Source organism: Bradyrhizobium sp. CB3481 (assembly GCF_029714305.1).
In the GTDB taxonomy this organism is placed as follows: domain Bacteria; phylum Pseudomonadota; class Alphaproteobacteria; order Rhizobiales; family Xanthobacteraceae; genus Bradyrhizobium.
Genome location: NZ_CP121647.1, coordinates 7,199,201 through 7,310,361 on the forward strand (window position 1 = coordinate 7,199,201; position 111,161 = coordinate 7,310,361).

General features: G+C 63.8%; 115 protein-coding genes, 1 other RNA gene and 2 pseudogenes (2 of these 118 running past the window's edge). 46 read left to right on the forward strand and 72 right to left on the reverse strand.

Annotation, left to right across the window (positions count from 1 at the left end; genetic code table 11):
• On the forward strand, positions 1–262 hold the 3' end of the coding sequence (gene styA / locus QA643_RS34785) for a styrene monooxygenase subunit StyA (protein WP_283030157.1). It extends 989 nt beyond the left edge of the window; the window shows 262 of its 1,251 coding nt (coding positions 990–1,251); its start codon lies beyond the left edge, outside the window; the stop codon is at positions 260–262.
• The gene (locus QA643_RS34790; RefSeq protein WP_283030159.1) at positions 259–756 is read left to right on the forward strand and encodes a flavin reductase family protein; all 498 of its coding nucleotides are present in this window, start codon (positions 259–261) and stop codon (positions 754–756) included. Before styA ends, QA643_RS34790 begins: the two co-directional genes overlap by 4 nt.
• 28 nt (positions 757–784) lie before the next feature.
• Here the strand turns inward: QA643_RS34790 and QA643_RS34795 are convergent, their stop codons facing one another.
• Genes QA643_RS34795 through QA643_RS34805 form a run of 3 tightly spaced genes read right to left on the reverse strand, consistent with a single transcriptional unit; the run spans position 785 to position 2,826 of the window.
• Positions 785–1,441 carry a GNAT family N-acetyltransferase gene (locus QA643_RS34795; protein WP_283030160.1) on the reverse strand — a complete coding sequence of 219 codons (657 nt, stop codon included), beginning with the start codon at positions 1,439–1,441 and terminating at the stop codon, positions 785–787.
• A gap of 4 nt (positions 1,442–1,445) precedes the next feature.
• The gene (locus QA643_RS34800) at positions 1,446–2,096 is read right to left on the reverse strand and encodes a 3-oxoacid CoA-transferase subunit B (protein ID WP_283030161.1); all 651 of its coding nucleotides are present in this window, start codon (positions 2,094–2,096) and stop codon (positions 1,446–1,448) included.
• 22 nt (positions 2,097–2,118) lie between these two features.
• The gene (locus QA643_RS34805) at positions 2,119–2,826 is read right to left on the reverse strand and encodes a CoA transferase subunit A (RefSeq protein ID WP_283030162.1); all 708 of its coding nucleotides are present in this window, start codon (positions 2,824–2,826) and stop codon (positions 2,119–2,121) included.
• Positions 2,827–3,103: 277 nt separating this feature from the next.
• Between QA643_RS34805 and QA643_RS34810 the strand changes: the two genes are divergently transcribed.
• The 4 genes from QA643_RS34810 to QA643_RS34825 all read left to right on the forward strand — a co-directional run bounded on the left by QA643_RS34810 (position 3,104) and on the right by QA643_RS34825 (position 7,267).
• Complete coding sequence (locus tag QA643_RS34810) at positions 3,104–5,029, forward strand: AsmA family protein (protein ID WP_283035033.1); 1,926 nt, start codon at positions 3,104–3,106, stop codon at positions 5,027–5,029.
• A gap of 293 nt (positions 5,030–5,322) precedes the next feature.
• The gene (locus QA643_RS34815) at positions 5,323–5,484 is read left to right on the forward strand and encodes a DUF2934 domain-containing protein (protein ID WP_283030163.1); all 162 of its coding nucleotides are present in this window, start codon (positions 5,323–5,325) and stop codon (positions 5,482–5,484) included.
• Between the two features lie 47 nt (positions 5,485–5,531).
• Positions 5,532–6,791, forward strand: coding sequence for an SDR family oxidoreductase (locus QA643_RS34820; protein ID WP_283030164.1), 1,260 nt, complete (start codon positions 5,532–5,534; stop codon positions 6,789–6,791).
• The gene (locus QA643_RS34825) at positions 6,791–7,267 is read left to right on the forward strand and encodes a DUF2269 domain-containing protein (protein ID WP_283030165.1); all 477 of its coding nucleotides are present in this window, start codon (positions 6,791–6,793) and stop codon (positions 7,265–7,267) included. The genes QA643_RS34820 and QA643_RS34825 overlap by 1 nt, the downstream gene beginning before the upstream one ends.
• A gap of 6 nt (positions 7,268–7,273) precedes the next feature.
• Here QA643_RS34825 and QA643_RS34830 read toward each other — a convergent pair whose 3' ends face one another.
• From QA643_RS34830 to QA643_RS34840, 3 genes are all read right to left on the reverse strand, one after another.
• Complete coding sequence (locus QA643_RS34830) at positions 7,274–7,756, reverse strand: hypothetical protein (protein ID WP_283030166.1); 483 nt, start codon at positions 7,754–7,756, stop codon at positions 7,274–7,276.
• Between the two features lie 68 nt (positions 7,757–7,824).
• The gene (locus QA643_RS34835; RefSeq protein WP_283030167.1) at positions 7,825–8,052 is read right to left on the reverse strand and encodes a hypothetical protein; all 228 of its coding nucleotides are present in this window, start codon (positions 8,050–8,052) and stop codon (positions 7,825–7,827) included.
• A 147-nt stretch (positions 8,053–8,199) separates the two neighbouring features.
• Positions 8,200–8,484 (reverse strand): hypothetical protein, encoded by a 285-nt coding sequence (locus tag QA643_RS34840; protein WP_283030168.1) that lies wholly within the window; start codon positions 8,482–8,484, stop codon positions 8,200–8,202.
• A gap of 144 nt (positions 8,485–8,628) precedes the next feature.
• On the opposite strand from QA643_RS34840, the gene QA643_RS34845 reads away from it, so the two are divergent.
• The 5 genes from QA643_RS34845 to QA643_RS34865 all read left to right on the forward strand — a co-directional run bounded on the left by QA643_RS34845 (position 8,629) and on the right by QA643_RS34865 (position 12,756).
• On the forward strand, positions 8,629–8,775 hold the full coding sequence (locus QA643_RS34845; protein WP_283030169.1) for a hypothetical protein: 147 nt from the start codon (positions 8,629–8,631) through the stop codon (positions 8,773–8,775).
• A gap of 61 nt (positions 8,776–8,836) precedes the next feature.
• Positions 8,837–9,220, forward strand: coding sequence for a TfoX/Sxy family protein (locus QA643_RS34850; RefSeq protein WP_283030170.1), 384 nt, complete (start codon positions 8,837–8,839; stop codon positions 9,218–9,220).
• A gap of 224 nt (positions 9,221–9,444) precedes the next feature.
• The gene (locus QA643_RS34855) at positions 9,445–10,830 is read left to right on the forward strand and encodes an ABC transporter substrate-binding protein (protein WP_283030171.1); all 1,386 of its coding nucleotides are present in this window, start codon (positions 9,445–9,447) and stop codon (positions 10,828–10,830) included.
• A 205-nt stretch (positions 10,831–11,035) separates the two neighbouring features.
• Positions 11,036–11,908 carry a sugar ABC transporter permease gene (locus QA643_RS34860; RefSeq protein ID WP_283030172.1) on the forward strand — a complete coding sequence of 291 codons (873 nt, stop codon included), beginning with the start codon at positions 11,036–11,038 and terminating at the stop codon, positions 11,906–11,908.
• Positions 11,905–12,756: a carbohydrate ABC transporter permease gene (locus QA643_RS34865; RefSeq protein ID WP_283030173.1), complete on the forward strand. Its 852-nt coding sequence runs from the start codon at positions 11,905–11,907 to the stop codon at positions 12,754–12,756. Before QA643_RS34860 ends, QA643_RS34865 begins: the two co-directional genes overlap by 4 nt.
• 104 nt (positions 12,757–12,860) lie before the next feature.
• On the opposite strand, the gene QA643_RS34870 is transcribed toward QA643_RS34865, so the two are convergent.
• The 6 genes from QA643_RS34870 to QA643_RS34895 form a co-directional block, all read right to left on the reverse strand.
• Entirely contained in the window at positions 12,861–13,676 is an 816-nt protein-coding gene (locus QA643_RS34870; protein ID WP_283030174.1) for an ABC transporter permease, read from the reverse strand.
• Complete coding sequence (locus tag QA643_RS34875) at positions 13,676–14,590, reverse strand: ABC transporter permease subunit (protein WP_283030175.1); 915 nt, start codon at positions 14,588–14,590, stop codon at positions 13,676–13,678. Before QA643_RS34875 ends, QA643_RS34870 begins: the two co-directional genes overlap by 1 nt.
• Positions 14,587–15,780: an ABC transporter ATP-binding protein gene (locus QA643_RS34880; protein WP_283030176.1), complete on the reverse strand. Its 1,194-nt coding sequence runs from the start codon at positions 15,778–15,780 to the stop codon at positions 14,587–14,589. Before QA643_RS34880 ends, QA643_RS34875 begins: the two co-directional genes overlap by 4 nt.
• A 130-nt stretch (positions 15,781–15,910) precedes the next feature.
• Positions 15,911–16,921, reverse strand: coding sequence for an adenylate/guanylate cyclase domain-containing protein (locus tag QA643_RS34885; RefSeq protein WP_283030177.1), 1,011 nt, complete (start codon positions 16,919–16,921; stop codon positions 15,911–15,913).
• A gap of 16 nt (positions 16,922–16,937) precedes the next feature.
• On the reverse strand, positions 16,938–18,395 hold the full coding sequence (locus QA643_RS34890; RefSeq protein ID WP_283035034.1) for a glycerol-3-phosphate dehydrogenase: 1,458 nt from the start codon (positions 18,393–18,395) through the stop codon (positions 16,938–16,940).
• A 76-nt stretch (positions 18,396–18,471) separates the two neighbouring features.
• The gene (locus QA643_RS34895) at positions 18,472–21,174 is read right to left on the reverse strand and encodes an EAL domain-containing protein (RefSeq protein ID WP_283030178.1); all 2,703 of its coding nucleotides are present in this window, start codon (positions 21,172–21,174) and stop codon (positions 18,472–18,474) included.
• 258 nt (positions 21,175–21,432) lie between these two features.
• Here QA643_RS34895 and QA643_RS34900 point away from each other — a divergent pair, with 258 nt between their 5' ends.
• Positions 21,433–22,536 (forward strand): NAD(P)/FAD-dependent oxidoreductase, encoded by a 1,104-nt coding sequence (locus tag QA643_RS34900; protein ID WP_283030179.1) that lies wholly within the window; start codon positions 21,433–21,435, stop codon positions 22,534–22,536.
• Positions 22,537–22,621: 85 nt separating this feature from the next.
• Here QA643_RS34900 and QA643_RS34905 read toward each other — a convergent pair whose 3' ends face one another.
• Positions 22,622–22,807: a DUF465 domain-containing protein gene (locus QA643_RS34905; RefSeq protein ID WP_283030180.1), complete on the reverse strand. Its 186-nt coding sequence runs from the start codon at positions 22,805–22,807 to the stop codon at positions 22,622–22,624.
• Positions 22,808–23,044: 237 nt separating this feature from the next.
• Between QA643_RS34905 and QA643_RS34910 the strand changes: the two genes are divergently transcribed.
• The 3 genes from QA643_RS34910 to QA643_RS34920 all read left to right on the forward strand — a co-directional run bounded on the left by QA643_RS34910 (position 23,045) and on the right by QA643_RS34920 (position 23,943).
• On the forward strand, positions 23,045–23,251 hold the full coding sequence (locus QA643_RS34910) for a DUF465 domain-containing protein (protein WP_057851906.1): 207 nt from the start codon (positions 23,045–23,047) through the stop codon (positions 23,249–23,251).
• Between the two features lie 194 nt (positions 23,252–23,445).
• Positions 23,446–23,658, forward strand: a complete 213-nt coding sequence (locus QA643_RS34915) for a hypothetical protein (RefSeq protein ID WP_283030181.1) — start codon at positions 23,446–23,448, stop codon at positions 23,656–23,658.
• 33 nt (positions 23,659–23,691) lie between these two features.
• Positions 23,692–23,943: a hypothetical protein gene (locus QA643_RS34920; RefSeq protein ID WP_283030182.1), complete on the forward strand. Its 252-nt coding sequence runs from the start codon at positions 23,692–23,694 to the stop codon at positions 23,941–23,943.
• Positions 23,944–24,043: 100 nt separating this feature from the next.
• Here QA643_RS34920 and QA643_RS34925 read toward each other — a convergent pair whose 3' ends face one another.
• Positions 24,044–24,562 (reverse strand): GGDEF domain-containing protein, encoded by a 519-nt coding sequence (locus QA643_RS34925; RefSeq protein ID WP_349253248.1) that lies wholly within the window; start codon positions 24,560–24,562, stop codon positions 24,044–24,046.
• A gap of 313 nt (positions 24,563–24,875) precedes the next feature.
• On the opposite strand from QA643_RS34925, the gene purE reads away from it, so the two are divergent.
• Both purE and QA643_RS34935 read left to right on the forward strand, forming a co-directional pair.
• Positions 24,876–25,364: a 5-(carboxyamino)imidazole ribonucleotide mutase gene (purE, locus tag QA643_RS34930; RefSeq protein ID WP_283030184.1), complete on the forward strand. Its 489-nt coding sequence runs from the start codon at positions 24,876–24,878 to the stop codon at positions 25,362–25,364.
• A complete protein-coding gene (locus QA643_RS34935; RefSeq protein WP_283030185.1) occupies positions 25,361–26,464 on the forward strand; it encodes a 5-(carboxyamino)imidazole ribonucleotide synthase in 1,104 nt (367 codons plus the stop codon). Before purE ends, QA643_RS34935 begins: the two co-directional genes overlap by 4 nt.
• A 23-nt stretch (positions 26,465–26,487) precedes the next feature.
• Here the strand turns inward: QA643_RS34935 and aqpZ are convergent, their stop codons facing one another.
• The gene (aqpZ, locus tag QA643_RS34940; protein WP_283030186.1) at positions 26,488–27,210 is read right to left on the reverse strand and encodes an aquaporin Z; all 723 of its coding nucleotides are present in this window, start codon (positions 27,208–27,210) and stop codon (positions 26,488–26,490) included.
• 253 nt (positions 27,211–27,463) lie between these two features.
• Here aqpZ and rpsU point away from each other — a divergent pair, with 253 nt between their 5' ends.
• Both rpsU and QA643_RS34950 read left to right on the forward strand, forming a co-directional pair.
• Positions 27,464–27,766: a 30S ribosomal protein S21 gene (rpsU, locus tag QA643_RS34945; RefSeq protein ID WP_283030187.1), complete on the forward strand. Its 303-nt coding sequence runs from the start codon at positions 27,464–27,466 to the stop codon at positions 27,764–27,766.
• A 247-nt stretch (positions 27,767–28,013) separates the two neighbouring features.
• A complete protein-coding gene (locus QA643_RS34950; RefSeq protein ID WP_283030188.1) occupies positions 28,014–28,652 on the forward strand; it encodes a tetratricopeptide repeat protein in 639 nt (212 codons plus the stop codon).
• A 122-nt stretch (positions 28,653–28,774) separates the two neighbouring features.
• On the opposite strand, the gene QA643_RS34955 is transcribed toward QA643_RS34950, so the two are convergent.
• From QA643_RS34955 to QA643_RS35010, 12 genes are all read right to left on the reverse strand, one after another.
• Positions 28,775–29,812 carry a hypothetical protein gene (locus QA643_RS34955; protein WP_283030189.1) on the reverse strand — a complete coding sequence of 346 codons (1,038 nt, stop codon included), beginning with the start codon at positions 29,810–29,812 and terminating at the stop codon, positions 28,775–28,777.
• Positions 29,813–29,974: 162 nt separating this feature from the next.
• Positions 29,975–30,259, reverse strand: coding sequence for a cupin domain-containing protein (locus QA643_RS34960; protein WP_283030190.1), 285 nt, complete (start codon positions 30,257–30,259; stop codon positions 29,975–29,977).
• A gap of 21 nt (positions 30,260–30,280) precedes the next feature.
• A complete protein-coding gene (locus QA643_RS34965; RefSeq protein WP_283030191.1) occupies positions 30,281–31,378 on the reverse strand; it encodes an ionic transporter y4hA in 1,098 nt (365 codons plus the stop codon).
• A 49-nt stretch (positions 31,379–31,427) separates the two neighbouring features.
• Positions 31,428–32,234, reverse strand: coding sequence for an alpha/beta hydrolase (locus QA643_RS34970; RefSeq protein ID WP_283030192.1), 807 nt, complete (start codon positions 32,232–32,234; stop codon positions 31,428–31,430).
• 18 nt (positions 32,235–32,252) lie between these two features.
• Positions 32,253–33,650 carry an NAD(P)(+) transhydrogenase (Re/Si-specific) subunit beta gene (locus QA643_RS34975; protein ID WP_283030193.1) on the reverse strand — a complete coding sequence of 466 codons (1,398 nt, stop codon included), beginning with the start codon at positions 33,648–33,650 and terminating at the stop codon, positions 32,253–32,255.
• Between the two features lie 42 nt (positions 33,651–33,692).
• Positions 33,693–34,010 (reverse strand): proton-translocating transhydrogenase family protein, encoded by a 318-nt coding sequence (locus QA643_RS34980; RefSeq protein WP_027579715.1) that lies wholly within the window; start codon positions 34,008–34,010, stop codon positions 33,693–33,695.
• A gap of 11 nt (positions 34,011–34,021) precedes the next feature.
• A complete protein-coding gene (locus QA643_RS34985; protein WP_283030194.1) occupies positions 34,022–35,149 on the reverse strand; it encodes a Re/Si-specific NAD(P)(+) transhydrogenase subunit alpha in 1,128 nt (375 codons plus the stop codon).
• A 137-nt stretch (positions 35,150–35,286) separates the two neighbouring features.
• The gene (locus QA643_RS34990; RefSeq protein WP_283030195.1) at positions 35,287–35,439 is read right to left on the reverse strand and encodes an aa3-type cytochrome c oxidase subunit IV; all 153 of its coding nucleotides are present in this window, start codon (positions 35,437–35,439) and stop codon (positions 35,287–35,289) included.
• A gap of 157 nt (positions 35,440–35,596) precedes the next feature.
• Entirely contained in the window at positions 35,597–36,184 is a 588-nt protein-coding gene (locus QA643_RS34995; RefSeq protein ID WP_283030196.1) for an intradiol ring-cleavage dioxygenase, read from the reverse strand.
• Between the two features lie 102 nt (positions 36,185–36,286).
• Positions 36,287–38,149: a M3 family oligoendopeptidase gene (locus tag QA643_RS35000; RefSeq protein WP_283030197.1), complete on the reverse strand. Its 1,863-nt coding sequence runs from the start codon at positions 38,147–38,149 to the stop codon at positions 36,287–36,289.
• Between the two features lie 44 nt (positions 38,150–38,193).
• Entirely contained in the window at positions 38,194–38,637 is a 444-nt protein-coding gene (locus QA643_RS35005; RefSeq protein ID WP_283030198.1) for a hypothetical protein, read from the reverse strand.
• Positions 38,634–38,996: a helix-turn-helix transcriptional regulator gene (locus tag QA643_RS35010; protein WP_283030199.1), complete on the reverse strand. Its 363-nt coding sequence runs from the start codon at positions 38,994–38,996 to the stop codon at positions 38,634–38,636. Before QA643_RS35010 ends, QA643_RS35005 begins: the two co-directional genes overlap by 4 nt.
• 47 nt (positions 38,997–39,043) lie before the next feature.
• On the opposite strand from QA643_RS35010, the gene QA643_RS35015 reads away from it, so the two are divergent.
• The 5 genes from QA643_RS35015 to QA643_RS35035 all read left to right on the forward strand — a co-directional run bounded on the left by QA643_RS35015 (position 39,044) and on the right by QA643_RS35035 (position 46,186).
• Complete coding sequence (locus QA643_RS35015) at positions 39,044–39,385, forward strand: hypothetical protein (protein WP_283030200.1); 342 nt, start codon at positions 39,044–39,046, stop codon at positions 39,383–39,385.
• Positions 39,386–39,504: 119 nt separating this feature from the next.
• Positions 39,505–40,167 carry a TerC family protein gene (locus QA643_RS35020; protein ID WP_283030201.1) on the forward strand — a complete coding sequence of 221 codons (663 nt, stop codon included), beginning with the start codon at positions 39,505–39,507 and terminating at the stop codon, positions 40,165–40,167.
• Positions 40,168–40,269: 102 nt separating this feature from the next.
• On the forward strand, positions 40,270–41,754 hold the full coding sequence (locus QA643_RS35025) for a sigma-54 dependent transcriptional regulator (RefSeq protein ID WP_283030202.1): 1,485 nt from the start codon (positions 40,270–40,272) through the stop codon (positions 41,752–41,754).
• 361 nt (positions 41,755–42,115) lie between these two features.
• Complete coding sequence (locus tag QA643_RS35030; RefSeq protein WP_283030203.1) at positions 42,116–44,266, forward strand: L,D-transpeptidase family protein; 2,151 nt, start codon at positions 42,116–42,118, stop codon at positions 44,264–44,266.
• 267 nt (positions 44,267–44,533) lie between these two features.
• Positions 44,534–46,186, forward strand: a complete 1,653-nt coding sequence (locus QA643_RS35035; RefSeq protein WP_283030204.1) for a DUF882 domain-containing protein — start codon at positions 44,534–44,536, stop codon at positions 46,184–46,186.
• A gap of 180 nt (positions 46,187–46,366) precedes the next feature.
• Here the strand turns inward: QA643_RS35035 and QA643_RS35040 are convergent, their stop codons facing one another.
• Both QA643_RS35040 and QA643_RS35045 read right to left on the reverse strand, forming a co-directional pair.
• Positions 46,367–46,645, reverse strand: coding sequence for a DUF2312 domain-containing protein (locus QA643_RS35040; RefSeq protein ID WP_283030205.1), 279 nt, complete (start codon positions 46,643–46,645; stop codon positions 46,367–46,369).
• Between the two features lie 302 nt (positions 46,646–46,947).
• Positions 46,948–47,250, reverse strand: coding sequence for a DUF1244 domain-containing protein (locus tag QA643_RS35045; RefSeq protein ID WP_283030206.1), 303 nt, complete (start codon positions 47,248–47,250; stop codon positions 46,948–46,950).
• Positions 47,251–47,493: 243 nt separating this feature from the next.
• On the opposite strand from QA643_RS35045, the gene QA643_RS35050 reads away from it, so the two are divergent.
• Positions 47,494–48,033 (forward strand): DUF1036 domain-containing protein, encoded by a 540-nt coding sequence (locus QA643_RS35050; protein ID WP_283030207.1) that lies wholly within the window; start codon positions 47,494–47,496, stop codon positions 48,031–48,033.
• Positions 48,030–49,466, forward strand: a complete 1,437-nt coding sequence (gene pyk / locus QA643_RS35055) for a pyruvate kinase (protein WP_283030208.1) — start codon at positions 48,030–48,032, stop codon at positions 49,464–49,466. The genes QA643_RS35050 and pyk overlap by 4 nt, the downstream gene beginning before the upstream one ends.
• Before the next feature lie 49 nt (positions 49,467–49,515).
• Here the strand turns inward: pyk and QA643_RS35060 are convergent, their stop codons facing one another.
• Complete coding sequence (locus QA643_RS35060; RefSeq protein ID WP_283030209.1) at positions 49,516–49,941, reverse strand: OsmC family protein; 426 nt, start codon at positions 49,939–49,941, stop codon at positions 49,516–49,518.
• Between the two features lie 89 nt (positions 49,942–50,030).
• On the reverse strand, positions 50,031–50,705 hold the full coding sequence (locus QA643_RS35065) for a TetR/AcrR family transcriptional regulator (RefSeq protein ID WP_283030210.1): 675 nt from the start codon (positions 50,703–50,705) through the stop codon (positions 50,031–50,033).
• 226 nt (positions 50,706–50,931) lie between these two features.
• Here QA643_RS35065 and QA643_RS35070 point away from each other — a divergent pair, with 226 nt between their 5' ends.
• Positions 50,932–51,786: a sialate O-acetylesterase gene (locus QA643_RS35070; protein WP_283030211.1), complete on the forward strand. Its 855-nt coding sequence runs from the start codon at positions 50,932–50,934 to the stop codon at positions 51,784–51,786.
• Here QA643_RS35070 and QA643_RS35075 read toward each other — a convergent pair.
• Positions 51,779–52,999: a glycosyltransferase family 87 protein gene (locus tag QA643_RS35075; RefSeq protein WP_283030212.1), complete on the reverse strand. Its 1,221-nt coding sequence runs from the start codon at positions 52,997–52,999 to the stop codon at positions 51,779–51,781. The genes QA643_RS35070 and QA643_RS35075 overlap by 8 nt on opposite strands.
• 302 nt (positions 53,000–53,301) lie before the next feature.
• Between QA643_RS35075 and QA643_RS35080 the strand changes: the two genes are divergently transcribed.
• Entirely contained in the window at positions 53,302–53,502 is a 201-nt protein-coding gene (locus QA643_RS35080) for a hypothetical protein (RefSeq protein ID WP_283030213.1), read from the forward strand.
• 58 nt (positions 53,503–53,560) lie between these two features.
• Here the strand turns inward: QA643_RS35080 and ftsH are convergent, their stop codons facing one another.
• Positions 53,561–55,483, reverse strand: coding sequence for an ATP-dependent zinc metalloprotease FtsH (gene ftsH, locus QA643_RS35085; RefSeq protein WP_283030214.1), 1,923 nt, complete (start codon positions 55,481–55,483; stop codon positions 53,561–53,563).
• A gap of 266 nt (positions 55,484–55,749) precedes the next feature.
• Entirely contained in the window at positions 55,750–56,784 is a 1,035-nt protein-coding gene (gene tilS / locus QA643_RS35090) for a tRNA lysidine(34) synthetase TilS (RefSeq protein ID WP_283030215.1), read from the reverse strand.
• A 194-nt stretch (positions 56,785–56,978) separates the two neighbouring features.
• Here tilS and QA643_RS35095 point away from each other — a divergent pair, with 194 nt between their 5' ends.
• Positions 56,979–58,247: a DUF892 family protein gene (locus QA643_RS35095; RefSeq protein WP_283030216.1), complete on the forward strand. Its 1,269-nt coding sequence runs from the start codon at positions 56,979–56,981 to the stop codon at positions 58,245–58,247.
• 58 nt (positions 58,248–58,305) lie between these two features.
• On the opposite strand, the gene ybgF is transcribed toward QA643_RS35095, so the two are convergent.
• Positions 58,306–59,436, reverse strand: a complete 1,131-nt coding sequence (gene ybgF, locus QA643_RS35100; protein WP_283030217.1) for a tol-pal system protein YbgF — start codon at positions 59,434–59,436, stop codon at positions 58,306–58,308.
• 200 nt (positions 59,437–59,636) lie between these two features.
• Between ybgF and QA643_RS35105 the strand changes: the two genes are divergently transcribed.
• Positions 59,637–60,488: an alpha/beta hydrolase gene (locus QA643_RS35105; RefSeq protein WP_283030218.1), complete on the forward strand. Its 852-nt coding sequence runs from the start codon at positions 59,637–59,639 to the stop codon at positions 60,486–60,488.
• Positions 60,489–60,608: 120 nt separating this feature from the next.
• On the opposite strand, the gene pal is transcribed toward QA643_RS35105, so the two are convergent.
• The 7 genes from pal to tolQ all read right to left on the reverse strand — a co-directional run bounded on the left by pal (position 60,609) and on the right by tolQ (position 68,414).
• Positions 60,609–61,100 (reverse strand): peptidoglycan-associated lipoprotein Pal, encoded by a 492-nt coding sequence (gene pal / locus QA643_RS35110; protein ID WP_283030219.1) that lies wholly within the window; start codon positions 61,098–61,100, stop codon positions 60,609–60,611.
• Positions 61,101–61,420: 320 nt separating this feature from the next.
• On the reverse strand, positions 61,421–62,158 hold the full coding sequence (locus QA643_RS35115) for a hypothetical protein (RefSeq protein ID WP_283030220.1): 738 nt from the start codon (positions 62,156–62,158) through the stop codon (positions 61,421–61,423).
• Positions 62,159–62,286: 128 nt separating this feature from the next.
• Positions 62,287–64,620 (reverse strand): EAL domain-containing protein, encoded by a 2,334-nt coding sequence (locus QA643_RS35120; RefSeq protein ID WP_283030221.1) that lies wholly within the window; start codon positions 64,618–64,620, stop codon positions 62,287–62,289.
• A gap of 181 nt (positions 64,621–64,801) precedes the next feature.
• Positions 64,802–66,127, reverse strand: a complete 1,326-nt coding sequence (gene tolB / locus QA643_RS35125) for a Tol-Pal system beta propeller repeat protein TolB (RefSeq protein WP_283035035.1) — start codon at positions 66,125–66,127, stop codon at positions 64,802–64,804.
• Positions 66,128–66,214: 87 nt separating this feature from the next.
• A complete protein-coding gene (locus QA643_RS35130) occupies positions 66,215–67,144 on the reverse strand; it encodes a protein TolA (protein WP_283030222.1) in 930 nt (309 codons plus the stop codon).
• 45 nt (positions 67,145–67,189) lie between these two features.
• Positions 67,190–67,663: an ExbD/TolR family protein gene (locus QA643_RS35135; RefSeq protein WP_283030223.1), complete on the reverse strand. Its 474-nt coding sequence runs from the start codon at positions 67,661–67,663 to the stop codon at positions 67,190–67,192.
• A 37-nt stretch (positions 67,664–67,700) separates the two neighbouring features.
• Entirely contained in the window at positions 67,701–68,414 is a 714-nt protein-coding gene (gene tolQ / locus QA643_RS35140; protein ID WP_283030224.1) for a protein TolQ, read from the reverse strand.
• A 1,233-nt stretch (positions 68,415–69,647) separates the two neighbouring features.
• Here tolQ and QA643_RS35145 point away from each other — a divergent pair.
• Positions 69,648–70,912, forward strand: a pseudogene (locus QA643_RS35145) (serine hydrolase domain-containing protein).
• Between the two features lie 149 nt (positions 70,913–71,061).
• Here QA643_RS35145 and QA643_RS35150 read toward each other — a convergent pair.
• From QA643_RS35150 to QA643_RS35185, 8 genes are all read right to left on the reverse strand, one after another.
• On the reverse strand, positions 71,062–71,817 hold the full coding sequence (locus QA643_RS35150) for a serine acetyltransferase (RefSeq protein WP_283030225.1): 756 nt from the start codon (positions 71,815–71,817) through the stop codon (positions 71,062–71,064).
• 296 nt (positions 71,818–72,113) lie between these two features.
• The gene (locus QA643_RS35155; protein WP_283035036.1) at positions 72,114–72,599 is read right to left on the reverse strand and encodes a DUF2852 domain-containing protein; all 486 of its coding nucleotides are present in this window, start codon (positions 72,597–72,599) and stop codon (positions 72,114–72,116) included.
• A 109-nt stretch (positions 72,600–72,708) separates the two neighbouring features.
• Positions 72,709–73,422 carry a TetR/AcrR family transcriptional regulator gene (locus QA643_RS35160; protein WP_283030226.1) on the reverse strand — a complete coding sequence of 238 codons (714 nt, stop codon included), beginning with the start codon at positions 73,420–73,422 and terminating at the stop codon, positions 72,709–72,711.
• A gap of 276 nt (positions 73,423–73,698) precedes the next feature.
• Positions 73,699–74,124, reverse strand: a complete 426-nt coding sequence (locus QA643_RS35165; protein WP_283030227.1) for a YciI family protein — start codon at positions 74,122–74,124, stop codon at positions 73,699–73,701.
• Positions 74,125–74,271: 147 nt separating this feature from the next.
• The gene (locus QA643_RS35170; protein WP_283035037.1) at positions 74,272–74,685 is read right to left on the reverse strand and encodes a YciI family protein; all 414 of its coding nucleotides are present in this window, start codon (positions 74,683–74,685) and stop codon (positions 74,272–74,274) included.
• 152 nt (positions 74,686–74,837) lie between these two features.
• A complete protein-coding gene (locus QA643_RS35175) occupies positions 74,838–75,206 on the reverse strand; it encodes a nuclear transport factor 2 family protein (protein ID WP_283030228.1) in 369 nt (122 codons plus the stop codon).
• Between the two features lie 32 nt (positions 75,207–75,238).
• Positions 75,239–75,892, reverse strand: coding sequence for a glutathione S-transferase family protein (locus tag QA643_RS35180; protein ID WP_283030229.1), 654 nt, complete (start codon positions 75,890–75,892; stop codon positions 75,239–75,241).
• A 65-nt stretch (positions 75,893–75,957) separates the two neighbouring features.
• A complete protein-coding gene (locus tag QA643_RS35185) occupies positions 75,958–76,506 on the reverse strand; it encodes a dihydrofolate reductase family protein (protein WP_283030230.1) in 549 nt (182 codons plus the stop codon).
• 113 nt (positions 76,507–76,619) lie between these two features.
• On the opposite strand from QA643_RS35185, the gene QA643_RS35190 reads away from it, so the two are divergent.
• The 4 genes from QA643_RS35190 (at position 76,620) to QA643_RS35205 (ending at position 80,797) form a co-directional block, all read left to right on the forward strand.
• Complete coding sequence (locus QA643_RS35190) at positions 76,620–77,132, forward strand: helix-turn-helix domain-containing protein (protein WP_283030231.1); 513 nt, start codon at positions 76,620–76,622, stop codon at positions 77,130–77,132.
• Positions 77,133–77,319: 187 nt separating this feature from the next.
• A complete protein-coding gene (locus QA643_RS35195) occupies positions 77,320–78,996 on the forward strand; it encodes a PAS domain-containing methyl-accepting chemotaxis protein (protein WP_283030232.1) in 1,677 nt (558 codons plus the stop codon).
• 171 nt (positions 78,997–79,167) lie between these two features.
• A complete protein-coding gene (locus QA643_RS35200) occupies positions 79,168–79,953 on the forward strand; it encodes an SDR family oxidoreductase (protein ID WP_283030233.1) in 786 nt (261 codons plus the stop codon).
• 406 nt (positions 79,954–80,359) lie between these two features.
• Entirely contained in the window at positions 80,360–80,797 is a 438-nt protein-coding gene (locus QA643_RS35205; protein ID WP_283030234.1) for a hypothetical protein, read from the forward strand.
• A gap of 103 nt (positions 80,798–80,900) precedes the next feature.
• Here the strand turns inward: QA643_RS35205 and QA643_RS35210 are convergent, their stop codons facing one another.
• The 6 genes from QA643_RS35210 to QA643_RS35235 all read right to left on the reverse strand — a co-directional run bounded on the left by QA643_RS35210 (position 80,901) and on the right by QA643_RS35235 (position 84,604).
• Positions 80,901–81,314: a VOC family protein gene (locus QA643_RS35210; protein ID WP_283030236.1), complete on the reverse strand. Its 414-nt coding sequence runs from the start codon at positions 81,312–81,314 to the stop codon at positions 80,901–80,903.
• Positions 81,315–81,469: 155 nt separating this feature from the next.
• Positions 81,470–82,003, reverse strand: a complete 534-nt coding sequence (locus QA643_RS35215; RefSeq protein ID WP_283030237.1) for an SRPBCC family protein — start codon at positions 82,001–82,003, stop codon at positions 81,470–81,472.
• 18 nt (positions 82,004–82,021) lie between these two features.
• Entirely contained in the window at positions 82,022–82,450 is a 429-nt protein-coding gene (locus tag QA643_RS35220) for a DoxX family protein (RefSeq protein ID WP_283030238.1), read from the reverse strand.
• Positions 82,451–82,725: 275 nt separating this feature from the next.
• Complete coding sequence (locus QA643_RS35225; protein ID WP_283030240.1) at positions 82,726–83,997, reverse strand: RNA polymerase sigma factor; 1,272 nt, start codon at positions 83,995–83,997, stop codon at positions 82,726–82,728.
• On the reverse strand, positions 83,994–84,362 hold the full coding sequence (locus QA643_RS35230; RefSeq protein ID WP_283030241.1) for a YciI family protein: 369 nt from the start codon (positions 84,360–84,362) through the stop codon (positions 83,994–83,996). Before QA643_RS35230 ends, QA643_RS35225 begins: the two co-directional genes overlap by 4 nt.
• Positions 84,363–84,451: 89 nt before the next feature.
• Complete coding sequence (locus QA643_RS35235) at positions 84,452–84,604, reverse strand: hypothetical protein (RefSeq protein WP_283030243.1); 153 nt, start codon at positions 84,602–84,604, stop codon at positions 84,452–84,454.
• 99 nt (positions 84,605–84,703) lie between these two features.
• On the opposite strand from QA643_RS35235, the gene QA643_RS35240 reads away from it, so the two are divergent.
• Positions 84,704–85,669 carry a glyoxylate/hydroxypyruvate reductase A gene (locus tag QA643_RS35240; RefSeq protein WP_283030245.1) on the forward strand — a complete coding sequence of 322 codons (966 nt, stop codon included), beginning with the start codon at positions 84,704–84,706 and terminating at the stop codon, positions 85,667–85,669.
• 239 nt (positions 85,670–85,908) lie between these two features.
• Entirely contained in the window at positions 85,909–87,906 is a 1,998-nt protein-coding gene (locus QA643_RS35245) for a methyl-accepting chemotaxis protein (RefSeq protein ID WP_283030247.1), read from the forward strand.
• Between the two features lie 159 nt (positions 87,907–88,065).
• Here QA643_RS35245 and QA643_RS35250 read toward each other — a convergent pair whose 3' ends face one another.
• Positions 88,066–88,734 (reverse strand): TetR/AcrR family transcriptional regulator, encoded by a 669-nt coding sequence (locus tag QA643_RS35250; protein WP_283030249.1) that lies wholly within the window; start codon positions 88,732–88,734, stop codon positions 88,066–88,068.
• A gap of 108 nt (positions 88,735–88,842) precedes the next feature.
• Between QA643_RS35250 and QA643_RS35255 the strand changes: the two genes are divergently transcribed.
• Positions 88,843–89,487 carry a glutathione binding-like protein gene (locus QA643_RS35255; RefSeq protein WP_283030250.1) on the forward strand — a complete coding sequence of 215 codons (645 nt, stop codon included), beginning with the start codon at positions 88,843–88,845 and terminating at the stop codon, positions 89,485–89,487.
• Between the two features lie 163 nt (positions 89,488–89,650).
• Here QA643_RS35255 and QA643_RS35260 read toward each other — a convergent pair whose 3' ends face one another.
• The 10 genes from QA643_RS35260 to QA643_RS35305 all read right to left on the reverse strand — a co-directional run bounded on the left by QA643_RS35260 (position 89,651) and on the right by QA643_RS35305 (position 96,848).
• Positions 89,651–90,214 (reverse strand): TetR/AcrR family transcriptional regulator, encoded by a 564-nt coding sequence (locus QA643_RS35260; protein WP_283030251.1) that lies wholly within the window; start codon positions 90,212–90,214, stop codon positions 89,651–89,653.
• A gap of 4 nt (positions 90,215–90,218) precedes the next feature.
• On the reverse strand, positions 90,219–90,686 hold the full coding sequence (locus QA643_RS35265; RefSeq protein WP_283030252.1) for a nuclear transport factor 2 family protein: 468 nt from the start codon (positions 90,684–90,686) through the stop codon (positions 90,219–90,221).
• A 67-nt stretch (positions 90,687–90,753) separates the two neighbouring features.
• The gene (gene ybgC / locus QA643_RS35270) at positions 90,754–91,251 is read right to left on the reverse strand and encodes a tol-pal system-associated acyl-CoA thioesterase (RefSeq protein ID WP_283030253.1); all 498 of its coding nucleotides are present in this window, start codon (positions 91,249–91,251) and stop codon (positions 90,754–90,756) included.
• A gap of 27 nt (positions 91,252–91,278) precedes the next feature.
• Positions 91,279–92,190 carry a metallophosphoesterase gene (locus tag QA643_RS35275; protein WP_283030254.1) on the reverse strand — a complete coding sequence of 304 codons (912 nt, stop codon included), beginning with the start codon at positions 92,188–92,190 and terminating at the stop codon, positions 91,279–91,281.
• A 94-nt stretch (positions 92,191–92,284) separates the two neighbouring features.
• Positions 92,285–93,154: a DUF6869 domain-containing protein gene (locus tag QA643_RS35280; protein WP_283030255.1), complete on the reverse strand. Its 870-nt coding sequence runs from the start codon at positions 93,152–93,154 to the stop codon at positions 92,285–92,287.
• Between the two features lie 89 nt (positions 93,155–93,243).
• Entirely contained in the window at positions 93,244–94,293 is a 1,050-nt protein-coding gene (gene ruvB / locus QA643_RS35285; RefSeq protein ID WP_283030256.1) for a Holliday junction branch migration DNA helicase RuvB, read from the reverse strand.
• Positions 94,290–94,709: a cytidine deaminase gene (locus QA643_RS35290; protein WP_283030257.1), complete on the reverse strand. Its 420-nt coding sequence runs from the start codon at positions 94,707–94,709 to the stop codon at positions 94,290–94,292. Before QA643_RS35290 ends, ruvB begins: the two co-directional genes overlap by 4 nt.
• Positions 94,710–94,750: 41 nt before the next feature.
• A complete protein-coding gene (ruvA, locus tag QA643_RS35295) occupies positions 94,751–95,368 on the reverse strand; it encodes a Holliday junction branch migration protein RuvA (protein WP_283030258.1) in 618 nt (205 codons plus the stop codon).
• The gene (gene ruvC, locus QA643_RS35300) at positions 95,365–95,892 is read right to left on the reverse strand and encodes a crossover junction endodeoxyribonuclease RuvC (protein ID WP_283030259.1); all 528 of its coding nucleotides are present in this window, start codon (positions 95,890–95,892) and stop codon (positions 95,365–95,367) included. The genes ruvA and ruvC overlap by 4 nt, the downstream gene beginning before the upstream one ends.
• A gap of 209 nt (positions 95,893–96,101) precedes the next feature.
• The gene (locus QA643_RS35305; protein WP_283030260.1) at positions 96,102–96,848 is read right to left on the reverse strand and encodes a YebC/PmpR family DNA-binding transcriptional regulator; all 747 of its coding nucleotides are present in this window, start codon (positions 96,846–96,848) and stop codon (positions 96,102–96,104) included.
• Positions 96,849–97,045: 197 nt separating this feature from the next.
• Here QA643_RS35305 and QA643_RS35310 point away from each other — a divergent pair, with 197 nt between their 5' ends.
• From QA643_RS35310 to QA643_RS35330, 5 genes are all read left to right on the forward strand, one after another.
• A complete protein-coding gene (locus tag QA643_RS35310; protein ID WP_283030261.1) occupies positions 97,046–98,815 on the forward strand; it encodes a methyl-accepting chemotaxis protein in 1,770 nt (589 codons plus the stop codon).
• A gap of 225 nt (positions 98,816–99,040) precedes the next feature.
• A complete protein-coding gene (locus QA643_RS35315; protein ID WP_283030262.1) occupies positions 99,041–100,465 on the forward strand; it encodes a methyl-accepting chemotaxis protein in 1,425 nt (474 codons plus the stop codon).
• A 235-nt stretch (positions 100,466–100,700) separates the two neighbouring features.
• On the forward strand, positions 100,701–101,216 hold the full coding sequence (locus QA643_RS35320) for a (2Fe-2S)-binding protein (protein WP_283030263.1): 516 nt from the start codon (positions 100,701–100,703) through the stop codon (positions 101,214–101,216).
• Complete coding sequence (locus tag QA643_RS35325; protein WP_283030264.1) at positions 101,213–102,229, forward strand: xanthine dehydrogenase family protein subunit M; 1,017 nt, start codon at positions 101,213–101,215, stop codon at positions 102,227–102,229. The genes QA643_RS35320 and QA643_RS35325 overlap by 4 nt, the downstream gene beginning before the upstream one ends.
• Before the next feature lie 5 nt (positions 102,230–102,234).
• Positions 102,235–104,442 (forward strand): xanthine dehydrogenase family protein molybdopterin-binding subunit, encoded by a 2,208-nt coding sequence (locus tag QA643_RS35330; RefSeq protein WP_283030265.1) that lies wholly within the window; start codon positions 102,235–102,237, stop codon positions 104,440–104,442.
• 237 nt (positions 104,443–104,679) lie between these two features.
• On the opposite strand, the gene QA643_RS35335 is transcribed toward QA643_RS35330, so the two are convergent.
• From QA643_RS35335 to ssrS, 3 genes are all read right to left on the reverse strand, one after another.
• Positions 104,680–105,501, reverse strand: a complete 822-nt coding sequence (locus QA643_RS35335) for a TIGR00282 family metallophosphoesterase (RefSeq protein WP_283030266.1) — start codon at positions 105,499–105,501, stop codon at positions 104,680–104,682.
• Positions 105,502–105,504: 3 nt separating this feature from the next.
• Positions 105,505–106,074: a 5-formyltetrahydrofolate cyclo-ligase gene (locus tag QA643_RS35340; RefSeq protein ID WP_283035038.1), complete on the reverse strand. Its 570-nt coding sequence runs from the start codon at positions 106,072–106,074 to the stop codon at positions 105,505–105,507.
• Positions 106,075–106,258: 184 nt separating this feature from the next.
• Positions 106,259–106,419: non-coding RNA, 6S RNA (gene ssrS / locus QA643_RS35345), on the reverse strand.
• 174 nt (positions 106,420–106,593) lie between these two features.
• Between ssrS and QA643_RS35350 the strand changes: the two are divergent.
• Positions 106,594–106,988 (forward strand): annotated as a pseudogene (locus QA643_RS35350) (endonuclease domain-containing protein).
• A gap of 87 nt (positions 106,989–107,075) precedes the next feature.
• Here the strand turns inward: QA643_RS35350 and QA643_RS35355 are convergent.
• A complete protein-coding gene (locus QA643_RS35355) occupies positions 107,076–107,459 on the reverse strand; it encodes a cell division protein ZapA (RefSeq protein ID WP_283030267.1) in 384 nt (127 codons plus the stop codon).
• Positions 107,456–107,776 carry a DUF4164 domain-containing protein gene (locus QA643_RS35360; protein ID WP_283030268.1) on the reverse strand — a complete coding sequence of 107 codons (321 nt, stop codon included), beginning with the start codon at positions 107,774–107,776 and terminating at the stop codon, positions 107,456–107,458. The genes QA643_RS35355 and QA643_RS35360 overlap by 4 nt, the downstream gene beginning before the upstream one ends.
• 288 nt (positions 107,777–108,064) lie before the next feature.
• Between QA643_RS35360 and tkt the strand changes: the two genes are divergently transcribed.
• Positions 108,065–110,050, forward strand: coding sequence for a transketolase (tkt, locus tag QA643_RS35365; protein WP_283030269.1), 1,986 nt, complete (start codon positions 108,065–108,067; stop codon positions 110,048–110,050).
• 139 nt (positions 110,051–110,189) lie between these two features.
• Positions 110,190–111,161, forward strand: the 5' portion of a protein-coding gene (gene gap / locus QA643_RS35370) for a type I glyceraldehyde-3-phosphate dehydrogenase (RefSeq protein WP_283030270.1). 36 nt of this gene lie beyond the right edge of the window; only the first 972 of its 1,008 coding nucleotides appear in the window; its start codon is at positions 110,190–110,192; its stop codon lies off the right edge, out of view.

Here is a 111,161-nt window from a genome sequence, read left to right on the forward strand (position 1 = left end):
CTTCTGTGAGAAAGTCGACCTTAGGCGGCAAGATCGCGTGCTGGCGGCGGCGCGCTGGACCAACATCATGCTGCAGCCGCCCTCCGAGGCGCTCGGCATGCTGATCGGCGCGATGAGCCACAACCAGGCGCTCGCCGACGAGTTCACCGAGAATTTCAACTATCCGGACGTTCAATGGGACCGCGTCGCCTCAGTCGATCGCATCCATGCGTGGATCGAGCGCAAGACGGCGCCAGTGGCACCTAGGCGGGCCACGGCGTGAGCGAGCAGGCAATGCAGCGCGCCGACCCGCTTGCCTTCCGTCAGGCGGCGTCGCGCTTTGCGACGGGCGTTGCGGTACTGACCGCGCTCGACCTGCATGGCGAGGCCTGCGGCATGACGGCCAACAGTTTTGTCACCATCAGCCTTTCGCCGCCGACCGTGCTGGTCTCGGTCAAATCAGGCAGGACCCACGATGCGGTATCGGCGAGCCGGCGCTACGGCGTCAACGTGCTGCCGGAACAGGCCAAGGCGCTATCGAAGCATTTTGCGGATCGATCGCGCGAGGCCTTTCCCGGCTACGACATCGTCGATGGGCTGCCGCGGCTGTCGAACTGCGTGGCCTTCTTCGCCTGCGAGGTAATCCGAACGATCGACGTCAGCGACCACACGCTGTTCATCGCCGAAGTATCCACCTGCGACTACTGCGACAGCCTTCCGCTGGTGTTCTTCTCCAGCCGGTATCATCTGGGACCGGGGCAACCCGTCGATCACTGAGCGGCAAGCACAAATTTTCGAGCGGGCCCTACGGAATCGCCCGCACGAACCGCCGAAAGCCCGGTGATCCCGTGACCGCCTCGAACGCGGGATCGCGTTTCTCTTCGGCGAAGGCAAAGCCGGCCTTGGCATAGCAGCGCTCAGCCGCCTCGTTGCCGATCAGAAACGAGATCGAGGCGCGCGCAAATCCCGCCCGCGCGCCGGCGGCTAGCGCGTGATCGATCAGCGCCTGTACCAGCCCGCGCCCGCGATACTCCGGCAGCGTGGCGACATGCTCGATCAACCAGTCGTCCTCGCCGCCCTGTATCCAGCAATTCCTGGCGTAGGCGCCATGTTGGAAGATCGCCGCCACATCCGATGTGCTGAGCCCACTTTCGTCGGCCGCCGCCTCGATTGCGGCCCGCAAGGCCGGGCCCGTGCCGGACGCGGGCAGAGCGCACAGCGAGGCTGCTGGCCTTCCCTCGACTTCAGCGATGATGAATTGCGAGACGTGACACCACGACGGCGCCTGCCCGGTCGCGATCCGTTCGACAAAGGCGAGGCAGCGCGGCTCGTCCCAGCCGAGCGCGATGTCGAACCAGCCGCGCGACAGCGGGCCGCGCTGCGAGGCCAGGATGTTGCGGGCAATGAAGCTGGCGTCTTCGCGACGCGCGGGACGGATCGCAGCTTGCGACCGTCCCGCCATCACATCACGCGTTCTTCAGCGCGACGCGGAACTCGGCTTCGGTCTTGGCCTTCACCTCGTCCAGCGTGACGCCGTCGGCCAGCTCGATCAGCGCCATGCCATCCTTGCCGTGCTTGTCGATGGTGAAGACCGCCAGATCGGTCACGACCATGTCGACCACGCGCTCGCCGGTCAGCGGCAAATTGCAGGTCTTCAACAGCTTCGGGCCATCCTTGGCGGAATGCTCCATCACCACCACGACGCGCTTGACGCCGGCGACGAGATCCATCGCGCCGCCCATGCCCTTCACCATCTTGCCGGGGATCATCCAGTTGGCGAGGTCGCCGTTCTGCGCCACCTGCATCGCGCCAAGGATCGACAGATCGATATGCCCGCCGCGCACCATGCCGAAGGAATCGGCCGAGGAGAAATAGCTCGTCGATGGCAGTTCGCTCACCGTCTGCTTGCCGGCGTTAATCAGGTCGGCATCCACCTCGTCCTCGTAAGGGAACGGGCCCATGCCGAGCATGCCGTTCTCGCTCTGCAGGTTCACGTCCATGCCTTCGGGGATGTAGTTCGAGACCAGCGTCGGAATGCCGATGCCGAGATTGACGTAGTAGCCGTCGCGCAATTCCTTTGCGGCGCGCGCAGCCATCTGTTCACGGGTCCAGGCCATATCGTTTCTCCTGTGCGTGCGCTTAAGCAGCCGGCCGCGGCCGGGTGTTGCGGAATTCGATGCGCTTTTTGCCGGTGCCGACCTCGATGATGCGCTTGACGAAAATACCGGGCGTGTGGATGTGGTCGGGATTGAGTTCGCCGGCCGGAACCAGGTGCTCGACCTCGGCCACGGTGATCTTCGCGGCGGTCGCCATCATCGGATTAAAATTGCGCGCGGTCTTGCGGTAGATCAGGTTACCGGCGGTGTCGCCCTTCCAGGCGTGCACGATGGCGAGGTCGGCAAACAGGCCGCGCTCCATGATGTACTTCTCGCCGTCGAATTCCTTCACTTCCTTGCCTTCGGCGATCAGCGTGCCGACGCCGGTCTTGGTGTAGAAGGCCGGGATACCGGCGCCGCCGGCGCGGATGCGCTCGGCCAGCGTGCCCTGCGGATTGAATTCGAGTTCCAGCTCGCCGGCGAGATATTGTTGCGCAAACAGCTTGTTCTCGCCGACATAGGACGAGATCATTTTCCTGATCTGCCGGGTTTCCAGAAGGCGGCTGAGGCCGATGCCGTCGACGCCCGCATTGTTGGAGACAACCGTCAGATTCTTGACGCCGGAATCGCGGATCGCGTCCGAGAGGGTTTCGGCGATACCGCACAGGCCGAAGCCGCCCGACATGATCATCATGCCGTCCTTGAGAACGCCATCGAGTGCCGATTTGGCGTCGGGATAAACCTTGTTCATGGAAATAAGACCTGATGGAGGGAACGGCCGAAAGCCGGCATTATCGGGATTATTAGGCGAATTCTTCGCGGTGCGTCAATGACGCGGGGATTATGCCACCGAAGTGCCAGCGAGGCGCCATGTCGGCCTTGAAAGCGTCAAGAAAACCCTTCAAGTTGCGTGGGTTGGCACGGGCTGACCGATGCGGCGCCTGCCCAGATCAGCGCCCCTTAATCAGCAAGACCCTAAAGACAGTAACCCGACTTCGGTTTAACCAGATCCGGATATGTCATTGACGATGGCCCAAGGAATGAAGCGCCTCGGGATGCCGATTGCGGCGCTCTTTGCCGTGGCCGTGCTCGCGCTGATCGGAACCTCCTGGTTCCTCAACCGCGATGCGCTCCGGCAGGCAGTCGAGGCACAGATCCGCGCCGTCACCGGGCTCGATCTGGTTGTTTCAGGAGCGATCGACGTCTCGGTGTTTCCGGGCAGCTACGTCTCCTTTCACAATGTCGGGCTGAAGGGCGGAGGCACCACCGACCCCGCGCTGCAGGTCGACGTGCTGACCGCCAACCTGCGCCTGCTACCACTGCTGCTGCGCCGCTTCGAGATCGCCGACGTCATGATGCTGCGGCCGCATATCCGCGTCGTCAGGGACAGCGGCGGCGAAAGCAACTGGACGCCGTTCGTCGAACGGATCGCGCGCACGATGAGGCCCGGCGCGGAAAACCAGGTATCGTTTTCCGAAATCCGAATTCAGGACGGCGTGCTGAAATACGAGGACGCCGCCAACAATTTCAAGGAACAGCTCGGCGACATCGACCTCTCGCTAGCCTGGCCGTCGATCTCGCGTTCGTTCGCGGCGACGGGACAATTCGACTTTCGCGGCGAGCGCGTCGACGGCTCGATCTCCGCCAGCGACTTCGTCGCGATGCTGTCCGGCGATCGCTCGGGCCTGAAGGCGCGGCTGGTCAGCGCGCCTTTGAAACTCGCCTTCGACGGCTCGGTCGCCAACCGCACCAGCCTGATGATGGAAGGCACCATGACTGTCGACAGCCTGTCGCTGCGCAACGCGCTGCGCTGGATGGGAGGACAGGTGCCCGGCAGCGGCGGCTTCGGCCGCTTCGCGCTGAAGGCCCGCGCCAATGTCGTCGGCGCCTCGGTGGCGCTGACCAACGTGAATGTCGAGCTCGACGGCAACGTCGCCGAAGGCGTGATGACGGTCGCCAATAACGGGCGCCAGACGCTGCAGGCAACGCTCGCCGCCGGCAACCTTGATTTCACGCCGTACATCTCGACCTTCCGCCTCTTGGCGAGCGGCGCGCGCGACTGGAACAGGCAGTTGTTCGACCTGTCGTCGCTTTCCGCCACCGACCTCGATATGCGCCTGTCGGCCGCGCGGGTGACGGTCGGCGGGACCAGGCTCGGCCGCACCGCGCTCGGCGCCAATTTGCGCAACGGTGCGTTGGCGCTCTCGGTCGGCGAGGCTCAGATGTATGGCGGCATTGCCAAGGGCTCGTTCGGAATCGCGCGCTCGGACGCGGTGGCCGACGTCAAGGCGCAGTTGCAGTTCACCGACGTCGACCTGCAGGCCTGCGCCAATGAATTGTTCGGCATCACGAAGCTGTCCGGCCGCGGCAATCTTGGTGTCTCGCTGGTGGCATCCGGCGCCAGCCCGTTCGGTCTCGCCTCCTCGCTCGACGGCACCGCGACCCTGGTCGGCCATGACGGCGCGATCGCGGGGTTCAATATCGAGCAATTGCTGAAGCGGCTGGAGCGGCGGCCGCTCTCCGGCGGCGGCAATCTGCGCAGCGGCTCGACGCCCTACGACAACCTCAACGTTTCTGTGCGCTTCAACGACGGCATTGCCACCGTGGAGGATATTCGCGTCGACGGCCCGACGACGCGCCTGACGCTGACCGGCACCGCCTCGGTGCCGAGCCGCGAATACGACCTCAAGGGCGTTGCCAGCCTGACGGCGGCCGCGTCCGGCGGCGACAAGGGGTTTGAGCTGCCGTTCGTCGTCCAGGGCCCGTGGGACGACCCCCTGGTGTTTCCCGATCCCGAAAGCCTGATCCGCCGCTCGCCCGGCGCGGCTCCGCTGCTCGATGCCGTAAAGGACCGCAAGACGCGCGACGCGGTGCGCTCGGTGATCGAGCGCTTCACGGGCGGCGGAGCGAAGCCGGCAGCGCCGGAGACGGCTGATGGCGCGAAGGCGAATTGAGGTTGCGGCTCCGGTCCAAAGCCGCCGTGACAACTCGCGGTCTGAGCCGATCGGGAACCACGTGATCGCAGCTCTTCGAGAGGGTCACCTCCATTCCAAGACCGGACCAGGCCAGCTTCGCTAGGAACCTAGCTCCTCTCTGCACGCTTATCACCAGCGAACAGGCATCAAACTGTGTCGCGCGCCGTTTCACGCGCGAGACTTTGAGATCGCGGCCTCGCGACAGTCACAAGCTCCGACCTGACGTTTCACCGCGGCCTGAGCTGTCGCGCAGAAGCTACGGAGGAGACGAGATGAATCAGCCGACGAAAAAGGAAATTGAGAACCGCGCGTATGAGATCTGGGAGCGTCACGGCAGACCTGAAGGGAGAGAGGCCGAATTTTGGCACCTCGCCGAACAGGAGCTGCGAAACGAGGACAAATCCTCGCCCGTCCGCACGCCCGACACGCTGTAGGCAGGCCGCCCTCATTTTCGCAAGCTTCTGATCCCGCGGAGCCGGCCATGAAGATCGCCGTGATTGGCGCGACAGGCCTGATCGGGTCGGCGATCGTCGCTCACCTGTCCTCGCGAGGACATTCGGTCGTCGCCATGAGCAGGAGCGGCGCCACCAGGGTCGACCTTTCCGAGGCGACCTCGCCCGACTTTTGGCTACCGCATCTCGCCGGCGTCGAGGCCGTCGTCAATTGTGCCGGCGTGCTCCAGGACAGTCCGGGCGTATCGACCTCGATGGTGCACCACCACGGCGTTGCCAATTTGTTTGCCGCCTGCGAGCAGCTCGGGATACGCCGCGTCATTCATTTCTCCGCCATCGGCGTCGACCGCGAAACGCCCAGCGATTTTTCTCGAACCAAGCTGTCCGGCGACAAGGATCTGATGGCACGCGACCTCGATTGGATCATCCTGCGCCCGTCCGTCGTCATCGGCCGCGCCGCTTACGGCGCCAGCGCACTGATGCGCGGCCTGGCGGCTCTGCCGATCATTCCCGCCATGCCGAACACGGGGCAGCTCCAGATCGTCCTGCTCGAGGATGTGGTGCGCGCGGTGGCGTATTTTCTCGATTCAGCCGCGCCGGGCCGGCAGGTCATCGAACTGGTTGGCCCGCTTCGCTATCCGTTCGGTGAAGTGGTCGCATTGATCCGTCGCTGGTGCCGCTGGCCGCCCGCGCGGCAGCTTCGCCTGCCGCAATTCGCTTCCAGTATCATGTACCGGCTCGGCGACATGGTCTCCTATCTCGGCTGGCGACCTCCCGTCCGCAGCACCGCCGAACGCGAAATCGTGCGCGGGGCCGTCGGCAATCCCGACGACATGCTGCGGCTCGGGCTCCATCCCAAGAGCCTGACTGAATTCTTCGCGGGCGAGCCGGCTTCCGTGCAGGAGCGCTGGTTTGCCGGCATGTATCTCGTCAAGCCGGCGATCTTCGTCGTCCTGTCGCTGTTCTGGATCGCGACCGCCTTCGTATCCCTGGGACCGGGCTGGGGTTACGGCATGGGCCTGATGGGCGAAGGTGGCGTCGAGGGAACGGCCGCGGCGCTTACGGTCACCGGCGGCGCTCTTGCCGATCTCGTGATCGGGCTCGCGATCGCCTACCGGCCGACCAGCCGCTACGGTCTCTATGCGGCGATCGCGATTTCCTTTGCCTACGCGATCATCGGCACTGTCCTCGTGCCTCGCCTCTGGGCCGATCCGCTCGGACCGATGCTGAAGATCTGGCCGATCATCGTGCTGCATCTCGCAGCACTGGCGGTGCTCGAGGACCGCTGATGCTGTATTTCGTCCTCAAATATCTCCACATCGTGGGCGCTGCGGTGCTGCTCGGCACCGGATCGGGCATCGCGTTCTTCATGTTGATGGCGCATCTTTCCGGCAAGCCGGCCGTGATCGCAGGCGTTGCCCGCATCGTTGTGATTGCGGACTTCATCTTCACCGCTACCGCGGTCGTCATGCAGCCGATCACGGGCACATTGCTGGTGGTGCACGTCGGCTATTCGTTCTGGGACGGCTGGGTGGTCTGGTCCATCGCGCTGTATGTGCTGACGGGCGCGCTGTGGCTACCGGTGGTCTGGATGCAAATACGCCTGCGGGATTTTGCCACGATAGCCGCGGCGGAGGGCAAGCCGCTGCCGGAGCAATACCACCGGATCTTCTGGCTGTGGTTCGCGTTCGGCATTCCGGCATTCGCCGCCGTCGCCATCATCATGTGGCTGATGATCGCCAAGCCGCAGATCGCGTTCTTCTGAGGCAGGTTACTTGCTGATGAACTGAAAGAAAGCGAGGACGTCGATCAATGCTGCGCCTACCGCGGCAACGACAACCACCAAGGTGAATGCGTGAAGGAGATATTTCTTGTAGACAGGTCGCCGTTCACGCTCCGCCGCAAACTCCCTTGCGAACGGTCTTGAGAAGACCAGAATCACTGCGACGGCCAAAGCCAGAATGGCCACTGCAGCGCCCCACACCGCGCCGATATTCGCTTCTCCGGAGAATTTCCAAAGCGCAAAAGCTGCGCCTACCGCAGAAAGAAAATAAAATGCAGCACCTGCGTATCGCGCAATTCTGCTGAACAACCAAAGTCCCATCAAAATAAGCAGCGCCGCTATCGCATGAAATGCAAAACCATCGCCAGCGCGGGGCAGATACCACAGCGAATAGAGGAATGCGCTGCAATTGACGGCCGCTATCAAGGCCGAGAGGTAAAGCGCCGCCCTGTAACCACATCGCTCGAGCATGTATCCCCCCTGCAAAATGTCACGCCCGACTCCACGGGATCGAAGTCATGACTTCCGAACGTCGACGATCACGGAACCTCGTTACCCCGGCCGCCCCCAACGCCGTACGGCTTATTCAGAAAATAACTGCGGTTGCCCAGCGCTGCCTCGGCATATTGGTCGATCGCGACGATGATCGCCTGCACATGGGCGTGGCACCAGCCCTCGCGGGTCGCCATAATGCGGACTTCCGCCAGCGCGTTTATCCACGGCGGGTTGTCCGCGCTGTGATCGTACCATCGGAGCGGTCCTGACATCGCCGGCCTCTGTTGATGAAATCTTCCAACTCCGCCCGCTTGCGCGAGAGCAGGAGCTGCGCCCTTGCGTTGTTCAGACCGGATTGATCGAGCTGGCGCGCAAGCTGGTCCAGCTCGATAATCCGCCGGCGCAGGGCCTCGGCGGTGTCATCGCTCACGGCCGCCGGGCATACCGGTAGAGGGCTTCCTGCTGGCCGCACGGACCTCCAGCTTTAACCGCTCATCGACATTGAGCAGGCGCTCTTCGCCGCCGAGCCGATTCCGCTCGCCGATCAGGCCGACCATCGTGGCCCGCATGGCCATGAGATGCGTGGCGGCGACTGAGCAATCCTCGTCCCGGTTGACCTGTTTGCGGATGTTATCCTCCGCGCTCAGCATCTCCGTTCGCAACATTCTGATTTTTCTACGAATTTCATTAAGTTTGTTATCCATGGGCCACCTCGCTGCGGTAGAACCATATAAGAACAAATAAAGAACAAATTTCAAGTTAAGAGTCCACGTCGAATTGAAAATTCTTCCATGACAGGCGCCTGGAGTTTCCCGATGCCCCGCCTCCCCGACCAGCTGGACGCCCCGATGACACCCCGCCAAATGGCAATGCTTCGAACGCTCAGCGCCGAAGCCTACCAGCCCAAACTATTCGCAAAGAATTTGACGGCCCAGGAAGCCGAGCGGCGCATTGCAGCGCTGAAGGCGGAGATCGAGCTGGCGAATTCGTTTTGAAGATGTGCGCTGGCGAGCGTAGATGCACCCATGCAGGCTACGCATTCGCAATGGATTGAGGATGGTTGCGAGTGAGTCCTTTGCCGAATTCCTGCGCGAGCAACTCGCCCCGCTCGGCGGCATCACGATGCGGCGCATGTTCGGCAAGACCGGCGTGTTCTGCGACGGCGTGATGTTCGCCGTGGTGGCGAATAACACGCTCTATCTTCGGGTCGACGACGAAAACAAGGAAACGTTCAAGGAGGCCGAGGCCTATCCGCCGCTCAGCTACGAGAAGGGCGGCGATACAATCGATCTCTCGTTCTGGCGCATCCCCGAACGGTTGTTCGACGAACCCGAGGAATTTGTTGTCTGGGCGCGGGTCGCGCTGGCGGCGGCGCACCGGGTCGCTGCGATCAGGGAACGGACAGCGCCGAAACGGAAAGCCCGGCGCAAGGCGGATTAGCAACAGCGGCAATCCGGACTTTCGGCAATAATCCGGTCAGCGCGGGCGTCGATTGGTTCCGCTTCATCAAAGCTTTAGCGAATAGCCCATCCGCGCCCGCAATGACGCCACAAACCTGTTCTCCACCCTACACAAGTCTGGGGTTTGCCATCTGGATATGGCCGCATGGTTGCGCTATCATTATCCAACCGGTTAAAAAGCCCGGCGTTTTCAGGGAGAACAACGTGATATCCAGGAGACTAAAGTCATTTTCGCTCGCCGCTGCTGCCGTCGGGCTGTTTTACGCCACGGCACCCGCGCTCGCCCAGCAGAAGACCATCACCGTCTGGTTCGGCAAAGGCTTCTACAAGTCTGAGGACGACGCGCTGCTCGAGGCGATCAAGAAATTCGAGGCCAAGACCGGCATCAAGGTCGAATTGTCGCAATACGCCATCCAGGACATGATTCCGAAGACGGTGGCGGCGCTGGATTCGGGGACCGTGCCGGACGTCGCCTATTCCGACAGCTATGACGTGCAGGCGCAGGGTAAATGGGCGTTCGAGGGCAAGCTCGAGGACCTCTCCGACATCCTCACGCCGATGAAATCGGCATTCGCGCCGAACACGCTGGAAACCGCGCTGCTCTACAACGACGTCGCTAAGAAGAAGGCCTATTACGGCTTCCCGCTGAAGCAGCAGAGCATGCACGTGCAGATCTGGCAGGACATGCTGGAGCAGGCCGGCTTCAAGCAGAGCGACATCCCGACCAAGTGGGAGGACTACTGGTCGTTCTGGTGCGACAAGGTGCAGCCGGCCGCGCGCAAGGCCACCGGCCAGCGCGTCTACGCCGTCGGCCAGCCGATGGGCGTTGAATCCACCGACTCTTTCCAGTCGTTCTACACCTTCATGGACGCTCACAACGTCAAGCTGGTCGACGACGACGGCAAGCTCCTGGTCGACGATCCCAAGGTGCGGGAAAACCTGATCAAGGCGATGAAGGACTACACCGACACCTACATCAAGGGCTGCACGCCGCCCTCCTCCACTACCTGGAAGGACCCCGACAATAACGTCGCCTTCCACAACAAGACGATCGTGATGACGCACAACTTCACGATCTCGATCGCGGCGAAGTGGCTCGACGACGCCAACAACCCGGCGCTGACCCCCGAGCAGCGCGCGCTCGGCAAGAAGAACTATGACGAGACCATCATCACCGCCTCGTTCCCGAACAAGCCGGACGGCACGCCGATCAAGTATCGCTCCGACGTCAAGACCGGGCTGATGTTCACGGTCGCCAAGAACAAGGCCGAGGGCAAGGAGTTCATCAAGTTCCTGCTGCAGGAAGAGAATGTCCGCCCCTACATCGAGGGCGCGCTCGGCCGCTGGTTCCCGGTGACGACAGCCAGCCAGCAGAGCCCGTTCTGGCAGGCTGACCGGCATCGCAAGGCGGTGTACAATCAGTTCACCGGCGGCACGACGCCGTTCGACTTCACCAAGAACTGGAAGTTCACGATCCTCAACAACGAGAACGTCTGGGCCAAGGCGATGAACCGCGTGGTGAGCGAGAAGGTGCCGGTCGACAAGGCCGTCGACGAACTGATCGCCCGCATCAAGCAGGTGGCTGGTTGAGCTGACTGATATCGGCCGCCGCGTCGTCGTCCCTGCGAAAGCAGGGACCCATACGCCGCGGCGGTCATTTTCAAGGATGCTGGTCGACGACCTTGCGCAACAATAACCGCCTGTGGTTATGGGTCCCTGCTCCGTGCGCAACTGCGCACTAGGCAGGGACGACGGCGTAGCCGCGGTCGGTACCTCTCGTTTCAAGAGTAAACGTATGGCAATCACGCTTTCGGGCGATCACGCGATCCCAAGCCCGCCTCTGTCAGCCCGCCTGACGACGCCGCAGATCTGGGGCGTCCTGCTGCTGGCGCCCTATCTGCTCGTGTTCCTGGCCTTCGTGGTCTATCCCGTCAGCTACGGCCTGTGGCTGGCGCGGCATCCGGCGAGCTATGTCGCGCTCTGGCACGACCCGATCTTCGCGCGCGCCGCCGTCAACACGCTGATCTTCCTCTTGGTCGGCATCAACATCAAAATGGCAATCGCGCTGTTCCTGTCCGGCTTCTTCGCCCAGCAGCGCACCTGGATCAAATGGCTGTCGGTGCTGTTCATCCTGCCCTGGGCGGTGCCGTCGATTCCGACCATCCTGTCCGTGCGCTTCATGCTCAATCCGGAATGGGGCGTGATCAACCAGCTGATCTTCAAGTTCACTGCCGAGGACGGTCCGAACTGGCTGAACGATCCGACGGTGGCGCTCGGCATGGCGATCGGCGTGCACATCTGGAAATCGCTGCCGTTCTGGACGCTGATCCTTTTGACCGGGCGTCTTGCGATCTCGCACGACCTCTATGAGGCGGCCGAGGTCGACGGCGCGAGCTGGTCGCAGAAATTCCGCTACATCACCTGGCCGTCGATGCAGACGCTTTACATCACCTGCACGCTGCTCTCGATGATCTGGACGCTCGGCGACTTCAACAGCGTCTACCTGCTCACCGGCGGCGGTCCCGCCGATCTCACCCACGTGCTGGCGACGCTCGGCATCCGCTATCTCAGGCTCGACCAGCTTTCGCTCGCGATGGCATCGATCGTCTGCGCGCTGCCGTTCGTGCTGCCGCTGGTCTATTTCATGATGAAACGGTTGTCGCGATGAAGCTGCCTTCCCTCAAAGAAATCGGCAACGAGGCCAAGCTGCTTCTGATCGGCATTCCCGTGCTGATCTGGACGATGGTGCCGATCTACCACATGTTCCTGTTCGCGATCTCGCCGAAGGAGGACGCGTTCTCGGGCAAGCTGTGGCCCGCGCATCCGACGTTGAACAATTTCAAGATCGTGTTCTACCAGGAGCACTACTTCCTGCGCGATTTCTGGATCCAGTTCTTCAATTCGGTGGTGATCGCGCTCTCCGCCGGCGCGCTGACGCTGGTGATCGCTACTGCCGCCGCGTTCTCGATCTCGCGGCTGCGCGTTCCCGGCGGACGCTGGGTGATGAATCTGGCGCTGCTCACCTACTTCATCCCGGCGGCGTTCCTTGCCGTGCCGATGTACCGCACCATGGGCAATTACGGCCTGCTCAACAATCACTGGTCGCTGATTTTGGCGATGGTGACGATCGCCTCGCCTTACGCGATCTGGGTGTTGAAGCAGGCCTCCGACAAGCTGCCGGTCGAGCTTGATGAAGCCGCGACCATGGACGGCGCCACCACGCTGCAACTGTTCCGCCTGGTCTATGTGCCCTTGATGATGCCCTCGCTGGTCGCGATCGGCACCTATGCGATCCTGCTCGCCTGGAACGAATATCTCTACGCGTTCCTGCTGCTCTCCAAGGACACCGAGATCACCCTGCCCGTCGCGCTCGGCAACTTCCTGGCGGCGGACGACTCCCCGTGGGAATTGTTGATGACCACCGGCTTCATCTACGCCCTGCCGCCGGCCGCGATTTATTACGCGTTCAAGCGGTATATGGTGGGCGGGCTGACGGCAGGTGCGGTGAAGTCGTGAATATATCTCTCCCCGTCATTGCGAGGAGCGCAGCGACGAAGCAATCCACGTCTCGGCAAGTGGCGCAATGGATTGCTTCGCTGCGCTCGCAATGACGGCCGCGGCTACAGCGGCGCAGCGCTCTTGCCTTCCGAGCTCGACAGCTTTGAAGCCAGCGAGGCGATGACGATCACGACGGCGATCAGCGCGATCACCATCGTGCAGATCGCGTTGATCTCGGGCTTTACGCCGAGCCGGACCTCGGAATAGATCCGGATCGGCAGCGTCGCCGACCCCGGGCCGGTGGTGAAGCTCGCGATCACGACGTCGTCGAGCGAAAGCGTGAATGCCAGCATCCATCCCGCCACGATCGCGGGAACGATCAGCGGCAGCGTCACACGAAGAAACGCCTGCACCGGATCGCAGCCGAGATCCATCGCCGCCTCCTCCAGGCTGCGGTCGAGCGAGGCGAGGCGCGACTGCACCACGACGGTGACGAAGCACATCGTCAGCGTGGTGTGGGCGATCGTCACTGTCCAGAAGCCGCGCTCGGCATTCAGCGCCACGAACAATAGCAGCAGCGAGAGCCCCGAAATCACCTCCGGCATCACCAGCGGCGCATAGAGCATGCCGGAAAATAGCGCCCGTCCGCGGAAGCGTTCGCCGCGTACCAGTCCGACGGCAGCCAGCGTCCCAAGCAGCGTTGCAACCGTTGCCGAGAGTGCGGCAACCCGCAGGCTCATCCAGGCCGCATCCAGCATCGCGCGGTCGTTGAAGAACTCGTAGTACCAGCGCAGCGACCAGCCGCCCCATACCGTAACCAGCCGCGAGGCGTTGAACGAATAGATCACGAGGATCACGATCGGCAGGTATAGAAAGGCCATCCCGAGCGCGAGCGCGGTGATGTTGAAGCGCGACAGGCGGTTGACCTTGCTCGCCATCACGCACCTTCCGCCAGCGTGCGGCGCTGCAGCCGGTCATACAGCAAAAGCGGCGGCACCAGCAGCACCAGCAACGCAACCGCTGCCGCCGCGGCAACCGGCCAGTCCTTGTTGGTGAAGAATTCGAGCCACAGCGTCTGGCCGATCATCATCGAGCCGGAACCTGCCAGGAGATCAGGGATCACGAACTCGCCGATGATCGGAATGAAGCAGAGCAGCGCACCGGCACACACCCCCGGCAAGGACAGCGGAAACGTCACCAGCCAGAACGCCTGAAGCGGCGACGCGCCGAGATCGGCGGCAGCTTCCAACAGCGAAGCGTCCAATTTGGACAGCGTCGCGTAGAGCGGCAGGATCATGAACGGCAAATAGGAATAGACGATTCCGATATACATCGCAGTGTCGGTCGAGAGCCACACGACCGGCGCCGAGACCAGATGCAGCGCGAGCAGCACCTGGTTGAGCAGGCCATCGTGCTGGAGGATGTTGACCCAGGCATAGATGCGGATCAGGAACGAGGTCCAGAACGGGACGATCACCAGCATCATCGCAATCGGTTGCCAGCGCTGCGGCAGCCGCGCCATGCCATAGGCAATGGGATAGCCGATCAGTAGTAGGATCAGCGTCGATGTCACCGCGACGACGAGGCTGCGCAGATAGGAGCTGATGTAGAGGCTGTCAGACGTCAGGAGCCTGAAATTGTCGAACGAGAGCTGCCCGAAGGCTTCCTTGATCGCCGTCCAGCCTTCCGTGAAATCGAACACCGGCACGTAGGGCGGCTGCGCGATCGCAGTCTGCGACAGGCCGATCTTCAGCACGAAGCCGAACGGCACCAGGAAGAACAGCACCATCCACAGATAGGGCGCGATGGCGGCATAGCGCGCCGGCTGCGCGAAGATGCGGCGCGCGCTCATCGTTCCAGCACCACGCAATCGTCGGGCGTGAACCACGCCACCACGCGCTGCCCTGGGCCATAGGTATGGATATCCAGCCGCGTGGTATTGGCCATCGATGAGCGCACGACCGCGCCGGAATCCAGCTTGATCTTATAGATGGTCGAGCCGCCGAGATAGCTGACGTCCGCGACCAAGCCAGAAAGCCGGTTGACCGCTTGCGAATGGCTTGCGTCTGGCGCCGGACCTTGATGCCACAGCTTCACCTTCTCGGGGCGGACCGCCACCGAAACGGCGGCGCCAGTGACAAGCTGGCGCGGCTCCGTCGCCACGATGTTTCCGGTAGCCTGACTGGCGATAGTCAGGCGATGATGCTCCTGCGAAGCGACTTCGCCGTCGAACAGATTGACATCGCCGACGAACTCGGCGACCCAGCGCGAGCGAGGGGCCTCGTAGAGATCGCGCGGGGTTGCGACCTGTTCGAGCCGGCCAGCGCTCATGACGCCGATCCGGTTTGACATCGTCATCGCTTCTTCCTGGTCGTGGGTGACGACGATGAAGGTCATGCCGAGGCGGCGCTGCAGCTCCATCAGCTCCTGCTGCGTGCTCTCGCGCAGCTTCTTGTCGAGCGCGGCGAGCGGCTCGTCAAGCAGGAGAACCTTGGGCCGCCGCGCCAGCGAGCGCGCCAGCGCCACGCGCTGCCGCTGGCCGCCCGAAAGCTGGTCCGGCTTGCGCTTCTCTAGCCCATCGAGCTTGACCAGCGCCACCATCTCACTGATGCGGGTATCGATCGCGGCGCGCGCCATGCCGGCGCGCCTTAGGCCGAAGGCTATGTTGTCGCGCACCGATAGATGCGGAAACAGCGCGTAGTTCTGGAACATCATGTTGACGGGGCGTTCATGCGGCAGCACCGGCGCGATATCGCGGCCGCCGAGCAGGATGCGTCCCTCATCGGGCGTCTCGAAACCGGCCAGCATCCGGAGCAGCGTGGTCTTGCCGCAGCCGCTGGGGCCGAGCAGCGCAAAGAACTCGCCGGCTTTGATGTCGAGCGAGAGCCGGTCCACCGCGCGAAAGCTGCCGAAATTCTTGGCCACACCCTCGATCCGCAGCAGCGGCAGGTCGGAATCCGCATCGACGGCCGCAGCAGGCCTCGCCGGCGCTGCTGCCTTGTCGATGTCAGCCGTGTCGATATTGGGTGATTCCCTGGTCATGCCACCTGCCAGCCTTGTCGCGACTGCACGCTAACGGCGGATCGGCATCCGCTCAACCGGCGGGCGGTGGGCGGCCACAATATTGTGGATGTGGCGGGTGCCCGCGCGGAAGCGGTTGACGCCGTCAGTGTCAGCGCTCGATCGCAAACACCTCGATGGCGGCCCCCCGGCCCCGCAAGCGGACCTCGCCGAATGCTTCGGCGGTGAACGCCGGCTTCAGCTTGATGAAACGCAACAGGTCGGCCGATACCAGCAGGTCCCGGCCGGCCTCCTTGCAGTACTCCTGCAGCCGCGCCGTCACGTTCACGGTATCTCCGAAATAGGCGAGCTGGCGGCGTGAGCTCCCGCACTCGCTGATGACCACCTGACCGGCATGCAAGCCAGCCCGGAAGCTCGGCACGATGCCGAACTCCTGCCGGTAAGACTCTGCTTTCTCCGCGATGGTGTCGGCGATCGCGAAGAAGCAGTCGATGCAACGTCCGTCCGACATCCGCTCGTCGAGCTGCCATGTCACGATGACCTCGTCGCCGACATAGGCGTGAACCTCACCGCCATGCGCCACGATCGCGGCGTCAATATCGAAGAAGAAGCGGGTGAGCAGGCCCTGAACGCGCAATTCTCCCATCGACTCCGCGAGCGAGGTCGAGCCTGCCAAATCGAGAAACATCAGTACGCGCGCTTCCCGCGCCGGGTTTCGGTAGCGTCCGAGGGAGATATTGAACAGCACGCGACTGCCTACAAGCCGGGTCAATTCGAAGACTGATCCGACGAACAGGGCGCCAACAAAGCCAATCGCGAGGATCAAGGGGAACTGTTCAATCAGCCACTTCGTCTCGATCCATTCCCCGTACAGCGCGACCTGCAAGACCAGCGTCACGCCCGCGACGACGATGACCATGGCCGCGGAGCGCACCGCCAGATCCGCCAGCAGCGGCCACCGGCTGACCCATTCGCTTTGCCGCGACGTGAAGTAGAGATGCACGCCCCAGCCAGCCAGCGTTATGCCCATCCCGTGCAGGCTGCTCCGGAGATAGTACGGCAACGTGGATTCAATCGGATCGTTGACGAGATAGCGATAGGCCATGCCGCCGAGCAAGCCGCCGATCGCCAGGAAAAGCGTTGACCTGATGGCGTGCCGCATATCCGAACATTCCTCATCACGACGCGGCCATGAACGCCGCCAGCGCGTCGCGGTCCGCCGGCAGCATGGTGAGGCCGAGCTTGGAGCGCCGCCACAGGATATCATCCGGAAAGCGCGCCCACTCCTTTTGCATGAGATAGCGGACTTCGGCGCCGGTCAATTCCGGCCCGAAGGCCGGGCCAAGCTCGCTGCGCGCTTTGGCCTCGCCAAGGATCTCCTTGACGTTCGACCCATAGGCGGCAACCAGGCGTCTGGCCGCCTCCTCGCCGAGAAACCGCCAGCGCTCCCGCACGTCCTCGACCACATTGTCGAAATCGCTCCATGCAAAATCGCCGCCGGGCAGCGGTGCCCTGGCGGTCCAGCACGGCGACATCGGATAGAACGGCGTCAGCATCGAGACGGCCTGCTCCGCGCGCCGCCGCGAGGTGGTGACGTCGCCGCCGAACACGGTGAGCAGTGGCGCCTTGCCGCGCCCATGGTCGAGCGTCATCGCGCCGTCACGGCGATCGGCGGCATTGCGCGCCATGTTGGCGCCGGAGATTGTACGCACCACATCGACGGTCTCGATCCGCTCGCGGAAATAGCGGTTTGCCGCCTCGCAGAGATAGGCAACGTCGCCGGCCGCCATCGCAACGACGGCAGGATCGCCTTTGAAGGGGTGACTGACGGTGCCGATCAGGGTGAAATCGCGCTCATAGGGACTGGCGAAGATCAGCCGTCCGTCGCTGTTCTGAAAAACATAGATGTTGTCGCCGTCGAACAGGCGGCGAACGACGATCTGGCTCATCTGCACGGCGGCGAGTTTCGGCGGCGGCACGCGCAACACCGTCTCGGCGACGGACGGCGTCCAGGCTCCGCTGACATTGGCGACCGATCTCGCCGTGACGACCTGGCGAAAGCCGCGATCTTTCGTCACCAGCCGCCATTCCCTGCCGCGTTCGGCGCGGGTGCAGCGTGCGCCGGTGCGGATCACGGCGCCGCGCGCCGCAGCATCCATGGCGGTGAGAACGACCAGGCGCGAATCGTCGACGACACAGTCGGAATACTCGAAGGCCGTGCCGAATGGCCGCCTCAGCGCATTGCCGAGGGGATGATGGGTGACATCGACGGTGGCGGAGGCCGGCAGCCCGCTGCGCGCGGCCAGGCGATCGTACAGCAGCAGCCATGAGCGCAACTGCCAGATCGGCCGCTCTTCCGAATGGGCGGGTATAGCAAAGCGCATCGGACGCACCAGATGCGGCGCGATCCTGAGCCAGACATCACGCTCGGCAAGCGCCGAACGGACGCGCAGAAAATGCCGCCGCTCAAGGCCGGCGAGATCGCCATGGACCAGCCGCGGCGAGGCCGAGGAAGCGGCGGCGCCGAGATCGCCCTGTTCCAGCAGGATGACGCGCAGGCCGCGTCCAGCGGCGTCCCGCGCGATGCTGACGCCGTTTAACCCGCCGCCAATGATCGCGAGATCGTAGTCCGCCATACGCAAGGGCTACTGCAGAGAATCGTCAGTTCACTACACTAGGCCATGATGGCCAAAAATGGATGTCGCGGGAGAATCAGGCGGATGCGAGCTTACGTTCGGTCTCGACGTCGTTGGCAGCACTGCGGCCGACCAGCGCGGCGTAATGCCCGATCGGCTGCGGCTTGCCGAGCAGATAGCCCTGCACCGAGTCGCAGCCCTCGTCCGCGAGGAAACCGAGCTGTTCCTGGGTTTCCACGCCTTCGGCAACGATCGACATTTCGAGGCCGTGGCCGAGATCGATGACGGCCCGGACGATCGCCGCCGACTGCGGATTGCGGCCGAGATTCATGACGAAGGCGCGATCGATCTTGATCTTGTCGAACGGGAACGCCTGCAGATAGCTCAGCGAGGAATAGCCGGAACCGAAATCGTCCATCGAGATCCGCACACCGAGCGCCTTCAGCCGTCTCAACAGGGCGAGACCACGGTCGAAATCCTCGATCAGCACGCCTTCGGTGATTTCGAGCTCGAGTCTATCCGGCGCAAGACCGGTTTCGAGCAGGATCGAATGCACCAGGCTGACCACGTCGCCGTGCATGAACTGCGCCGGCGACAGGTTGACGGCGATCTGCATCGGTTCCGGCCAGGAGGCGGCCTCCCGACAGGCTTCGCGCAGGATCCAGACGCCCATTTCGACGATCAGGCCGCTTTCTTCCGCCAGCGGAATGAATTCGCCGGGCGACACGAAGCCGCGCACCGGATGGATCCAGCGTGCCAGCGCCTCGAAGCCGATGACCTTGCTGGCGCCGATTGTTGGGCCCGCCGCGGCCTGCGGCTGGTAATACAGCGACAATTCGCCGTTCCGGATCGCCATCGAGAGGTCCTGGTGCAGCACCCGGCGGTCGCGGATCTGCTGGTCCATCTCCGGCTCGAAAACGCTGATCGAGCCGCGCGACTTCTGCTTGGCGCGGAACAGCGCCGCGCCGGCATTGGCGAGCAGCGAAGCGGCATCGGAACCGTTATGCGGGAACACCGAAATGCCTGTGGTGACGCCGGTCCGCACCGACTTGCCGTCGATCACGAACTCGTCCGACAGGGTTTGCGCGAGCTTTTCGGCGAGCGCCTTGCCCGCCTCCGGCTGCTTGCCGTCGATGATCAGGCCGAACTCATCGCCGGAAAGGCGTGCCACCACGCCGCCACGGGCGCAGGCCTGGATGCGGCCGGCAACCTCGATCAGCAGCTTGTCGCCCATGGCATGGCCGAACACGTCGTTGATTTCCTTGAGGCCGTCGAGGTCGACGCACAGCACCGCAAATTCCTCGTCAGTGCCGGCACAGGCCTCGATCATCTGCGCCAGCGCCTGCAGGAAGGCGGCGCGGTTCGGCAGGTCGGTCAGGCCGTCATGATAGGCCATGTGCGCCATCCGCGATTCGGTCTGGCGCCTGTCAGTGACGTCCTCGTGGGTCTTGATCAGGTATTGCGGCTCGCCGGCCTCGTCGAGCACGGTCATGCGGCGGGTCAGGAACAGCCGCAAGCCGTCCTTGGTCGAAATCGGATGCTCTTCGGTGAGCAGGCCGCGCTTCTTGATCGCGGCTTCGTCGCGCGCGATGATCAGCTTGGCTTCGCGCGGGTTGAAGATGTCGGCCGCGGTCAGGCCCGTGGCATCCTCGCGGCGGCGATTGAGGATGGTCTCCGCACTGCGGTTGGCGAGCAGGTACCGGCCGTCGCTGACGCGCTCGACAATCAGCGAGACCGGGATGTTGTCGACCACCAGTTCGAGGAATTTCTTGGTGTTCTCCAGCTCGCGCGACAACGACCGGCGGTCGGTGACGTCATCGAACAGCGTGATGAGGAATTCCGGCTTGTTGCTCTCGTTGCGCGCGACCACGCGGTTGGCGGACAGAACGCGCTCCTCGGCGCCCCGTTCGACGATGTATTCGCTATGGTGATGGCCGTCCGGCGCGGTCAGCGCCGCCTGATCCGCGGCTTCGATGCTCTTGGCGGTCTCGGGCCGGAAGATCTCGTCGGCGCGCTTGCCGACGACGCGATCCCTGGAGAAACGCGAGAAGCGCTCGAACGCACGGTTGGCGAAGATGTAGCGGCCGTCCTCGATGTTCTTGGCGGCGACACAGACCGGGACGTTGTCGAGCACCGATTCCAGGAACTTGGTGGTGGATGCCAGTTTGCGCGATAGCTGGCGCTGTTCCGTGCAGTCCTCATGCGTCCCGATCGTCCCGCCATTGGGCAGGCGGAAGATCTTGGACAGCACCGATCGGCCGTCCGGCAGCTCGGTGACGACGCCTTCGGGACGGCGGGCCAGCTTGCTGAATTCCTCGACGCTGAGGTTGAGCAGCCCCCGCGCGCGCCGCAGTTCGAGCAGTTCGCGGCCGGTCATGTTGCTTGAAATCTCGGCGCGGCTGAGCCCGTACATTTCGAGGAAGCGGTCGTTGCAGAAGACCACGCGCTTTTGTGCGTTGGTCATCATCACGCCCTGGTTAAGCGTATTGAGCGCCGAGCTGATGAACGCGCTGCGTTGTGCCTGGGCATTCCTGGCCTTTCGCAGGGCGGCCAATATCCAGATGCCGATCGCGATCAGGAAAGAGACGCCGGCGATCCCGCCAAGCAGGAGTTCCCACAGCAGATTGGGATCGACTTCGCCGATAGAGCCGGCCGGTGCAGCGTCCGCGGCAGGCGCGGCCCACGCGAATCCGCAATCGCAGGCAATGGCGAGCAGGCAAACGAGGGCCTGCGCCGGAATCGAATTCTTCCGTCCTGCCTGCCGGTTGCTGTCAGCCATTACCCACCCGAGGTTTGCGGGCGGAGTGTCTGGCTTGACGGGTTTGGATCGGGTAAACGACTACCCACCCAATTCTAAAATACGACCCAAATTACGGCAATTGCCCCGACATGATTAATGCTTCACTAACGGGACCGCGTATGCGGCGTATTTCGAGGCAAACCAACGGGTTGGCCTGCGGCATGGACGAACGAAACGGCCACTGCTGCACGCGGCGAGAGCCGAGTACCGCACCATATTCCTGGGTCTGAAGCTGACATGGAAAAGGTTGATTGCGTCGTCGTCGGAGCGGGAGTGATCGGGCTTGCGATCGCACGGCGCCTGGCCCAGGCGGGCCGCGAAGTCATCGTCATCGAGGCCGCCGAAGGCATCGGTACCGTCACCTCCTCCCGCAACAGCGAGGTGATTCACGCCGGTATCTATTACCGCGCCGGCAGCCTGATGGCGCGGATGTGCGTCAGCGGCAAGCATGCGCTCTATCGCTATTGCCGGGACCACGGCATCCCGCACCGCAATTGCGGCAAGCTGATCGTGGCGACGACGCCGAGCGAAACCGAAAAGCTGCAGTCGATCCGCTCGCATGCCGAAGCCAATGGCGTCGACGATCTGCAATTGCTGACGGGCGACGCAGCGCGGTCGCTGGAGCCGGCGCTGAACTGCGATGCCGCGCTGCTCTCGCCGTCCACCGGCATCATCGACAGCCACGCCTATATGCTGGCGCTGCGTGGCGATGCGGAAGAGGCCGGCGCGGCCTATGCCTTCCACACGCCGCTGCTGCACGCACGCGCCAGCGGCGGCCGGATCGAAATCGAAACCGGCGGCGATGCGCCGATGACGCTGGCCTGCGACCTGTTCGTTAACGCGGCGGGCCTCAGCGCGCCCGCAGTGGCGCGCAGCATCGACGGCATGCCGGTCGGCATGATCCCTTGCGCCTATCTCGCCAAGGGCAATTATTTCAGCTGCAGCGCGCGGGCGCCGTTTACACGCCTGATCTATCCGGTGCCGGAGCCTGGCGGGCTCGGCGTGCACTTGACGCTCGATATGGCCGGACAGGCGCGTTTCGGGCCCGACGTCGAATGGGTGGAGAGCATCGATTATGCGGTCGATCCGGCACGCGCCGAACGCTTCTACCCGGCGATCCGCCGCTACTGGCCGACGCTGCCGGACGGCGCACTGATGCCAAGCTATTCCGGAATTCGGCCGAAGATCGTGCCGCCAGCCGTCGCTACGCAGGACTTCCTGATCCAGGGGCCTGCCGATCACGGCGTCGCCGGACTGATCAATCTGTTCGGTATTGAATCACCGGGACTAACGTCCTCGCTCGCGATTGCCGATCATGTCGGCAACCTCGCGGGGCTTTGACCAAGCCGCAAGCACTACCTACAGGCGGATGAGCGCAACGACGCCCATCCGGCCGTGTGGGATTTGCGATACTCTGTGGGACTGGTTAGTGGAGAGTTTCTTCGGCGGTATGCTTCAACCGCTCGATCTGATCCTTGACCATCAACTTGCGGCGCTTCAACTCGACAATTTGCAGGTCATCTGTGGATAGGTGCAGGAGCGCTTCGTGCAACTCGTTCTCGAGAATCTTGTGTTTACGTTCAAGTTCAACAAGATGCGCCTGTAGTGCCATTCGAAATCTCCTCGGTGGGTGAACCTCAGATTCGATCCGGACGCGCGAGTGTACACCAGCCGACGAATCTGTCGATGGGTATCCGAAAATCGCGCTTCTCATATTTTCGGATTTATCTGTAACCAATCGTGAGTATGGAACCAGATAGCTTGCGCGGCGACCTCGCAGGCCCGATATTCACCGCGGCTCAACCAGAATCCGTTCACAACCTCATCGCGTTTTCAGCTAACATACACCATGACCGACGATGATGAGCGCGAGCTTGAAAATGAGCTCGCCCGCCTGCAGCAGGAGCATCGCGATCTCGATGCGGCGATCGACGCGTTGCATCAGTCGCCTGCGCCGGATCTGCTGCGGCTGCAGCGACTAAAAAAGCGCAAGCTGCAATTGCGCGATCGCATCGCCTTCATCGAAGATCAGATCACGCCCGACATCATCGCTTGATTGTTGCGCCGCCGCGTTCGGCCAGTTCGGTTCGTCGAAAGTGCCCGCAGCTTCTTCCCCGACATCCACATGCGCAATGACCGCGCTGGACGAAGCGCCGAAAAAACAGGCGTGCCGCAGGCATATGCGGACTTGACTTCCTGAGAACAAAAAGAGAACATTACGCCCTGCCGCCAGCCTCGGGAGTAACGCCAATGTCCGCCACGCCGCCCCTCTCCGACAACAGCCGCTATGAACAGGCCTGCGATCAGGCCATCGCGATGTGCGACGGCAATCTGCGCTCGACCATCAAGGCGCTGATCATGGCGAACGAGTATCTGGAAATCGAGCTGGAGGAATTGCAGGCGGCAATCGCCGCCGGCTGCGTGCCGGCGCGAGGCTCTGAGGCGAAGAGCAACGCCGCCTGAGCGATCAGAACAGGAGCAATCTGGAGCAAGACAATGGCCGATGTCACCTATTACGTCGCAATGCCATTTCTGCAGGACGATAGCGGCTCACTCGTCGCGGGCGCCGCGGAAGAATGCCAGAGCCCGACGACGGCGCTACGGCGCGCCGAGATGATGTCGCGAATGGCCGGCAGCATCGGTGCCATCGCCTTCAGCCGCAGCGGCGATCCCATGCTCGGCGAATTCAGCGATGCGAAGCTGCTGCGCAAGTTCGGCAGTGTGCCTGAGGATCTCAGCGAGCTGTAACGGATCGCGTTTGCTGATGTCGGTGGTTGCTTGAACTGCAATCACCATCGTCACGCTGCATTTCTGTGCGCGCTTTTACGCGATCGGATGCGGCGCGATTTCAGCTCTCGTGCCGCCGCAGCGCCTTGCGCACATACATGGCGCTGTCGGCCGCTTCCAACGCACGACCGGCTTCGGAATGGGTATCGAGAACGGCGACGCCCGCGGAGGCGCCCGCATTGATGGTGCGGCCATCGAACACGAAGCTGAGCTTGTCGATCGCTTCCTCCAGGGTGGCGGCCTTGGCCCTGGCGTCGGTCTCGCTGAGGTTCCACAGCAGCAGCGCAAACTCGTCGCCGCCGAGACGGCCGACCACGTCGGAGGCGCGCACATGCGCCGTCAGCTCCGCCACGATGGCCTTGAGCACCTGGTCGCCGGCGGCATGGCCGAAGGCGTCGTTGATCGGCTTGAGGCGATCGACATCGAGCACGACCAGGGCACCGAAGGCGCGGTAACGCTTCATATAGGCGATGGCGCGATTGAGCTCGCGCTCGAAGCCGCGCCGGTTCGCAATGCCGAGCAGGTAGTCGGTATCGGCGGAAGCCTGAAGTTCCTCGATCTGCGCGTGGGTCCGGGCCAATTCGGCCTTAAGCCGGCGAATCGTCGCCTTGGTGCCGTTGGATGCCGCTGGCGGCCGGGGTCCCTGTCCGGACGCCCGCCGGGGTGCGCTTTTTCGCCCGGAAGCCGCGCTCTTGGGGCGTTTTCCGGCCCTTCCGGCGGTCGCCCTGGTCTTTTTCTTCATGGCCTTCCCTGTGCAGGCTCGCTTATCAAGGCTTGCCGGGATTCACCTAGACAGGATAGTCCATTCCTGATCCCTTGCCACGCCTTGGATGAGCCCCGGGCCGACCCTATAATCGGCCTATGTTTCTGGATTCCCGCGCAGAATTGACGAGATGACCGTACCGATCGCCATCATTATGGGCAGCCAGTCCGACTGGGAGACCATGCGCCACGCCGCCGAGACGCTGGCCGCGCTCGGCATCGACTGCGAAAAGCGCATCGTCTCGGCCCACCGGACCCCCGACCGGCTGTTTAGCTTCGCCAAGGGCGCCAAGGCGGCGGGATTCAAGGTCATCATCGCCGGCGCCGGCGGGGCGGCACATCTGCCCGGCATGGCGGCGGCGCTGACGGAACTGCCGGTATTCGGCGTTCCTGTCGAGTCCAAGGCGCTGTCGGGGGTCGATTCGCTCTATTCGATCGTGCAGATGCCGGCCGGCGTTCCCGTCGGCACGCTGGCGATCGGCAAGGCCGGTGCCATCAACGCCGCCCTCCTCGCCGCCAGCGTGCTCGCGCTGAACGACACAGCGCTTGCCGTCCGGCTTGCCGCCTGGCGCAAGCAGCAGACGGACGCGGTTAAGGAGCGCCCGGAGGGCACAGCGTGACGGCTGAAGGCAAGGTGAAGCTGAAGCCGGGCGACACCATCGGAATTCTCGGCGGCGGACAATTGGGCCGGATGCTGGCAATGGCAGCGGCGCGCCTTGGCCTCAAATGCCAGGTGTTCTCGCCGGACCCGGATTCGCCTGCCTTCGACGTGGTGCTGAACGCCACCTGCGCCGAATATGCCGACGTCGAGGCGCTGGAGCTGTTCGCCAACGATGTCGACGTCATCACCTATGAATTCGAGAACGTGCCCTCCGCCACCGCCATGGTGCTGGCCGCACGCCGCCCGGTATTGCCCGCGCAGAAGATCCTCGAGACCACGCAGGACCGGCTGATCGAAAAGGATTTCGTCAAGCGGCTCGGCATCGGCACCGCCGATTACGCCGACGTATCGTCGGTCGAGACCCTGCAGGGCGCCATCGCCCGCATCGGCCTTCCTGCCGTGATCAAGACCCGCCGCTTTGGCTATGACGGCAAGGGTCAGGCCATTATCCGCGAGGGCGACGACCTCAACCAGGTCTGGGAAGATCTTGGTACCAAATCCGCGATCCTCGAAGCCTTCGTGCCGTTCGAACGCGAGATTTCCGTGATCGCCGCGCGCTCAGTCGATGGTCAGGTCGAATGCTACGACGTCACCGAGAACGAGCATCGCGATCACATCCTGAAATTCTCGCGCGTGCCCGCCGCGATCTCGGAAAAGCTGGCCGCCGATGCGCGCACCGTCGCGGAGAAGATCGCCAACGCCCTGGACTATGTCGGCGTGCTTGCGGTCGAATTATTCGTGGTTGGAGGAAACGGCGGGCCGCACGTGCTGGTCAACGAGATTGCGCCGAGGGTGCATAATTCCGGGCACTGGACACTCGACGGCGCCTCGATCTCGCAGTTCGAGCAGCACATTCGCGCCATCGCCGGCTGGCCGCTCGGCAAGCCGGTTCGGCACGGCAAGGTCACCATGACCAACCTGATCGGCGACGATATCCTGAACTATGAGCAATGGCTGTCCGTTCCCGGCGCCACCGTTCACCTCTACGGCAAGGGCGCGCCGCGGCCCGGCCGCAAGATGGGCCACGTCACCGAGGTGGCCCCGGCGAGCAGCAAATAACGCTGGCTACGCTTGCGCCGCGATCAGGCTGTCTTCAGGCCTTCCACGACGCCGGCGGGCTCCTCGCTGAGCCAGCGATAAACGACGCCGCCGAGCACGCCGCCAATCAGCGGTGCAACCCAGAACAGCCAGAGCTGCATCATCGCCCAGCCGCCGACGAATAGCGCAGGCCCGGTGCTGCGCGCCGGGTTCACCGACGTGTTGGTGACGGGGATGCTGACGAGATGAATCATCACCAGCGCCAGCCCGATCGCCAGCGGCGCAAAGCCCGCCGGCGCCTTGCCATGCGTGGCCCCCATGATGATGAACAGGAACATCATCGTCATCACCACCTCGGTGATGAAGCAGGCCACCATGCCGTACTGGCCGGGCGAATGCGCGTCATAGCCGTTGGCGGCAAAGCCCTTGCCGAGATCGAAGCCCGGCGCGCCGATCGCGATCGCGTAGAGCAGCGTTGCAGCAACGATGGCGCCGATCACCTGCGCGATCACGTAAGGCAGGATCTGCTGCGCCGGAAACCGTCCGCCCGCCGCAAGGCCCACTGTCACTGCCGGATTGAGATGGCAGCCGGAGATGTGGCCGATGGCATAGGCCATGGTCACGACGCTCAGACCGAACGCCAGCGACACCCCGACCAGGCCGATCCCGACCTGGGGAAAGCCGGCCGCGATAACCGCGCTGCCGCATCCCGCAAAAGTGAGCCAAAACGTACCGATCGCTTCGGCGGCATATTTTTTGGTACTCATACGCACCTCCCGCATGTTTTGCGTGGCTTGAGGCTAGCCGGGTGCCGTGAGAGGCTCGTTATTTTGCGGGAATCGGGGGCGTTCCGCCAAATTCTGCCGATTTCCGGGGCTTTTCCGGGCGCAAAACCGCCTTCTCAGGTGGACATCGGCGGTTTTGTCTGCTACATGCCCGCGCTCAGGGTTAAGAGCCAGGCCTTTCGCCGGCCCTTCGCTTCACCAGAATTCCTATCCGATCAATTGAAGAGGATGCCGCGTGCAGGTTCTCGTTCGCGATAACAATGTCGATCAAGCCCTCAAGGCGCTGAAGAAGAAGATGCAGCGCGAGGGTATCTTCCGCGAGATGAAGCTCCGCGGTCATTACGAAAAGCCGTCCGAGAAGAAGGCCCGTGAAAAGGCCGAAGCCGTGCGCCGCGCGCGCAAGCTGGCCCGCAAGAAGCTGCAGCGCGAAGGCCTGCTGCCGATGAAGCCGAAGCCGGTGTTCGGCGCCGGTCCCGGTGGCGACCGTGGTGGTGCTGGCCGTGGCGGCCCGGGCGCAGGTCCGCGCGGACCGCGCTGAGCGCTCTGCACTAGATATGAAACTGAAGCGCGGACCTCGGGTCCGCGTTTTTGTTTTTGCGGGCCTGCGCTTCGGTGGAGCACTTCATACGCTGCTCCTTCAATTCCTGCGTCGCTTGTAGCTGCCGCGGCGACCGCCCACTATGCGAAAGCGGTCGAACAAGTAGTCTTGCGGTTATTTTGATCGATGCATTTTGCATTCCGGCAGGCTACCAATTGATGCAGTGAACGCGAGAGTAACCCGCTGCATGGCCGTTACGGATTGCAATGCCTTTCCTTCCGCCTCGCGCTTTCCGGCCGTGGCGCTGCTCGCAACCGTTCTTGCACTTCCCCTCTGCGGCTGTTCATTCGATCTAGGATCCTGGGGACCCGACAAGGACAAGCCGCAGGCCGCCGAGCAGCAGCCGACCGGCACGATCAGCGGACAAAACGTCAGCGACGCCCAGGGCTACACAGCGCGCGGCCAGGCGCTCGCCAAATCCGGCAAGGCCGAACAAGCGCTCGCGGAATTCGACCGCGCGCTTGCGCTCGATCCCTATAACGTGCCGGCGCTGTACGGCCGCGGCCTGATCTACCAGGCCGAAAAGCAGCATGAGCAGGCGATCACGGATTTCACCGCGGCCAACGGCCTTAACCCGCAGCGTGTCGAGCCGCTGCTCGCGCGCGCGACCAGCTACCTCGCCATCGACAAGACCAAGGAAGCCGCTTCCGATCTCGACGAGGCGGTGCAGGCCGATCCGAGCAGCGCGCCAGCCTGGTCGGCGCGTGGCGTCACCTATGAACGGCTTGGCGACAAGGCCAGAGCGTTCGCATCCTACGGCCGGGCGCTGGCGCTGCGGCCCAGGGATGAAGCCGCGCGAAGCGGCCTCGCGCGCACCGGCGGCTAGCTTCGTCGGATTTGATATTTGGCTGCCGTCCGGCGTGACGCGCCTTTCGCGCGCACAAGGCAAAATCCTCCGAATCAAGTCCGGAAGCTTCCTTCACACAAGGAACCAAGAATACGCGAAAGTTACTTCGGGATCACGGAGTGGAAGATCGACTTAGCGGTCGACAGCGCGTCCTCGGCTGCGGCGGTGGCGCGATCACGCACGGAGGGCTCGCCCATTTCGGCGCGCAGATCGAGCGGGCGCGAAACCGGAATATCAGCGGGCGGGACCGGGCGGTTCGGATCATTGGCCTCGGCATAAGGCGGCCGCGCTTGCGACGGCGCGTGGCCGAAGGGTTCGCCGACCGGCGAGCCCGAAACCATAATCGGCGGCGGGAGCGGACGAAGCATGGGTGAGGCAGCAGGCTCCTTCGCGGCCGCCGGCGCATGCGCGACCTTCGGCGCTTCGGGGGCACGAGTCGGTTCGACGCCGCGCGGGCCGGTCTCACCGTTAGCGCGCAGGCGCTCAATCGCGGCGCGCGCCAAGTCGTTGGCGTCGCGACGTTCCGCCGGCGCGGCCAGGGTCTCGACCGAGGCAGCCGGTGCGGGCGACGCCGTCGGGGCTGCCGTCACGACCGGAGAATTGGTTGCCGGCGATTCCACGGCCTGGATCGGCGACGGCAGCACGACACGGATCTTCTCCTTCTCGCGCAGTGTTGCGGCATGTCGGCGCTCGGCGTCGGCCGGGCTTTCAGCCGATTTCAGATCGGCCTTGTTGGCGTCGGACCTGGTTTCAGCAGACTTGGCCTCAGCAGACTTGGCCTCAGCAGACTTAGCTTCAGCAGACCTGGCTTCAGCAGACTTGGCTTCAGCCTTCTCGTCAGCCTTCTGAGCTTTCTCGGCGGCCGTCTTATCCATGACGGCCTTCTCGGAGATTCCCCGCGCCTTGACGCCGGCCGTCGGGAGATTGCTGGCAGTGGCCTCGTCAGACTTGCCGTTGCCGTCGGCTTTTGATTCAGCGGGCTTGGCGTCTGCTTTGGGGTTGGCGGCTGATACCGCTGGGGCGGCGGGAGCGTCTGCCGGCTTGGCCACAATGTAGTGGTTCACGATGTACGCCCCAATGACGGTGGCCGCCACCGAAGGGAAGATGTCCACCGCGAATTTCTTGAGGTAATTCAGCATTAAGAGCCACTCCCCGCGGTCCTTGAAATGCAGGAACTTAAGGGCAAATTGAGGGATCAACTGCGACGGATCGATGGCAAATCAGCAGTTCCTGTGCAGACGTCGCGGGTCCGAGGCTGCCGCCTGTCTCTGTAACGAACACCTCCGCCCGGGAACCGGCGGTCAGGGCTTCAACTCGACCTCCAGGAACACGATCTCGCTCGCGGTTTCATTGAGCACGTCGTGCTGGACGCCGGCCTTGCGGAAATAGGATTTGCCGGCCACGAGCTGCGCCTTGCTGCGTTCGCCGTTCGGGGCGACGATGGTCATCTCGCCCGCCGTCACCGGCACGATCACGTAATCCATCTCGTGTGTATGGTGGCCGGTGGCGCTGCCCGGCGCCAGCCGCCATTCGGTAACACGGACCTCGGGGGTGTCGACCTGAACGTCGGACTTGGCGGCAAGCATGTCTGATCTACTCCAGCGGATTTACGGCACGAATACCATGAACAGGTAGACGGCGAACACCAGCGTGTGCACGAACCCGAACAGGATGTTGGTGCGCCCGGTGCCGAAGGTGAGCATGCTGATGACAAAGGTCAGCAGCAAGAGCACCATCTCCGGCGCGTTCAGTCCGAGCACCAGCGGCTTGTCGAGCGTGTAGGCAACCGCCGCGACCGCCGGCACCGTCAGCCCGATGGTGGCCAGCGAGGAGCCGAGCGCGAGATTTATACTCTTCTGCAGGTCGTTCCGGCGGGCCGCGCCGACGGCCGCAATGCTCTCCGGCATCAGGATCAACAGCGCCACCACCACGCCTGCGAAGGCCGGCGGCGCGCCGATCATCGCCGTCACGGCATCGACGGTTGCGGAAAACTTCTTCGCCAGCAGAACCACCGCGAGCAGCGATATCAGCAGCAGCACGATGCTGAGCACAAGCATCCGGCTGGACAGCCTGGATTCGGCAGAGGTCATTCCGCCGGCTTGATTGATGAAATAATCGCGATGCCGAATGGTCTGGGTGTAGAGAAACACCGCATAGAGAACGAGGGTGACGACGCTGACGAAGCCGAGCTGGGCCGCCGAATAGATCGGACCGGGCGCGGTCAGCGTATAGTTCGGCATCACCAGCGTGATGGTGGCCAGCACGAACAGGACGCTGAGATAGAGGTTTGCGCCCGAAACCTGAAAATCCTGCTCGCGATAGCGCAGTCCGCCGATCAAGATGCAGAGGCCGACGAGACCGTTGCACACGATCATCACCACCGCGAAGACAGTGTCGCGCGCCAGCGCCGGCTGCGGCTTGTCGCCGAGCATGATGGTGGCGATCAGCGCCACCTCGATGATGGTGACCGCGAGCGTCAGCAGCAGCGTGCCGTAGGGCTCACCGATCCGCTCGGCGATCACCTCCGCGTGGTGCACGGCCGCGAACACGGTGCCGAACAGGATCGCCAGCAGCACCACCGCGAAAAGCACGCCGCCGACCGACGGTGCGAAGTTGAGGCCGAGGCCGGTTCCCACGCCAAAGAGCAGCATTCCCAGCGTGGGAAATATCCAGGCCGATCGCGGCATCGGTCCATGTGCGCTCATGCGGTCAGGTTCCCATTGGTCCGCGGGCCGAAATAGCCCCCGGCAGCTATCACCTCTTCGCAAGGTTGATGAAATTGCGGGCGATTTCAATCGCACCGAAATTGTCCAGATCGTTATGGCCGCCCCGCGCCAGGCGGACGAACCGCTTCGGCTCGTTCGCTCGCGCAAACAGTCGTTCACCGAAGGTAACGGGTATGGTGGGATCGAGCGCGCCATGCATCACGAGCAGCGGAACCCTGATCCGGCCGATTTGCCGGTCGGAGTAGAAGTGATCGCGCATCAAGAGCCGCACCGGTGCGAACCAGAACGCTGATGCGGCAACGTCGACAATGGACGTATACGGCGCTTCGAGGATCAGCTTTCCGACCGGCTGCGCGGCTGCCAGCGCGACGGCGACACCGCTGCCAAGCGAGAATCCCCAGGTGACGATCCTGTCCGTCTTGTATCGCGTCGCCGTGAAGGCGTAGGCGGCTGCGCCATCCTGTAGCAATCCCTGCTCGCTGGGATGCCCGCTCGAGCCGGCATAGCCGCGATAGGAGAGCGCAACGATCCCGATCCCGTCGGCGATCAGCGGACGAAAGCGGCCGAAGAAGCCGGCGAGATAATCGCCATTGCCGTGAAAATAGAGGACGACCGGACGTCCAGGCTTGGCCGGAGCATGCCAGACGATGACCTTTTCACCATCCGCCGTGGCCAGGAAATGTTCTTCAACCTCCGGAAAGCCCGCCGCGTCCGGCGGCGTGCGCACGCTCGTCGGTGCCGGAAACAAGAAGGCGCGCTGCCCGAAAAACAGCGCGAGCAGGCCCAGGACATAACCGGCTGAGGCGGTGATCAGCAGCCATTTCAGCGCGGTCATGAAGTTCCTGCGAGCGCGTTACATCCCCTTGACGATGTTCTCGGTCACCTTCTTGGCATCACCAAGGAGCATCATGGTGTTGTCGCGATAGAACAGTGGATTGTCGATGCCGGCATAGCCTGACGCCAGCGAGCGCTTGATGAACATCACGGTGCCGGCCTTCCAGACCTGCAGCACCGGCATGCCGTAGATCGGCGAGGTCTTGTCTTCCTCGGCGGCCGGATTGGTGACGTCGTTCGCGCCGATCACGAAGGCGATATCGGCCTGCGCGAATTCGGAGTTGATGTCCTCGAGCTCGAACACCTCGTCATAGGGCACGTTGGCTTCCGCCAGCAGCACGTTCATATGGCCGGGCATGCGCCCCGCGACCGGGTGGATGGCGTATTTCACCTCGACGCCTTCCTTCTTCAGAAGATCGGCCATTTCGCGCAGCGCGTGCTGGGCCTGCGCGACCGCCATGCCGTAGCCGGGCACGATGATGACCTTGGAGGCGTTCTTCATGATGAAGGCGGCATCATCGGCCGAGCCAAGCTTGGCCGGCTTCTGCTCGCCGCTGCCGCCGCCCGCGGCCGCGGTCTCACCGCCGAAGCCGCCGAGGATGACCGAGATGAACGAGCGGTTCATCGCGTGGCACATGATGTAGGACAGGATCGCGCCGGAGGAGCCGACCAGCGCGCCGGTGATGATCAGCGCGGAGTTGCCTAGCGTGAAGCCGATGCCGGCGGCGGCCCAGCCGGAATAGGAGTTCAGCATGGAGATCACGACCGGCATGTCGGCGCCGCCGATCGGGATGATCATGAGCACGCCGAGCACCAGTGCAATGATGGTGATCAGCCAGAAATCGAGCGCGCTGCCGGAGCGGACGAGGCCGAAGATGAAGAAGACCAGCGCAAGCGCCAGCGCGATGTTGATGACGTGGCGGAACGGCAGGATGATCGGCGCACCGCTCATCCGCGCGGAAAGCTTCAGGAACGCGATCACCGAGCCGGTAAAGGTCAGCGCGCCGATGGCGACACCGAGCGACATCTCGACCAGGCTGGAAGCGTGAATGGCGCCGGGCTTGCCGATGTCGAAGGCCTCGGGCGCGTAGAAGGCGCCGGCAGCGACCAGCACCGCGGCCATGCCGACCAGCGAGTGGAAGGCCGCGACCAATTCCGGCATCGAGGTCATCGGCACCCGCCGCGCGATGACGGCGCCGACGCCGCCGCCGATGGCGATGCCGAGGATGACCAGCACCCAGGCAACGCCGTCCGCCGGCGGATGGCTGGCGAGCGTGGTGGCGACCGCAATCGCCATGCCGATCATGCCGAACAGATTGCCCTGACGGGACGATGCCGGGCTCGATAGCCCGCGCAGCGACAGGATGAACAGCACACCTGCCACGAGGTACAGAATTGCAGCCAGATTGGCGTTCATCTCAGGTCCCCTTTGTCTTCGTCACCCCGAGGTGCACGCCGCTCACTTGGCCTTCTTCTTGTACATCGCCAGCATGCGCTGGGTGACAAGGAAGCCGCCGAAAATGTTCACGCAGGCGAAGATCAGCGCGATGAAGCCGAATCCGCGCGCCCAGCCCGAGCCGCTCGAGATCATGCCGACGCCGACCGCGAGCAGCGCACCGACCACGATCACCGAGGAGATCGCGTTGGTCACCGACATCAGCGGCGTGTGCAGCGCCGGGGTCACCGACCAGACCACGAAATAGCCGACGAAGACGGCGAGGACGAAAATCGACAGCCGGAACACGAAGGGATCGACGGCTTGAGCGATGTGCTCCATGGCTTCTCTCCTTAGGCTTTCGGCTGGAAGTTCGGATGGACGACGGCGCCGTCCTTGGTCAAAGCGGTCGCCTTCACGAGTTCATCGTCCCAGTTGACGGCCAAGGCCTTGTTCGCCTTGTCGACGAGGGTCTCGATAAACGAGAACAGGTTGCGGGCATAAAGACTGGAGGCCGATTGCGCCACGCGGCCAGCGACGTTGGTGTAGCCGACGATCTTGATGCCATCGATATCGACGACTTCGCCCGCCTTCGCGCCCTCGACATTGCCGCCGCGCTCAACAGCGAGATCGACCAGCACCGAGCCGGGCTTCATCGACTTCACCATCTCGGCGCTGACGAGTTTCGGCGCCGGACGGCCCGGGATCAGCGCGGTGGTGATGACGATGTCCTGCTTCTTGACGTGCTCGGCGGTCAGCGCGGCCTGCTTGGCCTGATACTCTTTCGACATTTCCTTCGCGTAGCCGCCGGCGGTCTGCGCGTTCTTGAACTCCTCGTCCTCGACCGCGAGAAACTTTGCGCCGAGCGATTCGACTTGCTCTTTGGTGGCGGGGCGCACGTCGGTAGCGGTGACGACCGCGCCCAAGCGGCGGGCGGTCGCGATCGCCTGCAGGCCGGCGACGCCGACGCCCATCACGAACACCTTCGCCGCCGGAACGGTGCCGGCTGCGGTCATCATCATCGGGAACGCGCGGCCGAACGCTTCGGCGGCCTCGATCACCGCGCGATAGCCTGCGAGGTTGGCCTGGGAGGACAAAACGTCCATCACCTGCGCGCGGGTAATGCGCGGCATCAGTTCCATCGCGAAGGCGGAGACGCCGGCATCGGCCATCGTCTTCAGCGCCGCTTCGTTGCCGTAGGGGTCCATGATCGCGATGACAAGCGCGCCGCGCTTGTAGTTGGCGAGCTCCGAGGCCTCCGGCCGTTTCACCTTGATGACGATGTCGGCATCCTTCAACGCGTCGGCGCTGACGGTGGCGCCGACCGCGGTGAATTCGGAATCCGGCAGGCCCGACTTGATCCCCGCGCCCGGCTCGATCGCCACTTCGGCGCCGAGCGCCTTGAATTTCTTGACGGTGTCCGGGGAAGCGGCAACGCGCGGTTCGGACGGATCGATTTCCCTGGCAATCGCAATCTTCATGAAGCCTCCCCCGGCGCGGCGGGCGCGCGCGCAAGCAAACTAGCGTCTTTTTCGCTTAGTTGGATACCGGTTTCGTCACCGGCATGCGTGCAATTTTCCGGCCGCCGCGGGTCGCGGCGGCGCAGGGCAGCGATGCGTCAGGTCAGGAAATAGCCCATCAGGGCGACGATGAGCACGACGGCGACGGTGCCGTATTTGACGAGCATGATGAACCCTTCATAGGTCTGCTCGTGGGCCGGATAATCGTTGCCGTCCGCGGTCGTGTAGGCCACTTCGCTATGGTCTGCCATCGGTATCCCCAGTGAAAATCTCTCGTTTCTCGCGTGCAATTACCGCAAAGCGTTTGGCAGGGCAACGGCCCCTTGCCTATCGGGTCATTCGGAAGGCCAATTATCCCGGATCCAGCGGGTCAGGCCGGTGACCGGCCCCCGACGCCGAATCACCGCTCTATCCGACAACGAAGTCGAAACGACCGGCCAGCCACCCCACGTTCTTGCCCGTCCGGATCAACAAATCCTTGCGGAACAGGCCGTCGGAGCGGTTTTTTGACTCGCCGGGAAAATAGAGCTGGGTGGTCAACACGGGACCACCGCGCGGCTGCACCTTCACATGGATATGGCGCGTACGGCCGGGATAAATGCCGGGCACGATGCTGCGCAGCCGGTAACGGCCTTCCGCATCCGAGAACTGGTGGCCGCGCAGGCGGAAACCGGAATTGTCGTAGCGGCCCTTATCGTCCGCCTGCCAGAAATCCAGCAAGGCGCCGGCGAGCGGTTTGCAGGCGCGCGTGAACACGAAGCCAACCAGTTCGATCGGCTGCCCTGCCATGCCCTCTTCGAACAGTTCGGTTCGCTCAGGCGACGATGGCTTGAAGTATGGCCCTTCGGTTTGTGCCACCGTGGCGTCATCGCCGTCGTGGCACTGGGGCGTAAGGGCCAGCGGCGTCTCGGCAAAGGCGGCGTCGATCGAGAGCAGCGAGCCGGCGGCAAAGACGCCCGCGCCAAGCACCGTGCGCCGCGTCGGGGTGTCGATCATGGGGCCCTCCCCTTCTGTCACCACCAACATGAAGGGCGACGGCGGCGGAAATTGTGTCCGCGGCCATCACAAATCCGTTTGCGCCCGCCCGCGCCGAGCAGATCAGCTCATCGCTTCCAGCTCGTCGATCATGCCTGATATCACCGACAGGCCGCCGTCCCAGAATTTTGGATCCTTGGCGTCGAGCCCGAACGGCCTCAGCAGTTCGGAATAATGCTTGGTGCCGCCGGCCGCGAGCATCTCGAGATAGCGCTCGGCGAAACCCTCGGCGGCATTTTCGTAGACTGCATAGAGCGAATTCACCAGGCAGTCGCCGAACGCGTAGGCGTAGACGTAGAACGGCGAATGGATGAAGTGCGGAATGTACATCCAGAAATTCTCGTAGCCTGGACGGATGTCGATCGCGGGCCCAAGGCTCTCGTTCTGTACGCTGAGCCAGATCTGGCCGATCCGCTCGGCGGTCAATTCGCCATCCTTGCGCTCGGTGTGCACGGCGCGCTCGAACGAATAGAAAGCGATCTGCCGCACCACCGTGTTGATCATGTCCTCGACCTTGCCGGCGAGCAGCGCCTGGCGCTGCCTGGCGTTCTTGGTCTGCGACAACAGCCGCTTGAAGGTCAGCATCTCGCCGAACACGCTCGCGGTCTCCGCCAGCGTCAGCGGCGTCGGCGCCATCAGCGCGCCCTGCTTCGCCGCCAGCACCTGGTGCACGCCGTGGCCGAGCTCATGGGCGAGCGTCATCACGTCGCGTGGCTTGCCCTGGTAGTTCATCAGCACATAGGGATGCGCCGACGGCGTGGTCGGGTGCGAGAACGCGCCCGGCGCCTTGCCGGGCCGCACCGGCGCATCGATCCATCGCTCCGTGAAGAAGCGCTCCGCGATTTCAGCCATCTCGGCGGAAAAGCCGCGATAGGCCGTCAGCACCATTTTCTGCGCCTCGGGCCAGGCGACCGTGCCGGTCGTGGCAAACGGCAGCGGCGCATTGCGGTCCCAATGCGCGAGTTTTTTCTTTTTGAACCAGCCAGCCTTCAGCGCGTAATAGCGATGCGACAGCCGTGGATAGGCCGCGCGAACCGAACCGACCAGCGCATCGACCACCTCACGCTCGACGCGGTTGTTGAGATGCCGTGAATCCGCGACATCCAGGAAGCCGCGCCAGCGGTCGGAAATTTCCTTGTCCTTGGCGAGCGTGTTGGTGATGAGCGCAAAGGTCCGCTCATTGTCCTTGAAGGTTTTCGCCAGCGCCTGCGCGGCCGCCTTGCGCTTTTCCGGCGCACGATCCTGCAGGAGATTGAGGACCGGCTCGATCGCGAGCACCTTGGCCCCGACCTTAAAGCGCAGGCCGGAGATGGTCTGGTCGAACAGCCGGTTCCAGGCGGCGTAACCGCTCTGCGACTTCTCGTGAAACAGCTGCTCGACGCGATCCTCGAGCTGATACGGCTTGTCCTTGCGCAGGTCCTCGATCCAGGGACGGTAATGGGCGAGCTCCGGCGTCTGCATCGCCCGCTCGATCACGTCATCATCGATGCGATTCAGCTCAAGCGCAAAGAACAGAAGATGCAGCGAGGCCGCCGTCAGCCGCTCGGAGACGTCGCCGTAGAATTTGGAGATCGCTGCATCGACGCTATCGCCGGCGTGAACCAGGCCGGCATAGGAACCGAGCCGGCCGGCGAGATCGTCGATCGCCTCGTAGCGCCTGACCGCCTGGGCCAGCCAGACACCGCCGTCATCGCGGGCAACGCCCTCCGCCAGCTTGCCCTTGTAGTCGGTCTCGAACGCGACGCAGTCGGCATCCATCTTCTGCAGGTCGCGCGCAATCTCGGGCGCGTCGATACCGGAGTACAGATCGGCGAGATTCCATTCCGGCAGTTTGCCGGTTTTGGATTTGGCCGCCGTCGCCTTGCTGTTCGTGGCGGGCTTGCGGGACGTCTTGCCGGCTCGGGAAGTCGCAGATTTTGCGCTCATGACACTTTCAAAACTTAAGAGGTGATCAGGAAATGGGTGGGAGATCAGGCGAACGCCGCAAGTTGCGGGACCAACTGGACGAACATCTCTTCGCCCTCGACGAGCAACGGTTCCACCTTTTCGTGGATCGTATTGCGCATAGCACACCACAATGTGATCGCGCGGACCATCAGCCACGACGTCGACGGCACAGCGGCCTTCGCGTGCAGCATCACCAGATCGAGGTTGCGGTGCTCGAACAATAGCCGGCCCGATCCGCTTTCCAGGATATAGCGGCCCTTGATTCGGGACACGCACAGTTCGCACGCCTGATCCGGCAGCGGGCCCAACAGGTAGAACTGGGCGTCGCCGGCTTCCGTCATGCCGGTTTCCCAGTCACGCCCGGTACCCGGCGCAAGCGTTTTCTCCAGCGCCGTGACAATGGTGCGGAGTTCCCTTTCGCTCCATTCGCCGGTGTCATGTTTGCGCGCGAACGCAACCACATTCATTTCTTTTCTGCTCCGAACAGCAGCCGATACATTTCCGGCTCGTAGTACATTAACAGATGCCTAGCGAAGGCGGCCTGTTCAAGGCCCAATTCGTTCGCCCACGCGCCCATGATTTCGGTTGGAACACGGCTGAACCCGTTCTCGACCTGCGAGATGAACGTGTAATATTTCAACCCAAGGCGCGCGGCGAGATCGGCCTGCGACAATTCGGCATCCGCCCGGCGCTGCTTCAGCCAATCCCCCGCCAATTTGCGCAATTGCTTGGCATCGGGAGCGGCCTTGGCCGACGGCCGTTCAGCGAAAACATCTTGATGTTTTCCACGTTTCATGTTTACTAAACTAGCCAATATGAATTGCACGATAGGTCATGCTTCCTACCACAATTCGAGCTCGCGAAGTAGAACCGATGGCCCTGCTAGACCGCAGTCAATTTGTCCGAGCTGTCGAGCGCGCACCGTCAGCCCGTGTGAAGGAGCTGACGGCCGGCATTCTCTTGGCCACACTACTCTTGGCGCTCGCGATCCGAAACGTGGTGCCGGCCGACGCGCTGGCGCCGATCATCGTCACGCTGCTGTTTGCGGTTGCCGCGACAACGGCCGCCCTCGCACTGCTTTGCCGCGCCGGCCAATTCCGCATGGCGTGGTTCGAGATCGCCGGCAGCCTGACGTTTATCGGCGTCGTCCTCTCCGTGCTGATCGAGCCTGATCAACTAACGAGGCTGTGCGGCACTTCCGACCAATCTGAGTAAGGAACCAACTTTCCCGCGCAGTTTCGACTGCGCCTTCGACTATGTGCGTCCAAGCCCGGGCCCCTCTGGCAGTTCAAGCGAGCTGCGATGTCGGATTGGACCTGAACGGAGTGGCCCACATGCTGGAATTGATCTCCTCGCAACACCTGACAGCACTTTTCCAGGTCATCATGATCGACCTGGTGCTCGCCGGCGATAACGCCATCGTTATCGGGCTTGCAGCCGCCGGGCTGCCCGAGGGTCAGCGCAAGAAGGCGATTCTTGTCGGCATCCTGGCAGCCACGGCGCTGCGCATCGGCTTTGCCAGCATCACGGTGCAGCTGTTGCAGATCATCGGGCTGTTGCTTGCCGGCGGCGTTCTGCTGCTTTGGGTGTGCTGGAAGATGTGGCGCGAGCTGCAGGCCTCGCACGCGCATCAACCGAAGTTCCACGATCTGTCGGCCGCAAGAACGATGGACGCCACCGTTGCGCCCGGTCATCGTCAGAAGACACTTGGTCAGAAGACACTTGGCCAGGCGGTATGGCAGATCACCCTCGCCGACGTATCGATGTCGCTCGACAACGTGCTGGCCGTTGCAGGCGCCGCACGGGAACACCCGATCATTCTGATATTCGGCCTTGGGCTTTCGATTGCACTGATGGGTTTCGCGGCCAACTTTATTGCGCGTCTATTGGAAAAGCACCGCTGGGTCGCCTATGTCGGCCTTTTGATCATCCTCTATGTCGCCTTCGACATGTGCTATCGCGGCGCGCTGGAGTTGTGGCCACACCTCAACGTCTAGTCGTTTCCCAACTACGCCATTTTTCAACGCTTAAGAGGTCGTTAATCGGCTTCGGCGAAAGTGCCCCGATTCGATACAATCCAGTAGCGTGCGGGGAAAGCCATGGCTGCCACCATCTTGATTGCCGACGACGACGCCGTGCAGCGCCGTTTGGTTGAAAATATGGTGCAGAAGTGCGGCTATGAGCCCCTTGTCGTCGAAAACGGCGATGCCGCCGTCGCCCTGCTGACCTCCCCGGATGCGCAGGTGATCGACGCGGTCGTGCTCGACCTCGTGATGCCCGGCCTCGACGGCCTCGGCGTGCTCGCCAAACTCCGCGACGCCGGCGTCAGCATCCCCGTCATCGTGCAAACGGCCCATGGCGGCATCGACAACGTGGTTTCAGCGATGCGTGCCGGCGCGCAGGATTTCGTGGTCAAGCCGGCCAGCTTCGAGCGGCTGCAGGTGTCGCTGCGCAATGCGCTCAACACCTCGGCGCTCAAGGGCGAATTGCAGCGCATCCGCCACAGCCGCGAGGGACGCCTGACCTTCGCCGATATCATCACCCGCAGCGAGGCCATGTCGGCCGTGCTGCGCACCGCGCAGAAGGCGGCCACATCGGGCATTCCGGTGCTGATCGAGGGCGAATCCGGCGTCGGCAAGGAATTGTTCGCCCGTGCCATTCATGGTTCCAGCGACCGCAAGTCCAAGCCGTTCGTCGCGGTCAATTGCGGCGCCATTCCCGACAATCTCGTGGAATCGATCCTGTTCGGTCACGAGAAGGGCGCGTTCACCGGCGCCACCGAACGCCACATGGGCAAGTTCGTCGAAGCTTCCGGCGGCACGCTGTTTCTCGACGAGGTCGGCGAGTTGCCGCTGGCCGCTCAGGTAAAACTGCTGCGCGCGCTGCAGGAGGGCACCGTCGAGGCAGTCGGCGGCCGCAAGCCGGTAAAGGTCGACGTCCGCATCATCTCCGCGACCAACCGCAAGCTGCTCGACCTCGTGAAGAGCGGCGCATTCCGCGAGGATCTGTTCTACCGGCTTCACGTGCTGCCGCTGACGATCCCGCCCTTGCGGATGCGGCGCGAAGACATCCCGCATCTGCTCCGACACTTCCTGGCGCGCTTTGCCGCCGAGGAAAACCGCACCATCACCGGCATCAGCGGCGAGGCGGTCGCCCATCTCGCGCAGCTCGATTGGCCCGGCAACATCCGCCAGCTCGAGAACACGGTGTATCGCGCCGTGGTGCTGAGCGAGAGCGACATGCTTGCCCTGTCCGATTTCCCGCAAACGATCGGTCAAGCCCAACCGGACAGCGAGCTTCCCCACAGCGAACCGCTGGTCGTCGCGCCGTCCCTGGTGTCGGGTAGCGACATACCGATTGCCCCGCTGAACAATGGCGGCAGTCTTTCAATGCTCACGGCCACCGGCGAGGTCCGGCCGCTCGAAGAGATGGAAAACGAGATCATCCGTTTTGCGATCTCGCACTATCGCGGCCAGATGTCGGAAGTCGCACGCCGCCTCAAGATCGGTCGCTCCACGCTCTACCGCAAACTCGATGAGGCCGCCGACAGCCCCGCTGAAGGCGGCGCGCAGGATGCCAATTGAGCCGAGAAAAAACGCGCGCTCGAATCCTTGCCCGATTATGGCGTCCACGTGGCAAAGATCGTGGCAAACCAAGGACATCTGTCGTTCGGAAGCTTTTGAACCGTGGCTTGGGGGTGACAGACAAAAGGCGGGGAGCGTGGCAAAAACGCGCGACCCGAGTTCAAATGGGTAGTTTGAGGTCAGTTTGTCGTGAGTTGTCCCGCATGGCGCTGGCTGCATGAAGGGGGCACATGTATCGTCTCGCGTTAATCGTGGCGTGCAGGCGTACAACTGAACCGAAGCCGGCGCTTTCCCGCGCAAGCTATGACGAGCGATGCTAACTGTTCCATGCCGGGGCAGTTTCGCCCAAGGGGGTGTGACGATGCGTGACTGTTCGATGAACCGTGCAGGATTTGACCGCGTGCTGATGGCCGTCGCGGCAACCTTCCTCACGGTATCCGCGACCTCAGCACTGGCGGGTCAGTCGACGACGCTGCGCCCCAGTGCTGCCGAGCTCGCGATCGACGCAGCAGTACCTCGTCCCGAACCCGCCAACATTCCGCCGCCGACCATCGGCGATTTCAAGATGGACTCCACCGCCTCGGTGCCTGACGTGACCAAGGCGATCGACAAGCCGGCCGAGCCCGCCGCGGCCACGAAGACCACCGAACCCAAGACCACCGAACCCAAGCCCGCCGACACGGCGGCCGCACCTGCTGCGAACGATGCCACGACCGCTGCGCCGCCGGCGGCGACAGCCACCGCGCCCGCTGCCGAACCCGCCAAGGAGCCGGTGAAGGTCTCAACCGTCGCGCCGGCCGACCAGCCGGTCGCCGACCGGCTGCGCGACATGCTCGGTACCAAGTCGCTGCGCTATTTCGACCGCAAGAATGAGCGCACGGCCGTCGAGAAGTTCTACGCCGCCCGCGACTATGCGCCGCAATGGACGCAAGCCGGCAAGTTGACCGACAGCGGCAAGGGCGTGATCGCCCGTTTGAAGGACGCCGGTGCCGAAGGCCTCAATCCGACCGACTATCCGGTGCCGGATTTTGCTTCCGCGACCTCGCCGGATCTGCTCGCCGAAGCCGAACTGAAGCTGACCGCGAGCATGCTTGACTATGCGCGGCAGGCGCAGAGCGGCCGGATGCACTGGTCGCAGGTTTCTGCCGACATCCAGTATCCGGAACACCCGACCGACCCGGCCGAAGTGCTCGCCAATATCTCGACCGCCAAGGACGCCTCCGCCGCGCTCGAGGCCTATAATCCGCCGCACAAGCTCTACAAGGAGCTGAAGGCCAAGCTCGCCGAGCTGCGCGGCCAGGGCGACGGGCCGCTGCTCCAGATCGCCGACGGCCCGGCGCTGGCCTACAAGGCCGCGACTAAGAAGCAGGGTGAGGTGGCGCCGGAAGATTCGCGCGTGCCGCAACTGCGCGCCAAGCTCCACGTCTCCGACCATCCCGACAGCACACTTTACGACGCCAAGGTCGCCGCTGCCGTGCGCAAGTTCCAGGAAAGCGTCGACCTCAAGCCGACCGGCGTGCTCGACGACCGTACCGTGAAGGCGCTCAACAGCCCGAAGCGCGACCGGCAGATCGACACCGTGCTGGTCAACATGGAGCGCTGGCGCTGGCTGCCGCGCCAGCTCGGCGCTTCCTCGATCGGCAACGCCTATGTCATCCTCAACGTGCCTGATTTCACGCTTAAGGTGATGCAGAACGGCGCGCAGGTCTGGACCACGCGCGTGGTGACCGGAAAGCCCGGCAAGCATGCGACGCCGATGCTGACGGAGACGATGAAGTTCATCACGGTCAATCCGACCTGGAACGTTCCGCCGTCGATCATCTACAACGAATACCTGCCGGCCCTGCAGCAGGACCCGACCGTGTTGCAGCGCATGGGCCTGAAGCTCGAGCGCAACCGCGACGGCAGCATCCATATTTCGCAGCCACCGGGCGAGGCCAATGCGCTCGGCCGTGTCCGCTTCAACTTCCCGAACAAATTCCTGGTCTATCAGCACGACACGCCGGACAAGCATCTGTTCGCCAAGGAGGAGCGTGCGTTCAGCCACGGCTGCATGCGCGTGCAGAACCCGGATGTGTATGCGGCGACATTGCTCAACATCACAATGCCGAACGAGCGCTACACGCCGGAGAGAATTCGCAGCATGTACGGCCGTAGCGAGATCGACCTGAAATTCCCGACGCCGATCCCGGTGAACATCACCTACCAGACCGCGTTCGTGGACGATGCCGGCAAGCTGCAGATCCGCAAGGACGTCTATGGCCGCGACGCCGTCATGATCGCACTGCTCAAGAACGGCCGCAACAAGGACCTGGAGGCCATGGTCGCCCATGCCCAGCCGAGCTATACGCGGCCGTCCGGCTCGAGCCTGCCGGCGGGGGTCAACTTCGCCAGCGACAACACCTACTCGTCCGGCCCCTCGTTCTTCGAGCGCCTGTTCGGAGGTCCGTCGACCGCCGCGACGCCCCCCGCCCCGATTGGCCGCCGGCCGCAGCAGCGCTTCACCCGGTAATCCCGGACGACTACGGTCCGCGTGCCCGCCGGCTAGAATTTCTTAATGAAATCAACAACCTTTCCTTCCGGGAGAGGTTGTTTACGTTAACCATTATCCCTGCCGCATCAGGCATGCGGCACTTTTTTGCCACAGTCCGCGGGTTAGGTTAAGGCTTGCTTGGGGGCAGGTACGGTAAATCTCGGTTAACCGTCCTGCTTTAAGAATGCGTTCACCGTCTTTTGCCGGGGGTCTGCAAAAGAATCACCGTGAACGCTCGTCGACTGGGTGGGCTCATACGTGCTGGCTGGTTTCGCGCGCCAATTCAATCCGCTTGCTCTGCCAAAGGCCGGATACCGGATCGGCTTGACATCGCTATTGCTGCTCGCCGGCGCCGGCACGGTGCATGACGCGACCGCGCTGAACGAGACCCGCACCCTCTCCTTCCACCACACCCATTCCGACGAAGACCTCACCGTCACCTTCAAGCGCGACGGCCGCTACGACGAAGACGCGCTGAAGAAACTCAACCACTTCCTCCGCGACTGGCGCAGCCAGGACTCCACCACGATGGATCGGCACCTGTTCGATATCATCTGGGAGGTCTACCGCGACGTCGATGGCAAGAAGCCGATCCAGATCATCTCCGCCTACCGCTCTCCCGCCACCAACGCCATGCTTCGCCGCCGCTCTTCCGGCGTCGCGCGTTTCAGCCAGCACATGCTCGGCCACGCGATGGATTTCTACATCCCGGACGTGCCGCTGGAGAATATCCGCGCCGCGGGCCTCCGGCTGCAGCGTGGCGGCGTCGGTTTCTATCCGACCTCGGGCTCGCCGTTCGTTCATCTTGATACCGGCAGCATTCGTCACTGGCCGCGCATGACCCACGACCAGCTGGCCAGGGTCTTCCCGGACGGGCGCACGGTTCACCAGTCCACCAGCGGGCCGATGAAGGGCTATGAGCTGGCCCGTGCCGACATCGAACGCCGCGGCAATGGCGACGATGCCTCGACCAGCAAGTTGCCGAACCTGTTCGCGGCGCTGTTCAAGGGCGGCAGCAAGTCGGCGGAAGAGGATGACGAGGGCGGCAGCGCGCCAGTCAGGAACGAGAAGCCGGCGCCGGCCAGCGTGGCCGCCGCGAAATCCGCCGACCCGGTCCCGACGCCACGCGCAAAACCGGTCGGTGCGACCGTTCAGCTCGCCGCAGCCGACGCGCAGATCGTGCAGGCGACGAAGGCCAAGGCCGAAACCAAGGCTGAAACCAAGGCTGAGGCGAAGCCGGCCCAGCAGGCCGCCGCCGACACCGGCGAGCCGAAGCCGCAGACCCCGGCCGATATCATCAATTCCCGCGGCTTCTGGGACGACATACCGAAATCAACCAACCAGGCCACGCCCGCGCAGGTCGCCGCCCTCCGCGCCCGTCAGGCCCTTGCCGCCGCCACCGATCCGCAGCCGACCGCCAGCGTCACCGAATCCTTCAACCGCGCGATGGCCTATGCACCGGCCGCCTCCTCTCCGGTCGACCGCGCCAACATCGTGGCGGCCACCGCGCCCGTACCGCGCTCCGTCCGCCCGGCGCGCAAGGACAGCGCTGCCGCAACCGAAATCAACACCGTGGTCGCCAAGGGGCCGCAGGGCAACTCCCAGGGCCAGGATGCCGTGGTCGCCAACGCGACCCGCCTAGCCGCCGCCCGCGGCAACGATGTCTGGATGCGGGTCGTGATGCTGGCGCCGAGCGCAAGCAGCGCCATGTCGACGACCGTGCTCGGCGACACCGAGATGACCCAGATGCGCGCCTTCTTCGTCAAGCCGAAGGCCGCGATCGCCATGACCTTCTCGGATGATCCGATGATGGGCATGAGCTGCGACAGCTTCACGGGATCGGCCACCACGCAGCTGCCGACCCAGTCTTTCGTGATGCGCACCGCCGCGCTGCGCTAGGCGCGCTGTTTCTCAAAAATCGCTGTCGTCCTCGCGAATGCGAGGACCCATAACCACCAATGCGAGTCGTTAAAGCTTGCTGGGGCTCCAGCATTCTTCAACTTGACCATCGGTGGCTGGGTCCCGGATCGCGCTTCGCTTGTCCGGGACGACGAGGGACTTGTGTGGCGGCCTATGGCCTCACAGCATCCCGAGCGCCTGCATGTAGGTTTCCAAAATGGTTTCCTGCTCGGCGCGCTCGTTGGCGTCCTGCTTGCGCATTCGCACGATGGTGCGCAGCGCCTTGGTGTCGAAACCGTTGCCCTTGGCTTCGGCATAGACGTCGCGGATGTCGTCGGAAATCGTCTTCTTTTCTTCTTCCAGCCGTTCGATGCGCTCGACGATGGCCTTGAGCTGGTCTTTGGCGAATCTGTGCGCGACCTCGTCCTGGACGGCAGCGGCGGTGGAGGAGGTGGCCATCGGATACTCCTGAAATGGAACTGAATGGTGATGCTGAAAGATCAAGCGCCGCACGCGTTACCGCACGGCGCTTTTTGCAGATTGACCCTCAAGATCGGGGGCCCTTGCGTCAAGGCGGCATCGCGCTCATCCACAGCGCGCCCACAGGAGATGACGGTTCGCCGTCATTCCGGGGCGATGCGAAGCATCGAACTATGGGGCGCCCTTGCGCCCCTGAGAATCTCGAGATTCCGGGTCTGGTGCTGGCGCACCATCCCGGAATGACGGGCCCAGTTAGTTGGAGATTAAGAGTCTCACCAAGCTCAATGCCCGGGATGAACCTTCTTCATTGCGGCAAGCTGTTCCGGCGTCGCCGTGCCCTGGTGCTTCGCCTTCCACTCCTCATAGGGCATGCCGTAGATCGCCTCACGGCTCTCGTCTTTGCTGATGGCGATGCCCTTGGCGTCGGCCTCCTCCTTCATCCAGTTGGAGAGGCAGTTGCGGCAGAAGCCGGCCAGATTCATCAGATCGATGTTCTGGACATCGGTCCTGCTGCGCAGATGGCTGACCAGGCGCCGGAAAGCGGCGGCTTCCAATTCCGTTCTGGTTTTGTCGTCAATCGTCATGGCGGGGTGCTGCCTCATAGGGTGCCGGGCATTTGATCTCAGGTGGGAATTTGTCACAGATTTTGCCATATCTGCGCGCAAAATTGGCAACCTCACAGGGAGCCCGGTTTCCCGTAGCGCGGGAAAGGCGTTCCCCGGCCGTTGACAGGTCCCGCCGGCTCACGCGAAATCGTCAATGATTTGATATAGCTTGGCTGCATGATTGCAAAAGATTCGCGCTGCTTGTCCCCCTTTCGCGCTCGCATGGCCGCCAGTATGGCGGCGCTGCTGGCGTTGGCGGCGACGTGCCTGTGGAGCGATCCTGCGGCGGCCGATTTCCGGCTCTGTAACAACACTTCCAGCCGGGTCGGCATTGCGCTCGGCTACAAGGACGCCGAGGGCTGGACCACCGAAGGCTGGTGGAACGTGTCCTCGCGCAGTTGCGAGACCCTGCTACGCGGAACTCTTGTCGCACGTTACTATTACATCTACGCGCTCGACTATGACCGCGGCGGTGAATGGTCGGGGCAGGCCTTCATGTGTTCGCGTGACAAGGAATTCACCATCAAGGGCACCGAGAATTGCCTGGCGCGCGGCTACGACCGCACGGGCTTCTTCGAGGTCGATACAGGCGAACAGCGAGCGTGGACCGTGCAACTGACCGAAGCCAACGAACAGCCGGCACAACGCGTGCCAGGGATTCCGGGAACGATGGGACCGGGCGGCCCCGGCGGGGTGCCCGGGCTCGCCAATCCGCCGCCGGGCGGATCGGGTCTGCCGCCAGCCCCGGCGCCCAAGCAATGAGACGGCTTCGTCGCATCAAGATCCTCGCGACCCTCGGCCCGGCATCATCAGACAGCGCGATGATCCGGAAGCTGTTCGAGGCCGGCGCGGACGTGTTTCGCATCAACATGAGCCACACCCCGCATGACAAGATGCGGGAGCTGGTCACGACCATCCGCAATGTCGAGAGCAGCTACGGCCGCCCGATCGGCATCCTGGTCGACCTGCAGGGTCCGAAGTTGCGCCTTGGCGCTTTCGCCGACGGCTCGACGCAGCTCAAGAACGGCCAGAGTTTTGTGCTCGATTCCGACAAGGCGCCGGGCGACAACAACCGCGTGCAGCTGCCGCATCCGGAAATCCTCGCGGCCCTTCGGCCCGGCCATGCGCTATTGCTCGACGACGGCAAGGTGCGCCTGATCGCCGAGGAAACCTCGCCCGAGCGCGCGGTGACGCGCGTCGTGATCGGCGGCAAGATGTCGGACCGCAAGGGCGTCAGCCTGCCCGATACCGATCTGCCGGTGTCGGCGATGACGCCGAAGGACCGCGCCGATCTCGAAGCTGCACTGGTGACCGGGGTCGACTGGATCGCGCTCTCCTTCGTGCAGCGCGCCGAGGACGTTCACGAGGCCAAGCGGATGATCCGCGGCCGCGCCGCTGTCATGGCCAAGATCGAGAAGCCGCAGGCGATCGACCGCCTCGCCGAGATCATCGATGCATCAGATGCGCTGATGGTGGCGCGCGGCGACCTCGGCGTCGAGCTGCCGCTGGAGCGGGTGCCGAGCCTGCAGAAGCAGATGACGCGGATGGCACGCCGCGCCGGCAAGCCGGTGGTGATCGCAACCCAAATGCTGGAATCGATGATCCAGGCGCCGGTGCCGACCCGCGCCGAGGTCTCCGACGTCGCGACCGCCGTCTATGAGGGCGCCGATGCCATCATGCTGTCGGCTGAATCCGCCGCCGGCAAATTCCCGGTCGAGGCAGTCTCCACCATGAACCGCATCGGCGAGGAAGTGGAGCGCGACCCGACCTATCGCACGGTGCTGTCGGCGCAGCGGGCCGAACCAGAGAATACGGTCGGCGACGCCATCGCGGACGCCGCCCGGCAGATCGCCGAAACATTGGAATTATCCGCGATCATCTGCTGGACCTCGTCAGGCTCCACGGCGATCCGCGTAGCCCGCGAGCGGCCGAAGCTGCCGGTGGTGGCGATCACGCCGAACCTTGAGACCGGCCGTAAATTGTCGGTCGTCTGGGGCGTGCATTGCGTGGTGGCGGAAGACGCGCACGACCAGGACGACATGGTCGACCGTGCCGGCTCGATCGCGTTTCGTGACGGCTTCGCCAACGCAGGCCAGCGCGTGATCATCGTCGCCGGCGTGCCGTTGCGCATCCCCGGCACCACCAACATGGTGCGCATCGCCACTGTCGGCGGGGAAGGCAAGCCCGAGAAGTGACGGCGCCGCCGTCAGCTCTCGCGTCATTCCGGGGCGATGCGCGGCAGAACTACACCAGCTTCGCATCCAGCGTGATGTTGGTGTTCAGCAGCTTCGACACCGGGCAGCCGGCCTTGGCCTTGCCAGCCAGTTCCTGAAACTTCGCATCCTCAGCGCCCGGTATTTTCGCATTCAGCGTCAGGTGAACCGAGGTGATGGCAAAGCCATCGCCCTGCTTTTCCAGCGTGACGTCGGCCTTGGTCTCCATGTGCTCGGCGATGAGCTTGGCCTCACCGAGGATCAGCGACAGCGCCATGGTAAAGCAGGCGGCATGCGCCGCGCCGATCAACTCTTCCGGATTGGAGCCCGCCTTGCCTTCGAAGCGGCTGGCGAAGCCGTAGGGATAATCATTCAGCGCGCCGCTTTTGGTCGAAATCGCGCCCTTGCCGTCCTTGATGCCGCCCTGCCACTTGGCTGAACCTGATGTCGTTGTCATGGCATGCTCCTGCTCACGGGGATTGGACCGTCGATAAGCCACAAGCTGGCAAATGGTTGCGACAGATGCATGTCGTGAATGATGGGAAGCTAGGCCCCAACCAGCGCCTTGGCCGGCAGCACCGCCTGCACCACGAGGCCGCGGGCGCGGGCGTCCATCACGCCGACGGCGCGCAGCGCCAGCAGCGTGACCGTTTGCACGGCATCGCGCAGCTTGGCGGGATCATCGAGGTTTTCCGGCGCCAACGGGCCGACCAGCGATTCATGCAGCGCGCCGAGCAGCGCGGTCGCGGCGAGCGCCGTATCCTGCGCGGGAAGATGGCCGGCGCGCACCGCGGCGTCGATCCGGGTCGCAATCTCGCCGGAGATTTCGCGGCGGCTGGCAAGCCGCGACACCGAGACGTCGACATCGACCGGCTCGGCCAGGATGCCCCAGGCGAGCTTGCGCTGCGACAGCACATGGACGGCAACGGTAGTAACGGCGGCCGCCAACGCCGAGGACGGTCCCGGTGCGGCGTCGGCCGCGCGGCGAATCGCCGCCAGTTCGTCGCGCGAAACCTCCGCGATCAGTTCGGAGATCAGCTCGGCCTTGGAAGGAAAGTAACGGTAAACGGTACCGGCCGCGACATTGGCGCGGACCGCCACCGGCGCAATCTGCACCGCCGCCATGCCGCCCTCCGCCGCAGCGTCCCGCGCCGCCGCCAGGATGGCGCTGCGCCGGGCCGCCAGCCGTTTTACGACCTGATGGGTTCGCCGATAGACCATGGCGCGTTGTCCGTCCCCGGCGCGCTCTCGAGCCCCGTGGAGCCTTTCCGGAACGCGCGCACCTGCAATCCCTTGAGCGACAAGTATGCTTGCGCCTTGAAGAAGTGAACAACTATTCACGACCGATGACAAGCTGGTTTTGCGAACCGGCAGGATACGATCTTTCCGGCAACCCCCGTTCAGACCATTAACAGGCCCTCAACGCCGCCCGGCTAGCATGCGGGCAATGGGCAGCCTCAAATCATTCCCCGCGCTTTGGCGGACCCGCCGATGGCCGCGCCTCGCTATATTCCTGGCCGGCGGACTGCTGATCGGCATCATCATCGGCGCGTTCATGAAGTGGCGCGCGAGCGGGTCCGATTGGGCCACCATACCGCCGCCGCCGCGCGTGGAACGGCCATGCAGCCCAGTATCCGGCAAGACGGCGATCATCGTCGTGCATGGCCAGAGCAACGCGGCCAACTGGGGCAGCGCTCGGTATACGGCGCGCGAAGCCGTCGACAATTTCGATCCCGCAACGGGCAGATGCTTTGCCGCCGCCGACCCGCTGCTCGGCACCGACGGCATGGGTGGCAGCTTTGCAACGCATCTTGGTGACATGCTGATCCAGAGCGGACGCTACGACCGGGTGATCCTCATGCCGATCGCCAAGGGCGGCGCCTCGCTTTCCTACCTGAACGACGAGGGTGCCGAGCTGACGACCAACGGCATTGCGAAACTGAAGGCTGCGGGCCTGACGCCCACGCACATCCTGTTTCAGCAGGGCGAACGGGATGCGCTGATGACGACGTCAGCCGAACAATATGCCGCGTTGCTGCATCAGCTCGTGAAGCGGTTTCGCGCCGTCGGTTTCGATGCACCGTTCTACGTGTCGCGCAGCGCGAAATGCGACTATGCCGGCCCGACGAACATCGCGGCAGTCCGCGCCGGGCAGCTAGCAGCGGTCGACGCGGCGCTGAACATCCGCCAGGGACCGGATACCGATACGATCGGAAATGAAGGCCGCAGCTCCGACGGCTGCCATATGAACGGGATCGGCACGCTTGCGAATGCCGCCCTGTGGGCGGCGTTCATCAAATAGCAGCACCCACCGCAACGGCCCTCGGCGCCGGCTCATGCCGCCACCATGATCCGGCGCGGCGCAGGATCAGCGCACCGACGAGCAGCGTGGCACCGAAGCCCGTCGGTATTCCCGTGAACATGTAGCAAGTGATGAGAGCGACGACGGCGCCGAGCGCCGGAAGCTCGTAAGAACGAAAGCCGCTCTTCAAGCCGATGCGGACGATGAAGCCGATCGGGATCGCCAGCACCATCATGTCGTAGACAAACAGATAGGGTGTGGTCAGCAGCGTGCCGACGGCAAGCGCCGCAGCCTTCAGCGTATACGGCACGCGGCTGCGCCACATCAGCGCCAGCACCACGGCAACCGAGGCGGTGAGAACCCACTGGAACGCCCAGCCGAGCGGCTCGCTGCCGCCGAAATAGCGTACCAGCGAGAAGATGCTTTGCAGCTTCCACCAGGTCGCCTTGCCCTCGGTCAGGAACGCCTGCGAAAAACGCGGCATCCAGTGAAAGAAGGCGAGCCAACTCTCAAAGCCCAAGGCGACCGCGGAAGCGAGCGCCAGCGCGACCGCGGTCACCGCGGCGCTGATGAACACCCGCCAATGCCCGGCCGCGATCAGCACGACCGGAAACAGCAGCCCGTATTGCGGCTTGTAGGTCAAAAGCCCGAGGCAAATGCCCGCGAGGACAGGCCGGACGGGGATCAGATAGATCGTGCCGCCGATCAGTGCCGCGGTGAGGAAGCCGTTCTGCCCGGCATAGGTGTTCATCAGCACCGTCGGAATCGCGAGTGCGATCAGGATGCCGAGATTGTGTCCGACGATGGCGCGCATGACAGCGAGATAGGGCAACATGCTGACATAGACCCAGCCGGCATAGCCCACCGAATAGGGCAGCATCGCGAGCAGCGAGGCGACGAGCAGAAATGGCGGCGGATAGTGCCAGGCAAAATAGCCGGTGAAGTCCTGTCCGAGCTTAGCGACCTCGACCTGCTTCTGGATGTCCCAATCATAGGCCTGTGCCGGAACGCCCTCGAGCACCAGGCGGCCGGCGGCCCAGACATTGATGAAGTCAGTCGGAATCCCGAGACCTTCCGGGTTGTAGATCCACCAGCTCGCGAAATAGGCCGCCGGACAAAGCGCGACATTGGCCACCGCCAGCGCCAGACACACTTTCACGAGCCACTCGGGAATAGCGGCTTGCTCGCGTGCGGTCTTCGGAGAGGCGATCATGCGCGGGTCCTTGCTTGTGCTCCTTTCCGAAGGCGCACACCCCAAGCAATAGGCCGGACTGAATTGAGGAAATCTTAAGTTTTGGGACGGTGACGCGGGTTATTCTCCGCCGTGCCGGCGTTCGCGGAGCCGACAGTGAGCCCCCTATTCCCAGCGCAGCGCGCCGCCTTCGTCGCGCGCTCTCCTTGCGCAATGACGGCTCGGCTGCACAGGTAGGCATGGCGCACTTCACACGACACGGCGCTTTGCCCGTCCTGTGATGCTGCCTATGCTTTGGCCACGTGAGATCGAAGGAGACCGCGATGCGCTTTTGGATTCAATGCACGAGGTTCGAGACGGGACAAACCATTCACATCAACATCGCGCTCGTCGGCAGCATGTCGCGCGACGGCGAGCGCACCGTGCTCGCCTTCGTCGGTGGCGACGGGCAGACGATCGAGGTGACGGAGACACCGGAACACATTCTGGCTGTACACCTCGGGGCTCCAACCGCGGCGCCATGATGTTTCACAAAAAAAACGCGGCGTCTCCGCCGCGTTTCCTATTCCACCTGCAATCCGCTTACGCCTGCGGCTGTGGCTCCAGACCCGGATCCGGATCAGGACGCGGGCGCGGCTTGCCGGCCGGCGGCACGGCGGAAGCGCGCGGCGTGCTTGGCTCGAGCACCGACTCGCGGTTGGGCTTCTTGCCCTTCAAGAGGTCGATGATCTCGTCACCGGTCAGCGTTTCGAACTCGAGCAGGCCCTTGGCGAGCGTCTCGAGGTCCTCGCGCTTCTCGGTGAGGATCTTGGTGGCCTCGTTATAGCCTTCCTCGACCAGCCGCTTGATCTCCTTGTCGATCTTCTGGACGGTCGCTTCCGACGCATTTTGCGTGCGTGACACCGACATGCCCAGGAACACCTCGTCCTGGTTCTCGCCGTAGGACACGGTGCCGAGCTCTTCGGACAGGCCCCAGCGCGTGACCATCATCCGTGCCAGGCGCGTCGCCTGCTCGATGTCGGAAGCGGCGCCGGAGGTAACCTTCTCGCGGCCGAAGATCAATTCTTCGGCGACACGGCCGCCCATCATAATGGCGAGGCGCGAGGTCATCTGCTCCAGCGACATCGACAGCTTGTCGCGCTCGGGCAGCTGCATCACCATGCCGAGCGCGCGGCCGCGCGGAATGATCGTCGCCTTGTGGATCGGATCGGTCGCGACGACGTTGAGGCCGACGATGGCGTGGCCACCTTCGTGATAGGCCGTTAGCAGCTTCTCTTCCTCGGTCATGACGAGCGACTTGCGCTCGGCGCCCATCATCACCTTGTCCTTGGCTTCCTCGAACTCGGCCTGCGTCACCATGCGCTTGTTGCGGCGGGCAGCGGTCAGCGCGGCCTCGTTGACGAGGTTCATCAGGTCGGCGCCGGAGAAGCCCGGGGTGCCGCGCGCGATGGTCTTGAGATTGATATCCGGCGCCAGCGGCACCTTGCGGACGTGAACCTTGAGGATCTGCTCGCGGCCGACGACATCCGGATTCGGCACCACGACCTGGCGGTCGAAACGGCCGGGACGCAGCAGCGCGGGATCGAGCACGTCGGGACGGTTGGTCGCCGCGATCAGGATCACGCCTTCATTGGCCTCGAAGCCGTCCATCTCGACCAGCAACTGGTTGAGCGTCTGTTCACGCTCGTCATTGCCGCCGCCGAGACCGGCGCCGCGATGACGGCCGACCGCGTCGATTTCGTCGATGAAGATGATGCAGGGTGCGTTCTTCTTGGCCTGCTCGAACATGTCACGCACGCGGCTGGCGCCGACGCCGACGAACATTTCGACGAAGTCCGAACCAGAGATGGTGAAGAACGGCACGTTGGCTTCGCCTGCGACCGCGCGCGCGATCAGCGTCTTGCCGGTGCCGGGAGGGCCGACCAGCAGCACGCCGCGCGGAATCCGGCCGCCGAGGCGTTGGAATTTGCCGGGGTCGCGCAGGAATTCGACGATCTCCTGCAAGTCCTGCTTGGCTTCATCGACGCCGGCGACATCCTCGAAGGTCACGCGGCCATGCGCCTCCGTCAGCATCTTGGCGCGCGACTTGCCAAAGCCCATCGCCTTGCCGGCGCCGCCCTGCATCTGGCGCGACAGGAAGATCCACACGCCGATCAGCGCAATGAAGGGCAGCCAGGAGACCAGCAGCGAGACGAACCACGGCACGTTGTCGCCGGGCGGCTTCGCGGTGATCGAGACCTTGGCGTCATAGAGCCGCTTCACCAGCGAAGGATCGCTGGGCGCATAGGTCTGGAAGCTCGAGCCATTGGTGAAGGTGCCGTGAATATCCGGCCCTTGGATCACGACGTCGCGCACGCGGCCCTGATCGACCTCGCTGAGCAACTGCGAGAATGAGATGTCCTGCGAGGACGTTCGCTGACCCGGATTCTGGAAAAGCGTGAACAATGCCAACAGCAGCAAGACTATGATGACCCAGAGGGCGAAGTTGCGCAGATTGGCGTTCATTGATCTTCCTTCGTGGTCGCGCGGATCGCGGCCCTATGTCCTTGGCAGTAAGCCTTGAAAATCCTTGGGTAGTGAGGCGAGAATCCCCGGTCCACTGCATCCCAATTTAGGTGGCGCCCGGGTCAATGCCAAGGGAACCACGCAGGACTATTTAACGCATCTTAACGCGATTCCCGGTCAAAAAATGGCGCAGAATCCGAGCTTTTTCCGGGGTGGTTAAGGCTCTCCGTCCCCATATCGCAGATACCGCGATAAGGAAATGGCACTCACACCCTGCTACCACGGCGCGGCGGCGCCGGGTCAACATGGATTCGACCTCGGATCAGGCTGATCGCGGCCCCCGCCAGCGTCTGTTTCAGCTTTGCCGGCCTCTCGCTACCAGCAATAGCCCGGTCCAGCACGGCCAACAGGGTTTCCACCTTGCCGAGTTCCGCAGGTCCTTCGTGGCCCGTCCGATCGATGGCGCGCTTGAGCAGCCGAAGCCGGATCTCTTCAGGCAGACCGGCAAATGCCTGCGCATCGAAGCCGAAGCGCGAGGCATCGTCGCGATTGTTCAAGGCGAGATAGCGCTCGGCGCCGTCGGCCAGAACCTCGATGGCGGCATTGGCCCGCGCCAGGCGAAACGCCAGCCGTGCCAGGTTTCGGCTGTCGCCGCCCTCCTCGGCCAGCGCCGGCATCAGTGCCCGCAGCCGCGGCCGCGTAAAGCTCATGTCGCGATTGGTGGGATCGTCGGCAAAGCTGATCTTCGCCTTGCCGAGTGTCGCAATGAGCCGGGATTTCGGGATATCCAGCAACGGCCGCGCCAGCCATACGCCCTCGCGTTCGCTCTCGCGCGCCATCGCCGCTAGACCCGCGATGCCGCTGCCGCGCAGCATCCGCATCAACAGCGTCTCGGCCTGATCGTCCCGGGTATGGGCGGTGAGGATATGCGTGGCGCCGCTCGCCTGCGCGGCCTTTGCCAGCAACTGATAGCGCGCCGCGCGTGCCGCGGCCGGCAGGCCGCTCTTCGGTTTCGCTCCGGTCCAGCGCAACGTGCGGTGAGGCAGATCGAGCTCACCCGCGAGCCGCTTGACGTCGCGCGCCTCCCGCGCTGCCTCCGGCCGCAAGCCATGATCGATGGTGACGGCAATCATACGCGGTCCCCGTTTCAGGCCGCGGCGCCAGCGCGCCGCCAGCCACATCAGGGCAAGCGAGTCGGGTCCTCCGGACACCGCCAGTACAAGCGCGGGCGCGGCCTTCCAGTGTGCAAACAGCTCTTTCGCTTGCTGTGCCGAGATCGGCGAATGGTCGGGATCGGGCATGGCTCTGCGGGCGTGGTGAGAACGCTTATGTTTGGAGCGATCTGTCCATTACCGCAAGGCGCTTGCCCTCCCGTCAACCCACATCCGCGACCACCGTTCCTATCGAGGCAGCTGTCTGCCGGCACGCGCTGGTTTAGGAACAAACCACAGAGGCCCTCGTTCGGGATTCTTCATCCCAACCGCCGAGGCCTCCCATGTATCACCATGTCAAGAAACTGATGTTCACCGTCCGCGTCGACGAGCCCGATCCGCGCTTCGGCAACATGCTGCTCGAACAGTTCGGCGGCGCCAATGGCGAACTCGCGGCCGCCATGCAGTATTCAATTCAAGGGCTCAACTGCGAGGATCCGGATCGCAAGGACCTCTTGATGGATATCGGCACGGAAGAGCTGAGCCACCTTGAGGTCGTCGGCACGCTGGCGCGCATGCATCTCAAACCCGCAAAGTTCGATCGTCAGGCCGCGGAGGCCGACCCGCTCATCGCCATCGCGGGCGGCGGCGGCGTCAACCTGTTCAACTCGCAAGGCAACGCCTGGACCGCCGACTATCTGAAGATCACAGGCGAGCTCGACGTCGACCTGCGCAGCAACATCGCGGCGGAGGCACGGGCCAAGATCGTCTACGAGCGGCTGATCAATTTCTGTGACGATGCCGGCACCAAGGACGCGCTGCAGTTCCTGATGACCCGCGAGATCACCCATATGAAGGCGTTCGCGCTGGCGCTTGAAAGCATGCAGAAGCCGGCCTTCAGCATCGGACGCATCGCACCGACCCCGGGGCTGGTCGATCAGTTCTTCAACGATTCCACCGGCACCGGCGATCACGGCGAGATCGACACCCGTGGCCCGTGGAATGAGGGCGGCGACTGGGTGTTCACGGAATCGCCCGCCATCCAGGCCGATGCAGGTGCCGGCACCGTCATCGTCACGGAGAGTTCGCCGCCCGTCGACGAAGCCGGCTTGACCGAACTCCTGATTGATGAGCTTCGCGACATCCTGCATGCGGAAAAGCAGCTCACCAAGGCGCTGCCGAAAATGGCCGAGGCTGCGCGCTTCGATCAGCTCCGCGAGCTGTTCGAGCAGCATCTCGTCGAGACCGAGAACCAGGTTGAGCGCATCAATGAATGCTTCGACCTGCTTGGCAAGACCGCCCGCGCAAAGCCCTGCAAAGGCATGATGGGGCTGATCGAGGAAGGCCAGGAGGTCATGACCGAGGGCGAGGAAAAGGAAGATGCCGCTGCCGACCTCGCGCTGATCGGCGCCGCCCAGCGCGTCGAGCATTACGAGATGTCGGCCTACACCACGGCAAAGAACCTCGCCCAGCAATTGCGCCACAGCGCGGTGGTCGCCTTGTTGTCGAAGTCGCTGGCGGAAGAGGAAAACTCCGATCAGCTTCTCAACCAAGTCGCGCGGTCGCTGATGTCGGTGGCGAAAATGCCGGCGGCGATCGAGCAGGCCGAATAGTAATCGACGCGGTTCGCCAATTTCTCCTGCAGCTCCTCGACGCTGCAGGAGATCGTAGTCAGCACTTGACCCGCTTCTGCTCGCGATCGACGGCCGCCTTCACGCCGGCAGACGCACGCGGATATTTCCGCCCGACCTCGCCGAGCGCCGCGCAGGCGGCTTCCTTTTCCTTCAGTGCCGCCAACGACTGGCCGAGCCGCAGCAGTGCATCAGGCGCCTTGCCGGACTTGTCGTGTTTGGAGGTCACGCCGAGGAACGCTTCGGCGGCGTCGCGATATTGCTGGCGCTGGAAATAGCTTTCGCCGAGCCAGTATTGCGCGTCTCCGACCAGCGCATCGTTCGGATATTTCTGCGCGAAGTTCTTCATGGTCTCTTCGGCCAGCGCATAGTCCTTGCGCTGCATGTAGCCGATGCCGAGATCGAACTCGTCCTTCGGCGTCGCCGAAGGCGGCAGCGTGGCCAGCGCGGCGCTGGCGCCGGGTCCTGGGCCGCGCGGCGGAGCGGCCGCGGGCAAGGCGCCGGCGGAATCACGCGGGCCACCGATATTGAGCGGCTCGCCAGGAGCGTGTCCGCCGGGGGCACCGACCGCAGCGTCGCTCGACATCGGCATCTGGCCGCCGCCGAGTGCCCGCGGCGCACCGGGAGCATTGGGGTTCTGGCTTGGGTCGAAGGCATCGCCGCGGCGCCGTCCTCCGGCTCCGGGGGCGGCCTGCTCCTGCACGATGGGTGCGGGCGAGGCAATCTGCGGCTGCCGGTCATAGCCGGGCTGCGCCTGCGGGTAGCCCTGCGGTTGCTGGCGATAGCCCTGTTGCTGCGGATACCCCTGTTCTGCGGCGGGACCAGGCTGAACCGGCGGCGGCGCGGCGGCCACGCCGGGCTGCGCCGCTTGAGGCTGGCCGCCCGGTGCCGGCGGCGCAGCGCCGAGCTGGCGCAGCCGCTCTTCGAGCTGCCGATTGCGGTACTGCAACTCCTCGTTCTGGCCGGTCAATTGCCGAAGCTGCTGTTCCAGCCGCTGGATCCGCATTTCCGCGTCGCCATCATCGGACTGCGGCTGGCCCTGCGGATAGCCTTGCGGCGCGCGTTCGCGTTCCCATGGAAACGTGATCTGTGCGGACGAGGTCTGGACAGACAAAGCCAGCATCGCGGCAATCGCCGCGGCGCCCGCTGCATTAAGGAATCTGGATGACATTTTGCCCTGACGACGAAATTCCGTGTCAAACGAAAGCAGAACACTCTGAGTAAGGGAGTACGCCGGAATTGTGACTGGCGCCTCCGATTCGGCTCGCTGGTTCCGGTATGGTTTAGTATCCCCTTCAAGACAAGCCGCATGGCCCGGCGGGCCGTTCACAAATCGAAGGAGCCCTGCCCATGCACGTAACCGTGAACGGGGTGCGGCTGTTCTTCGATGTCGAGGGCCCGAAGCTCGTCCCCGACGGACCCGTGATGCGGGAAAAGCCAGTCTTGCTGATGCTGCATGGCGGGCCTGGCGCTGACCATTCGATCTACCGGCCCGCCTACTCGGCCTTGGCCGACATCGCCCAGATCGTCTACCTCGACCATCGCGGCAACGGCCGCAGCGAGGATGGGCCGCGCGAGGCGTGGAATCTGGCGCAGTGGGGCGACGACGTCGCTGCGTTTTGCGACACGCTCGGCATCAGCAGTCCGATCGTGCTGGGTGCATCGTTCGGCGGCATGGTTGCGCTCAGCTATGCGACGCGGCACCCGAAGCACCCCTCGAAACTGATCCTGATCAGCACGGAAGCCCGCGGCGGCTCGTATCCGGAGCGTCGCGTGACGCTGTTCGAGCGCCTCGGCGGTCCGGAAGCGGGCGCGCTGGCCCGACGCCGGTTCCTGGAGCCGCAAAGCCCGTGGGGCCTGGCAGAGCGCGACGCCTGGCTACGGCTCGCCTTGCCTTTCTATACGCGCCGGCCGCGCGACCCGGACATGGCGCGCCGCGCCGTCAATCGCGCCGCGGTGGGTCTCCACTGGTTCGCGAGGCCCGGCGGCGAGAGCGACCGGTTCAACATGTTGCCGGATCTTGACCGCATCCGGTGTCCGACCCTGGTGATCGGCGGCGAGGACGATCCGATGCATCCGATCGAAAGCCAGGCGGACATCGCAGCCGCGCTACCAGCTCATCTGGTGCAGTTCGAACGGTTCGCGGATTGCGGGCACGGCGTCGTGCCCGATGCGCCTGAACAAGCGATGGCACTCATCCGCAATTTTGTCCTGAAGCGCTAGATGAACTTCCTGCCGCGTTTTCTTAAGGCGCGCCCGCATCCACTTGGCCTGAAAGCACTATGCCAAATTAAACCGGCGCCCGAAGGCGCCGGTTTTGAGAACTAATGAAAGCGCTAACGCTCAGGCGCCGGCGTTCAGCACCGTGACGGCGCGGCGGTTCTGCGACCAGCAGGAGATGTCGTTACACACCGCCACCGGACGCTCCTTGCCGTAGGAGATCGTGCGCATGCGGTTCGGATCGATGCCGCGCGAGGCGAGATAGCTGCGCACCGACTGGGCGCGGCGCGCGCCGAGCGCGATGTTGTATTCGCGGGTGCCGCGTTCGTCGGCATGGCCTTCGATCGTGAAGGAGTAGCGGTTGTAGGTCTGCAGCCACTGCGCCTGCTTGTCGAGGGTTGCGATCGCCTGCGGGCTCAGATCGGTCTGGTCGCTCTCGAAGAACACGCGGTCGCCGACATTGACCACGAAATCCTGCTGGCTCCCCGGGGTGGCCGCGCTCGCCATCGCGCCATCGGCGCCGATGTTGTTCTTGGCGCAGGCGCCCATCGACAGCGCCACCGCGACCACAGCCGCCAGCTTCCATCCCTGGAGGATACGCATCTGGTATTTCATTCCGGAGCCTCCAACGCTCACGTTTTTCGACTGTGATCCGGTCTACAGGTCGATGGTTAAACGAACGTTCCGTCAACCTTGATGGAACCTTGCCCGGCTCGATCAAATGCCGACAAACCGTGAAAAGCCACTGCGATAGTTAATGATTTGTAAATGTGGCGTGATGGTGAAGGCAAGTGCCCGAGGCCGGAAATCACCGGAATTGGCCAGTCCAGGGCAATATTCTTCGCGAAATGGCAAGCCTTCGCGCCCGGGATTTGACCTTAGACAGCAGGCGCGACGGGCCCGCATGATTCGGGTCCGTCGGCCATAGCTTCAGTTCAGGAATTCGGGGCGATCGAGGCCTGCGCGTATTCGGCAACCTTCGCTGCCGGCCGCGCCCGTCGCTCGCTGGGGCGCTCGAACAGCATGCGCCGCTCGAAGGCCGTCGAGCGCATCATCGGATAACGCTCGAACACCTTTTCCTTCATCGCCGGGAAATCCGCCGCCATCAATCCGACCGGCTTCAGCAGGCCGGGGAAGAAGCGCGGCTCAGCGATGGTTTCATGCAGGAACACACGGCGGTAGAACGCCTGATGCTCGGCGCGCACGATCGCAAGCCCGAGATCGGCGTTGAAATACTCGCACGCCATATAGGCGAGCCGCAGCGTCAGGTAGGGCAGTTCCGGATAACGCCTGGCTTTGTCCGGATCGGCGACGAAACGTGCGGGATCGATGATGACCTCGCCCCGATCGAGCCGGGGGTACAGGATTTCACCGAATGCCTCGGCCGAACAGGACTCCCGCCATTCGGATGTCAGCACGCTGATACGAACGGAGCTGTAGAGTTCTCCGTGCAGATAGACGCCAAACGTCCACGAATTCGGCAGGTCGTCATACTGATCGGTGACACGCTGCGCGGGTGATTCCTTCACTGCGCCCTCGCGAAGATAGGCGCGATAGCGAAGGTTGTAGATCTCTTCTTTTTCTTCGGGTGTTTGCGCGAGACGATAGTCGACTTGATCCAACAGGTCCGAGCTTCGTCCAAAGGCCGTCGAAACTTCGGCCGGGGACCTCATTTACTGCACTCCTAGCGCTACTAGCAACCTCTGCGAGCCAAGGAGAAGATTAACAGCTTCTTAACGGATTGCAAACAGTACACAATCTTAGGGTTAAGAGCCCCGGGACCCCGTATTTTCACGGAGTTTTAAGCGATGGACCGCGAGGCGACCGGGACCAGATGGCTCTCCGGCGGGCGGCGGCCATGCGAGGCATTCAGGAGCTGACGAACCCGCACCGCGGGCACCGGCGGGCTGAACAGATAGCCCTGCGCCTCGGTCACCGCGCCATCGGCGCTGATCAGTTCGAGCTGCTCGTTGGTCTCGATGCCCTCGACCACGACCGACATGCCGAGGTCGGCCGACAGCCGTGCGACGCCCCGCAGCAGCGTCAGCGGACGATCGCTGTCGATCCCTTCCAGGAACGAGCGATCGATCTTCACCTTCTGCAAGGGGAAGTTGTGCAGGTAGCTCAGGCTCGAATAACCGGTGCCGAAATCGTCGAGCGAGATCCGCACGCCGAGCGAATGCAGCTGCGACAGTACGTCGTGCGTCAGCTGGGTATTGCGCAGCAGCGAGGATTCGGTGATCTCGATCTCAAGCCGGTTGGCCGGCAGGCCGGACACCTCGAGCGCGTAGCGCACTTCGCTCAGCACGTCGCGCTGGTGGAACTGCTGCGGCGAGAAATTGACGGCGACGCTGACGCCTTCCGGCCACTTCATGCATTCCATGCAGGCCTTGCGCAGAATCCAGCGGCCGAGATCGACGATCAGGCCCATGTCCTCGGCAATCGGAATGATGTCGGTCGGCGACACCGTGCCACGCACCGGATGATTCCAGCGGATCAGCGCCTCGCAGGTCGAGATGCGTCCCGACTTGAGGTTGACTAGCGGCTGGAAGAACAGCTCGAATTCCTCGTTGGCCAGCGCCTTGCGCAAATCCAGTTCGAGGATGCGGCGGGATTCGACGACCTGCGCCATCTCGTCCCGGAAGAAACAGAAAGTGCCGCGGCCGTCGGCCTTGGCGCGATACAGCGCCATGTCGGCGTTCTTGAGCAGCGTGTCGGCGCTGACGCCGCGCGAGGTCATCGCGATGCCAACGCTGGCGCCGATCTCGACCAGATGATTGTCGATCTTGTAGCGCTCGCTCAGCCGATCGACGATGCGCTGGGCAAGGCCGGCGGCGTCGTCGGCGGAATGGATGTTCTGCTGGAATACCACGAACTCGTCGCCACCGAAGCGCGCCACGAAATCCTCCGGCCGCAGCATCTCGCGCAGTCGTCCCGCCACCGCGCATAATAGCTGGTCGCCGCAGGGATGGCCGAGCGTGTCGTTGACCTGCTTGAACTGGTCGAGGTCGATGAACAGCAGCGCGGACAAATGGTCGGCGTCCTGCTGGACGGCGAGTAGCCTCCCGATCTCGTCTCTGAAATTGACCCGGTTCGGCAGCGTGGTCAGTTCGTCGTAACGCGCCAGATGGCTGATGCGGGCTTCCGCATTGCGGCGTTCGGTAATGTCTTCGACCAGCACGACCGCGCCGCCGTCCTCCATCGCCTGGAACGTCCACGACAGCGACCGGCCACGCGCGATATCGGGATCGGTCGTGACCGTGTCGCGAGCCCGGGTGTTCACGATCTCCGACAGGATCATCTCGCCGCTCGCCGCTGAGATCGCGCCGGAATCGATGCAGGCCGCGACGATGTCGTGTGCGTTGGCGCCGCGCTGGATGAGACCCCCGGACAGGTTCATCATCTGGCTGAAGCGGTGGTTCATCACGGCCAGCCGGCCGTCGGCGCGAAACATGCAGAGCCCGTGCGGCATGTTGTTCAACGCGGTGTCGAACTGGCCGGCGAGAGCCGCTTCCCTGAAGCTCGACGTGAAGGCCTTGACGAAGATGGCGTGCAGGCTGAGGTTGATGTCCTTCAGCCCGACGAAAAACAGCACCAGCAGCACTGCGAGGCTGACGTAATAAAAATCGCCATGCAGCGCGAGCGCCAGCGACATCGGCCCGCATGCCAGCAGGATATGATACTGGATCAGCTTGGGACGCCCGTAGTTGCGCGCCGCGCCGCCGGCCGTATAGCCGACCGTCGCCGCGACACACACCGCGTGGGCAACGGCGTCGTCATTGGCGAAAATGGTGAGAAAGCACCAGATGCCGACCACGCTGGCATACAGCATGGCGCCAGCCGCGTAGCGCGGCTCCAGGTACCTGGCCTGCTCGTATGTCAGCACCTGGGTGCGGCGTTCGTATTTGCGCATGTGGAGAGCGCGAACCGTGCCGATCCCGATGATCAGGACCGCGCAGGGCCACAACAGCACGTTGCCGGTCTTCAGCGCCGTCAGTACGGCGGCGACCGCCGTGCTGACCGAGCCGATGAACATGGGCCAGAAATTCTGGCACATCGAATCGACCAGTGCCGCATAGAGCACAGGCTCCAGCTCTTCACGGCTGCTTCGCTTTTTCGGGTCGACCAACTGCATCGGCAGGGCACGCGTCCTGTTAGGATAGGTATTTCTACCCGCCTCAGATGAAGTCTTTCTGAGGGAACATCGTTACCGGGACGTTGCTTTTTGCTGAGAAGCGAAAAAATATTCCTGCAAAATCAGTAGGCTAGGCAATGTTTGCCGATTAACGACTGCACGCCCTTGCAGTCGAGTTCCATTATGACAGCAATGGCGACCACGCCGGATCGGAAGCAAAACCGGGCGTTGGTACCCGCAATTCGTTACGACCGGAGATGTCGACGGTGTACAGCGACGGGCCGCCGCTGCCGCCGGGATCGCGGAAGAACATCACGACGCGGCCGTTCGGCGAAAAGGTCGGCCCTTCATTGTGGAAGCCCGAGGTGAGGATGCGTTCGCCCGAACCATCGGTCTTCATGATGCCGATCGCGAAGGCACCGCCGCCCTGCTTGGTGAAGGCGATGTAGTCGCCGCGCGGCGACCAGACCGGCGTCGAGTAGCTGCCCTCGCCGAACGAGATGCGCTGCGCGCCGCCGCCATTGGCCGGCATCACGTAGATCTGCGGCTTGCCGCCGCGATCGGATTCGAAGCAGATGCGGCTGCCGTCAGGCGAATAGGACGGCGAGGTGTCGATCGCCGGCGTATCGGTGAGCCGCGTCGTCGATTTCGAGCGCAGGTCCATCACGAACAGGTTGGAGTTGCCGCCCTGCTGCAGGCTCATGATGATGCGCTGGCCGTCCGGCGAGAACCGCGGCGAGAACGACATGCCGGGGAAATTGCCGACGATCTCGCGCTGCCCAGTCTCGACATTGAACAGGTAGACGCGCGGATCGCCCTGGCCGAATTCCATATAGGTGATCTCTTGTGTCGACGGCGAGAACCGCGGCGTCAACACCAGGTCGGAGCCCTTGGTGAGATAGCGGACGTTGGCGCCGTCCTGATCCATCAGCGCCAGCCGCTTGACGCGCCGCTCCTTCGCGCCGGTCTCGTCGACGAATACGACGCGGCTGTCGAAATAACCCTTTTCGCCCGTGAGACGCTCGTAGATCTGGTCGGAGATGATATGGGCGATGCGCCGCCAGTATTCCGGCGAGGTGAAATATTGCTGGCCGGCGAGCTGCTGCTGCTGGTTGACGTCCCAGAGCCGAAATTCGGCCTTGAGGCGGCCGTCGCCCTGCCGCGTCATGCGGCCAAGCACCAGCGCCTGCGCGTTGATCTGCTTCCAGCTCTGAAACGTCGGCGGGCTGTCTGGATTGCTGATGCGCTCGATGAAGGCAGCCGGATCGATCGGCGCGAACAATCCGCTGCGCTTGAGGTTGTTGGTGATGACCTGCGACACGCCGACGCCGACCTCGGCATCGCCGGGCGTGCCGGCCACGAAATTCGTAATTGCGATCGGAAGCGGTGTGAATTCGCCCTCTGGAATGACGACTCGCTTCTGCGCAAAGGCATGACGACCGCCGGCGACTGCGCCAAGCGCAGCTATTCCGGAAATGATCTGCCGGCGGCTCGGGCGATACAGCATGTTCGGCAATCCATTTTTGTCAGTCATCGCTTCAAACTTTGCTCATATCTCGCATTGCTAACAGGTGGCCGCCACGTGACCAAATCGTTAGACCTTTTCCTTGAACACAGGCGCGAAATATTTCCATTCATCATACATGGCCGCCGGCAGCTTGTAGGGCTGGCATTCGATGATGGCCCGCAGCGCGCTCTCCTGGTAGACGCGCAGGAATGGGGTCGCCGGTGTTCCTTCCGGAACAGGCGCGCCTTCGAGCGTGCCGTCGCGCTTCAGGCGAATGGCGAACGCCACTTCAGGCTTCTGCGACTCGATGCCGCCATAGGGCTTCTTCCAGCAACGCTCGACTTGGCGCTGGAACATCGAGCCCCAGGTGGCGGAATTGTCCGCCGCCGCGCCCTTGGCGGTGCCAAGTGCGGCATTGGAATTCATGGTGTCGCCGGCCGCGGCCTGGCGCGTCGGATCGCGTTTGTCGAGCAGCGCCGCGATCTGGCTCTGGTCGAAATGCCGCTCCACGATTCTTTGCTTCGGCGGCTCCGGCGGCTTGGCCTGCACCGGCTTCGGCGGCGGTGGCGGCTTCTTCTCTTCCTTCTTGATAGTGTCGCCGATCTGATCGACCTTCTGCTCAGGTTTTTTCTCGACCGGCTTCGGCTCTTCCTTCGGCTTCTCGACGACCTTGGGCGGGTCGGGTTTCTTCTCGACCGGCTTTTCCTCGGCCTTTGGCTGCGGCTGCGGCGCGGTCTCGGTCACCACAGGCGCCTTCTCGGTGATCTTGCCCACGGCGTCATCGACTGGCTTGGCTTCGGCGATCTTCTCGACCAGCGGCTTGGGATTTTCCTTCTTGCCGGTCTTCATCCCGGCCATGGTCTTGGCCAGCTCATTCGCCGAGATGACGTCGACGGGCACCGAATCTTCCGGCGGCATTTCAAGCGCCTTGGTCGAGAACGACAGCATCACCCACCCCAGCACGAGGACGTGCAGGGCAACCGACGCTAGAACCGTCTTGTCGACCTTGACCTTCACTTGAGCTTTCCCGCTCCCCCGTCAGCCATCGCGTGCCGCATGCTTTTAGGACCCCTGCTCCGGCACGATCACGATATTCGCCTTGAACCCCGCCTGCCGAATATACCCCAAAAGTTTCATCATATCCGTGTAGCAGACGTCCTTGTCGCCCCGCAGGTATACCACCCGCTCCGCCTCCGACCGGGTCTCCTTGATCGCCGTGATCTTCGGCAGCAGCTCGTTGGCCGGAATTGGCGAATCCCCGAGATAGAGTTCGACGTTGGAGTTGCACGCGCCGCCGGTGCGCTTGACCGACAGCGTCAGCGGCGGGGCGTTGGCCTGGATCTGCTTGCCGCCGCCGGCGACCGGCAGGTCGATATCGATGCTCGAGGTCATCAGCGGCGCCGCCACCATGAAGATGATGAGCAGCACCAGCATCACGTCGACCATCGGCGTGACGTTGATCTCCGCCATCACGGCGGCACGACGCCGGCCGCGGCGTCCGCCGCCACCAGCCGAACCTGCCATGTTCATCGCCATGATCGTGCTCTCACGCTGCGCTCGTCATGTGCCATCCTCATCCGCGCTCGTCGATCTGGCGCGACAGGATGGCGGAAAACTCGTCGGCAAAACCTTCCAGGCGCTGCGCCTGCCTGTTCACCTCGGATGTGAACTTATTGTAGAAAATCGTCGCGGGGATGGCGGCGATAAGCCCGATAGCGGTCGCAAACAGCGCTTCGGCAATGCCGGGCGCGACAACCGCGAGCGAAGTATTTTTCGAGGCCGCGATCGACTGGAAGCTCGACATGATGCCCCAGACGGTTCCGAACAGGCCGACGAAGGGGCCTGCCGAGCCGACGGTCGCCAGCACAAGCAGCCGCCGCTCCAAGCGCTCGACCTCGCGCGCGATCGAGACGTTCATCACCTTCTCGATGCGCATCTGCAGGCCGGCGAAGGAGCGCGACTGGCTCTCGAACGAACGCTTCCACTCGCGCATCGCCGCGACGAAGCACGCCGCCATCGATTGCGTCGGCTTTGCCGACAGTGCGCGATAGAGTTCCTCGATCGACTGTCCCGACCAGAATGCCTGCTCGAAACGGTCCATCGCGCGCTTGGTGCGCGAATAAAGGAAGATCTTGTCGATTGCGATCGCCCAGACCCAGACCGAACAGGCGAGCAGGCCGAGCATGACCGTCTTGACGACCCAATGCGCCTGCATGAACAGCGCGATCAGCGATACGTCGGCCGATACCATCGGCAAGGCTGACTGAGCGACGTCAGCGGGATTCATGAGCGGTATCCTCTCAACGCAGTGTCCCTATTTCCTCCGGGAGCAAATGGCTGCCGGCTCTACAGCCGCGCGTCGGGCGCGGCGATTTTCGCAGCGCGAGAGCTCTCTTGGTGTCGCATGGGGGGCCCGCCGAAAGCCGGGCATTGCTTCCCCTGCCAACATGTCAAAACGAGGGCTGTCAGCGCGTCATTCCGTCCCTAACCAAACGCTAAGCTTGGTTAAGTTTTGGTTACCAAAGGGGAACTTGGCTGCCGGAAATCCAGGCCGGCCGGGGGTTTACGGATCGGCCGGGCCCGGGTTCCCCCGGGATGGGGGGCGGGGCGGTACCAGGGCATGGAAGCCGTTGGGATCGGCGGCGTGTGCACCACACACCGCTGTCATCCTCCGCGCAGGTGGAGGATCCAGTACGCCGCGGCTTATCGGTTCAATCATTGGCGTCTCTGGGATACTGGATCCCCGCCTTCGCGGGGACGACAACTGAATATGAGGCGGCAATCTCGCGACATGGATTGCCCGAGGCTTGCTGAAACTTTCCCGCCCTCTTCATTGTGAGGGCGCAGGGAAGACCGGGTGCGCGCCGCACCCGCGGTCCCGTGTGCCATTATGCGCATAGGCAAAAGGTGCACACGAGCATACAGGTTCGGCGGGAGCATCCCGGCCTTCCCTGCGCAATGGCTTTACGGCTTACTTCGTGCTCTTCCCGGAGAACGGCTCTTTTGCCTCCGTCGCCCGCAAGCAGCTTTCGCTTCTCGCGGACTTAACGCCAGCACCACGGCGCCAGAACCACACGACTTCACCGTACGCGTCAGCCACACTCGTCCGTCATGGCCTCGGCGTCCATCGCATCTCGCCGCGCGTCAGTGACGATGGCCAACGCCCCTCATCTCGCGGTGAGACGGCGGTATTTATGCCGCTGATTTGGGTCAGAATGGAAGCGAAATATTTCTGATTCTCAGAAATTACTCGCTTGACGTCATTTCCGAAAATCGGAAGTGATTTGCCCGTCGGGCAATTGCATCATCGCTGCTGTAGGGTGGGCAAAGCGGAGCGTGCCCACCATCTGGCAGCGTGCTCGGTGAGAGATGGTGGGCACGTCGCTTGCGCTCCTTTGCCCACCCTACGGATTCGCAGTGTGCGGCAGCTCTTGCCTTGTCGCTCATGTAGGCGCGATCTAGCATGGTGCTCCGAACAAAATAACCGTGCGGACGAAAACCGCATTTGCAGGGAGAAAACATGAAGCCGTTCATGATGGTTGCCGCTGTCGTTGCCGGCATTGCCGCTCATTCGGCGAATGCCGCGCCGCTGCCCGAGGCAAAGCCGGATGAAGCCGGATTTTCGCAGCAGGGACTGGCGCGCCTCGATGATTTCTTCGCACGCGAGATCGCCGCCAAACGCGTGCCCGGCGCCGTGGTCGCGATCGCGCGCGATGGAAAGCTCGTGCAGTACAAGGCGTATGGCCAGCTTGATCCGGCCAAGGGCACGCCGATGACGCTGGACGCCGTGTTCGCGCTGGCCTCCATGACCAAGCCGATGGCTGCCGTCGCGGGCCTGACGCTGATGGAACAGGGCCGCCTACCGCTCAAGGCAAAGCTCGCGGATTACTATCCCGGATTCGCCGAGATGAAAGTGGGGGTTCCCCAGGCGGACGGTTCCTTGAAGCTCGATGCGCAGGCTTCGCCGATCTTCATCCACGACCTACCGGCACACGTCCGGTCTGATGTATGGCGGACGTCCGGACAGCTCGAGCCCGGTGGCGCGTCAATATCCCGACGGCACTGCGCCGGCGATCGAAGGCGATACCCAGGCCTTCATCGACCGCATCACCAAACTGCCGCTGGCTCACCAGCCGGCGACGGTTTTCGAATACGGCTTTTCGATCGACGTGCTCGGCGCGGTGGTTGAAAAGGTCAGCGAGCAGCGGCTTGGCGATTATCTCGCCAGCAATGTGTGGCAGCCACTCGGCATGAAGGACGCGACGTTTCACCCCACCGATGCGCAGCGCACACGGCTTGCCCGGCCATTTCCCAATGACCCGCTGACCGGCAAGCCGCAGGCGATCAAGCTTTTGGATACGCCGACCAAGTTCGACTGCGGCGGCGCCTGCGCGTTCGCCACCGTCGGCGACTACGTGCGCTTCGGACAGATGCTGCTCAATGGCGGCGAGCTCGACGGCCAGCGCATTCTCGGGCCCAAGACCGTGCACCACATGATCTCGAACCACCTTGGTCCGGAGAATCAAGAACAACGTCGGCAATGTCGAGCCGCATCGCGGCAGCTTCAGCTTTGGCCTCAGCGTGGCGGTGCGCACCTGCGAGGGCCTGTCGGCGGTGCCGGGCAATCCCGGCGAGTTCACCTGGAACGGCGCCTACGGCACGCAATTCTTCTGCGACCCGAAGGAGCGGCTTGTCGTGGTGGTGGGAACGGCGGCACCGGGCGAGCTGCGAAAATACTACCGCGAGCAGGTGCAGGACATCGTCTACGGGGCGATGGTGAAGTAGGTCGTTGCACACGATGCGCTTGTAGGGGTGGGCAAAGGAGCGGAGCGACGTGGCCACCATGCATCATCGAGCACACTGCGGGATGGTGGGCACGCTTCGCTTTGCCCACCCTACGGCAGCTGCGGGACCGTCGCTCCCCTGCCACGCACTCAGGCGGAAACTTCCGGGTAATTCGTCAATCGCGCGGGAACGCCGACGGCGGTGCAGCCGGCGGGCACGTCTTGCTCGACGAGCGCCCCGGCGCCGATCTTGGCGAAATCATCAATGCTGACACCGCCGATCATGGTCGACCCGCCGCCAAGATAAACGCCGTTGCCGATCTTCGGCGCGCGATCCGGCTCCGAATGTTTGCGGCCAATGGTGACGTTCTGCAAAATTGTCACCCCGTCACCAATCACGACAAAGGCTCCGATGATGATGCCAGTGGCGTGATCGAGGAACACCGACGTCCCGATCGATGCGGTAGGGTGAATGCTGACCTGAAGCAGGTCCGACGACAGGCTTTGCAGCAGAAGCGCGAGATCGTGGCGCCCTTCGCGCCACAGCCAGTTCGAGACGCGCCAGGCCTGCAGCGCGATGTATCCCTTGAAGTTCAACAGCGGCGGCAGCAGCGTTGTCTTGGCGGGATCGTGAACCGCGATGCTCTGCAGGTCGAGGCTGGCGGCTTCGACCAGATCGGGCGATGCCGTGAACGCCTCGCGCGCGAAATGTGCGAAATGCGCGCGATCCTCTGCCGTCTTGCCGAGCCGCGCGCCGATCCGGTGCGCCAGCGCATGCGCGAAATCGGGATGATCGAGAATGGACGAGGCGAGCGTGACGCCGAACACAGGATCGCGCGTAATGGCGCTTTCGGCTTCCTGGCGGATCGAGCGCCAGAGCAGATCGACAGACAGGCTTTCAATCATGACGTCCGCCCTTGGGTTAGCGCGTCACACATTATAGAACCGCCGCGAAGGCGCCGCTAGCGGACCGTGTTCGCTTAGCCGCAGATCCCCGACACCCGCTTGCTGTTGCGGTCGCAGTTCGGTCGTTTCTTCGATAGCCAAAGAACAAACCGCCCACCTGCTCTCGCAAATGGGCGGTTGTATCCGCCGTCGGGCGTCATGGGGGCATCACACCCGCGGCTGAATTCCACTTACTTTTGACGCGTTTTCTTCACGCGAACCGGTACCCACTTCGCTTGAAAACGCTACGCTTGACGTCAGCCCTGCTGCGGCTGGTCGTTCGGCGGGGTCGGACGCTGCTTGTGCTGCGCCATGAACGCGTCGAACTCTTCCTTGTCCTTGGCGTGACGCAGGCGGTCGAGGAAGTTCCTGAACTCGACCTGCTCTTCCTCAAGCCGGCGCAGGGTTTCCATGCGGTACTCGTCGAAGGCGCGGTTGCCGCTGGAGGGCTGGCCGAAGCCGAAGCCGCCAAAACCACGGCGCTCCATGCGGCCGCGCATCCGGTCCATCTTGTACTGCATCCGCTCCATCTTGTTCTGCCAGCGGTCTCCGTGGCTCCAGCAACCCATCTTTCTGCTCCCTAGTGTGAAAAAGAGAAGGGCAAGGCCGATCGGCCACCAGATGATAAAGCCGAGAATGGTCACCACGATCCAGCCGGGGTGCCACGGGCTCTCAAGCATATGCGGACGATAGGTCTCTTCAGTCGGGCCGCGCCATCGATTGACATCTGCGGTGTAGGCCATTTCCCTCTCCATGACGGCGATCACGCCGTTGTGAATGTAAATAACATTTACATACCTAAACCGTCCCGCGTTTTTGTCAAGCGGGTGCCTCGCCGCACCCGTCGAAAAATTATTTGCGGTTGCCCCAGGGACCGGATGGCGGAACCGGTGGCGGACTCGGCGGTGTCTGTTCGGAAGCCCGGCGGTCGGTCGGGAAGCCGAGGCCGCGCAGATAGATCAGCACCTGCGCTTCCAGCAGTTCGTCCGGCGCCATCGGCAATTTGCGCCGCGCGCCGTCGCCGCGGCCGAACAGCGAGGCGACGCCGTGTGCCATCGACCAGATGTGCAGCGCCATCATCAGCGCGGGCGGACGCGGCACGCCCGGGGGCGCCATCGCCGCGAGCCGCTCGGCGGCAGCGCGGATGATCGCGAAGGCGCGCTCGCTCGCCGCCATCAAATTAGGATTGGACTCGACGGGAATGCCCGATTCGAACATCGCCGAGTAGAATGCCGGCTCGTTGCGGGCGAACGCCAGATAGGCCTTGCCGACCCGTTCGAAGGCGGTGACCGTGTCCGGACGGCCGTCGTCCCAGGACTGCGTCAGCATCGCCTCGAACTGCTCGAAACCACGCTGGGCGATCGAGGAGAGAAGCTCGTCGCGGTCGCGAAAATGCCGATAGGGCGCAGCCGGGCTGACGCCGGCCATCCGCGCGGCATCGGCGAAGGTGAAGCCGGCCGGCCCCTTCTGCGAGATCAGATCGAGCGCCGCCTGCAGCAACGCCTCTTTCAGATTGCCGTGATGATAGCCGCGCTCGCTGCGGCCTTGGTCCTTGCGCCAGCTCATGTAAAGGGCTTTTACATGAGCCGGCAGTAAAGGTCACTTATTTTGCGCGTTCAGGAAGGTTAACCGTTTGAGAAGGTCCCTCCGTACCGTCTTCCCGGGCTCGTGCCCCGGACGCGGCGCGGCACAGAGTGACGCGCCGCAGAGCCGGGGCCTATCCATCAATCAGGGTACCCGATGACATGGGTCCCGGCTCTGCGGCGCAGCGTTGCCTGACGATGCTGCGCATCGCTAGGCTGCACCGCGTCCGGGACACAAGAACGAGGGAGCAGAAGCACCTCACCGCGCCTTGTGAGCATTTCCCTTCTGCAGTTCCTCAAAGCCTTTCGCGGCCTGCTGCACTTCTTCCGAGAAATCCGCCATCTCCTGGACTTGGCGGATCTCGATGATCTCGTTTTCGGAGGCCGGGCACTTCTTCGCCCATTCGATCGCCTCCTCGCGCGACTTCACGTTGATCATCCAGTAACCGCCGAGCACTTCCTTGGCTTCGGTGAACGGGCCATCGGTGACCATGGGCTTGCCGGTACCGAAGGAGACGCGCGCGCCCATCGAGGGCGGATGCAGCCCGTCGAGGGCGATCAGGACGCCGGCATCCTTCAGCGCCTCGTTATAGGCCATCATCGCCTTGACCCGTTCAGGGTCGAGCTGAACGTCGGGCGGCGCGGTCTCATAGCCTAGGGGGATCATCAGCATCATAAAGCGCATGGTTGAGGGTCCTTTGCTCGGTCGTCATTCCGGGGCATCGCGCAGCGATGAACCCGGAATCTCGCGCTACAACTTCTGGATTCTCAGGTGCGCAATTGCGCACCATAGTTCAGCCCTGCGGGCTGCCCCGGAATGACGGGACAAAAACTATTTCTTTGCCGCCTGGGCGCGCAGGCGCTCTTCCTGCTCGCGCAGTTCAGGGGTGAGCGCTTCGCCAAAATCTTCCGCCGAGAACACCTGACGTATTTCGATCTCGTCGCCATCGGCGAACGGCGCGCGCTTCATCCAGGCGATCGCCTCGTCCAACGATTTGGTGTTGATAAGCCAGAATCCGCAAACGATATCCTTGCTCAGCGCGAAAGGCCCGCGCGTGACGCCCTCGCCGCTGCCATACCTGATCCGCGCGCCCTTCGAGGTCGGATGCAGGCCCTCGCCCGCCTCCATCACGCCGGCCTTGACCAGTTCCTCGTTGAACTTGCCCATCGCCGCCAGCAGTTCCGTGCTCGGCATGACGCCGGCTTCCGTATCCTTGCTGGCCTTCACAATCACCATGAATCGCATCGTCATTCTCCATTTCCGTCGTGCTGGTGCGGCGACTGTCGCGCCGGCCTTCGTCAACAAGACGAGCGGGTTTTTACGCCGCCGACATGTCGGAGAGAATTATTTTTGGAATAATTGCGCCGCCTCACGCCCGCGACGTCAGGAGACAGCAGCTACTCCGCCTGCCTGACGAATAAGCCGTTCTGATACGTCGCGCCAAAATAGACGTCGATGCGCCTGACCTTGTCACCGTCGAAGACCAAGAATTCGGTATTACGGAAGCTTTTGCCGTCCTTGGCTACGCAGTGATAGGTCACGAAAACGTCATCGCCGTCGGCGACGATCTTCTCCAGTTCATGCCGCGCGATCCAGTCGCTATCCTTCCAGCACCGCTCGAAATAGGCCGCCTTGTCGATGTTGTCGTCATAGGGGCTCGTAAAGCGAAAGTCGTCGCTGAAGGACGCCTCGACCAACCGCCGGTTGCCGGTGAGATAGCCCTCGAAAATCGCGCGAACAATATCCGCTTTGTCGATTGCTGCCATTTACGTGTTCTTTCTTCAGGCTTCCTTGGTCTTCAGGCTTCTTTGGGCACCATCTGGAAATAGGGCTCCGCCTCCTTCAGCACGCGCGCAACGGATGGCCGCGCCTTCAGCCGCTCCAGATAGGCGGCGACGTTCCGTTGCCCGTCACCGAACGGCTCCGCCATGTTACCGTAGAACAGCGCCGGCGCCGCGGCGCAGTCGGCAAGCGTGAAATCATCGCCCATCGCCCAGCGGCCGCCGGCCATCTGCTGCTCGATCATGGCGTAGGAGGTGCGGAGCTGCACCCTCGCCTCGGCGACGCCGTAAGCATCGCGCTTTCCGTCCGGCCGCAGCCGGTCGACCATGATCTTCTGCATCAGCAGATGCACGTAGAGATCATAGAAGCGGTCGCGCAGCCGCGTCCGCAATGCTTGATCGACATCGCCGGGGATCAGCCGCGCGCGGCCGCCATAATGACGGTCGAGATATTCGATGATGATGCTGGATTCTGGAACGATCTCGCCACGTCCATCGTCCTGCAGCACCGGAAACTTGCCGATGCCCCACAGCTTCACCAGCGCGGCGCGCTCCGCCGCATTGCCGAGATCGACCAAGTTCGGCGTGAACGGGACATCGTTCTCATAAAGCGCGATCAGCACCTTCCAGCAGTACGAGGCGAGCGGGTGAAAATGCAGCGTCAGCGACATGGGCAACTCCTTGGGTAGCTCCTTACAATTCCTGACAAGACGACGCGCCGGCATTCGACCATCGATTATTTCGCCGCCGGCGCGTAGCGCAGGATCACGATGCCGGTCGACAATGGCCGGCTGTCGATCAGCTTGAGCCTGACCTTCGCGCCCGGCTTGAACAGCGGCGTTCCACCGCCAAGGATGACCGGGTTCACGGCAATGCGGAATTCGTCGATCAGTCCGTGCGGGATCAGCGTGGCGGCGAGATCGGCGCTGCCGAACAAAAAGATATCCTTGGCGCTGTCGCGCTTCAGTCGGGCAACGGTTTCTGCCACGTCGCCGCCGAAAACCTGCGTGTTGTTCCAGTCCGACTTCTTCACCGTGCGCGAGAAGACATATTTGGGCGCCGCGTTCATGAAACCGGCGACCTCGCCGGTCGCGTTCGGCCAGTAGCCGGCCATCAATTCGTAGGTGACGCGGCCGAACAGCAGTCCGCCGGCCGCATTCAACTGCTGGATCGAGAGCTGCTCCAGCTCCTCGCCCCAGACGTCCTCATGCCAGGAAATGTCGCGGTTCGGGCCTTCGACGAAGCCGTCCAGCGTCATCAGGTTCCACATGATCAACCGTGCCATCGGATCATCCTCCAAAACTGATTGCGATTTGCAACTGGTTGTATCTTGGGTCAGCCGGTGCAATATTGCAAGCAGTTTTTTTGCAGGCGCCGGCCGGCGCCCGGAGACCGCCCATGACCGACGCCCAGCGTTCCGGCTGCCCGATCAATCTCTCGCTGGAGGTGCTCGGCGACAAATGGAGCCTTCTGATCATCCGCGACATGATGTTCGGCAACCGGCGACACTTTCGCGAGCTGCTGACGAAATCGGAGGAAGGAATCTCCTCCAACATTCTTGCCGACCGGCTGAAGACCCTGCTCGACGAGGGCATCATCACCCGCGAGGACGATCCCTCGCACAAGCAGAAGGGAATCTATTCGCTGACCGAGCAGGGCATCGAGCTATTGCCAGTCCTCGCGCAGATGGCCGCCTGGGGTTACAAATACCTGCCGGTCACCGAGGAACTCGGCATTCGCGCACGGCTGCTGAGCGAAGGCGGGCCGAAACTATGGGCGGAGTTCATGGATGAGTTGCGCGAAAACCATCTCGGCATCAAGCGGCGCAAGCGCCCCGGTCCATCGGTCGGCGAGCGTTTGCAGGCGGCGTATGAGAGCGTCGTGAAATCGGCAGTAGGTGGGACGCCGTAATCTTGCGGAGCCGTACTCAGCGCAGCATGCTGGAGATCGCCTCCGGCTGGCGATGTTATCCGTCACATTACGGAGAATAGCGTTAACGTAATCTTTCTGGCTTCGTTCCACGGTGAAATCCTAGCAGTGAGGCTCGGTGGATCGTCGACGGCCTCATTCTTTACCGCCATTTGGATGAGGCCCTTCCGTGTTTCAATTGCTCAAGAACTCCTCGGCTGACAAGGCGCTTGCCGAGGCCCTCGGCCGCTCGCAGGCCGTGATCGAGTTCAATCTCGACGGCACCATCATCACTGCCAATGACAATTTCCTCAAAGCCCTCGGCTACTCGCTCGGCGAAATCCGGGGCAAGCACCACAGCACGTTTGTCGATCCGTCCGAGCGCGAGGGCGCGGCGTATCGCGAGTTCTGGGCGGCGCTGAGGCGTGGCGAGTACCAGGCCGCCGAATACAAGCGCATCGGCAAAGGCGGCAAGGAAGTCTGGATCCAGGCGACCTACAACCCCATCCTCGACGGCAGCGGCAAGCCGTTCAAGGTGGTGAAGTTCGCCACCGACGTCACTGCGAAAAAGATCAAGAGCATGGAGGACGCGAGCCAGATCGCCGCGATCAGCCGCGCCCAGGCCGTCATCGCCTTCGAGATGGACGGCACCATCGTGACCGCCAACGACAATTTCCTGAGGGCGATGGGCTACACGCTCGGCGAAATCAAGGGCAAGCACCACAGCATGTTCGTCGAGCCCAGCGAGCGCGAGGGCGCGGCCTATCGCGAGTTCTGGGCCAAGCTGAACCGCGGCGAAACCCAGGCCGCCGAATACAAGCGGATCGGCAAGGGCGGCCGCGAAGTCTGGATCCTCGCCTCCTACAACCCGGTGCTCGACGAGAAGGGCAAGCCGTTCCGCGTGGTGAAGTTCGCCACCGACGTCACCAGCCAGAAGCTTTCGACCGCTGACCTCGCCGGCCAGATCGCCGCGATCGGCAAGTCGCAGGCGGTGATCGAATTCAAAATGGACGGCACCATCATCGGCGCCAACCAGAACTTCCTCAAGACCCTCGGCTATTCGCTCGGTGAGATCCAGGGCAAGCATCACAGCATGTTCGTCGAACAGGGCGAGCGCGACAGCGCCGCCTATCGCGAATTCTGGGCAGCGCTGAACCGCGGCGAATACCAGGCCGCCGAATACAAGCGGATCGGCAAGAACGGCAAGGAGGTCTGGATCCAGGCGTCCTACAACCCGATCCTCGACCTCAACGGCAAGCCGTTCAAGGTGGTGAAATACGCCACCGACACCACGGCGCAGGTGCTGGTCCGCCTCGGCAACGAGCGGGTGCGCGGCATGATGGAATCGGTCGCCGCCGGCGCGGAGGAACTGAACGCCTCGGTGCGGGAAATCTCCGAAGCCATGACCAAGTCGCGCGAGACCGCCTCCACCGCCGTCTCGCGGGTGGAAGCGGCCGACGCCCAGGCACAACGGCTGAACGAGGCGGCGCAGGCGATGAGCGGCATCGTCGAATTGATCGGCAATATCACCGGCCAGATCAACCTGCTGGCGCTGAATGCGACGATCGAATCGGCGCGCGCCGGCGAAGCGGGCCGTGGCTTTGCCGTGGTGGCTTCGGAGGTCAAGAACCTCGCCACCCAGGCCAAGCAGGCGACCGACAAGATCGGCCAGGAAATCGGCAATCTCAACGGCATCTCCGGCGACGTCGTCGGCGCGCTCAACAGCATCAAGCAGGCGATCCAGGGCGTCAGCGAATACGTCACGGCGACCGCGGCGGCCGTCGAGGAACAGAGCACGGTGACCTCCGAGATGTCCTCCAACATGCAGCGCGCCGCCGCCGAAGCCAAGGCGATCGCGCAGCGCTAGCGATACGACATCGTCGATCGGCTTGATCCGGTACGGGACAACCGCCCGTACCGGATTTTGCATATTGGGCGCCATGGAGGGCCGAATTCTGCATCGCTGCCGCCGCGACACGCTTCTAGGCATGGGTTATTAGAAGCGGGAAATCCTTCCTCTCGCCAACGGACTTAGCCGATGCCCTCCTCTCCTCAAAAAGTTGCTCTCGTCACCGGCGCTGCGCGCGGCATCGGGCTTGCGACGGCCAGACGCTTTCTCGCCGAGGGCTGGAAGGTGGCGCTGCTCGACATCGAGGGCGAATTGCTGAACGGCGCGGTTGCCGGCCTTGCCGATCCCGACAACACGCTGGCGCTGCATTGCGACGTCTCTGACGCAGGCGCAGTGGCGAACGCGATCGGCGCGCTGAACGCGCGCTTCGGCCGGCTCGACGCGCTGGTCAACAATGCCGGCATCGCGGTGTTCGCGCCGCTGCTTGAGACATCCGATCAGGACTGGGGCCGCATCCTGGCGGTCAATCTCTCTGGTCCCTTCATCTGCACGAAAGCGGCGGCGCCGCTATTGCGCGAACAGGGCGGCGCAATCGTCAACATCACCTCGATCTCGGCGGTGCGCGCCTCGACGCTGCGCTCGGCCTATGGCACCAGCAAAGCCGGGCTCGCGCATCTTACCAAGCAGCTCGCGGTGGAACTCGCTTCGTTCGGCATCCGCGTCAATGCGGTGGCGCCCGGCCCGGTCGAAACCGCGATGGCCAAGCAGGTCCACACGCCGGAGATCCGCGCCGACTATCACGACGCCATTCCGCTCAACCGCTACGGCCTCGAGGAGGAACTGGCCGAAGCGATCTTCTTCCTGTGCAGCGAGCGCTCGAGCTACATCACCGGACAGATTTTGGCCGTCGACGGTGGCTTCGATGCCGCCGGCATCGGCCTACCGACGCTGCGCGGCCAGCGGCGGAATGGATAAGCACGCTGACTATGCTGCGAATCGTGCGGAACGGGCCGGCTGCCACCTTCCCCTGCTGACGAAAAGGGGGAGGCTATCGCGCCGCAATACGGAGCAGCACGGTTTTCTCCGGCGGAACATCCGGGTTCATGCTCGGCGTTGCCAGTGCGAACGCGGTCACGAGCAGCAAAACGCCCGCGCAGATAGTGCTGAGGAATAGCTGATCCATCCTGCTCAACGAGCTGCCCCACGGTTCGTTCCGGAGCAGGCTCCAAACATTCTCATGACAGGTCTGCGGGATTACGAACGGCTGCGCGCTATTCTCGCACACCGAGGCCGGTGTCTGTGGCGCACGGCACTTGACGAAACCTTGCCACATATCTCAGCGTAACTGGCCGATAGGGCCGTGCTGACGAAGGAGCCGCGCATGCGAATGGCGGTCATCAAAGTTGTCGTTGCCGCCGCCGCGCTGTTTGCGGCGATTCTCCCCGCGCGGGCGGAAATCCGCATTCTGGCGAGCCCGGGCGGCCAGGTCGGGCCGTTTCTCGAACTGTTCGATCGCGTGCGCCAATCCGGCGAGCGGGTGGTGATCGACGGGCCCTGCCTGTCGGCCTGCACGCTGGTGCTGATGACGATTCCGGAGGATCGGATCTGCGTGACACGCCGGGCGGTGCTGGGATTTCACGCCGCGCGCTCGATCGACCGCCGCGGCCGGATCTACGCCGAGCCGGAAGCCTCGCATGCCGTGCAGGAAGCCTATCCGGCGCCGGTGCGGGATTGGATCGCCCGGCGCGGCGGATTGACGTCGCGGCTGTTACTGCTGCGCGGGCGAGAGCTTTCGGCGATTTATCCGAGATGCAGGTAGTCGTAGGGTGGGCAAAGCGACAGCGTGCCCACCGTTGCGAGCCGCGCTCGGCGATAAATGGTGGGCACGTCGCTTGCGCTCCTTTGCCCACCCTACAGCACTGTCACATCCCTTCCTTCGGGCTATTCACCATCCAGGGAATGCCGAACTTGTCGACGCACATGCCAAAGCCGTTGGAGAAGAAGGTCGGGCCGAACGGCATCCGCACCGTGCCGCCTTCGGCGAGCGCCTTGAAGCGGCGTTCGGCGTCCGCAGGATCTTCGACCGCGAGCGCAACTGAAATGCCCTGCGGCGCCTTGTAATCGCCCGGCGTGGCATCGGATGCCATCAGCACCTCGCCGTCGATGGTGATGCGGGCATGCATGATCTTGGTCTTCCAATCCGCCGGCACCGGCATGTCGGCCGGCCCGTCGCCATAGGGCATCTTGGCCTCGATCTGCGCGCCGAGCGCCTTCTGATAATAGTTCAGCGCTTCCTCGCAATTGCCGTTGTAGAACAAATAGGGATTGACCTGCATCGCTGGCTCCTTGGTTGTGTGGTGTCTTTTGCGTTCCCCGGATGCGGCGCAGCGCGTCAGCGGTGCGCTGCCATTCCGGGGTCCATGGTTCGGTCCCGGCTCTGCGTCGCATCACTTACGTGCTGCGGCGCGTCCGGGACAAGATAGCGTGGCTCTCATTTCTCGGTGATCGTCTTCAGCTTGGCGAGACCCGCTTCGAAATCCCGGCCGATCATCTTGTCGAGATTGATGAACACCTGGATCAACCTGGACATGAAGTTCGCCGGACCATGCATCACCCATGTGACATTGGTGCCATCGCCCTGCGGCAGCATTGTGAACTCGGCGGTGTTGTGGCCTTCGAACGGCTTGAAGAAATCGAGCTTGATGACAATCCTCGACGGCGCCGTGGCGTCGAGAATTTCCATGCGGCCGGAACCGACATTCTTGTCGCCGTCCCAGGCATAGGTGGCGCCCTTGCCGCTGTCAGCGCCGCCATAGCTGCGCTTCATCGCCGGGTCCTTCTCTTCGTAAGGCGACCATTTCAGCCACTGGTGAAAATCCGAGATCAGCGGAAAGATTTTCTCGGCCGGCGCATTGATGTCGATCGCGCGCTCGACGCGCAGCGTGTTCGGCCTGGTAGCGGCGCGAATGAGGATGGCGGCGATGGCAATTGCCAGGATGATGGCGATGACGACAATGTCGAACATGTCAGTCTCCTATGGCGATCACTGTTGACGCGGGTGGCGGCGAAACGGAATCAGGCCACGCAAGTTCCTGTCGCGCAGCCACAGTCCGCCCCACAGCATCAGGCCGAGGTAAAGCCCGAACAGGGTATGCGTGAACAGGGGGCTGCCGATCCGCACATGCGAGGCGATCGCGCCGCCGAGATAGCCGGTGAGCAGGATCGCCCCGAGGATCGAGGTCGGCGGGATCGCGTAGAGCACGGTGCAGACGATGGTGATGGCGCCAAGGCCGCGCATCAACGCATCATCAGAGCCATAGCCCATCCGGTCCATGGTTTCGGTGACGACCGGCCACGGCACCAGCTTGATGGCGCCGTCGATCATCAGGAAGACGATGACGAGGCCGGAGAGGATGCGGCCCACCCAGCGCGCGGGCATGGAGGCCGGAACGGTCTCGGCGATGACGGTCATGATGGGTCTCCGTTGTTTTGTGGAGTTCGGATTCAAGACGAACGGGGGATAAGGAAACCGACAAGGGATTGAGAAAGATTTCGCGGCACCCCGCATCACCCTCCCCTGGAGGGCCCTGGAGGGGGAGGGTCGGTTCGCATGTAGCGCAGCGAAATGCGAAACGGGGTGGGGTGATCTCTCCACTCGGGCGCTGTTGGATGCGGAAAGACCGTCACCCCACCTCGGTTCGCATTTTATGCGAACCGATCCTCCCCTCCAGAGGAGGATAAGAGAGCTTACTTCCCCGCTGTCTTGCCGCGGGGCTGGCTGTCGCGCTGCAGGCGGTCGAGGTGCATGCGGATGTGGGCGGCCTCCGCCGAGGTGTTGGCTAGCGCGATGGCGCGGTCGAAGGCGGTGCGGGCTTCCTCGTTGCGGCCGAGCTGCATCAGGAAGGCGCCGCGCACGCCGAAGAAATGAAAATAGTTCGACAGCCGCGGCGCCAGCGGCTCGATCATGTCGAGGGCGGCCTGCGGGCCCTTCACTTTTGACACCGCGACCGCGCGGTTCAGCGTCACCACCGGCGACGGCTGCATGATTTCGAGCGCGCCATAGAGCAGGTCGATCTGGGTCCAATCGGTATCTTCGGGCTTTTCGGCGCGGGCATGCAGCGCCGATATCGCGGCCTGCACTTGGTAGGGCCCGCTGCGGCGGTGGCGCATCGCCTTGTCGATCAGCGCCAGCCCCTCGGCGATCAGCGCCTTATTCCATTTCGAACGGTCCTGGTCGTCGAGCAGGATCACCGCGCCGTCGGCGTCGAACCGCGCGTCGGCCCGCGCATGCTGCAACAGCAACAGCGCGGTCAGCCCCATGATCTCGGGCTCGCCCTGGAACAGCCGCAGCAACAGCCGCGCCAGGCGAATGGCCTCCTCGCATAGCGGGCTGCGGATCGCAGCAGTGTCGCCGCTCGCCGAATAACCCTCGTTGAAGATCAGGTAGATCATGGCGGCGACGGAAGCAAGGCGCTCGGCGCGCTCCACCGCGCCCGGCGTCTCGAACGGCACGTCGGCGTCGGCAACGCGCGCCTTCGCCCGCGTGATGCGCTGCTCCATCGCGGCTTCCGAGACCAGGAAGGCGCGCGCGATCTGCTTGACCGACAGTCCCGAGACAATGCGCAGCGCCAGCGCGATCTGCTGCGTCGCCGGCAGGTCTGGATGGCAGCAGATGAACAGCAGGCGCAGGATGTCATCCCGGTAGTGCGAGCCGTCGAGCCGCTCGGCGAGTTGCTCCTCGGCGTCGTCGAGGTCGGAGATCGCCTCGTCGTCGGGCAGCGCCTCCTGCTTCTTGCTGCGCCTGATGTCGTCGATCGCGACATTGCGCCCGACCATGATCAGCCACGCCGCGGGATCGCGCGGCGGGCCGTTCTGCGGCCAGCTCTTCAGCGCCCGCAGGCAGGCGTTCTGAAACGCTTCCTCGGCGGTATCGAGATCGCGGAAATAGCGCAGCAATGCGCCGACCGCCTGGGGGCGAGCCGAGGTCAGCGCGGCATCGATCCAGGCGGTATCGGTCATGGCTGCGCGCTCCCCGGTGCAAACTGGCCAACGGGACGGATCTCATAGGCGCCGCCGGGATTGGCCGCACCGAGATCGCGGGCAACTTCGAGCGCCTCGTCGAGATCCTTGCAGTCGACGAGGTAGAAGCCGAGCAACTGCTCCTTGGTTTCGGCATAGGGTCCGTCCAGCACCAGCGGCGGGTTTTCCTTGCGCAGCGTAGTCGCCGCCGTTGTCGGCAACAGCCGCGCGACCGGGCCGAGCCGGCCCTGCTTGGCGAGCTTGTCCTGGACGACGGCCAGCTTCTTCATGACCGCGGCGTCCTGCTCCTTGGTCCAGGAGCCGACGAAGTCTTCGTCGTGATAGCAAAGAATGGCGTAAAGCATGGCAGCTTGGCATCTCCGTTCGTTATGATGACGAACGATTATGCCCGCTGCCGACAGGGGCGTCGAAGAAATTTTGATTGTTCCGCAGGTCAGGGGCCGATGATCGGCGGCGTCGGATTGAAGTGCCGGTAGGTGTGGACGATGGCTTTGGAACAAAGGACGCACACCGAGAGAATCAGAAGGACGGCCTTCATGCGCTGTATCCAGCGCGCCCGGCGCGGTCGCAGCGTCGATCTGCGCATGAGGGTCTCCCTTGTTGGACCAAAGGAGGCTAGAGAAACAGCGAAATCCCCGATGTGAGGCGGATCACGCCGTCTTCGAGTCACGACAGGAAGTAGCAAATGACGAAGGGTGCGCTTGCGCTGCTGGTGCATGGCGGAACGGACAACTGGTCGCCGCAGCGCTGGAAGGATCGGTTCGACGAGGTCTGCGAGGGCCGCCCCGTGTTGCCATTCGCCGGTGCCAAATCCGATCCGGCGGCGGTGCACTATGCGGCAGTGTGGAAGCCGCAGCCGGGCGAGCTGGCCGGTTTCCCGAACCTGCGCGTGATCTTCAACCTTGGTGCCGGTGTCGATGCGCTGATGGCGGACCGTACCCTCCCCGACGTGCCGCTGGTGCGCGTCGCGATCGGTGATCTCACCGCGCGCATGACCGAATACGTCGTGCTGCATGTGCTAATGCACCACCGGCAGGAGCCTTATCTGCGGCAGTCGCAGCGCGAAAAGCGCTGGGCGCCGAAATCGCAATGGGCGGCTAGCGCGGTCAGCGTCGGCATCATGGGGCTCGGCACGCTCGGAGCCGATGCCGCCGACGCGCTCAGGGGCCTCGGCTTTCGCGTCGCTGGCTGGAGCCGAAGCCCGAAAAAGATTCCGGACATCGAATGCTTTCACGGTGAGGCAGAGATCGATGCATTCCTGCGGCGGACCGACATCCTGGTCTGCCTGCTGCCGCTGACACCCGAGACCCGGCACGTGCTGAACAGGCCGCTGTTCGAGAAACTGAATCGCACCAGCCCGCTCGGCGCGCCGGTCCTGATCAATGCCGGGCGCGGCGGCCTGCAGAACGAGGCCGACATCCTGCAATGCCTCGACGACGGCACGCTCGGCGGCGCCTCGCTCGACGTCTACGCCACCGAGCCGCTGCCATTGGACAGCCCGTTCTGGACCCACCCAAAGGTGGTGCTGACCCCGCACAATGCGGCCGACACCGATCCCGACGAGATCTCGAAATATGTCGCCGAGCAGATCGAGCGCTTCGAGGCCGGCGGCGCGCTGGAAAACGTGGTGGACCGCGGGCGGGGGTATTAGTCCCACCGTCGTCGTTGCGAGCCAACGGGCCGGCGCGAAGCGCCGCCCGATGACAGGCTCCGCGAAGCAATCCACCTCTCCACTTGGGGGTAGATGGATTGCTTCGTCGCTACGCTCCTCGCAACATCGAGAGCAATGACGGAGGCTGCAGAGTGCCCCTGCGCCCGCCACCCAGCCGCCGAGGTTGCACCGCCGGTTCCATTCATCCAAAATTAGTAACGTTCCAGTATTTCTGCGGAATGGCCAGCACCGCACCAAACGCTTTTTCCCGACGCTTCCATCTGGGACTGAGGACGCGGATCACCGCCGCCCTCGCCCTTGCCTCGGCAGGCACGGCGGTGTTCGTGCTGCTCGGCGCCATGTGGATCATCTCCGGCATCGTCGAACGCGCCGACGAGCGCGAACTGCGCAGCCACTATGATGCGCTTCAGTCACGGCTCGGCCAGGAATCGCGCCGCGCCGCCGCGATGAGCGCTGTGGTCGCCAGCATCCCCGCGGTGCAGGAGGCGATGGCGCGCGGCGACCGCGATGCGCTGATGGGCCTGTTCGGCGCCGGGTTTGCCGCCATGAAAGCCGATTACGGCGTCGACCAGTTTCAGTTTCACACGCCGCCGGCGATCTCCTATCTGCGCGTTCACCAGCCGCCAAAATTCGGCGACGACCTGTCCAGCTTCCGCAAGACCGTGGTCGCGGCCAACCAGCAGCGCAAGCCGATCCTGGGCCTCGAAGGCGGCGTCGCCGGGCTCGGCATCCGCGGCGTCGTTCCGGTCGCGCAGGCCGGCAAGCATCTCGGCTCGGTGGAGTTCGGCCTGACTTTCGGCCAGCCGTTCTTCGACGAATTCAAGCGCACCCGCGGCGTCGATGTCGCGTTCCACCTTTCGGCCAACAGCGACTTCAAGCTGTTCGGCGGCACGCTGAGCGGCCAGAGCTTCTTCGATCCGTCCGATTATCGCGGCGCCCGCGACGGCGGCTTCATCATTCGCCAGGGCAAGCTCGGCACCACGCCGGTCGCCGCCCTGCTCGGCCCGATCAAGGATTTCTCCGGCAACGCCATCGGCGCCGTCGAGATCGTGATGGACAATAGCGAGTATGTCGCCTCGCTCGATCGCGCCCGGCAGCTCGCCATCAGCATGGCGCTGTTCGGCATCTCGATCGCCGCGGCCGCGGGATTGTTGATTGCCCGCAGCATCTCGCGCCCGATCCTCTCGATCACCGCGGCAATGCGCGATCTCGCGCATGGCAAGCTGGAAATCGAGCTGCCCGCCCATCAGCGCCAGGACGAGGTCGGCGAGATGGCGCGGGCGGTCGCGGTGTTCAAGGACAACGCCGTCCGCATGCAACGGATGCAGACGGATCAGGCGGAGGCCAAGGCGCAATCCGAGCAGGAGAAGCGCCATGCCTTCGCAGCGCTGGCCGACAGCTTTGAAGCCAGCGTGCGTGGCGTGGTCGAGCGCGTCTCGGCGGCGGCCACCGAAATGCAGGCCACCGCGCAGTCGATGTCGGCAACCGTCGAGCAATCGCGGCAGCAGACGCTGATGGTTTCGACCGCCTCCGCGCAGGCTTCCGACAATGTCCAGACCGTTGCCGCGGCGGCCGAGGAGCTGTCGTCGTCGATGGGCGAGATCGGCCGGCGGCTGACGCATGCCTCCACCGTCGTCGGCAAGGCCGCCAGCGACGGCCAGCAATCGAACGACCGCGTGCAAAGCCTTGCGGCGGCCGCGGCGAAGATCGGCGAGGTGGTGTCGCTGATCAACCAGATCGCCAGCCAGACCAACCTGCTCGCACTCAACGCCACGATCGAAGCCGCGCGCGCCGGCGAATCCGGCCGCGGCTTTGCCGTCGTTGCCAGCGAGGTGAAGACGCTGGCGACGCAGACGGCGAAAGCGACCGACGAGATCCGCGCGCAGATCACGGCGGTGCAGAGCGAAACCTCGGCCGCGGTCGAGGGCATCCAGTCGATCTGCACCACGATCAGGGAAGTCGACGAGATTTCGGCGGCGATCGCCGCCGCCGTCGGCCAGCAGGGCTCGGCGACCGAGGAAATCGCCCGCAACGTGCAGCAGGCCGCGGCGCGGACCGGCGAGGTCTCGCGCAATATTTCCGGCGTAACGACCGGCATCGGCTCCACCGGCGACGCCGCCAGGGAAGTGCTGTCATCGGCCGCCGAACTTGCCGAGCAATCGCGCACGCTGCGCAGCGAGGTCGATCGCTTCCTTGCTCACATCAGAGCGGCGTGAGCGGCACGCCGGCGGATACGATAGATCTCTATCGTCGTCCCGGCGAACGCCGGGACCTATAATCACCGGCCATCATTGCGGCGGAACGTGTCCGCCACTTTGCCAAACAAGGTGATCACTCGGTATGGGTCCCGGCTCAAGGCCGGGACGACGGCCGAGCTAGGCGCGCAGCATCACATCGATCGCCCCATTGACGATCGCTTCCAGCTCCTTGCGCGGCGTGCGGGCGCGGGCGCGGATGGCGATGGTGTGGATGGTAGCGGAGGCGAGCTGCGCGAGCACGGTCGGATCCGCGCTCGCGGCTAGTTCTCCCTTCTCCTGGGCGCGGCGGAAGCAGGCGGCGAAGGCCTTGTCGAGGTCGACAAAACCTTCCAGCACCATGGCGCGGATATCGGGGTCATGCACCGCCTCGGACGCGGCGGTCATCACCGTGAAGCAGCCGCGCGGGCCGGATTCGCCGGAGAGGTAGATATCAAGCGCCACCGCATAGATGCGCTCCAGCCGCTTTCGAATCGGCATCTCGTGCCTGAAAATGTCGCCCATCGCGGTGCGCGCGTCGTCGCGATAGCGGCGGTAGCTCTTGATGAACAGTTCGCGCTTGTCGCCGAACGCGCCATACAGGCTCGGCCGGTTCATGCCGGTCGCCGCCGAGAGATCGTCGAGCGAGGTCGCGGCAAATCCGTCGCGCCGGAACAGGTCGAGCGCCTTGCCGAGCGCGACATCGGGCTCATAGGCGCGCGGCCGGCCGCGGCGCTTGGGCGGCGTCGGGTCATCGATCCTCGGAACCGGGGTTCTTGGGACAGGCGGCTTCTTACTTTTTTGTACCATTTCGCAAAAAATTCCTTGACCTGATGTATATTATGCGAGACGGTATAAAAATCAACCGCGCCCGCCCCTGCGCGCCGCCCGGTCGATCAACCGCCAAGGAGGCTAACCATGGATCTCTATTTCTCGCCGCTCGCCTGCTCGCTCGCGACCCGGATCGCGCTGTACGAAGCCGGCGCCGCGGCCAACTATCTCGAGGTCGATCCCAAGACCAAGGTCGTGCAGAAGGACGGCTCGGACTTCCGCACTGTCAACCCGCTTGGGTTGGTGCCGGCGCTGCGCACCGATGACGGCACGGTGCTGACCGAGAACGCGGCGATCCTGCAATATGTCGCCGACCGTTTTCCGAAGGCCGGCATCTCGGCCAATTCGCCTGAGGAGCGCAGCCGCCTGCATCAGTGGCTCTGCTTCATCGGCACCGAGCTGCACAAGGCGCTGTTCGTGCCGCTGCTCGACAAGACCGCGCCGCAGGATGCGAAAACCTATGCGCTGAGCAAGAACATCTCACGGCTCGACTATCTCGAGAACTACCTCAAGGGCCGCGAGTTCCTGCTCGACCATTTCAGCGTCGCCGATGCCTACCTCGTCACCATCGTCAACTGGACGATGGCAACGCCACCGATCGAGCTCGCGAAATGGCCTGTTGTGAAGGCCTATTACGAGCGGCTGCGCGCCCGCCCGAGTGTTGCAAAGGCGGTCGCGGAAGAGTTCGAGCTCTACAAGGCCGAGCAGGCGCGGCACAAGGCGGCGGCGTAAGGGCCATAGTCTCTCAGCGCGTCGTCCCGGCGAAAGCCGGGACCCATACTCCGCGGCTGAAGTTGTTAGGGATGCAGCCAATGCGCTCGACAACGGAAAGCCGTGGTTATGGGTCCCGGATCTGCGCTTCGCTTGTCCGGGACGACGGTGGATAGAGTGGCACTCACTCCGCGGCCAGCAGCCGTTTCGTCAGATCGCTCAACGCCCGGCGAAATATCCCGCCGTCATTGCGCGCCCGCGCCAGCACCAGCGCGCCCTGGATGGTGAGCAGCGCATCCTCGGCGCGGCGCTGCGCCTGACCCTTGCTCAATCCGGATCGCCGCAAAAGCTGCGCCAGCGCGGCATGCCAGCGCGCAAAATAGCTGTCGACGGCGTCGGAAAACGTATCGCGCGCTGCGCCGAGCGCGACCAGGCCGACCAGGCAGATGCGGTTGCCGGAATGAAAATACTGCTCGACGCCGGCAATCATCGCCGCAATGGCGCGCGCGGGATCGTCGGCATCGCGCAAGGGCGCGTAGATGTTCAGCTCGAACCAGCCGTCGATCTCGGCCAGCACCTCGGAGGCCATTTGCTCCTTGCCGCCGGGAAACAGGTGATAGAGGCTGCCCTTGCCAAGCCCGGTCGCCTCCGTGATCAGCGTCAGCGAAGCGCCCTCATAGCCGTGCGCACGAAACACCTCGCTGAGCGCGCGCAGCACTTCCTTCCGCTCACCGCCCTTCTTCAGCATTGCATCACTTCTGATTCTCGCCGAGGCCGAGAACGTCGGCCGGGCGCGGTCCGGGCGCAGGCCAGCGGAAGCGGCGCTCGCTCTCAGTGATGGCGATATCGTTGATGCTGGCCTCGCGCCGGCGCATCAACCCATACTCATCGAACTCCCACTGCTCGTTGCCATAGGAGCGATGCCACTGCCCGGCATCGTCGTGCCATTCATACTGGAAGCGCACGGCGATACGGTTCTGATCGAACGCCCAGAGATCCTTGATCAGGCGGTAGTCGTGCTCCCTAGCCCATTTACGGGTGAGGAATTCGACGATCGCCGCGCGGCCCTGAAAGAACTCGGAGCGATTACGCCAGCGGCTGTCCTCGGTATAGGCCAGCGACACTTTTACCGGATCGCGCGAATTCCAGGCGTCCTCGGCCATGCGGGCCTTCTGCGCAGCGGTTTCGCGGGTGAAGGGCGGCAGCGGCGGACGCGACATGGCATTTCTCCGGGAGCGATGGCTCCGGGAGATTGTACCGATCGGTACAGGGAGTCAATCGGAAGATTCATTCAGGCGCCAGATCGGCCTTCATCAACAGCCGGAGCGATTTCGGAATCGGTTGTGCCCTGCCGCCGCAGATGAAGGCGACGCGCACCTCGGCCTTGACCAGCACCTCCTCACCGCGCCGCACCTCCTGTGCCAGCGTGATCGAGGCACCTTTCACGGCGATCGGCCATGTCACGACGTCGAGCACATCGTCCATCCGCGCCGGCCGCAGGAAGTCGAGCTGCATCGAGCGCACCACGAAGGCAAAGCCCGGCGTCTCCACCTCAGCCTGCTCGAACAGCGCCTGCTGCGAGGCACCCATCAGCCGCAGATGATTGGTGCGCCCGCGCTCCATGAAACGCAGGTAGTTGGCGTGATAGACGATGCCGGAAAAGTCCGTGTCCTCGTAATAGACACGGACCTGCATGTGGTGGCGGCCGTGGCGGATCTCGCCGTCGAGAATGGGTGATGTCACGTACCGTCTCTGCTCGCGCTGCAAAGCACTGGTTTTGCGCATATCGAGCGGGTGCGCAAGCGCGGCGAGCTACGCCACCGCCGGCCGCTGCGCCCCAAGCGTCACCAGCACGATTTCCGGCGGCACGCCGAGGCGAAACGGCACGATACTGCAGCCGAGGCCGCCGGAGACGACGATGTCACAGTTCATCTTGATGTGGCCATAGTCGAGTTGCCGTCCGGACGGCAAGATCGGTGACCAGCCGAGCATCCGCACCTGGCCACCATGGGTATGGCCGGAGAGCTGTAGCGCGACACGCGAAGGCACGCGCTTGGCAATATCGGGCTCGTGCGCCATCAGAACCACCGGCGCATCGTCGGTAACCTTGGCCAGCGTCTTGCCGAGATCGTCGACGCCGGCCCGCTTGACTGGGCGGAAGCGGCGCGCCGGCATGTAGGCGAGCTGATCGCCGAGACCCGCGAGCCAGAACGAATGACCGTTCTTGCTGAACTTCCGCGCGTCGTTCTCGTAAACGGGAATGCCGACCTTCTCCAGCGCACGGCCGGCGGACGGCAGCCCCAGCCCTTCCCGCTGCACAGTTTTGTCTTCCCACCAGTCGTGATTGCCGAGCACCGCATGCACGCCGAGCGGCGCCTTCAGGCCTGCCAGCACGGCGGCCCATTCGGCATCGGGAATGATACGCGTCACCTTGCGATGGCCGGCGACGTAATCGCCGAGCATGACGATGATGTCGGGCTTCAGCGCGTTGGTGCGCTCGACGATCTCCTGGATGTGATCGAGCGACATCCAGGGATCGCAGGCGTGCAGGTCGGCGATGGCGGCGATCCGAAGCTTGAGGCCGTCAGGCCATTGCGGCGGTGAGATGTGGTACCCGGCGACGCGAAGCTGGACGAGCGGCGCGCTGAAACCGTAAGCGGTGGTCGAGACGCCGACCGCGCCCAGTCCGCCCACGGCTTTCAAGAAATGACGGCGTGTTAACATGTGATCCAATCGTGATGCATCACCAACATGGGGACGGATTGGGCCCGAATTGCGGTGCGTTTGTGCAGATCGTCAGCAGACCCCGAGCAGCTTCTCACCAGCGGTTCTGCCCTATCAGCGCGTTCAGGCGCGCCTTCAGTTCAGCGGGCGCGCGGTAATACCAGACGCCGCCGAGCAGATCGTGGAAACGCTTGTTGGTCGAAGCTTCCTGCTCAATGCGATCGATTGTCTCCATGCTGATGACGTCCTCCAGCGGCCCCGCCGCGAGCAGCGACAGCAGCACCGGATTCGTCTCGATCTTCAGGATCTCGACGATGAGGTCAATCACCTTATCGGGGTACTCCTCCCGCAGGTCGCGCTCGTAGTCCATCATGGCGAAGAAATTGTCGTCGCGGTCGCGCTCGGATTTCGAATACTGCTCGACCCAGGCCAGCGCCAGGTCGGCCACCGACATCGCCGTGCAGTTCAGCGGTCGCTTCGGCCTCCGGTGCGCGAGATCGTCGGCACGCCAGCCATGGCTGTCGGCGATCGCTTCGATGCGGCGCTTGAACGGCTCGTCAGGCCCGAAGCAGATTCCGCCGAGCAGCCAGCGCAGCGCGGCATTCTGCATGGCCTCGGCTTCGATGCGGTCGATCACGGCAGCGCCGTGCGCATAGAGCAGCGACATCATGAACTTGTTGTTGAGCTGCATCACGGTCGGCTTGTCGGCCTCGGAGCGCAACGCTTCCAGCGCAAGATCAAGCGCGCGGTCCGGCCGCTTGTGCGGCAGATGGTCGAAATAGAGGAACGCCGACCAGGCGGCGCCCGTCTTGTCACGCCGGCTGAGGCGCTGCAGCGTTGCCCACAACGAAGCGAGTTCGGCCATCGGCATGGCGTCGAGGAAGGCCTCGGTGTCATCGGGCGTCGCCAGCTCCGGCGCCGCCGCAATGAGGGCCAGCATGTCCTTGTCTTGGGTCGATCCCATCGGTCGTGCGCTCCGCGGCGAGGCCGGCGCTTCGCGCGCGGGGCCGTTCCGCCCTTTAGTGCATCGCCGGCAAGATTGGGTTCGAAACGTCAGTCGTCGCTGTCGCCGTTGCCGAACAGGCCAAACTGCGCAGGATCGCGCGTCGGCTCGGCGAGGCCGAGATGGCGGAAGGCGTGCGAAGTCAAAAGCCGGCCGCGCGGGGTGCGCTGCAGATAGCCGCACTGGATCAGATAGGGCTCGATGATGTCCTCGATGGCATCACGTGGCTCCGACAGCGCCGCCGCCATGGTTTCCACCCCGACCGGGCCGCCGCCATAGTTCAGCGCGATCGTAGTGAGGTAGCGGCGGTCCATGGCGTCGAGGCCGGCGGCATCCACCTCCAGCGCGCTCAGCGCGTGATCGGCGATCGCGCGGTCGACCGAGCTTGCATCGGCAGCCGAAGCGAAGTCGCGGACGCGGCGCAGCAGGCGGCCGGCGATCCGCGGCGTGCCGCGGGCGCGGCGCGCGATCTCGTTGGCGCCATCGGGCGTCATGCCGATGTTGAGTACGCGGGCGCCGCGGGAGACGATCTTCTCCAGCTCTTCCTCGGTGTAGAAGTTCAGGCGCACCGGGATCCCGAAGCGGTCGCGCAGCGGATTGGTCAACAGGCCCGCGCGGGTGGTGGCTCCAACGAGGGTGAACTTTGCCAGTTCGATCTTGACCGAGCGCGCCGCCGGGCCCTCGCCAATGATGAGGTCGAGCTGAAAATCCTCCATCGCGGGATAGAGCACTTCCTCGACCGCCGGGCTGAGGCGATGGATTTCGTCGATGAAGAGCACGTCGCGCTCTTCGAGATTGGTCAGCAGTGCCGCAAGATCGCCAGCCTTCGCGATCACCGGGCCCGAGGTGGCGCGAAAACCGACGCCGAGTTCGCGCGCGACGATCTGCGCCAGCGTGGTCTTGCCGAGGCCGGGCGGGCCGACGAACAGCACATGATCCAGCGCCTCGCCGCGCTTGCGCGCCGCCTCGATGAAGATCGACAGATTCTTGCGCGCCTGCGCCTGGCCGACGAATTCGGACAGCAGTTGCGGACGCAGCGCGGTGTCGCCGACATCGTCGGAACGCCGCTCGGGGGTGACGATACGGGAGGGGGTGTTCACCCGTTGCCTCTCCGGTACTTGTTGGGCAAAAGCTCGCCGATGGTGGCGACCTTCGGCTCGCGGCCATTGTCGGGAACGATGACCCGCGCGTTCGCATCGTAATCATGGATCAGTTCGCGACAGATGCCGCAGGGCGATACGACGGCAATATCGCCGGGCTCGTCCGGTTTGGGATGGCGAACTGCGACGATGGTCTCGATGCCGCGATCGCCGGTTTCGGTGATGGCCCGTCCGATGGCGATCGCCTCCGCACAGACGGCGATGCGGCCGATATAGGCGTCGATATTCACGCCGGTGACGATACGGCCGTCGCGGGTGCGCATCGCAGCGCCGACCTCTTGCCAACGGTTCCGATAACGCGGCCTGATCGCGTCAATCGCGGCGGCAATTAGTTCCTGGTCTTTTTCACTCAACATGGCGGAAACGCATTCCTTCGTCAGGGAGGGGCGAACATAGTCTATTTCGCCAGCTCCTTCAGGCCCAGCCGGATCAGTTGCGCGGTCTCGGCTTTTTCGCCGGCGCTGCGTGACGCCGCGGCAATGGCGGCCGCCGCCTGCGGCTGGCCATAGCCGAGATTGACCAGCGCGGAGATCGCGTCGGTCACCGGGCGCGGCGCGCGTTGATCGTCGACCGCGCCGGCGAGATGCACGACGGCGGGATCGACATTGGCGAAGGCAGGCGCCTTGTCCTTCAATTCAGAGACGATGCGCTCGGCGACCTTCGGCCCGACGCCGGGCGTGCGCGACACCGCGGCCTTGTCGCGCAGCGCAATCGCATTGGCGAGTTCGGCCGGCGGCAAGGTGCCGAGCACGGCGAGCGCGACCTTGGCGCCGACGCCCTGCACGGTCTGCAACAGGCGAAACCATTCGCGTTCGGTATCGGTGCGGAAGCCGAACAGTTTTATCTGGTCCTCGCGGACATAGGTCTCGATGGAGAGCACCGCCGCCTCGCCGGGCGACGGCAGCGCCTGCAGCGTGCGCGACGAGCAATGCACCTGATAGCCGACGCCGCCGACGTCAAGGATGACGAAATCCTCGCCGTAGGAATCGATCAGGCCCTTGAGTTTGCCGATCATAGGCTCGCCACCCTCATCCGCAGCGCCGCACCCTGGCGATGGTGGGCGTGGGTGATGGCGATGGCGAGCGCGTCGGCCGCGTCGGCGGATTTCGGCTCGGCCTTTGGCAGCAATATTTTCAGCATTACGGCGATCTGGTTCTTGTCGGCATGTCCGGCGCCGACCACGGTCTTCTTGACCTGGTTGGGCGCATATTCCGCGACCGAAATACCAAACATCGCCGGCGACAGCATGGCGACGCCGCGAGCCTGGCCGAGCTTCAGCGTGGCGACGCCGTCCTTGTTCACGAAGGTCTGCTCGACCGCGGCCTCCGCCGGGCGGAAATCGCCGAGCACGGCGGCAAGCCCCTCATGGATGGCGAGTAGCCGGCTGGCCAGGGCCAGATCGTCGGGCGGCTCGACCGAGCCGCAGCCGATGAAGACGAGCCGGTTACCCTCAGACTCAATCACGCCCCAGCCGGTGCGGCGCAGGCCGGGGTCGATGCCGATAATCCGGACGGGATGGCGAATCGGTGGGGGTGTCATGGCGTAGTGATAACGCCAGAGCCGGGTGAACGAAACATAAAGAGAACGGAAATCCCCTGTCCCGGGCGGCGTGCCCCGCATTCTGAATGTCATCCCCGCGAAGGCGGGGATCCAGTACGCCGCGGCTTCTCGGTTGATAACGGACGTCTCTGGAATACTGGATCGCCCGGTCGAAGCCGGGCGACGACAGCGGAGTTTGGGGCGAGCCCCTACCCGCCCATCTTGGCGACCAGCGCGTCCGAAATCTCGAAATTGGCGTAGACGTTCTGGACGTCGTCGTGCTCGTTGAGGAGGTCCATCAGCTTGAGCAGCTTCTCGCCGGTCTCGTCGTCGACCGCGACCGTGTTCTGCGGCTTCCAGGTCAGCGCCGCCTTGCGCGCTTCGCCGAACTTGCCTTCCAGCGCCTTGGCGACCTCGCGAAAGGTGTCCTGCGAGGCGTAGATCTCGTGGCCGCTTTCGCTTGATGACACGTCGTCGGCGCCAGCCTCGATCGCTGCTTCCAGCATCGCATCGTCGGAGGCCACGCTGGCGTCATATTCGATGATGCCGGTGCGGTCGAACATGAAGGCGACCGAGCCGGTTTCGCCGAGATTGCCGCCCGACTTGGTGAAGTAGGAGCGGATGTCGGAGGCGGCACGGTTGCGGTTGTCGGTCAGCGCCTCGACGATCACGGCGACCCCGCCGGGGCCATAGCCCTCGTAGCGGATCTCGTCGTAGTTCTCGCTTTCTCCGCCGGTCGCCTTCTTGATGGCGCGCTCGATATTGTCCTTCGGCATGTTTTCCTGGCGCGCCGCGATCACAGCCGCGCGCAGCCGCGGGTTCATGGCCGGGTCCGGGGTACCCAATTTGGCGGCTACCGTGATTTCCCGCGCCAGCTTGCCGAACAGCTTGGACTTCTGGGCATCCTGCCGGCCCTTGCGGTGCATGATGTTCTTGAATTGGGAATGGCCGGCCATGCGCGTCTCTTGGATTCGTCCAGGGGATGTAGGGATAGGGCGCGGCCTTATAGGCCGGCAACCGGCCGAAATCAAAGATTTGCAGCCGGTTTTGGTAAGGCGATACTGCCGCGTGCCGGAAATCAGGCAGTTGTTAACCACGACTTCATGCTCGGATGAGAGGATTTCGCTGAGATCCTCAACTTTTAAGAGACGTTATGGCCTTCGGATTGTTCAAAAAGCGGGTACCGGAACCGGTCGTACCCGCCTCCGAGACCAAGGTGCCGGCCGCCGCGTCAGGCGTGGAGGCGGCCTCCGGCGATGGCGATTCGGCCAAGGCGATCCTGGAGCTTTTGGAACTCGAGCTCGGCGCGATGATCCGCCAGCTCGAGCGTGCCGCCAATTCGGTCGCTGGCGGCGCCGAGGCCACGGCTGCGACGCTTTCGACCATCCGCCAGCGCACCGATGCACTGACGAGCCGCTCCAGCGCCGCCCAGAGCACCGCGACGACGTTTTCGCAGGCCGCCGACAAGTTCACCCAGTCGGCGCAGGGGATCGGCGCCCAGGTGCGCGACGCCGGCAAGCTCGCCGACGAGGCCAGCGAGGCCGCCCGCGAGGCCGGCGCCAATGTCGACCGCCTGCGGGAGTCTTCGGCGGCGATCGGCAATGTCGTCAACCTGATCGCACAGATCGCGCGGCAGACCACGCTGCTGGCGCTCAACTCCACCATCGAGGCGGCGCGCGCCGGCGAGGCGGGACGCGGCTTTGCCGTCGTCGCCACCGAAGTGAAGGCGCTGGCGGTGCAGACCCAGAACGCCACCGAGGAAATCACCAAGAAGATCGAGGCGTTGCAGCGCGACGCCGCCGGCTCGGTCGACGCCGTTCATCGCATTACCCAATCGATCGAAGCGATCCGCCCGGTGTTCGCGCACGTCAACGGCGCGGTCGCCGAACAGAACGCAATCACTGGCGAAATGGCCGACAATGCGGCTTCCGCTTCCAGCTTCATCGTTTCGGTCGGCGACAGCGCCGGCGAGATCGACAGCGCCACCAAGGAAACCGAGGCGCATGGCGAAAGCGTCGCCAGGGCCGGACGGGCCGTGACCGCGTTCGCACAAAAACTCAAGGCGCGCTGCGCCGTGCTGTTGCGCCAGGGCGAAAAGGAAGGCGAGCGCCAGGAGCGCCGCAAGGACGAAAGGCTGCCTTGCAGCCTCAAGATCGAAATTACGACCCCGCGCGGCGTGATATCGGCATCGGTCTATGAAATTTCCATGGGCGGCATTCTGGTCAGCGGGGCAAACGCGGAAGCGTTGGCGCAGGGCCAGAGTTTTGACGCGACGCTGCAGGATGTCGGCGCCTGCCGAATTCGCATCGTCCAGCGGACGAAAGCCGGCGCGCACGCACAGTTCGAACGGCCCGGTACGGCGTTGATCGAGAAGATCGAAGACAAGATCTGGTCGATCCAGGACGACAACACGGAAGCGGTCACCCGCGCGATCGAAGCCGCTGCAGCGCTGCAGAAGATCTTCGAGGACGGCATCGATAGCGGCGCGATCTCGATGGAGGATATGTTCGACACCAACTATGTCGAGATACCCCGCACCAACCCGGTGCAATACCGCACCAAAATCCTCGACTGGGCCGATCGAGCCCTGCCGCCCTTCCAGGAAGCATTCCTCGCCAAGGACAAGCGGATGGCGTTCTGCGCCATGGTCGACACCAACGGCTACCTTCCGGTGCACAACAAGATCTATTCGCACCCGCAGCGTCCGGGCGACGTCACCTGGAACACCGCCAACAGCCGCAACCGCCGCATCTTCAACGATCCCGCGGGACTTGCCGCCGGGCGCAACCAGCGCGTCTATCTGATCCAGACCTACGCCCGCGACATGGGCAACGGTAATACGGTGATGATGCGCGAGATCGACGTGCCGGTCCGCGTCAAAGGCCGCCACTGGGGCGGGTTCCGCACCGCTTACAAACTCTAGAGCATGATCCGGAAAAGTGTGAAGCGGTTTTCCCTCGCGACAAACGCGGAACGCGTTTGCGCGGAGATCATGCGCAAAACAAAGACCTAAAGCGCGATGACGATTCATCGCGCTTTAGTGCGCTCTCAGGCAAGACGCCGGGCGCGAATCACCCTCTAAGCTCTGAATTGGAATGCAATCGCCACGGTGGGCCGATCATCGGCTCTGACTGGAGAAAGCTCTGACATGTCCGTTGTGCAGCGTGCAGTCCTCGATACCCAATCCAACCGGACACTGGCCGAACGACTGATTGACCAGCTTGCCGACCGCATCGGCGGGCTCGGCGTCGAGCTTGCCGATATCGCCGGCAACGTTCAGGAGGTCGCAAGCCGCGTCGCGAACCAGTCGGAGCGGTTCCACCATCTGCAGAGCACAGCCCAGACGATGGTCGCGGCCAACCGCGACATCGCCAATGCATCGCAGGCGGTACAATCGACCACCTCCGCGGCCGTCGTGGAGATCGTTCAATCGCGCGACGCAGTGAATACGGCCGTCCAGCACATCGCCGAACTCGTTGAAGCGGTCGGCCGCATCGAGGCCCGGCTCAGCGCCGTCGGCTCGGCGCTGTCGCAGGTCGCAAAAGTTTCCGGCTCGATCGAGGCGATCGCGAAGCAGACCAATCTCTTGGCACTCAATGCCACGATCGAGGCGGCGCGCGCCGGAACTGCCGGCCGCGGCTTTGCCGTGGTCGCGAGCGAAGTGAAGAGTCTCGCGGAGGGAACGCGCCAGGCCACGCAGCAGATCTCCGATACCGTACGCGACCTCGATGGTCAGATCGGCAGCCTGATCGGCGAGAGCAGCGACGCCTCGTTTCGCGCCAAGAACGCCGGCGAAGGCGCACGAGAGATCAGCGGTATCATCGCACGCGTGCACCAGGGCATCGCATCCGTCGGCCAGGAGATCGACGGCGTTGCCAGGGCCGCGACTTCAAATCTCGGCCATTGCGACACCGTCATCGCCGAGCTTGGCGAACTAGCCAAGGGCGTCGACCTCTCCTCGCGCGATCTCAAGCACGCCGATGGGCGGGTGGCAAAGCTACTGGAGATCTCCGAAGGCCTGATCGCGCTGATCGCCGACAGCGGCGTCGAAACCTCGGATGCACCGCTGATCCGCGTCGTCGTCGACACCGCAAAATGCATCTCGGCCGAGTTCGAGGCCGCGATCGAGCGCGGCGAGATCACGCTCGAGCAGTTGATGGACGAGAAGTATCGGGAAATCCCCGGCTCAGATCCCAAGCAGTATCTCACCGACTACGTCGCCTTCACCGACCGCGTGCTGCCCGCGATCCAGGACCCGATCCAGAAAAGCGATCCGCGCATCGTGTTCTGCGTCGCCTGGGCCAAAGGCGGCTATCTGCCGACCCACAATCCGAACTACCGCCTGCCGCAAGGCCCCGATCCGGTCTGGAACAACGCCAATTGCCGTAACCGCCGCCTGTTCAACGACCGCGCGGTGAAAAAGGTGGCGGCGAACACAAAACCGTTTCTGCTGCAAACCTATCGGCGCGACATGGGCGGCGGCAATTTCGTGCTGATGAAGGACCTGTCGTCACCGATCTTCATCCGCGGCCGCCACTGGGGCGCATTCCGGATGGGTTTTCGGCAGACCTGATGCGGCGGTTCTAGCCGCGTCATTTGCACGTGGCACCAGCAAGCATCAATAGCGCTGTCCCAATCCGGGATACGCCTCTCGGGATGCCTTGCCTTGAACCTTCTTCGTCCAAGCTCGTTGTAGACAGGGTCGGAATCCGAGCCTCTTTTTCGCGCACGACAAAAGGCCCGGTGAACGCCACTCTGCTTCCGAGCGGGCTAGCCATCCCAAGCACCAGAACAGGCGGAGCAAAAGAATGACGCATACTGGGACAGCAGCATCCGCAGGGCGTATCGCCGCAGTGCCCGAGAAAATTCCGGTCACGCTGAACGTCAACGGTAAACGGGTCCAGCTTTCGGTCGCGCCGTGGACGACACTGCTCGACGCGCTGCGCGACCATCTCGATCTGACAGGCACCAAGAAGGGCTGCGATCACGGCCAATGCGGCGCATGCACCGTGCTCGTCGGGGGACGGCGGATCAATTCCTGCCTCACGCTCGCCGTGATGCAGGAGGACGGCGAGATCACCACGATCGAGGGCCTGGCGCGCAATGGCCAGCTGCATCCGCTGCAACAGGCCTTCATCGATCACGACGCGTTTCAATGCGGCTACTGCACGTCGGGACAGATCTGCTCGGCCGCCGGGCTGATCAGCGAAGGCAGAGCGAAAACCGCGGACGAGATCCGCGAACTGATGAGCGGCAACATCTGCCGCTGCGGCGCCTATCCGAACATCGTGGCGGCGATCCAGCAGGCGATGGAGCGATCATGATCCCGTTTCAATATAGCCGCGCGAGCGACGTCGCCGACGCCATCAAGCAGATCGCCGCAGACCCGTCCGCGAAATTCATCGCGGGTGGTACCAACCTGCTCGACCTGATCAAATACGATGTCGCCGCCCCGACCCGGCTGATCGACATCTCGCGCCTGCCACTCAGGAACGTTGAGGAGACCGCGAGCGGCGGCGTTCTGATCGGCGCGCTGGTGCCGAACACCGACCTTGCCTACCATCCGCTGATCGAGGCGCGCTATCCGCTGCTGTCGCGCTCGATCCTGGCTGGCGCATCGCAGCAGCTGCGCAACATGGCCTCGACTGGCGGCAATCTCGTGCAGCGGACGCGCTGCTTCTATTTCTACGACGCGACGGCGCCTTGCAACAAGCGCGAGCCGGGCAGCGGCTGCTCGGCGATATCGGGCGTCAACCGTATCAACGCGATCCTCGGCACCAGCGAATCCTGCATCGCCACGCATCCATCCGACATGTGCGTCGCACTCGCCGCGCTTGAAGCGATCGTGCATGTCAAAGGCCCAGCCGGGACGCGCAGCATTGCGTTTGCGGACTTCCATCGGCTGCCCAATAACACGCCGCAGCTCGACACCAATCTCGAGCCCGACGAGATCATCACGGCGATCGAGCTGCCGGCAAAAGGCTTCAGCGCGAACTATTCCTATCTGAAGATCCGCGACCGCCTGTCCTATGCGTTCGCGCTGGTATCGGTGGCGGCGGCGCTTGAACTCGACGGCGACACGATCAAGGAGGCGCGGCTGGCGCTGGGTGGCGTCGCGCACAAACCGTGGCGCAGTACGGCCGCTGAGGCGACGCTGCTCGGACAACGCGCCGACACGGCGGCATTTGCGCAAGCCGCGGATTGGCTGCTGCACGGCGCCAAAGGCTACGGACACAACGACTTCAAGATCGGTCTGGCGCGGCGCGCCATCATCCGGACGCTAGGTCAGGCAGCGCGAGGAACGCCGCAGTCGATCTCCGACAAGAAGATACGGTGAGCGCCATGGCATCCTACATCGGAACAGCGACATCCCGCGTCGATGGCCGGGCCAAGGTCACCGGCGAAGCCAAATATGCCGGCGAGTTCAACGTTCGCGGTCTCGTCCACGGCTATGTCGTCGAGTCCACGATTCCGAAGGGGCGGATCGAGCGCATCGACGCCAGCGGCGCGCTCGCCATTGCCGGCGTGATCGACGTGCTGACCCATCGCAACCGGCCGCCGATGGCAGACAAGGATGACGCCTACAAGGACGAAGTCGCGCCGGAGAAAGGCTCGCCCTACCGCCCGCTCTATGACGACAAAATCCTTTTCACCGGACAGCCGGTCGCGCTGGTGCTGGCGGAAGATTGGGAAACCGCGCGCGTCGCCGCCTCGATGGTCAGGGTCGAGTATCAGAAGGAGCCGCACGTCACCGACCTCGAGGCCGAGCGCACCCGCGCCTTTGCCATCGACGCGCCGGAAAAATCGCGCGGCGATGCCGACAAGGCCTTTGCCTCCGCCGCCGTGCACCACGCCGCCGAATACTTCATTCCGAGCGAGCATCACAATCCGATGGAGTTGTTTGCCTCGACCGCGATCTGGGAAGACGGCCACCTCACGGTCTATGACAAGACGCAGGGCGTGCAGAACGTACAGAAGTATCTCTGCGGTGTGTTTAAGTTAAAGCCGGATGAGCTGCGCGTGATGTCGCCCTATATGGGCGGCGGCTTCGGCGCCGGCCTCCGCCCGCAATACCAGGTCGTGCTGGCGGTGCTCGGAGCGCAGGCGCTCAAGCGAGCGGTCCGCGTCGTGCTGACACGCGCGCAGATGTACGCGCTCGGCTACCGGCCCGCCAGCATCGAACGGCTTGCGCTCGGCGCCAGCAGTGGCGGCGCGCTCGAGTCAATGCACCATGAAGCGATCGCCGTGACCTCGAAATTCGAGGAATTCGCGCGCAACGATACCGGCTGGGGCAACCTGCTCTACAAAACCGCCAACGCGAAGTTCGAGCACAAGCTCGTCAAGCTCGACTTGCCGACGTCCTGCGACATGCGCGCGCCAGGGGCCGCCACCGGCGTCTATGCGCTGGAATGCGCGATGGACGAACTCGCCGTCGCCCTCAAGACCGATCCGGTGCAGCTCCGCCTGCAATGCTATTCCGACCGCCACCAGGGCGAGGATATCCCCTATACCAGCAAGCAACTCCGCGAATGCTATCGCCAGGGCGCCGCGGAATTCGGTTGGGCCAAGCGCAACGCTGAGCCGCGCTCGATGCGGGACGGCAGCGAACTGGTAGGCTGGGGCATGGCCTCGGGCGTGTGGGAAGCGCTGCAGATGCCGGCCACGGTGCGCATCGTGCTGACCGCCAATGGACATGCCGAAGTCGCGACTGCCGCCTCCGATATCGGCACGGGCACCTACACGATTATGGCGCAGGTCGCGGCCGACATGCTCGGCCTTCCCATCGAAAATATCAGCGTCAAGCTCGGTGACTCCTCGCTGCCGCAATGTCCGGTGGAAGGCGGCTCGTGGATTGCCTCCTCGGTGTGCAACGCCATCGCAAATACCGCGCGCGCGGTGCGCGGCGACCTGCTGGAGCTCGCCAACGCGATGCAGGATTCACCACTGGCGGACGTCGATGTCGACGATGTGGCCCTCGTTGACGGCAAAATCGTCAGCAAACGCGACGCGAACCGCTCGGTCTCGATTGCCAGCGCGATGCAATCGGGCAAGGCCGAGCGCCTTTCATGCGAGGAAACCAACAAGGTTGAAGAGGACAAGTCTCACGCGCGCAATGTGCACTCCGCGATCTTCGCCGAGGTCAAGGTGGACGAGGAGATCGGCATCATCCGCGTCACCCGCGTGGTCAACGCCGTCGCCGCCGGCCGCATCCTGAACCTCAAGACCGCGCACAGCCAGGTGATGGGCGGCGTGGTCTGGGGCATCGGCATGGCGCTGCACGAGGAGACGCTCTACGATCATCGCTTCGGACGGGTGATGAACGCCAACATCGCCGAATACCACGTGCCCGTGAACGCCGATATCCACGACATCAAGGTCATCTTCGTCGACGAGCCGGACGCGACGGTCAATCCGCTCGGCATCAAGGGTCTTGGCGAGATCGGCATTGTCGGCGTGGCAGCGGCGGTCGCCAACGCGGTCTATCATGCCACGGGAAAACGCGTGCGCGATCTGCCGATCACGCTAGACAAGGTGATCGAGTTCGATTGAAGCGGTCGCGGCGCATTGCCGGGATTTCGACGAGGAGCAAAGCAGACCCGGTCCGTGTCCCGGACGCGGTGCAGCACCTCTTGGTGATGCACCGCAGAGCCGGGACCCATCTTTCCGCACATCACCATCTGGACCCCGGCTCAGCAGCGCATCACCATAGCGCGTCGAAGACGCGCGTAAACGCGCTTATGGTGCTGCGCTGCGTCCGGGGAGCGGAGAGTCGGGTGTGAATCTTTCTCACGTCCAAAACGCGGGCACGACCGGCTCGAGCCGGCCGCCGGCGCGCACCGGCGCGACACGCAGCGCGAGGCCTGTTGTATCATCGGTCTCGACCGCAACACCGCTGAGTGTCGCCACCCCACCCGCCGGCTCGAAACGACTAGAAGGAATGCCCGTCGTGAAGCGCCGCATCGGCTCTTCCTTCTGCATGCCGATCACGGAATCATAGTCGCCGGTCATCCCGGCATCGGTCATGTAGGCGGTGCCGCCGGAAAGAATCTGGTGATCGGCGGTCGGCACATGGGTATGGGTACCGACGACCAGGCTGGCACGGCCGTCGCAGAAATAGCCGATGGCCTGCTTCTCGCTGGTCGCCTCGCCGTGGAAGTCGACCACGATCGCATCCGCCGCCTCGCCGAGCGGGCAGGCTTCGAGCTCGCGATTAAGCACCGCGAAAGGATCGTCGAACGGCGTCATGAAGACGCGGCCGATGGCGTTGACGATGAGCGCACGCTTGCCGTTCTTGGTATCGACCAGCGCGGCGCCGCGGCCCGGCGTGCCCTTCGGATAATTGGCGGGACGGATCAGCTTCGGTGCACGCTCGATGAACACCAGCGCCTCGCGCTGATCCCAGGCATGGTTGCCGAGCGTGATGGCATCGGCGCCGGCGTCGAGCAGTTCCTGATAGATGGTCTCGGTGATGCCGAAACCGCCGGCGGAATTCTCGCCATTGACGACGACGAGATCGAGTTGCCAGTCCCTGACCATGCCGGGCAGATGTTCCGAGATCGCGGTGCGGCCCGCCCGGCCGACCACGTCACCGACGAAGAAGATACGCAAAGTTCAGCTCCGGAAATCGAACACTTTCTTTTCCGTTAGCACATAATCCAGCGCGACGTCGTGCGGCAGTGCTGGAACGGCTTTTATTTCCTGCACGGAAAACGCCGTGCCGACCGCCGTAATCGCCTTTGCCTTGCGCAGATGGGCGAGCGTGAAATCGTAATGGCCGGCGCCATAGCCGATGCGGTGGCCCTCGCGGTCGAACGCCGCCAGCGGCACCAGCATGATGTCGGGAATGAGTTCTTCCGCCGCCGGCGACGGCTCGGGAATGCCGAGCGGCCCCAGCATCAGGCGATCGTCGGGCGACCACGCGCGAAAGGCCAGCGATTTGCCGCGCGACAGCACCGCAGGCAGCGCGAGCTTGGCGCCCTGCCCGGCCAGCTTGCGCATCAAGGGCACTGGATCGATTTCGCTGCGGATCGGCGAATAGCCCGACACGATGAGGCCGGGCGCAATCGCGAACGGCAACCCCCGCTTTGCCATCGCCTCTGCGGCGGAGGCGCGCTGCTCGTCGCTGAGCGCGTCGCGCTTCGCGAGCGCTGCGGCGCGGAGGTCGGCTTTCGACAGGATTATTGTCATGCGGGAGCTCATTCCGTCATCATCCGCCTTGTGCGCAATTGCGCACTGGGGCGGATGATCCAGTATTCCAGAGACGCTAGCGCTCAACTGCGGGGCCGCGGCGTACTGGATACCCGCCTTCGCGGGTATGACGAACGTGCGCGGGATGACAAGCGGGCACGCAAGCAACAAACCAAAGTGCGAGGCCGCGAACGCCGTTGAAACACTCGATCCCGGAGTTCCCTACGAAAGTAGGTGGGCACCATATGTCCGGATCCACGGACCCGGCCAGGGACAGTTCCCTAAAGGATCGATAAGGCCCCGGGGATATATGGCTCCTGACGCACGACGCAGCCTCGCGAAGACAATGTAGGCGTTAAGCGTCAATTTCGCCAGCCGTTACCGCTTGTGCTCATCCTTAGATTGAGCCTTCCTTCACCCTCCCCTGGAGGGGGAGGGTCGATTGCATTCGGCGATGCGCAGCAGCGCCGGATGCAAGCGGGGTGGGGTGATCTGTCCGCGAGCGAGAAAGAGATGGTTTCAGCGGCAATCCGCCGCGCAGTGGCCAAGAAACTGCGGGCGAACACCACGCCGCATGAGCGCGCTTTGTGGCGTGCTTTGAAAGAGCTACCGATCGAAGGTACGCACTTCCGGCGGCAAGCACCGATCGGTCGCTATGTCGCGGACTTCTTTTGTCCGGCGAAGCGTCTCATCTCGAACTCGATGGCGGGCATCACAGTGAGAGTGCGACAGCCAAGCGCGATAGCGAACGGCAGGCCTGGCTGGAGCAGGAAGGATATCGAGTCATCCGCTTCTGGAATTCGGATGTTACCGCCGATCTTCGCGCGCTGATCGAGAAGATTTACGTGGAGGTCTATGGTTCGCTCGACGCCGAAGCACTCCCACTCCAACACCTCCGACGACGATAGTCTGTCACCCCGCCCCGCTGCTTCGCGGCGACCCACGAGCGAGCTTCGCTCGTCTCGGACCCCTCAAGGGGCGGGTAAAGAACAGGATCACCCGATCGCGACGCCGGTGCCGATGGTGCGGTTCAGCATCTGCGTGGTTTTCTCGATGCGCTCGGCGGCGGCGTTGAGCGCGTTGGCGACGGCGATCTGGGTGGCCTTGGTGCGGTCGGCGGCGGCGACGCGGACGTTGCGCAGGGTTTCGAGCTCGCCTTCCAGCGCGCGGATGCGGGCGTTGGCGTCGACCAGCTCGTCGCACACGGTGAGCGCAGCCATCACCGTGAGACGCGCGTCGCCGATCTCGCCGAACTTGCCGCGCAGCTCTCCGACCCGCGATTCCAGGCTCTCGGCGAGCTTGAGGAGCCGCACTTCCTGCCCTTCCTCGCAGGCCATGCGGTACTGCCGGCCGTTGATGGTGACGTTGATGTGGCTCATTCATCCTCTCCGGCATCGAGCACCGCGCGGATGGTGCCAATCGCGAGGTCCAGCCGTTCGGCGATCTCGCGGTTGGCGCGCTCGAGCCGCCGCGTCTTCACCAGCGAGCCGTCGAGTTCGTCGGCAAGCCGCGAGCGGTCGGCGCCGAGCGCCTGGATCCGGCTCGCCAATTCGTTCTCGTCGCGATCGGCGTCGCGCCGCCGTTCCGCCGCTGCCTCGAGCGCATCGAGCGCCAGCATCAGGCGCCGCGTGGCGGCGTCGATGTCGACCTGGATCGTTTCGGCAGAGCCGGTCCCGTTGGTATAACGATCGCTCATGAGAGGCAGCGCGCACCTTCGCGTGAGCCCGCCGCCCGCAAGCAAAATCCGCGGTTCGGCAAGCGGTTAGAGCACGAAATTTACGTGGCAAGCGAGCCAAGCGCAACGCCCGCGCGAAGCTATGCACTGCTAAGCAACTTTTCGCACCAAAAGGGCGTTTCCTCGCCTTGGACTCATCGGGATTGAGGTGCTATCCAGCCCCGGCTTTCCCTTACCCACGCCCGTATTGCGGCTTTCGCCCGGTACGTTACCCGCAACCAAGCACCTCATTTCAGGCGGATTTTCATCATGACGCAGGTCGATCATACCCGTATGGCCAATGCGATTCGCGGGCTTGCCATGGATGCCGTCGAAAAGGCGAAATCCGGCCATCCTGGCCTGCCGATGGGCGCGGCCGACATCGCGACCGTGCTGTTCACGCAGTTCCTCAAATACGACGCGGCGGCGCCGAACTGGCCGGACCGCGATCGCTTCGTGCTGTCGGCGGGTCACGGCTCGATGCTGCTCTATGCGCTGCTCTATCTCACCGGCAACAAGGAGATGACGCTCGACCAGATCAAGAATTTTCGTCAGCTCGGCTCCAAGACGCCAGGCCATCCGGAGAACTTCGAGACCAGCGGCGTGGAGACCACCACCGGCCCGCTCGGCCAGGGCATCTCGACCGCGGTCGGCATGGCCCTGGCGGAAAAGATGCTTGCCGCCGAGTTCGGCAAGAAGGTGGTCAGCCACCACACCTATGTGCTCGCTTCCGACGGCGACCTGATGGAAGGCGTGTCGCAGGAAGCGATCGCCATGGCCGGGCACTGGAAGCTCAGCAAGATGATCGTGCTGTACGACGACAACGGCATCTCGATCGACGGGCCGACCTCGATCGCCGATTCGGTCGATCAGGTGAAGCGCTTCAAGTCCGCCGGCTGGGCCGCGGAATTGATCGACGGCCATGATCCGAAGGCGATCGCAGCGGCGATCACGCGCGCACAAAAGTCCAACAAGCCGTCGCTGATCGCCTGCAAGACCACGATCGGCTTTGGTGCGCCGACGCGCGCCGGCACGGCGAAGGCCCATGGCGAGGCGCTCGGTGCGGACGAGCTCAAGGGCGCCAAGGAAAAGCTCGGCATCTCCCTCGAGGCCTTCTCAGTGCCCGATGACGTGCTGAAGGCCTGGCGCGAAGCCGGCAGCCGCGGCGCCGCCGCGCGCGAGGAATGGGAAAGTGCGTTCGGCGAGCTCGGCCCGCGCAAGCGCGCCGAATTCGAGCGGCGGATGCGGCACGAGCGTCCGGCGACGCTGGCGAAAGCGTTGCGCGCGCACAAGAAGGCGCTCCTGGAATCGCCGCAGAATGTCGCGACGCGGAAATCCTCCGAGTCCGCGATCGAGGCGATTGCCGCTGCGATGCCGATGGAATTCCTCGCCGGCTCCGCCGACCTCACCGGCTCCAACAATAACAAGGCGAAGTCGGCGACCGCATTCTCGGCCAAGACGCCGAAGGGCCGATTCATCCATTACGGCATCCGCGAGCACGGCATGGCGGCTGCGATGAATGGCATCTTCCTGCATGGCGGCTTCGCCCCGAACGGCGCAACCTTCCTGATATTCACCGATTACGCCCGCCCGGCGATGCGGCTCGCCGCGCTGATGGGCGCCGGCGTCGTCTATGTGATGACCCATGATTCGATCGGGCTCGGCGAGGACGGACCGACGCATCAGCCGGTCGAGCATCTCGCCGCGCTCCGCGCCATTCCCAACATGCGCGTGTTCCGGCCCTGCGACGCCGTCGAGGTGGCCGAATGCTGGGAACTGGCACTCAACCGTATCGATGGTCCGACGGTGCTGGCGCTGACCCGCCAGAACCTGCCGCAGCTCCGCACCAATGCGCCGAATGACAATCCATGCGCGCATGGCGCCTATGAACTGGTCGCAGCCCAGGGCGACGCCAAGGTGTCGCTGTTCGCCTCGGGCTCCGAGGTCGAGGTCGCCGTGGCGGCCCAGAAGCAGCTTGCGGAGCGCGGCATCGCCGCACGGGTTGTGTCGGTACCCTCGCTCGAACTGCTGCTGGCGCAGCCCGCAGACCACCGGAAGGCCATTATCGGCAATGCCCCGGTCAAGGTCGCCATCGAGGCCGGCGTACGCTGGGGCTGGGATGCCATCATCGGCCAAGACGGTGAGTTCATCGGCATGCACGGTTTCGGCGCCAGCGCACCTGCCAAGGACCTTTTCAAGCACTTCGGAATTACTGCCGAGGCCGTCGTTAACGCTGCCGTGAAGCGCGTGGGCTGACGGTTGAGATTGCAGGGAAAAAGGACTACCAAGGCCCCATCTTGACCGTTCCCGCCCGGCCGAACCGGGCGTTCCGCCGTCAGCACCTCCGTGGACCGTCTCCGCGGGGCCGGCACCGGCTATTAGAGGAGAGATCAGCATGGCAATCCGCGTTGGGATTAACGGATTTGGCCGCATCGGCCGCAACATCTTGCGAGCCATCGCGGAGTCCGGCCGCAAGGATATCGAAGTGGTCGGCATCAACGATCTCGGCCCGGTCGAGACCAACGCCCACCTGCTGCGCTTCGACTCCGTGCATGGCCGCTTTCCCGGCACCGTGACCGTCGATGGCGACTCGATCAGCCTCGGCAATGGCAAGATCAAGGTTTCCGCCGAGCGCGATCCGTCAAAACTGCCGTGGAAGGCACTCGGCGTCGACATCGCGCTGGAATGCACCGGCATCTTCACCGCCAAGGACAAGGCCTCCGCGCATCTGACCGCCGGCGCCAAGCGCGTGCTGGTCTCGGCGCCCGCCGATAACGCCGACGCGACCATCGTCTACGGCGTCAACCATGACACCCTGACCAAGGATCACCTGGTCGTCTCCAACGGAAGCTGCACCACCAACTGCCTGGCGCCGGTCGCCAAGGTGCTGAACGACACGGTCGGCATCGAGACCGGCTTCATGACCACGATCCACGCCTATACCGGCGACCAGCCGACCCTCGATACCCTGCACAAGGATCTCTATCGCGGCCGCGCGGCGGCGATGTCGATGATCCCGACCTCGACCGGCGCGGCCAAGGCGATCGGCCTCGTGCTGCCCGAACTCAAGGGCAAGCTCGATGGCGTCGCGATCCGCGTGCCGACCCCGAACGTTTCGGTCGTCGACCTCAAGATCGTCGCCAAGCGCGCCACCGACGCCAAGGAAATCAACGCCGCGATGAAGCGCGCCTCCGAGCAGCAGCTCAAGGGCATCCTCGGCTATACCACCGCGCCGAACGTCTCGATCGACTTCAACCACGATCCGCACTCCTCGACGTTCCACGAGGACCAGACCAAGGTGCAGAACGGCACGCTGGTGCGCGTGATGTCCTGGTACGACAACGAGTGGGGCTTCTCGAACCGCATG

Coding starts and splice junctions, on each gene's coding strand:
- QA643_RS34905 (WP_283030180.1), bottom strand. CDS start 22,807: ATGGCACTACAGGCGCATCTTGTTGAACTTGAACGTAAACACAAGATT.
- QA643_RS34900 (WP_283030179.1), top strand. CDS start 21,433: ATGGAAAAGGTTGATTGCGTCGTCGTCGGAGCGGGAGTGATCGGGCTT.
- QA643_RS35330 (WP_283030265.1), top strand. CDS start 102,235: ATGGCATCCTACATCGGAACAGCGACATCCCGCGTCGATGGCCGGGCC.
- QA643_RS35160 (WP_283030226.1), bottom strand. CDS start 73,422: ATGAGCTGGCGCAAGGACCAAGGCCGCAGCGAGCGCGGCTATCATCAC.
- QA643_RS35185 (WP_283030230.1), bottom strand. CDS start 76,506: ATGGCACGGTTGATCATGTGGAACCTGATGACGCTGGACGGCTTCGTC.
- QA643_RS34985 (WP_283030194.1), bottom strand. CDS start 35,149: ATGAAGATTGCGATTGCCAGGGAAATCGATCCGTCCGAACCGCGCGTT.
- QA643_RS35000 (WP_283030197.1), bottom strand. CDS start 38,149: ATGAGCGCAAAATCTGCGACTTCCCGAGCCGGCAAGACGTCCCGCAAG.
- QA643_RS35170 (WP_283035037.1), bottom strand. CDS start 74,685: ATGCGATTCATGGTGATTGTGAAGGCCAGCAAGGATACGGAAGCCGGC.
- QA643_RS34955 (WP_283030189.1), bottom strand. CDS start 29,812: ATGCTGAATTACCTCAAGAAATTCGCGGTGGACATCTTCCCTTCGGTG.
- QA643_RS34805 (WP_283030162.1), bottom strand. CDS start 2,826: ATGAACAAGGTTTATCCCGACGCCAAATCGGCACTCGATGGCGTTCTC.
- QA643_RS35190 (WP_283030231.1), top strand. CDS start 76,620: ATGACCGACGCCCAGCGTTCCGGCTGCCCGATCAATCTCTCGCTGGAG.
- QA643_RS35210 (WP_283030236.1), bottom strand. CDS start 81,314: ATGCAGGTCAATCCCTATTTGTTCTACAACGGCAATTGCGAGGAAGCG.
- QA643_RS35310 (WP_283030261.1), top strand. CDS start 97,046: ATGGCCTTCGGATTGTTCAAAAAGCGGGTACCGGAACCGGTCGTACCC.
- aqpZ (WP_283030186.1), bottom strand. CDS start 27,210: ATGAGTACCAAAAAATATGCCGCCGAAGCGATCGGTACGTTTTGGCTC.
- QA643_RS34830 (WP_283030166.1), bottom strand. CDS start 7,756: ATGCTCGAGCGATGTGGTTACAGGGCGGCGCTTTACCTCTCGGCCTTG.
- QA643_RS34995 (WP_283030196.1), bottom strand. CDS start 36,184: ATGATCGACACCCCGACGCGGCGCACGGTGCTTGGCGCGGGCGTCTTT.
- QA643_RS35180 (WP_283030229.1), bottom strand. CDS start 75,892: ATGTCGCTGACGCTGCATTTTCACCCGCTCGCCTCGTACTGCTGGAAG.
- QA643_RS35065 (WP_283030210.1), bottom strand. CDS start 50,705: ATGGTCTATCGGCGAACCCATCAGGTCGTAAAACGGCTGGCGGCCCGG.
- QA643_RS34965 (WP_283030191.1), bottom strand. CDS start 31,378: ATGAGCGCACATGGACCGATGCCGCGATCGGCCTGGATATTTCCCACG.
- QA643_RS34960 (WP_283030190.1), bottom strand. CDS start 30,259: ATGCTTGCCGCCAAGTCCGACGTTCAGGTCGACACCCCCGAGGTCCGT.
- QA643_RS35240 (WP_283030245.1), top strand. CDS start 84,704: ATGACGAAGGGTGCGCTTGCGCTGCTGGTGCATGGCGGAACGGACAAC.
- ruvC (WP_283030259.1), bottom strand. CDS start 95,892: ATGACACCCCCACCGATTCGCCATCCCGTCCGGATTATCGGCATCGAC.
- tolB (WP_283035035.1), bottom strand. CDS start 66,127: ATGCTGTATCGCCCGAGCCGCCGGCAGATCATTTCCGGAATAGCTGCG.
- QA643_RS34860 (WP_283030172.1), top strand. CDS start 11,036: ATGGCAATCACGCTTTCGGGCGATCACGCGATCCCAAGCCCGCCTCTG.
- QA643_RS35225 (WP_283030240.1), bottom strand. CDS start 83,997: ATGACCGATACCGCCTGGATCGATGCCGCGCTGACCTCGGCTCGCCCC.
- QA643_RS35205 (WP_283030234.1), top strand. CDS start 80,360: ATGCGAATGGCGGTCATCAAAGTTGTCGTTGCCGCCGCCGCGCTGTTT.
- QA643_RS34845 (WP_283030169.1), top strand. CDS start 8,629: ATGACACCCCGCCAAATGGCAATGCTTCGAACGCTCAGCGCCGAAGCC.
- QA643_RS35275 (WP_283030254.1), bottom strand. CDS start 92,190: ATGTTAACACGCCGTCATTTCTTGAAAGCCGTGGGCGGACTGGGCGCG.
- QA643_RS34975 (WP_283030193.1), bottom strand. CDS start 33,650: ATGAACGCCAATCTGGCTGCAATTCTGTACCTCGTGGCAGGTGTGCTG.
- ybgF (WP_283030217.1), bottom strand. CDS start 59,436: ATGTCATCCAGATTCCTTAATGCAGCGGGCGCCGCGGCGATTGCCGCG.
- QA643_RS35230 (WP_283030241.1), bottom strand. CDS start 84,362: ATGCTTTACGCCATTCTTTGCTATCACGACGAAGACTTCGTCGGCTCC.
- QA643_RS35080 (WP_283030213.1), top strand. CDS start 53,302: ATGCGCTTTTGGATTCAATGCACGAGGTTCGAGACGGGACAAACCATT.
- QA643_RS35355 (WP_283030267.1), bottom strand. CDS start 107,459: ATGAGCCACATCAACGTCACCATCAACGGCCGGCAGTACCGCATGGCC.
- QA643_RS34895 (WP_283030178.1), bottom strand. CDS start 21,174: ATGGCTGACAGCAACCGGCAGGCAGGACGGAAGAATTCGATTCCGGCG.
- QA643_RS35070 (WP_283030211.1), top strand. CDS start 50,932: ATGGGCAGCCTCAAATCATTCCCCGCGCTTTGGCGGACCCGCCGATGG.
- QA643_RS35075 (WP_283030212.1), bottom strand. CDS start 52,999: ATGATCGCCTCTCCGAAGACCGCACGCGAGCAAGCCGCTATTCCCGAG.
- tolQ (WP_283030224.1), bottom strand. CDS start 68,414: ATGAATCCCGCTGACGTCGCTCAGTCAGCCTTGCCGATGGTATCGGCC.
- QA643_RS34875 (WP_283030175.1), bottom strand. CDS start 14,590: ATGAGCGCGCGCCGCATCTTCGCGCAGCCGGCGCGCTATGCCGCCATC.
- QA643_RS35120 (WP_283030221.1), bottom strand. CDS start 64,620: ATGCAGTTGGTCGACCCGAAAAAGCGAAGCAGCCGTGAAGAGCTGGAG.
- QA643_RS34970 (WP_283030192.1), bottom strand. CDS start 32,234: ATGACCGCGCTGAAATGGCTGCTGATCACCGCCTCAGCCGGTTATGTC.
- QA643_RS34850 (WP_283030170.1), top strand. CDS start 8,837: ATGGTTGCGAGTGAGTCCTTTGCCGAATTCCTGCGCGAGCAACTCGCC.
- QA643_RS35280 (WP_283030255.1), bottom strand. CDS start 93,154: ATGGGATCGACCCAAGACAAGGACATGCTGGCCCTCATTGCGGCGGCG.
- QA643_RS35005 (WP_283030198.1), bottom strand. CDS start 38,637: ATGAATGTGGTTGCGTTCGCGCGCAAACATGACACCGGCGAATGGAGC.
- QA643_RS34810 (WP_283035033.1), top strand. CDS start 3,104: ATGGCCCAAGGAATGAAGCGCCTCGGGATGCCGATTGCGGCGCTCTTT.
- QA643_RS35040 (WP_283030205.1), bottom strand. CDS start 46,645: ATGGCCACCTCCTCCACCGCCGCTGCCGTCCAGGACGAGGTCGCGCAC.
- QA643_RS34835 (WP_283030167.1), bottom strand. CDS start 8,052: ATGTCAGGACCGCTCCGATGGTACGATCACAGCGCGGACAACCCGCCG.
- pal (WP_283030219.1), bottom strand. CDS start 61,100: ATGAAATACCAGATGCGTATCCTCCAGGGATGGAAGCTGGCGGCTGTG.
- QA643_RS34920 (WP_283030182.1), top strand. CDS start 23,692: ATGGCCGATGTCACCTATTACGTCGCAATGCCATTTCTGCAGGACGAT.
- QA643_RS35025 (WP_283030202.1), top strand. CDS start 40,270: ATGGCTGCCACCATCTTGATTGCCGACGACGACGCCGTGCAGCGCCGT.
- QA643_RS34840 (WP_283030168.1), bottom strand. CDS start 8,484: ATGGATAACAAACTTAATGAAATTCGTAGAAAAATCAGAATGTTGCGA.
- QA643_RS35245 (WP_283030247.1), top strand. CDS start 85,909: ATGGCCAGCACCGCACCAAACGCTTTTTCCCGACGCTTCCATCTGGGA.
- QA643_RS34865 (WP_283030173.1), top strand. CDS start 11,905: ATGAAGCTGCCTTCCCTCAAAGAAATCGGCAACGAGGCCAAGCTGCTT.
- QA643_RS35155 (WP_283035036.1), bottom strand. CDS start 72,599: ATGGCCTACACCGCAGATGTCAATCGATGGCGCGGCCCGACTGAAGAG.
- QA643_RS34910 (WP_057851906.1), top strand. CDS start 23,045: ATGACCGACGATGATGAGCGCGAGCTTGAAAATGAGCTCGCCCGCCTG.
- ybgC (WP_283030253.1), bottom strand. CDS start 91,251: ATGCGCAAAACCAGTGCTTTGCAGCGCGAGCAGAGACGGTACGTGACA.
- QA643_RS35200 (WP_283030233.1), top strand. CDS start 79,168: ATGCCCTCCTCTCCTCAAAAAGTTGCTCTCGTCACCGGCGCTGCGCGC.
- QA643_RS34890 (WP_283035034.1), bottom strand. CDS start 18,395: ATGGCGGACTACGATCTCGCGATCATTGGCGGCGGGTTAAACGGCGTC.
- QA643_RS35020 (WP_283030201.1), top strand. CDS start 39,505: ATGCTGGAATTGATCTCCTCGCAACACCTGACAGCACTTTTCCAGGTC.
- QA643_RS35215 (WP_283030237.1), bottom strand. CDS start 82,003: ATGTTCGACATTGTCGTCATCGCCATCATCCTGGCAATTGCCATCGCC.
- QA643_RS35360 (WP_283030268.1), bottom strand. CDS start 107,776: ATGAGCGATCGTTATACCAACGGGACCGGCTCTGCCGAAACGATCCAG.
- QA643_RS35030 (WP_283030203.1), top strand. CDS start 42,116: ATGCGTGACTGTTCGATGAACCGTGCAGGATTTGACCGCGTGCTGATG.
- QA643_RS35305 (WP_283030260.1), bottom strand. CDS start 96,848: ATGGCCGGCCATTCCCAATTCAAGAACATCATGCACCGCAAGGGCCGG.
- QA643_RS35050 (WP_283030207.1), top strand. CDS start 47,494: ATGGCCGCCAGTATGGCGGCGCTGCTGGCGTTGGCGGCGACGTGCCTG.
- QA643_RS35260 (WP_283030251.1), bottom strand. CDS start 90,214: ATGCTGAAGAAGGGCGGTGAGCGGAAGGAAGTGCTGCGCGCGCTCAGC.
- QA643_RS35165 (WP_283030227.1), bottom strand. CDS start 74,124: ATGCGCTTTATGATGCTGATGATCCCCCTAGGCTATGAGACCGCGCCG.
- QA643_RS35015 (WP_283030200.1), top strand. CDS start 39,044: ATGGCCCTGCTAGACCGCAGTCAATTTGTCCGAGCTGTCGAGCGCGCA.
- QA643_RS34815 (WP_283030163.1), top strand. CDS start 5,323: ATGAATCAGCCGACGAAAAAGGAAATTGAGAACCGCGCGTATGAGATC.
- QA643_RS34825 (WP_283030165.1), top strand. CDS start 6,791: ATGCTGTATTTCGTCCTCAAATATCTCCACATCGTGGGCGCTGCGGTG.
- QA643_RS35150 (WP_283030225.1), bottom strand. CDS start 71,817: ATGATTGAAAGCCTGTCTGTCGATCTGCTCTGGCGCTCGATCCGCCAG.
- QA643_RS35325 (WP_283030264.1), top strand. CDS start 101,213: ATGATCCCGTTTCAATATAGCCGCGCGAGCGACGTCGCCGACGCCATC.
- ftsH (WP_283030214.1), bottom strand. CDS start 55,483: ATGAACGCCAATCTGCGCAACTTCGCCCTCTGGGTCATCATAGTCTTG.
- QA643_RS35175 (WP_283030228.1), bottom strand. CDS start 75,206: ATGGCAGCAATCGACAAAGCGGATATTGTTCGCGCGATTTTCGAGGGC.
- QA643_RS35220 (WP_283030238.1), bottom strand. CDS start 82,450: ATGACCGTCATCGCCGAGACCGTTCCGGCCTCCATGCCCGCGCGCTGG.
- pyk (WP_283030208.1), top strand. CDS start 48,030: ATGAGACGGCTTCGTCGCATCAAGATCCTCGCGACCCTCGGCCCGGCA.
- QA643_RS34795 (WP_283030160.1), bottom strand. CDS start 1,441: ATGGCGGGACGGTCGCAAGCTGCGATCCGTCCCGCGCGTCGCGAAGAC.
- QA643_RS34800 (WP_283030161.1), bottom strand. CDS start 2,096: ATGGCCTGGACCCGTGAACAGATGGCTGCGCGCGCCGCAAAGGAATTG.
- tilS (WP_283030215.1), bottom strand. CDS start 56,784: ATGCCCGATCCCGACCATTCGCCGATCTCGGCACAGCAAGCGAAAGAG.
- QA643_RS35250 (WP_283030249.1), bottom strand. CDS start 88,734: ATGGTACAAAAAAGTAAGAAGCCGCCTGTCCCAAGAACCCCGGTTCCG.
- purE (WP_283030184.1), top strand. CDS start 24,876: ATGACCGTACCGATCGCCATCATTATGGGCAGCCAGTCCGACTGGGAG.
- QA643_RS35235 (WP_283030243.1), bottom strand. CDS start 84,604: ATGCGCAGATCGACGCTGCGACCGCGCCGGGCGCGCTGGATACAGCGC.
- QA643_RS34950 (WP_283030188.1), top strand. CDS start 28,014: ATGGCCGTTACGGATTGCAATGCCTTTCCTTCCGCCTCGCGCTTTCCG.
- QA643_RS35045 (WP_283030206.1), bottom strand. CDS start 47,250: ATGACGATTGACGACAAAACCAGAACGGAATTGGAAGCCGCCGCTTTC.
- QA643_RS35315 (WP_283030262.1), top strand. CDS start 99,041: ATGTCCGTTGTGCAGCGTGCAGTCCTCGATACCCAATCCAACCGGACA.
- tkt (WP_283030269.1), top strand. CDS start 108,065: ATGACGCAGGTCGATCATACCCGTATGGCCAATGCGATTCGCGGGCTT.
- QA643_RS35320 (WP_283030263.1), top strand. CDS start 100,701: ATGACGCATACTGGGACAGCAGCATCCGCAGGGCGTATCGCCGCAGTG.
- QA643_RS34990 (WP_283030195.1), bottom strand. CDS start 35,439: ATGGCAGACCATAGCGAAGTGGCCTACACGACCGCGGACGGCAACGAT.
- QA643_RS35115 (WP_283030220.1), bottom strand. CDS start 62,158: ATGAGGTCCCCGGCCGAAGTTTCGACGGCCTTTGGACGAAGCTCGGAC.
- QA643_RS34885 (WP_283030177.1), bottom strand. CDS start 16,921: ATGCGGCACGCCATCAGGTCAACGCTTTTCCTGGCGATCGGCGGCTTG.
- QA643_RS35255 (WP_283030250.1), top strand. CDS start 88,843: ATGGATCTCTATTTCTCGCCGCTCGCCTGCTCGCTCGCGACCCGGATC.
- ruvA (WP_283030258.1), bottom strand. CDS start 95,368: ATGATCGGCAAACTCAAGGGCCTGATCGATTCCTACGGCGAGGATTTC.
- QA643_RS35060 (WP_283030209.1), bottom strand. CDS start 49,941: ATGACAACGACATCAGGTTCAGCCAAGTGGCAGGGCGGCATCAAGGAC.
- QA643_RS34820 (WP_283030164.1), top strand. CDS start 5,532: ATGAAGATCGCCGTGATTGGCGCGACAGGCCTGATCGGGTCGGCGATC.
- QA643_RS34915 (WP_283030181.1), top strand. CDS start 23,446: ATGTCCGCCACGCCGCCCCTCTCCGACAACAGCCGCTATGAACAGGCC.
- QA643_RS35135 (WP_283030223.1), bottom strand. CDS start 67,663: ATGGCGATGAACATGGCAGGTTCGGCTGGTGGCGGCGGACGCCGCGGC.
- QA643_RS34980 (WP_027579715.1), bottom strand. CDS start 34,010: ATGGAGCACATCGCTCAAGCCGTCGATCCCTTCGTGTTCCGGCTGTCG.
- QA643_RS35095 (WP_283030216.1), top strand. CDS start 56,979: ATGTATCACCATGTCAAGAAACTGATGTTCACCGTCCGCGTCGACGAG.
- QA643_RS34870 (WP_283030174.1), bottom strand. CDS start 13,676: ATGGCGAGCAAGGTCAACCGCCTGTCGCGCTTCAACATCACCGCGCTC.
- QA643_RS34880 (WP_283030176.1), bottom strand. CDS start 15,780: ATGACCAGGGAATCACCCAATATCGACACGGCTGACATCGACAAGGCA.
- QA643_RS35290 (WP_283030257.1), bottom strand. CDS start 94,709: ATGTTGAGTGAAAAAGACCAGGAACTAATTGCCGCCGCGATTGACGCG.
- QA643_RS35265 (WP_283030252.1), bottom strand. CDS start 90,686: ATGTCGCGTCCGCCGCTGCCGCCCTTCACCCGCGAAACCGCTGCGCAG.